The organism is Rhodococcus sp. TAF43 (genome assembly GCF_052113525.1).
In the GTDB taxonomy this organism is placed as follows: Bacteria; Actinomycetota; Actinomycetes; order Mycobacteriales; family Mycobacteriaceae; genus Prescottella.
The window spans coordinates 55,743-166,526 of sequence record NZ_JBFRDL010000003.1; the positions used below are offsets into that span (position 1 = coordinate 55,743).

At 69.0% G+C, this 110,784-nt stretch carries 117 protein-coding genes and 2 pseudogenes (2 of these 119 running past the window's edge); 75 read left to right on the forward strand and 44 right to left on the reverse strand.

Translation table 11 applies throughout. The annotated features are described in order from the left end of the window. The 11 genes from uca to AB4Z09_RS02820 form a co-directional block, all read right to left on the reverse strand. Window positions 1-2,878: the 5' portion of an urea carboxylase gene (gene uca / locus AB4Z09_RS02770; RefSeq protein ID WP_442239138.1), read on the reverse strand. 710 nt of this gene lie to the left of the window's left edge; 2,878 of the gene's 3,588 nt are visible here — the first part of the coding sequence; the start codon lies at window positions 2,876-2,878; its stop codon lies beyond the left edge, outside the window. 48 nt (window positions 2,879-2,926) lie between these two features. Further along, the gene (gene urtE, locus AB4Z09_RS02775; RefSeq protein ID WP_174912721.1) at window positions 2,927-3,619 is read right to left on the reverse strand and encodes an urea ABC transporter ATP-binding subunit UrtE; all 693 of its coding nucleotides are present in this window, start codon (window positions 3,617-3,619) and stop codon (window positions 2,927-2,929) included. 2 nt (window positions 3,620-3,621) lie between these two features. After that, entirely contained in the window at window positions 3,622-4,449 is an 828-nt protein-coding gene (gene urtD / locus AB4Z09_RS02780; protein ID WP_174912718.1) for an urea ABC transporter ATP-binding protein UrtD, read from the reverse strand. Next, window positions 4,446-5,543, reverse strand: a complete 1,098-nt coding sequence (gene urtC, locus AB4Z09_RS02785; RefSeq protein ID WP_174912716.1) for an urea ABC transporter permease subunit UrtC — start codon at window positions 5,541-5,543, stop codon at window positions 4,446-4,448. Before urtC ends, urtD begins: the two co-directional genes overlap by 4 nt. Then, window positions 5,540-6,424 carry an urea ABC transporter permease subunit UrtB gene (gene urtB, locus AB4Z09_RS02790; protein ID WP_442239139.1) on the reverse strand — a complete coding sequence of 295 codons (885 nt, stop codon included), beginning with the start codon at window positions 6,422-6,424 and terminating at the stop codon, window positions 5,540-5,542. The genes urtC and urtB overlap by 4 nt, the downstream gene beginning before the upstream one ends. Window positions 6,425-6,463: 39 nt before the next feature. Continuing rightward, a complete protein-coding gene (gene urtA, locus AB4Z09_RS02795; protein WP_174912710.1) occupies window positions 6,464-7,732 on the reverse strand; it encodes an urea ABC transporter substrate-binding protein in 1,269 nt (422 codons plus the stop codon). A 208-nt stretch (window positions 7,733-7,940) separates the two neighbouring features. Continuing rightward, window positions 7,941-9,350, reverse strand: coding sequence for an acetate metabolism transcriptional regulator RamB (gene ramB / locus AB4Z09_RS02800; RefSeq protein WP_114718641.1), 1,410 nt, complete (start codon window positions 9,348-9,350; stop codon window positions 7,941-7,943). 44 nt (window positions 9,351-9,394) lie between these two features. Next, entirely contained in the window at window positions 9,395-10,657 is a 1,263-nt protein-coding gene (locus AB4Z09_RS02805; protein WP_174912708.1) for an RNA polymerase sigma factor, read from the reverse strand. 8 nt (window positions 10,658-10,665) lie between these two features. Then, complete coding sequence (locus tag AB4Z09_RS02810; RefSeq protein WP_254623039.1) at window positions 10,666-11,025, reverse strand: YciI family protein; 360 nt, start codon at window positions 11,023-11,025, stop codon at window positions 10,666-10,668. Window positions 11,026-11,065: 40 nt separating this feature from the next. After that, the gene (locus tag AB4Z09_RS02815; RefSeq protein ID WP_254622632.1) at window positions 11,066-11,515 is read right to left on the reverse strand and encodes a hypothetical protein; all 450 of its coding nucleotides are present in this window, start codon (window positions 11,513-11,515) and stop codon (window positions 11,066-11,068) included. A 53-nt stretch (window positions 11,516-11,568) separates the two neighbouring features. After that, window positions 11,569-12,243 (reverse strand): DUF998 domain-containing protein, encoded by a 675-nt coding sequence (locus tag AB4Z09_RS02820; RefSeq protein WP_442239140.1) that lies wholly within the window; start codon window positions 12,241-12,243, stop codon window positions 11,569-11,571. A 109-nt stretch (window positions 12,244-12,352) separates the two neighbouring features. On the opposite strand from AB4Z09_RS02820, the gene AB4Z09_RS02825 reads away from it, so the two are divergent. The 5 genes from AB4Z09_RS02825 to metE all read left to right on the forward strand — a co-directional run bounded on the left by AB4Z09_RS02825 (window position 12,353) and on the right by metE (window position 18,902). Further along, window positions 12,353-12,637, forward strand: a complete 285-nt coding sequence (locus AB4Z09_RS02825) for a hypothetical protein (protein WP_147283448.1) — start codon at window positions 12,353-12,355, stop codon at window positions 12,635-12,637. A gap of 274 nt (window positions 12,638-12,911) precedes the next feature. Then, on the forward strand, window positions 12,912-13,751 hold the full coding sequence (locus AB4Z09_RS02830; RefSeq protein WP_174912700.1) for a hypothetical protein: 840 nt from the start codon (window positions 12,912-12,914) through the stop codon (window positions 13,749-13,751). 470 nt (window positions 13,752-14,221) lie between these two features. Further along, entirely contained in the window at window positions 14,222-15,511 is a 1,290-nt protein-coding gene (aceA, locus tag AB4Z09_RS02835; protein ID WP_114718956.1) for an isocitrate lyase, read from the forward strand. 90 nt (window positions 15,512-15,601) lie between these two features. Then, window positions 15,602-16,498 carry a 3-hydroxybutyryl-CoA dehydrogenase gene (locus AB4Z09_RS02840; protein WP_114718647.1) on the forward strand — a complete coding sequence of 299 codons (897 nt, stop codon included), beginning with the start codon at window positions 15,602-15,604 and terminating at the stop codon, window positions 16,496-16,498. 115 nt (window positions 16,499-16,613) lie between these two features. Beyond that, window positions 16,614-18,902, forward strand: a complete 2,289-nt coding sequence (gene metE / locus AB4Z09_RS02845; RefSeq protein ID WP_114718648.1) for a 5-methyltetrahydropteroyltriglutamate--homocysteine S-methyltransferase — start codon at window positions 16,614-16,616, stop codon at window positions 18,900-18,902. Between the two features lie 84 nt (window positions 18,903-18,986). On the opposite strand, the gene AB4Z09_RS02850 is transcribed toward metE, so the two are convergent. Further along, entirely contained in the window at window positions 18,987-20,501 is a 1,515-nt protein-coding gene (locus tag AB4Z09_RS02850; protein ID WP_442239141.1) for an endoglycoceramidase I, read from the reverse strand. Window positions 20,502-20,698: 197 nt separating this feature from the next. Between AB4Z09_RS02850 and AB4Z09_RS02855 the strand changes: the two genes are divergently transcribed. Together AB4Z09_RS02855 and AB4Z09_RS02860 are read left to right on the forward strand one after the other, a co-directional pair. After that, window positions 20,699-21,739 (forward strand): NAD(P)-dependent alcohol dehydrogenase, encoded by a 1,041-nt coding sequence (locus tag AB4Z09_RS02855; protein WP_442239142.1) that lies wholly within the window; start codon window positions 20,699-20,701, stop codon window positions 21,737-21,739. An 86-nt stretch (window positions 21,740-21,825) separates the two neighbouring features. Then, entirely contained in the window at window positions 21,826-22,047 is a 222-nt protein-coding gene (locus AB4Z09_RS02860) for a hypothetical protein (protein ID WP_114718651.1), read from the forward strand. A 7-nt stretch (window positions 22,048-22,054) separates the two neighbouring features. Here the strand turns inward: AB4Z09_RS02860 and AB4Z09_RS02865 are convergent, their stop codons facing one another. From AB4Z09_RS02865 to AB4Z09_RS02880, 4 genes are all read right to left on the reverse strand, one after another. Then, entirely contained in the window at window positions 22,055-22,918 is an 864-nt protein-coding gene (locus tag AB4Z09_RS02865; RefSeq protein WP_174914949.1) for a polyphosphate kinase 2 family protein, read from the reverse strand. Between the two features lie 40 nt (window positions 22,919-22,958). Further along, window positions 22,959-24,332 carry an ABC1 kinase family protein gene (locus AB4Z09_RS02870; protein ID WP_442239143.1) on the reverse strand — a complete coding sequence of 458 codons (1,374 nt, stop codon included), beginning with the start codon at window positions 24,330-24,332 and terminating at the stop codon, window positions 22,959-22,961. 77 nt (window positions 24,333-24,409) lie between these two features. After that, window positions 24,410-24,763 carry a DUF4873 domain-containing protein gene (locus AB4Z09_RS02875; protein ID WP_442239144.1) on the reverse strand — a complete coding sequence of 118 codons (354 nt, stop codon included), beginning with the start codon at window positions 24,761-24,763 and terminating at the stop codon, window positions 24,410-24,412. Window positions 24,764-24,804: 41 nt separating this feature from the next. Continuing rightward, window positions 24,805-25,551 (reverse strand): TetR/AcrR family transcriptional regulator, encoded by a 747-nt coding sequence (locus tag AB4Z09_RS02880; protein WP_114718659.1) that lies wholly within the window; start codon window positions 25,549-25,551, stop codon window positions 24,805-24,807. 234 nt (window positions 25,552-25,785) lie between these two features. Here AB4Z09_RS02880 and AB4Z09_RS02885 point away from each other — a divergent pair, with 234 nt between their 5' ends. From AB4Z09_RS02885 to AB4Z09_RS02895, 3 genes are all read left to right on the forward strand, one after another. Next, a complete protein-coding gene (locus AB4Z09_RS02885) occupies window positions 25,786-26,997 on the forward strand; it encodes a DUF445 domain-containing protein (RefSeq protein WP_442239211.1) in 1,212 nt (403 codons plus the stop codon). Window positions 26,998-27,102: 105 nt separating this feature from the next. Further along, on the forward strand, window positions 27,103-27,585 hold the full coding sequence (locus AB4Z09_RS02890) for a helix-turn-helix domain-containing protein (protein ID WP_254622631.1): 483 nt from the start codon (window positions 27,103-27,105) through the stop codon (window positions 27,583-27,585). Further along, window positions 27,578-28,456 carry a heparin-binding hemagglutinin gene (locus AB4Z09_RS02895; RefSeq protein ID WP_114718660.1) on the forward strand — a complete coding sequence of 293 codons (879 nt, stop codon included), beginning with the start codon at window positions 27,578-27,580 and terminating at the stop codon, window positions 28,454-28,456. The genes AB4Z09_RS02890 and AB4Z09_RS02895 overlap by 8 nt, the downstream gene beginning before the upstream one ends. Before the next feature lie 81 nt (window positions 28,457-28,537). On the opposite strand, the gene AB4Z09_RS02900 is transcribed toward AB4Z09_RS02895, so the two are convergent. Further along, on the reverse strand, window positions 28,538-29,935 hold the full coding sequence (locus AB4Z09_RS02900; RefSeq protein ID WP_442239145.1) for a flavin-containing monooxygenase: 1,398 nt from the start codon (window positions 29,933-29,935) through the stop codon (window positions 28,538-28,540). Between the two features lie 155 nt (window positions 29,936-30,090). Here AB4Z09_RS02900 and AB4Z09_RS02905 point away from each other — a divergent pair, with 155 nt between their 5' ends. The 4 genes from AB4Z09_RS02905 (at window position 30,091) to AB4Z09_RS02920 (ending at window position 33,398) form a co-directional block, all read left to right on the forward strand. After that, a complete protein-coding gene (locus AB4Z09_RS02905; protein ID WP_114718662.1) occupies window positions 30,091-30,384 on the forward strand; it encodes a DUF2516 family protein in 294 nt (97 codons plus the stop codon). 180 nt (window positions 30,385-30,564) lie between these two features. Continuing rightward, window positions 30,565-31,500: an AurF N-oxygenase family protein gene (locus AB4Z09_RS02910; protein WP_442239146.1), complete on the forward strand. Its 936-nt coding sequence runs from the start codon at window positions 30,565-30,567 to the stop codon at window positions 31,498-31,500. An 89-nt stretch (window positions 31,501-31,589) separates the two neighbouring features. Continuing rightward, window positions 31,590-32,351, forward strand: a complete 762-nt coding sequence (locus AB4Z09_RS02915; RefSeq protein ID WP_114718960.1) for a MerR family transcriptional regulator — start codon at window positions 31,590-31,592, stop codon at window positions 32,349-32,351. A gap of 12 nt (window positions 32,352-32,363) precedes the next feature. Next, window positions 32,364-33,398, forward strand: a complete 1,035-nt coding sequence (locus tag AB4Z09_RS02920; protein WP_174912672.1) for an alpha/beta fold hydrolase — start codon at window positions 32,364-32,366, stop codon at window positions 33,396-33,398. A 22-nt stretch (window positions 33,399-33,420) separates the two neighbouring features. Here the strand turns inward: AB4Z09_RS02920 and purU are convergent, their stop codons facing one another. Together purU and AB4Z09_RS02930 are read right to left on the reverse strand one after the other, a co-directional pair. Then, window positions 33,421-34,308 carry a formyltetrahydrofolate deformylase gene (purU, locus tag AB4Z09_RS02925; protein ID WP_174912669.1) on the reverse strand — a complete coding sequence of 296 codons (888 nt, stop codon included), beginning with the start codon at window positions 34,306-34,308 and terminating at the stop codon, window positions 33,421-33,423. Between the two features lie 17 nt (window positions 34,309-34,325). Continuing rightward, window positions 34,326-35,168 (reverse strand): class I SAM-dependent methyltransferase, encoded by an 843-nt coding sequence (locus AB4Z09_RS02930; protein ID WP_442239147.1) that lies wholly within the window; start codon window positions 35,166-35,168, stop codon window positions 34,326-34,328. Window positions 35,169-35,205: 37 nt separating this feature from the next. Here AB4Z09_RS02930 and deoC point away from each other — a divergent pair, with 37 nt between their 5' ends. Then, the gene (gene deoC / locus AB4Z09_RS02935; RefSeq protein WP_174912667.1) at window positions 35,206-35,883 is read left to right on the forward strand and encodes a deoxyribose-phosphate aldolase; all 678 of its coding nucleotides are present in this window, start codon (window positions 35,206-35,208) and stop codon (window positions 35,881-35,883) included. Between the two features lie 7 nt (window positions 35,884-35,890). Here the strand turns inward: deoC and AB4Z09_RS02940 are convergent, their stop codons facing one another. After that, window positions 35,891-36,634 (reverse strand): LmeA family phospholipid-binding protein, encoded by a 744-nt coding sequence (locus tag AB4Z09_RS02940; RefSeq protein WP_174914946.1) that lies wholly within the window; start codon window positions 36,632-36,634, stop codon window positions 35,891-35,893. Between the two features lie 140 nt (window positions 36,635-36,774). Between AB4Z09_RS02940 and AB4Z09_RS02945 the strand changes: the two genes are divergently transcribed. Beyond that, the gene (locus AB4Z09_RS02945; protein ID WP_174912665.1) at window positions 36,775-37,386 is read left to right on the forward strand and encodes a type IV toxin-antitoxin system AbiEi family antitoxin domain-containing protein; all 612 of its coding nucleotides are present in this window, start codon (window positions 36,775-36,777) and stop codon (window positions 37,384-37,386) included. An 89-nt stretch (window positions 37,387-37,475) separates the two neighbouring features. Here the strand turns inward: AB4Z09_RS02945 and AB4Z09_RS02950 are convergent, their stop codons facing one another. From AB4Z09_RS02950 to AB4Z09_RS02960, 3 genes are read right to left on the reverse strand one after another with little or no spacing between them, the layout of a single operon-like run. Then, a complete protein-coding gene (locus AB4Z09_RS02950; protein ID WP_114718669.1) occupies window positions 37,476-38,255 on the reverse strand; it encodes a class I SAM-dependent methyltransferase in 780 nt (259 codons plus the stop codon). 5 nt (window positions 38,256-38,260) lie between these two features. Further along, a complete protein-coding gene (locus AB4Z09_RS02955) occupies window positions 38,261-38,767 on the reverse strand; it encodes a DUF2505 domain-containing protein (protein ID WP_114718670.1) in 507 nt (168 codons plus the stop codon). 45 nt (window positions 38,768-38,812) lie between these two features. Then, complete coding sequence (locus AB4Z09_RS02960; protein ID WP_114718671.1) at window positions 38,813-39,316, reverse strand: DUF2505 domain-containing protein; 504 nt, start codon at window positions 39,314-39,316, stop codon at window positions 38,813-38,815. 23 nt (window positions 39,317-39,339) lie between these two features. On the opposite strand from AB4Z09_RS02960, the gene AB4Z09_RS02965 reads away from it, so the two are divergent. From AB4Z09_RS02965 to AB4Z09_RS03000, 8 genes are all read left to right on the forward strand, one after another. Then, a complete protein-coding gene (locus AB4Z09_RS02965) occupies window positions 39,340-40,443 on the forward strand; it encodes a UDP-N-acetylmuramate dehydrogenase (RefSeq protein ID WP_442239148.1) in 1,104 nt (367 codons plus the stop codon). A gap of 52 nt (window positions 40,444-40,495) precedes the next feature. Beyond that, entirely contained in the window at window positions 40,496-41,680 is a 1,185-nt protein-coding gene (locus AB4Z09_RS02970; protein WP_114718673.1) for a L,D-transpeptidase, read from the forward strand. Between the two features lie 102 nt (window positions 41,681-41,782). Then, on the forward strand, window positions 41,783-42,595 hold the full coding sequence (locus AB4Z09_RS02975; protein WP_442239149.1) for an alpha/beta fold hydrolase: 813 nt from the start codon (window positions 41,783-41,785) through the stop codon (window positions 42,593-42,595). A 166-nt stretch (window positions 42,596-42,761) separates the two neighbouring features. Beyond that, window positions 42,762-43,553 carry an ESX secretion-associated protein EspG gene (locus tag AB4Z09_RS02980; protein ID WP_442239150.1) on the forward strand — a complete coding sequence of 264 codons (792 nt, stop codon included), beginning with the start codon at window positions 42,762-42,764 and terminating at the stop codon, window positions 43,551-43,553. Window positions 43,554-43,631: 78 nt separating this feature from the next. After that, window positions 43,632-44,171 carry a YbaB/EbfC family nucleoid-associated protein gene (locus AB4Z09_RS02985; RefSeq protein ID WP_114718676.1) on the forward strand — a complete coding sequence of 180 codons (540 nt, stop codon included), beginning with the start codon at window positions 43,632-43,634 and terminating at the stop codon, window positions 44,169-44,171. Continuing rightward, a complete protein-coding gene (locus AB4Z09_RS02990) occupies window positions 44,164-44,478 on the forward strand; it encodes a WXG100 family type VII secretion target (protein WP_254622629.1) in 315 nt (104 codons plus the stop codon). Before AB4Z09_RS02985 ends, AB4Z09_RS02990 begins: the two co-directional genes overlap by 8 nt. Beyond that, window positions 44,478-45,305 carry a WXG100-like domain-containing protein gene (locus tag AB4Z09_RS02995; RefSeq protein ID WP_114718677.1) on the forward strand — a complete coding sequence of 276 codons (828 nt, stop codon included), beginning with the start codon at window positions 44,478-44,480 and terminating at the stop codon, window positions 45,303-45,305. The genes AB4Z09_RS02990 and AB4Z09_RS02995 overlap by 1 nt, the downstream gene beginning before the upstream one ends. A gap of 10 nt (window positions 45,306-45,315) precedes the next feature. Then, the gene (locus AB4Z09_RS03000; protein ID WP_442239151.1) at window positions 45,316-45,522 is read left to right on the forward strand and encodes a hypothetical protein; all 207 of its coding nucleotides are present in this window, start codon (window positions 45,316-45,318) and stop codon (window positions 45,520-45,522) included. A gap of 10 nt (window positions 45,523-45,532) precedes the next feature. Here AB4Z09_RS03000 and AB4Z09_RS03005 read toward each other — a convergent pair whose 3' ends face one another. Together AB4Z09_RS03005 and AB4Z09_RS03010 are read right to left on the reverse strand one after the other, a co-directional pair. Continuing rightward, the gene (locus AB4Z09_RS03005) at window positions 45,533-46,552 is read right to left on the reverse strand and encodes a DUF2804 domain-containing protein (RefSeq protein ID WP_174912652.1); all 1,020 of its coding nucleotides are present in this window, start codon (window positions 46,550-46,552) and stop codon (window positions 45,533-45,535) included. An 18-nt stretch (window positions 46,553-46,570) separates the two neighbouring features. After that, the gene (locus AB4Z09_RS03010; RefSeq protein WP_114718680.1) at window positions 46,571-47,320 is read right to left on the reverse strand and encodes an SDR family NAD(P)-dependent oxidoreductase; all 750 of its coding nucleotides are present in this window, start codon (window positions 47,318-47,320) and stop codon (window positions 46,571-46,573) included. Between the two features lie 322 nt (window positions 47,321-47,642). Between AB4Z09_RS03010 and AB4Z09_RS03015 the strand changes: the two genes are divergently transcribed. Then, the gene (locus AB4Z09_RS03015) at window positions 47,643-48,947 is read left to right on the forward strand and encodes an ROK family protein (protein WP_174912649.1); all 1,305 of its coding nucleotides are present in this window, start codon (window positions 47,643-47,645) and stop codon (window positions 48,945-48,947) included. Between the two features lie 60 nt (window positions 48,948-49,007). Here AB4Z09_RS03015 and AB4Z09_RS03020 read toward each other — a convergent pair whose 3' ends face one another. The 3 genes from AB4Z09_RS03020 to AB4Z09_RS03030 all read right to left on the reverse strand — a co-directional run bounded on the left by AB4Z09_RS03020 (window position 49,008) and on the right by AB4Z09_RS03030 (window position 52,203). Beyond that, entirely contained in the window at window positions 49,008-50,321 is a 1,314-nt protein-coding gene (locus AB4Z09_RS03020; RefSeq protein ID WP_174912647.1) for a lipase family protein, read from the reverse strand. Window positions 50,322-50,354: 33 nt separating this feature from the next. Further along, complete coding sequence (locus tag AB4Z09_RS03025; protein WP_114718683.1) at window positions 50,355-51,362, reverse strand: tocopherol cyclase family protein; 1,008 nt, start codon at window positions 51,360-51,362, stop codon at window positions 50,355-50,357. Between the two features lie 67 nt (window positions 51,363-51,429). After that, the gene (locus tag AB4Z09_RS03030; RefSeq protein WP_114718684.1) at window positions 51,430-52,203 is read right to left on the reverse strand and encodes a PIG-L family deacetylase; all 774 of its coding nucleotides are present in this window, start codon (window positions 52,201-52,203) and stop codon (window positions 51,430-51,432) included. A 94-nt stretch (window positions 52,204-52,297) separates the two neighbouring features. On the opposite strand from AB4Z09_RS03030, the gene AB4Z09_RS03035 reads away from it, so the two are divergent. The 9 genes and pseudogenes from AB4Z09_RS03035 to AB4Z09_RS03075 all read left to right on the forward strand — a co-directional run bounded on the left by AB4Z09_RS03035 (window position 52,298) and on the right by AB4Z09_RS03075 (window position 61,539). Beyond that, a complete protein-coding gene (locus tag AB4Z09_RS03035; RefSeq protein ID WP_442239152.1) occupies window positions 52,298-53,476 on the forward strand; it encodes an MFS transporter in 1,179 nt (392 codons plus the stop codon). Between the two features lie 22 nt (window positions 53,477-53,498). Continuing rightward, window positions 53,499-54,407, forward strand: coding sequence for an alpha/beta fold hydrolase (locus AB4Z09_RS03040; protein WP_114718686.1), 909 nt, complete (start codon window positions 53,499-53,501; stop codon window positions 54,405-54,407). 25 nt (window positions 54,408-54,432) lie between these two features. Further along, the gene (gene mshA / locus AB4Z09_RS03045; protein ID WP_114718687.1) at window positions 54,433-55,770 is read left to right on the forward strand and encodes a D-inositol-3-phosphate glycosyltransferase; all 1,338 of its coding nucleotides are present in this window, start codon (window positions 54,433-54,435) and stop codon (window positions 55,768-55,770) included. Beyond that, on the forward strand, window positions 55,767-56,309 hold the full coding sequence (locus AB4Z09_RS03050) for a YbjN domain-containing protein (RefSeq protein ID WP_114718688.1): 543 nt from the start codon (window positions 55,767-55,769) through the stop codon (window positions 56,307-56,309). Before mshA ends, AB4Z09_RS03050 begins: the two co-directional genes overlap by 4 nt. Before the next feature lie 424 nt (window positions 56,310-56,733). Then, window positions 56,734-57,063: a transglycosylase family protein gene (locus tag AB4Z09_RS03055; protein WP_442239153.1), complete on the forward strand. Its 330-nt coding sequence runs from the start codon at window positions 56,734-56,736 to the stop codon at window positions 57,061-57,063. A 159-nt stretch (window positions 57,064-57,222) separates the two neighbouring features. After that, window positions 57,223-58,388 (forward strand): annotated as a pseudogene (locus AB4Z09_RS03060) (AMP-binding protein); the annotation flags it as partial. A gap of 295 nt (window positions 58,389-58,683) precedes the next feature. After that, the gene (locus tag AB4Z09_RS03065) at window positions 58,684-59,439 is read left to right on the forward strand and encodes a phosphoglyceromutase (RefSeq protein WP_174914940.1); all 756 of its coding nucleotides are present in this window, start codon (window positions 58,684-58,686) and stop codon (window positions 59,437-59,439) included. A gap of 173 nt (window positions 59,440-59,612) precedes the next feature. After that, window positions 59,613-60,818, forward strand: a complete 1,206-nt coding sequence (locus tag AB4Z09_RS03070) for a sensor histidine kinase (protein WP_442239154.1) — start codon at window positions 59,613-59,615, stop codon at window positions 60,816-60,818. A 31-nt stretch (window positions 60,819-60,849) separates the two neighbouring features. Continuing rightward, window positions 60,850-61,539: a response regulator transcription factor gene (locus AB4Z09_RS03075; protein WP_174912641.1), complete on the forward strand. Its 690-nt coding sequence runs from the start codon at window positions 60,850-60,852 to the stop codon at window positions 61,537-61,539. Window positions 61,540-61,624: 85 nt separating this feature from the next. Here the strand turns inward: AB4Z09_RS03075 and AB4Z09_RS03080 are convergent, their stop codons facing one another. Next, complete coding sequence (locus AB4Z09_RS03080) at window positions 61,625-62,407, reverse strand: hypothetical protein (RefSeq protein WP_442239212.1); 783 nt, start codon at window positions 62,405-62,407, stop codon at window positions 61,625-61,627. 66 nt (window positions 62,408-62,473) lie between these two features. Here AB4Z09_RS03080 and AB4Z09_RS03085 point away from each other — a divergent pair, with 66 nt between their 5' ends. Genes AB4Z09_RS03085 through AB4Z09_RS03095 form a run of 3 tightly spaced genes read left to right on the forward strand, consistent with a single transcriptional unit; the run spans window position 62,474 to window position 65,460 of the window. Further along, window positions 62,474-63,427, forward strand: a complete 954-nt coding sequence (locus AB4Z09_RS03085) for a Ppx/GppA phosphatase family protein (RefSeq protein ID WP_114718693.1) — start codon at window positions 62,474-62,476, stop codon at window positions 63,425-63,427. Next, window positions 63,424-64,575 (forward strand): hypothetical protein, encoded by a 1,152-nt coding sequence (locus tag AB4Z09_RS03090; RefSeq protein WP_442239155.1) that lies wholly within the window; start codon window positions 63,424-63,426, stop codon window positions 64,573-64,575. The genes AB4Z09_RS03085 and AB4Z09_RS03090 overlap by 4 nt, the downstream gene beginning before the upstream one ends. A gap of 39 nt (window positions 64,576-64,614) precedes the next feature. Further along, window positions 64,615-65,460, forward strand: coding sequence for a sugar phosphate isomerase/epimerase family protein (locus AB4Z09_RS03095; RefSeq protein ID WP_114718695.1), 846 nt, complete (start codon window positions 64,615-64,617; stop codon window positions 65,458-65,460). Window positions 65,461-65,473: 13 nt separating this feature from the next. Here the strand turns inward: AB4Z09_RS03095 and AB4Z09_RS03100 are convergent, their stop codons facing one another. Beyond that, a complete protein-coding gene (locus AB4Z09_RS03100) occupies window positions 65,474-65,890 on the reverse strand; it encodes a hypothetical protein (RefSeq protein ID WP_442239156.1) in 417 nt (138 codons plus the stop codon). Window positions 65,891-66,012: 122 nt separating this feature from the next. Here AB4Z09_RS03100 and AB4Z09_RS03105 point away from each other — a divergent pair, with 122 nt between their 5' ends. From AB4Z09_RS03105 to AB4Z09_RS03135, 7 genes are all read left to right on the forward strand, one after another. After that, window positions 66,013-66,672 carry a MerR family transcriptional regulator gene (locus AB4Z09_RS03105; protein ID WP_442239157.1) on the forward strand — a complete coding sequence of 220 codons (660 nt, stop codon included), beginning with the start codon at window positions 66,013-66,015 and terminating at the stop codon, window positions 66,670-66,672. Between the two features lie 14 nt (window positions 66,673-66,686). Then, window positions 66,687-67,553 (forward strand): thioesterase family protein, encoded by an 867-nt coding sequence (locus AB4Z09_RS03110; protein WP_442239213.1) that lies wholly within the window; start codon window positions 66,687-66,689, stop codon window positions 67,551-67,553. Between the two features lie 81 nt (window positions 67,554-67,634). Then, a complete protein-coding gene (gene proC, locus AB4Z09_RS03115) occupies window positions 67,635-68,450 on the forward strand; it encodes a pyrroline-5-carboxylate reductase (protein ID WP_442239158.1) in 816 nt (271 codons plus the stop codon). Between the two features lie 137 nt (window positions 68,451-68,587). Further along, a complete protein-coding gene (locus AB4Z09_RS03120; protein ID WP_442239159.1) occupies window positions 68,588-68,857 on the forward strand; it encodes a helix-turn-helix domain-containing protein in 270 nt (89 codons plus the stop codon). A 210-nt stretch (window positions 68,858-69,067) separates the two neighbouring features. Continuing rightward, the gene (locus AB4Z09_RS03125) at window positions 69,068-69,169 is read left to right on the forward strand and encodes a 30S ribosomal protein bS22 (RefSeq protein WP_003402602.1); all 102 of its coding nucleotides are present in this window, start codon (window positions 69,068-69,070) and stop codon (window positions 69,167-69,169) included. A gap of 193 nt (window positions 69,170-69,362) precedes the next feature. Continuing rightward, complete coding sequence (locus AB4Z09_RS03130; protein ID WP_397484246.1) at window positions 69,363-70,424, forward strand: NAD-dependent epimerase/dehydratase family protein; 1,062 nt, start codon at window positions 69,363-69,365, stop codon at window positions 70,422-70,424. Between the two features lie 29 nt (window positions 70,425-70,453). After that, window positions 70,454-71,503: a lysophospholipid acyltransferase family protein gene (locus tag AB4Z09_RS03135; protein ID WP_442239160.1), complete on the forward strand. Its 1,050-nt coding sequence runs from the start codon at window positions 70,454-70,456 to the stop codon at window positions 71,501-71,503. Here AB4Z09_RS03135 and AB4Z09_RS03140 read toward each other — a convergent pair. Next, on the reverse strand, window positions 71,461-72,606 hold the full coding sequence (locus tag AB4Z09_RS03140) for an HAD family hydrolase (RefSeq protein ID WP_174912624.1): 1,146 nt from the start codon (window positions 72,604-72,606) through the stop codon (window positions 71,461-71,463). The two genes, AB4Z09_RS03135 and AB4Z09_RS03140, sit on opposite strands and share 43 nt — an antisense overlap. Before the next feature lie 180 nt (window positions 72,607-72,786). Here AB4Z09_RS03140 and AB4Z09_RS03145 point away from each other — a divergent pair, with 180 nt between their 5' ends. The 13 genes from AB4Z09_RS03145 (at window position 72,787) to AB4Z09_RS03205 (ending at window position 83,631) form a co-directional block, all read left to right on the forward strand. Further along, window positions 72,787-73,050 carry a glutaredoxin family protein gene (locus tag AB4Z09_RS03145; RefSeq protein ID WP_114718702.1) on the forward strand — a complete coding sequence of 88 codons (264 nt, stop codon included), beginning with the start codon at window positions 72,787-72,789 and terminating at the stop codon, window positions 73,048-73,050. 208 nt (window positions 73,051-73,258) lie between these two features. Then, window positions 73,259-74,056: a redox-sensing transcriptional repressor Rex gene (locus AB4Z09_RS03150; RefSeq protein WP_174912621.1), complete on the forward strand. Its 798-nt coding sequence runs from the start codon at window positions 73,259-73,261 to the stop codon at window positions 74,054-74,056. Then, the gene (locus AB4Z09_RS03155) at window positions 74,053-75,426 is read left to right on the forward strand and encodes a glutamyl-tRNA reductase (RefSeq protein WP_114718704.1); all 1,374 of its coding nucleotides are present in this window, start codon (window positions 74,053-74,055) and stop codon (window positions 75,424-75,426) included. Before AB4Z09_RS03150 ends, AB4Z09_RS03155 begins: the two co-directional genes overlap by 4 nt. Then, window positions 75,423-76,439, forward strand: a complete 1,017-nt coding sequence (hemC, locus tag AB4Z09_RS03160) for a hydroxymethylbilane synthase (RefSeq protein ID WP_254622626.1) — start codon at window positions 75,423-75,425, stop codon at window positions 76,437-76,439. Before AB4Z09_RS03155 ends, hemC begins: the two co-directional genes overlap by 4 nt. 84 nt (window positions 76,440-76,523) lie before the next feature. Next, window positions 76,524-78,089: a uroporphyrinogen-III synthase gene (locus AB4Z09_RS03165; RefSeq protein ID WP_114718705.1), complete on the forward strand. Its 1,566-nt coding sequence runs from the start codon at window positions 76,524-76,526 to the stop codon at window positions 78,087-78,089. A gap of 29 nt (window positions 78,090-78,118) precedes the next feature. Further along, window positions 78,119-79,120, forward strand: a complete 1,002-nt coding sequence (gene hemB / locus AB4Z09_RS03170) for a porphobilinogen synthase (RefSeq protein WP_174912618.1) — start codon at window positions 78,119-78,121, stop codon at window positions 79,118-79,120. Continuing rightward, window positions 79,117-79,701, forward strand: a complete 585-nt coding sequence (locus AB4Z09_RS03175; RefSeq protein ID WP_254622625.1) for a hypothetical protein — start codon at window positions 79,117-79,119, stop codon at window positions 79,699-79,701. Before hemB ends, AB4Z09_RS03175 begins: the two co-directional genes overlap by 4 nt. A 49-nt stretch (window positions 79,702-79,750) precedes the next feature. Continuing rightward, window positions 79,751-80,167, forward strand: coding sequence for a hypothetical protein (locus tag AB4Z09_RS03180; RefSeq protein ID WP_114718967.1), 417 nt, complete (start codon window positions 79,751-79,753; stop codon window positions 80,165-80,167). A 4-nt stretch (window positions 80,168-80,171) separates the two neighbouring features. Further along, window positions 80,172-80,690, forward strand: a complete 519-nt coding sequence (locus AB4Z09_RS03185; protein WP_441346834.1) for a hypothetical protein — start codon at window positions 80,172-80,174, stop codon at window positions 80,688-80,690. Then, a complete protein-coding gene (locus AB4Z09_RS03190; RefSeq protein WP_174912615.1) occupies window positions 80,687-80,944 on the forward strand; it encodes a hypothetical protein in 258 nt (85 codons plus the stop codon). Before AB4Z09_RS03185 ends, AB4Z09_RS03190 begins: the two co-directional genes overlap by 4 nt. 5 nt (window positions 80,945-80,949) lie before the next feature. Next, on the forward strand, window positions 80,950-81,231 hold the full coding sequence (locus AB4Z09_RS03195; RefSeq protein WP_031940195.1) for a metal-sensitive transcriptional regulator: 282 nt from the start codon (window positions 80,950-80,952) through the stop codon (window positions 81,229-81,231). A 37-nt stretch (window positions 81,232-81,268) separates the two neighbouring features. Beyond that, entirely contained in the window at window positions 81,269-81,472 is a 204-nt protein-coding gene (locus AB4Z09_RS03200) for a heavy-metal-associated domain-containing protein (RefSeq protein WP_114718708.1), read from the forward strand. Continuing rightward, on the forward strand, window positions 81,469-83,631 hold the full coding sequence (locus AB4Z09_RS03205) for a heavy metal translocating P-type ATPase (RefSeq protein ID WP_302675462.1): 2,163 nt from the start codon (window positions 81,469-81,471) through the stop codon (window positions 83,629-83,631). Before AB4Z09_RS03200 ends, AB4Z09_RS03205 begins: the two co-directional genes overlap by 4 nt. 22 nt (window positions 83,632-83,653) lie before the next feature. On the opposite strand, the gene AB4Z09_RS03210 is transcribed toward AB4Z09_RS03205, so the two are convergent. Next, window positions 83,654-84,643, reverse strand: a complete 990-nt coding sequence (locus AB4Z09_RS03210) for a LolA family protein (RefSeq protein ID WP_174912613.1) — start codon at window positions 84,641-84,643, stop codon at window positions 83,654-83,656. A gap of 107 nt (window positions 84,644-84,750) precedes the next feature. Here AB4Z09_RS03210 and AB4Z09_RS03215 point away from each other — a divergent pair, with 107 nt between their 5' ends. Further along, window positions 84,751-85,149, forward strand: a complete 399-nt coding sequence (locus AB4Z09_RS03215; RefSeq protein ID WP_114718710.1) for a nitroreductase family deazaflavin-dependent oxidoreductase — start codon at window positions 84,751-84,753, stop codon at window positions 85,147-85,149. 9 nt (window positions 85,150-85,158) lie between these two features. Next, the gene (locus AB4Z09_RS03220; protein WP_441346783.1) at window positions 85,159-86,307 is read left to right on the forward strand and encodes a PQQ-dependent sugar dehydrogenase; all 1,149 of its coding nucleotides are present in this window, start codon (window positions 85,159-85,161) and stop codon (window positions 86,305-86,307) included. 34 nt (window positions 86,308-86,341) lie between these two features. On the opposite strand, the gene AB4Z09_RS03225 is transcribed toward AB4Z09_RS03220, so the two are convergent. Beyond that, the gene (locus AB4Z09_RS03225; protein ID WP_442239161.1) at window positions 86,342-86,854 is read right to left on the reverse strand and encodes an SRPBCC family protein; all 513 of its coding nucleotides are present in this window, start codon (window positions 86,852-86,854) and stop codon (window positions 86,342-86,344) included. 189 nt (window positions 86,855-87,043) lie between these two features. Between AB4Z09_RS03225 and AB4Z09_RS03230 the strand changes: the two genes are divergently transcribed. After that, entirely contained in the window at window positions 87,044-87,850 is an 807-nt protein-coding gene (locus AB4Z09_RS03230; protein WP_114718713.1) for a putative protein N(5)-glutamine methyltransferase, read from the forward strand. Here the strand turns inward: AB4Z09_RS03230 and AB4Z09_RS03235 are convergent. Then, window positions 87,844-89,772: an acyl-CoA dehydrogenase family protein gene (locus AB4Z09_RS03235; RefSeq protein ID WP_174912603.1), complete on the reverse strand. Its 1,929-nt coding sequence runs from the start codon at window positions 89,770-89,772 to the stop codon at window positions 87,844-87,846. The genes AB4Z09_RS03230 and AB4Z09_RS03235 overlap by 7 nt on opposite strands. 159 nt (window positions 89,773-89,931) lie before the next feature. On the opposite strand from AB4Z09_RS03235, the gene hemL reads away from it, so the two are divergent. From hemL to ccsB, 6 genes are read left to right on the forward strand one after another with little or no spacing between them, the layout of a single operon-like run. After that, entirely contained in the window at window positions 89,932-91,254 is a 1,323-nt protein-coding gene (gene hemL, locus AB4Z09_RS03240; RefSeq protein ID WP_174912600.1) for a glutamate-1-semialdehyde 2,1-aminomutase, read from the forward strand. A gap of 56 nt (window positions 91,255-91,310) precedes the next feature. Beyond that, entirely contained in the window at window positions 91,311-91,991 is a 681-nt protein-coding gene (locus AB4Z09_RS03245; protein WP_442239162.1) for a histidine phosphatase family protein, read from the forward strand. After that, on the forward strand, window positions 91,988-92,602 hold the full coding sequence (locus tag AB4Z09_RS03250; RefSeq protein ID WP_174912597.1) for a TlpA disulfide reductase family protein: 615 nt from the start codon (window positions 91,988-91,990) through the stop codon (window positions 92,600-92,602). The genes AB4Z09_RS03245 and AB4Z09_RS03250 overlap by 4 nt, the downstream gene beginning before the upstream one ends. Then, complete coding sequence (locus AB4Z09_RS03255) at window positions 92,599-93,426, forward strand: cytochrome c biogenesis CcdA family protein (RefSeq protein ID WP_114718717.1); 828 nt, start codon at window positions 92,599-92,601, stop codon at window positions 93,424-93,426. The genes AB4Z09_RS03250 and AB4Z09_RS03255 overlap by 4 nt, the downstream gene beginning before the upstream one ends. Next, window positions 93,423-95,168, forward strand: coding sequence for a cytochrome c biogenesis protein ResB (gene resB, locus AB4Z09_RS03260; RefSeq protein WP_174912594.1), 1,746 nt, complete (start codon window positions 93,423-93,425; stop codon window positions 95,166-95,168). Before AB4Z09_RS03255 ends, resB begins: the two co-directional genes overlap by 4 nt. Continuing rightward, complete coding sequence (gene ccsB, locus AB4Z09_RS03265; RefSeq protein WP_114718719.1) at window positions 95,165-96,133, forward strand: c-type cytochrome biogenesis protein CcsB; 969 nt, start codon at window positions 95,165-95,167, stop codon at window positions 96,131-96,133. Before resB ends, ccsB begins: the two co-directional genes overlap by 4 nt. A gap of 238 nt (window positions 96,134-96,371) precedes the next feature. On the opposite strand, the gene AB4Z09_RS03270 is transcribed toward ccsB, so the two are convergent. Both AB4Z09_RS03270 and AB4Z09_RS03275 read right to left on the reverse strand, forming a co-directional pair. Continuing rightward, the gene (locus AB4Z09_RS03270) at window positions 96,372-96,608 is read right to left on the reverse strand and encodes a hypothetical protein (RefSeq protein ID WP_174912591.1); all 237 of its coding nucleotides are present in this window, start codon (window positions 96,606-96,608) and stop codon (window positions 96,372-96,374) included. Between the two features lie 69 nt (window positions 96,609-96,677). Then, window positions 96,678-96,890: a BldC family transcriptional regulator gene (locus AB4Z09_RS03275; protein ID WP_114718721.1), complete on the reverse strand. Its 213-nt coding sequence runs from the start codon at window positions 96,888-96,890 to the stop codon at window positions 96,678-96,680. Window positions 96,891-97,438: 548 nt separating this feature from the next. Here AB4Z09_RS03275 and AB4Z09_RS03280 point away from each other — a divergent pair. Further along, window positions 97,439-97,795, forward strand: a complete 357-nt coding sequence (locus AB4Z09_RS03280) for a DUF4229 domain-containing protein (protein WP_114718722.1) — start codon at window positions 97,439-97,441, stop codon at window positions 97,793-97,795. Then, complete coding sequence (locus AB4Z09_RS03285; protein ID WP_174912588.1) at window positions 97,792-98,883, forward strand: PLP-dependent cysteine synthase family protein; 1,092 nt, start codon at window positions 97,792-97,794, stop codon at window positions 98,881-98,883. Before AB4Z09_RS03280 ends, AB4Z09_RS03285 begins: the two co-directional genes overlap by 4 nt. On the opposite strand, the gene AB4Z09_RS03290 is transcribed toward AB4Z09_RS03285, so the two are convergent. Together AB4Z09_RS03290 and AB4Z09_RS03295 are read right to left on the reverse strand one after the other, a co-directional pair. After that, window positions 98,852-99,400, reverse strand: coding sequence for a GNAT family N-acetyltransferase (locus AB4Z09_RS03290; protein ID WP_174912586.1), 549 nt, complete (start codon window positions 99,398-99,400; stop codon window positions 98,852-98,854). The two genes, AB4Z09_RS03285 and AB4Z09_RS03290, sit on opposite strands and share 32 nt — an antisense overlap. Before the next feature lie 3 nt (window positions 99,401-99,403). After that, a complete protein-coding gene (locus AB4Z09_RS03295) occupies window positions 99,404-99,703 on the reverse strand; it encodes a hypothetical protein (RefSeq protein WP_114718725.1) in 300 nt (99 codons plus the stop codon). 226 nt (window positions 99,704-99,929) lie between these two features. Here AB4Z09_RS03295 and AB4Z09_RS03300 point away from each other — a divergent pair, with 226 nt between their 5' ends. From AB4Z09_RS03300 to AB4Z09_RS03310, 3 genes and pseudogenes are all read left to right on the forward strand, one after another. Then, window positions 99,930-100,769, forward strand: coding sequence for an SDR family NAD(P)-dependent oxidoreductase (locus tag AB4Z09_RS03300; RefSeq protein ID WP_114718726.1), 840 nt, complete (start codon window positions 99,930-99,932; stop codon window positions 100,767-100,769). Between the two features lie 176 nt (window positions 100,770-100,945). Continuing rightward, a pseudogene (locus tag AB4Z09_RS03305) lies at window positions 100,946-101,113 on the forward strand (LLM class flavin-dependent oxidoreductase); the annotation flags it as partial. 132 nt (window positions 101,114-101,245) lie between these two features. Beyond that, complete coding sequence (locus AB4Z09_RS03310; RefSeq protein WP_174912584.1) at window positions 101,246-101,995, forward strand: lysophospholipid acyltransferase family protein; 750 nt, start codon at window positions 101,246-101,248, stop codon at window positions 101,993-101,995. On the opposite strand, the gene AB4Z09_RS03315 is transcribed toward AB4Z09_RS03310, so the two are convergent. Beyond that, window positions 101,974-102,303, reverse strand: a complete 330-nt coding sequence (locus tag AB4Z09_RS03315) for a succinate dehydrogenase (RefSeq protein ID WP_174912583.1) — start codon at window positions 102,301-102,303, stop codon at window positions 101,974-101,976. The two genes, AB4Z09_RS03310 and AB4Z09_RS03315, sit on opposite strands and share 22 nt — an antisense overlap. 70 nt (window positions 102,304-102,373) lie before the next feature. Here AB4Z09_RS03315 and AB4Z09_RS03320 point away from each other — a divergent pair, with 70 nt between their 5' ends. Genes AB4Z09_RS03320 through AB4Z09_RS03330 form a run of 3 tightly spaced genes read left to right on the forward strand, consistent with a single transcriptional unit; the run spans window position 102,374 to window position 103,521 of the window. Next, window positions 102,374-102,727, forward strand: coding sequence for an inorganic pyrophosphatase (locus tag AB4Z09_RS03320; protein ID WP_114718728.1), 354 nt, complete (start codon window positions 102,374-102,376; stop codon window positions 102,725-102,727). Between the two features lie 52 nt (window positions 102,728-102,779). Further along, window positions 102,780-103,160, forward strand: coding sequence for a phage holin family protein (locus AB4Z09_RS03325; RefSeq protein WP_174912581.1), 381 nt, complete (start codon window positions 102,780-102,782; stop codon window positions 103,158-103,160). A 1-nt stretch (window position 103,161) separates the two neighbouring features. Next, complete coding sequence (locus tag AB4Z09_RS03330; protein WP_174912579.1) at window positions 103,162-103,521, forward strand: VOC family protein; 360 nt, start codon at window positions 103,162-103,164, stop codon at window positions 103,519-103,521. Between the two features lie 11 nt (window positions 103,522-103,532). Here the strand turns inward: AB4Z09_RS03330 and AB4Z09_RS03335 are convergent, their stop codons facing one another. Then, window positions 103,533-104,402, reverse strand: coding sequence for a 1,4-dihydroxy-2-naphthoate polyprenyltransferase (locus AB4Z09_RS03335; RefSeq protein ID WP_174912577.1), 870 nt, complete (start codon window positions 104,400-104,402; stop codon window positions 103,533-103,535). 69 nt (window positions 104,403-104,471) lie between these two features. Here AB4Z09_RS03335 and AB4Z09_RS03340 point away from each other — a divergent pair, with 69 nt between their 5' ends. Further along, complete coding sequence (locus tag AB4Z09_RS03340; RefSeq protein ID WP_442239163.1) at window positions 104,472-107,822, forward strand: BTAD domain-containing putative transcriptional regulator; 3,351 nt, start codon at window positions 104,472-104,474, stop codon at window positions 107,820-107,822. A gap of 4 nt (window positions 107,823-107,826) precedes the next feature. Here the strand turns inward: AB4Z09_RS03340 and AB4Z09_RS03345 are convergent, their stop codons facing one another. The 4 genes from AB4Z09_RS03345 to AB4Z09_RS03360 all read right to left on the reverse strand — a co-directional run. Next, window positions 107,827-108,657, reverse strand: a complete 831-nt coding sequence (locus AB4Z09_RS03345) for an ABC transporter permease (protein ID WP_174912572.1) — start codon at window positions 108,655-108,657, stop codon at window positions 107,827-107,829. Continuing rightward, a complete protein-coding gene (locus AB4Z09_RS03350) occupies window positions 108,654-109,628 on the reverse strand; it encodes an ATP-binding cassette domain-containing protein (RefSeq protein ID WP_114718732.1) in 975 nt (324 codons plus the stop codon). The genes AB4Z09_RS03345 and AB4Z09_RS03350 overlap by 4 nt, the downstream gene beginning before the upstream one ends. A gap of 113 nt (window positions 109,629-109,741) precedes the next feature. Continuing rightward, entirely contained in the window at window positions 109,742-110,266 is a 525-nt protein-coding gene (locus tag AB4Z09_RS03355; protein ID WP_174912569.1) for a hypothetical protein, read from the reverse strand. Between the two features lie 146 nt (window positions 110,267-110,412). Continuing rightward, window positions 110,413-110,784: the 3' portion of a hypothetical protein gene (locus AB4Z09_RS03360; RefSeq protein ID WP_429515917.1), read on the reverse strand. Its footprint extends 183 nt past the window's final position; 372 of the gene's 555 nt are visible here — the last part of the coding sequence; its start codon lies beyond the right edge, outside the window — the gene reads right to left on this strand; it ends in the stop codon at window positions 110,413-110,415.

The window sequence follows — 110,784 nt, forward strand, 5'->3', positions numbered from 1 at the left end:
CGAGCGGGACCGCCAGCGGAGCACCGAGATACACGTCGCCGAGGCCGAGCACCAGGTACTCGGCGTCGAACACGGCGTCGCGCACGGCGTCGACGCTGTCGAGTCCGTTGATCCGCCGGATGAACTCGGTGTTCGACGGCAACCACGGAGCGCTCTCACGCACTCCGCTGCGGTAGCGGTCGAGGGCCTCGGCGATGGACGGGTCGTCGAACGACAACGGCAGTCGCACCGTCCTGCTCGGGACCACCAGGTCGTGCGTCGCGGGCAGTTGCTCCTCGAGTTCCCGGAGCAGCCCGAGGACCCGGTACTGCGGCAGCACATCGGGATCGAAGTGCAGGTGCAGCGACCGCACGCCCGGGGTGACGTCGATCAGGCCCGACACCTTCAGCTGCGCCAGCGCCTCCGACAGCGCGTGCACCCGCATCCGCAGGCCCAGGTCGAGCGCCATCGGTCCGTACTCGACGAGGATGTTGTCGTCGCCGCCCCGCAGATACGCCACGGCGGGGCGGTCCTCGCCCTCCGGCGTGCGACCGAGGACGCCGCCGTCGCCGCGTGAGATGCGCACGGCGGGAACATCATTCGACCGATCCGCATCCGATCGCCGCAGCGCATCGGCGGCCTCGTCGGGTACCGGCACGAAGCGCACCGCGTCGCCCGGCCGGATCTGGCCCATCTTCCAGCGGTGCGCGCTCACCACGGTGAGCGGGCACGCGAACCCGCCGAGACTGGGTCCGTCCGGGCCCAGCAGGATCGGGGTGTCGCCCGAGACGTTGAGGGCGCCGACGCTGTACGGGTTGTCATGCAGGTTCGACGGGTGCAGCCCGGCCTCGCCGCCGTCGGGGCGCGACCACGTGGGCTTGGGGCCGTCGAGACGGATACCGGTGCGGTTCGCGTGACTCGCGACGGTCCAGGTGGTCCCGTAGAACTGGGTCATGTCCGCGTCGGTGAAGTACGACGGCGACGGCTGCGGCCCCTCGGTGACCGCGAGGTGCCACATGTGGGTGAACTCGGGGCGGGAGTCGGACGGTACCGGTGCCGGGTCGGCGAGGACATCGGTGGCATCGAGGATGCCCAGCACGTCCCCGGTCGCGACGGCCTTGCCGGTGATGCCGCCGAAGCCGCCGAGCGTGAACGTCGAGGCGCTGCCGTGGAACAGCGGGGCGTCCAGGCCACCGCGCACCGCGAGGTAGGTGCGCAGGCCGGTGTCCGCGGGCGAGCCGATGTCGAGGGTCGCGCCCGCCGTGATCGTCACGGGCTCCCACATCGGCACGGCAAGCCCGTCGACGGTCACCGGGACGTCGGCGCCGGTGACACACACCGTCGCCGGAGCGGAGAACACCAGACGCGGACCCCGCAGCGTGCACTCGAGGCCCGGCGCGCCGACCGGATTGCCGACCGCGGTGTTGGCGAGCCGAAGCGACAGGTCGTCCATCGGACCCGACGGCGGAATACCGACCTCCCACAGGCCGATCCGGCCCGGCAGGTCCTGCACCGTGGTCATCGTCCCGGCGCGCAGCACGTCGATGCGCGGCCCGGTCGACGGCAGGTCCGCGAGGGATGCGGTGGTGTACTCGGTGACCGGCCCCGCACAGACGTGGCGCAGTTGCGGCAGATTGGTCTGCACGCCGTACAGATGGGTCTCGGTCAACGCGGCGCCCAGGTTCGCGAAGGCGTCCTCGCGGGTGGCTCCCCGGGTGACGATCTTCGCGATCATCGGGTCGTAGTGCGCGCTCACCTCGGTGCCGGTGTCGACCCACGTCTCGATCCGCGCGGCGGCGGGGAACCGGACGGCGGTGAGCGTGCCGGCGCTCGGGCGGTAGTCGTGACCGGGATCCTCCGCGTACACGCGGGCCTCGACGGCGTGCCCGGTGACTGCGGGGCCCGAGTCGGGCAGGCCGTCGAGCATCCGGGTGTCGCCGGCCGCCAGCCGCAGCATCCACTCCACCAGGTCGATGCCGGTGACCTCCTCGGTGACCGGGTGTTCCACCTGTAGACGGGTGTTCATCTCCAGGAACGATGCCTCGCCGCGGTCCACGTCGTACACGAACTCGACGGTGCCCGCGGACCGGTAGTGCACCGACGACGCGAGCTCGCGCGACGAGCGCAGCAGGTGGTCCACCACGGGATCGGGCAGGCCCGACGCCGGCGCCTCCTCGACCACCTTCTGGTGGCGTCGCTGCAGCGAGCAGTCGCGGGTGCCGAGGCTCAGCGTGCGGCCGCCGCCGTCGCCGAACACCTGGACCTCGACGTGCCGGGCACGGGCGACGAAGCGCTCCAGGAACACTCCCGACGACGAGAAGTTCGCCGCGGCCAGGCGCTGCACCGTCTCGTACGCCCCGCGGAGTGCGGCCGGGGTGAAACACGCCTGCATTCCGATGCCGCCGCCCCCGCCGACGGCCTTGAGCATCACCGGGTATCCGATGCGGTCGGCCTCGGCCAGTGCGTCGTCCATCGTCGCGAGCAGTCCACTGCCCGGCACCAGGGGGACGCCCACGGCCCGCGCCGCCTCCCGAGCGGTGTGCTTGTTGCCGAACACCCGCAACTGCTCCGGGGTGGGGCCGACGAAYGCGATTCCGGCCTGTTCGGCGGCGGCCGCGAATTCGGCGTTCTCCGAGAGGAACCCGTAGCCGGGGTGGATGGCGCCGGCGCCGCTCGCGAGCGCGGCGTCGATCACCAGATCGGTGCGCAGGTAGGACTCCGCGGCGGGTGCTGGGCCGAGTCGGACGGCGGCGTCGGCCATCTCGACGTGCATCGCGGACGCATCGGCGTCGGAGTACACGGCCACGGTCTTGAGGCCGAGCGTGCGTGCGGATCGCATGATGCGGCACGCGATCTCGCCGCGGTTGGCGACGAGAAGGGTGTCGAAGCCGTGGGACACGGGAGGGCTCCTTCGATCGGTTCGGGAGAGTGGCTCCGGGTGGGCTCGTCAGATAGCCATGGCGGTGCGCACGACGGATTCGGCGCCGGCACCGCCGACGCCGGTGGAGGTGATGCGGCCGGACTCGAGGATGTAGTAGCGCTCGGCGGACTGCAGCGCGAACCCGATGTGCTGCTCCACCAGCAGGACTCCGAGGTTGCCCCGCCGGGTGAGTTCGACGATCGCGGCCTCGATCTCGGCGACCACCGACGGCTGGATGCCCTCGGTCGGCTCGTCGAGCACCAGCACCCGCGGCTCGGTGATGAGGGACCGGGCGATCGCGAGCTGCTGTCGCTGGCCGCCGGACAGCAGCCCGGCCCGGCGGCCCAGGAGCGATTCGAGCGCCGGGAACAGCGCGAGCTGCTCGTCGATCAGGGCCTTGCCCCGTTTGCGGCCGTCCGCCACCACCTGCAGGTTCTCCGCGCACGTGAGCTGTCCGAACGACTGCTGGCCCTGCGGGACGTAGGCGAGCCCGCGCGCCACCCGGGCGCTCGGACGCAGCCTCGTGATGTCCTCGCCGTCCAGCAGGACCTTGCCCGACGCGATCTTCGCGAGCCCGACGGCGGCCCGCAGCAGCGTCGTCTTGCCGGCGCCGTTGTGCCCCATCACGGCGGCCACGCCGTCGGCGGGCACCGACACCGAGGCGCCGTGGACGATCTCGGTGCGGCCGTACCCGGTGTGGATATCGATGAGCTCCAGCATGATCAGGCCTCCTCGAGGACTCTCGCGGCAGCGGACGCGGTTTGGGCTGCGGCAGCGGTGGTACCCAGGTACACCTGCTGCACCATGGGATCGGCCTGGATCTCCTCGACGCTGCCGTCGGCGATCACCTTGCCTCGGGCCAGCACCGTTACCGATGTCGCGAACGCCCGCATGAAGTCCATGTCGTGCTCGACGACCACGACGGTCCGTTCACCGCCGATGCGGCGCAGCAGATTTCCGGTCTCCTCACGCTCGTCGTGGCTCATTCCGGCGACCGGTTCGTCGAGCAGCAGCACGTCGGCGTCCTGCACCAGCAGCATGCCGATCTCGAGCCACTGCTTCTGGCCGTGCGCGAGGATCCCGGCCTTGCGGTAACGCAGCTGGGTCAGGCCGATCGTCTCGAGAGCCTCCTCGATCTGCGGCAGGACGGACTTGCGGCGGCGCAGCAGCGTCAGCGCCGAACGTCCGGCCCCGGCGGCGATGTCGAGGTTCTGCAGCACCGTGAGTTCCTCGAACACCGATGCCGTCTGGAAGGTTCGGCCCACTCCCAGCCGTGCGATCTTGTGCACCTTCTGCCCGAGCAACTCGACGCCGGACTTGGTGACCGAACCGGAGGCCGGGACCAGCCCGGTGACGGCGTCGACCAGGGTGGTCTTGCCAGCACCGTTGGGGCCGATGAGGAAGCGCAGATCACCCTGCAGGAGGGTGAGATCCACGCCGTCGACGGCGGTGAACCCGTCGAACGTGACCCGCAGGTCGCGGATCTCGAGGTACTGGCTGGACATTCCGGCGTTGCCGCCGAGTGCCGGCTGGTGGCGGGTGAGGTTCATCGCGCGGCCTCCATCTCGCGGGCGGGTTCGGATTCGGGGTCCGGTAGCGGTGTGGTGACGAGGGTGCGGCGCCGCAGCAACGTCGCGACACCGGCGATCCCGGCGGGGAAGAAGCCGATCACGACGATGAACAGCAGGCCCTGCGCATACGTCCATGCCGACGGGAAGTTCTCGGACAGCGTCGTCTGGGCCCACGCGACGCCGATCGCGCCGAGCACCGGGCCGAGCAGCGTGGTGCGACCGCCGATCGCGACGCCGATGAGGAACGCGATCGAAGGCACGATGCCGACATCGGCGGGGGAGATGATGCCGACGATCGGCACGAACAGCGCGCCCGCGATACCTGCGAAGAACGCGGCGACCGTGTACGCGACGACCTTGATGTTGGCGGGGTCGTAGCCCAGGAACCGGACCCGCTCCTCCTGGTCGCGGACGGCGACCAGCAGTTCGCCGTAGCGCGAGTTCATCAGCTGCCTGGTGAGGGCGACCACCACCAGGAGCGCGGCGGCCGCGATGAAGAACAGCATCCGCTTGTTCGCCGGATCGGCCAGATTGAAGCCGAAGAACGTGCGGAAACGGTTGAGTCCGTTGGAACCGCCGATCGACTGCTGTCCGATCAGCAGGATCGCGAACGCCGCCGCGAGGGCCTGCGACAGGATCGCGAAGTACGCGCCCTTGACCCGGCGCTTGAACACCCCGATCCCCAGCAGGAACGCGACCAGGGCGGGGACGACGAGGATCGCGGCGATGGTGGTGAGCGGCGACGTGAACGGCAGCCAGTAGCCGGGCAGTTCGCGGATGCCCGCGATCTGCATGAAGTCCGGTACCGCATCGCCGCGCAGTTCGGCGTCGGCGATCTTGAGATGCATCGCCATGATGTACGCGCCGAGGCCGAAGAACACGCCCTGGCCCAGGGTGAGCATTCCGCCACGGCCCCAGGCCAATCCGATTCCGACCGCGACGATCGCGAAGCACAGGAACTTGGCCAGCAGGTTGAGCCTGAAGTCGGAGAGCAGGGCCGGTGCGACGGCGAACAGTGCCACCGCCGCGACGGCGAACCCTACCAAGGCCCGATAACGACTGAGCACGGTCATACGAGGCTCCTAGTCTTGGCCACGAACAGCCCCTGCGGGCGGACCTGCAGGAAGATGACGATGAGCACGAACACGATCACCTTCGCGATCGACGCGGTGGTGGAGTATTCGATGAACGAGTTGAGGATGCCCAGCGCGAACGCCGCGACCACCGCGCCCGCGATCCGGCCGAGCCCGCCGATCACGACCACGAGGAACGCGTCGATCAGGTACGACTGGCCGATGGTCGGGCTCGTGGAGCCGATGAGCGTCAACGCCACACCGGCGACGCCGGCCAGGCCGGAGCCGATGAAGAAGGTCTTGACATCGGTTCGGCGTGAGGAGATTCCGCTGGTCTCCGCGAGGTCGCGGTTCTGGACCACCGCGCGGATCCGCCGCCCCATCGACGTCTTCGCCAACGCGAACGACAGGACCGCGACCGCGACGATCGCGAGGACCAGGATGAAGATGCGGGTCTTGGGTACCACCGCCCCGAGGATCTCGACGCCACCGGACAGCCACGACGGCGCCACCACATTGACGGCGGGGGCGCCGAAGATGTCCCGCGCCAGTTGCTGCAACACCAGCCCGACGCCGAACGTCACCAGCAGCGTGTCCAGTGGACGGTGGTACATCCGCCGGATCAGCGTGGCCTCGAGCAGGACACCCATCAGGCCGCCCACCACGAAGCCGACCACCAGCGAGATCAGCAGTGAGGCTCCGGCGCTCGAAATGACCTGCTGCACCACGTAAGCGGTGTAGGAGCCGGCCATGATGAACTCGCCGTGGGCCATATTGATCACGCCCATCTGGCCGAACGTCAGCGACAGCCCCAATGCCGCCAGTAGCAGGATCGACCCGATACTCAGGCCGGTGAACAGCTGCCCGATAACGACATCCATCGGTGCCCGCCCTCCCTCGTCGTCGTTGTACGTTGCGAGCTAGCTACCGGCGCCGGACAGGCTCTTCGCCCAGTCGTAGTTCGCGAGGTACGGGTCGGGCTGGATCGGGCCGTCGGACTCCCAGACGGTGTAGATCAGACCGTCGTCGCGGATCTCGCCGATGCGGGCGGTCTTGGTGATGTGGTGGTTGTCGCCGTCGATGGTGACGAGACCCTCGGGCGCCTGGAAGGTGACGCCGTCAGCGGCGGCCTGGACGTCGGCCACACCGAACGAATTCGCCTTCTCCACGGTGTTCTTCCACAGGTACACCGACGTGTAGGCCGCCTCCATCGGATCGGACGTCGGCTTGTTCGCGCCGTACTTGGCCTTGTAGGCGTCGACGAACTTCTTGTTCTCCGGCGAGTCCACCGTCTGGTAGTAGTTCCACGCCGTCAGCTGGCCCTCGACGTTCGCGGCGCCGATGCCGCCCACTTCCTCCTCGGCGATGGACACCGAGACCACCGGCATGTCAGCGGCTTTCAGGCCCACATTGGAGTACTCGCGGAAGAACGCGACGTTGGAGTCGCCGTTGAGGGTGTTGAACACGGCGTCGGCGTTCGCGGTGCGGACCTTGTTGACGATGGTGGAGAAGTCGGTGGAGCCGAGCGGGGTGTAGTCCTCGCCCTTGATCTCGATGCCGTTGGCCGCGGCGTAGGCCTTGATGATGCGATTCGCGGTCTGCGGGAACACGTAGTCGCTGCCCACGAGGTAGAGGGACTTGACGCCCTTCTCCTTCAGGTAGTCCAGCGCCGGCACGATCTGCTGGTTGGTGGTGGCGCCGGTGTAGAAGATGTTGGGGGAGTCCTCGAGGCCCTCGTACTGGACGGGGTAGTAGAGCAGCGCGTTGTTGTCCTCGAACACCGGCAGCATCGCCTTGCGGCTCGACGACGTCCAACCGCCGAAAACCGCTGCGACACAGTCGCTGCTGATGAGCTTCTCGGCCTTCTCGGCGAACACGGTCGGCTCCGACGCGCCGTCCTCGGCGACGATCTGGATCTTCTTGCCCAGTACGCCGCCGGCGTTGTTGATCTCCTCCACGGCGAGGGCGATCGAGTCTCGGACGGTGACCTCGCTGATCGCCATGGTGCCCGACAGTGAATTCAGCGACCCGACCTTGACCGTGTTGCCGGAGGTGTCCACGCAGGAGGCCGCGGAGGTGCTGCCGCCGGCGGAGGTGTCCGACGCCTTGCTGCCACAGCCGGTCAGAACCAGACCGAACGCCGCCAGCGCAGCGGGGGCGGCGAGGGTGCGCTTGGAGAACGTAGGCATGAACGAGCCTTTCCGTCGATGATGTGACGCCGAGCTGTCCCGAAGAGGTGCGAATACAACGCTGTATCCGTGATCGCACACGGTATGCGGAAGTTATTGCGCCGGAATGTCTGTCGGTGACGAGTTCGTGTCGGTTGTTACACCCGCATGAACAGCTGCTCACGCGGCCTGACGGAAGCGGCCGTGCTGCCGGAAGTGCGCTGGTAGATCAGCGAATCGTGTACGGCGACACCGAGCTACGGTGCTCGTTGATGTCGAGATCCTTGCCGAGCGGAGGGAACGCCCGCTGCGGACAGTTCATCCGCTCGCACACGCGGCAGCCCGCGCCGATCGGTGTCGCGGTTTCGCCACCGAGGTCGAGGCCGTCCGCGTAGACGACGCGCGGCGCGTGCCGCAGTTCGCAGCCGAGGCCGATCGCGAACGTCTTGCCCGGCTGGCCGTAGCGCGACGCGCGACGCTCCACCGTGCGTGCCACCCACAGGTAGTTGCGGCCGTCGGGCATCTGCGCGATCTGCGTCATGATCTTGCCGGGATACGCGAAGGTCTCGTACACGTTCCACAGCGGGCACGTGCCGCCACTGGAGGAGAAGTGGAAACCGGTGGCGGACTGGCGCTTCGACATGTTGCCGGCGCGATCCACCCGGACGAACGACCAGGGCACCCCACGCTGCTTGGGCCGCTGCAGCGTCGACAGGCGGTGGCAGATCGTCTCGTAGCTGATCGCGTAGAACGCCGACAGTCGCTCGATGTCGTAGCGGAAGTCCTCCGCGATCTCGTGGAACTGGCCGTACGGCAGTACCGTCGCGGCCGCGAAGTAGTTCGCCAGGCCCAGCATCGCGAGCGAGCGGGCCTCGTCGGAGGTGAAGTTGCCCTCGTCCACCAGCTTGCGCAGCAGGTCGCCGCACTCGAGATACGCGAGTTCGGTCGCGAACTTGAACACCTGCTGCCCGCCCGACAGGGCGGGGGAGATCTCGAGCAGCCGGGTCTCGGGGTCGTACCGGTGCAGCACGTTCTCGCCGAGATCGATGCGGCGCACGATCTGGACGTCGTGGATGTTCTCGAGCCGGCGGGCGATGCCCTCGGCGATGTCGCCGCGGTGGAACCGCATCCGGGCGGTCAGCTCCTCGGCCGCGGTGTCGAGGTCGTGGATGTAGTTCTGCCGTTGGTAGAAGTAGTCGCGCACCTCCTCGTGCGGCATCGTGATCGAGCCGCTGCCGCTACCGTCGCTGTACCGGTCCTCGGTCGCCGCGGCCAGCTGCGCGGTGGTGTTGCGGTATCGGCGGTGCATGTTGACCATCGCCTTCGCCAGGCCCGGGTGCGACGAGACCATCTCCGCGATCTCCTGCGCGTCCGCGTCGATGCCCATGTCGTCATCGAGCGCCACCTCCCGCAGCTCGGCGATCAGACGGGTGTCGTCCTGCGACGAGAAGAACGTGGTGTCGACCCCGAACACCTCACTGATCCGCAGCAGCACCGGCACCGTCAGCGGGCGGACGTCGTGCTCGATCTGGTTGAGGTAGCTGGCCGAGATGTCCAGGGTCTTCGCGAGCGCGGCTTGGCTGAGCCCGCGCTCGGTCCGGAGCTGTCGCAGACGGGCGCCGACGAAGGTCTTGGACATGACGCCAGGGTACGAGCGTGCTGCTAATCGTGCAAAGGTTCGTCTTAACACATGTCCGGATCGGGCGTTTCCGCCAGTCGAGCCGCACGTGCCCGCAGGTATTCCTGCTCGGGGATGCTGGTGGTCTTGCGGGCGGCGGACCGATAGTGGACCGCGGCCCCGACGGTGTCACCCAGACGTTCCAGCAGGTGGGCGCGGACCGCGTCGGGTCGGTGCGAACGCGCGAGGCGGGCGTCGTCGGCGAGAGTGTCGAGCACGCGCAGGCCCGCTTCGGGTCCACGGACCATCGCGGTGGCAACCGCCCGATTGAGGGTTGTCGCCGGGTTGTCCGTCATCGACTCGAGCAGCACGTACAGGCCGAGGATCTGCTTCCAGTCGGTGTCCTCCGCCGTGGGTGCCTCGTCGTGCAACGCGGCGATGGCGGCCTGCAGTTGGTAGGGACCGACAGCGGTCTGCGACATCGCGGTCGTGACGATCGAGACGCCCTCGTCCACGAGTTCGCGGTCCCACCGGGATCGGTCCTGTTCGGCCATCGGGATCAGGCGACCGTTGCCACCGGTGCGTGCTGCCCGGCGTGCGTCGGTGAGCAGCATCAGCGCGAGCAACCCGGACACCTCACCGTCGTCGGGTAACACACGATGCACGACGCGCGTGAGCCGGATCGCCTCGCTCGACAGCTCGACTCGCTGCAGATTCGGGCCCGAGGTACTGGTGTAGCCCTCGTTGAAGATCAGATAGAGCACGTGCAGGACGGTGCCGAGACGCGTGGTTCGCTCGTGGTCCTCGGGCATCGCGAACGGCGTACCGGAGCGCTTGATCTGTGTCTTGGCCCGACTGATCCGTTGGCCGACGGTGGATTCCGGAGTGAGGAGCGCCGCAGCGATCTCGGCAGTGGTCAGACCGCCCACCGCCCGCAGCGTGAGCGCGATCTGCGACATGGTGCTCAGCGCGGGGTGACAACACATGAACAGCACCGTCAGCGAGTCGTCCTCGCCGGCCGATGGGCCGACGTCGGCCGGTGGCGCGAGCACGTCCTGTGCCGTCGTCTGCAGTGCCGCGGTCTCCTCCCGTCGCCGACGTGCCTGGTCGCTGCGGAGCTGGTCGATCATCCGCCGCGAGGCGACCCGGATCAACCAGGGGCGGGGATCGGTGGGTATGCCCTCGCTCGGCCACTGCAGCGCTGCGGCGAGCAACGACTCCTGCACCGCGTCCTCCGCGACGTCGAAGCGGCCGTAGCGGCGTACCAGCGCGCCGAGCACCTGCGGCGCGAGGTCACGCAGCAGGTGCTCGATGCGCGGATCGGCCATCCGGGTTCTCAGATCTCGGCCGGGTCGCCCTCCATGACCGGTCGCAGTTCGACCGTGTCACCGATGGCGTCCACGATGTGGGCCGTGATGGCGAGTGCGCGGTCGTGCGACTCACACTCGATGATCGAGAAGCTCGCCAGCACCTCCTTGGACTCGGCGTACGGTCCGTCGGAGGCGACCGGAGTCCCGTTCACCCTGCGCACCGTCTTGGTCAGCGAAGGGTCCGAAAGGCCCTGCGTCATAACCAGTTCGCCAGTCTCGGTGAGTTCCCTCTCGAGGTTCTCGTAGAACGCGCACATCTCCTGGAACTCGGTGCTCGTGACGTCCACGGATTCCCAGTCGGCCTGGTTGGTGTAGGCCAGAAGCATGTACTTCACAATCGGCTCCCCTCCGTCGAAGCGCATCGATTCAACGTGCGATCCGGGTCATGGTCGACGGATACCCGCCCCCTCCGGGGTAGATCCACCCGCCGTCGAGGACCGAATCGTCGGCGGAGAACGTCCCACGGAAGTACGCGGGCGAACCCTTCGCCCCGCCCCAGATCGTCAGCGTGTCACCGACAAGATCGTAGACATAGTCGAGCGTGTTGCCCTGGTTGTCGTAGAAGCGGGACACCACGTCCGTACTCCGCTCCTCGCCGAAGGGGCGCAGGTTGCCGATGAATTCGGTGCCGGTGACTGCTTCGCCGAACTGCTCGAGATCGACGTTCTGCACGAGGAAGTAGCCGCCCTCCATCCATGAATACGTGACGGTTCCTTCGGCGCCGCCGGTGACGCGCCACGTGCCCACGAGCCTGTCGAGGGCGTTCAGTTCGGCAGACGGCTGGGGCACCTGCCGGGTCATATCCTGCTCGGTCATCGTCGTGTCCTTTCGGGTTCGGTCGATACGGAAATCGGGTCGCGGGTGACCGGTCATGCGCGACCGCGGTGGTGGCCGGCGGATCGCGCCAGGTGGAGGGCAATCGCAGAGACCCACGTCCAACCCACGACCGCGGCGGCAGCGAGGGCGACGGTGAATCCGGTGCGGCCGATGAGGACGTCCGGTGCGAGCAGTGCGAGGGCGACGCCGGCGCTGTACACGGCCCAGCCGCGGTGGCCCTGGCGAAAGAACCTGCGCGCGAACACGACACACGCGGCGATGAGCACGAGGAACGCGAGGACCGGTGCGACGCTGTGCAGGATCCCGTGCATGGTGGGCGCGGCCTCGACAGACGAATTCGTCGGGAATCCGTCGGACGGATCCGGGACGAACACTCCCGCCCACACCAGGGTCAGGGCGAAGAATCCGATCAGTCGTGGTCCCCACGTCCGGCCGACACCCCCGACCATGACTCGTCGCATTCCGAGGGCACCGGCGAAGAACAAGACACCCGCCACGACGAAGTTGGCGATCTGGATCCACCCGAACGTGCCCAGGCTCAGCAGGCTCAGTGGGTGTCGGGCCGAATCGAAGCCGTCGCGGGTGAGCAGTTGGGCGGCTGTCACGGTGAGGTACAGCGGCCCCGCCACCACGCCGCACATGAGCAGGCGCCGGCTCTGTCCGGCTGTCGGATGTGCGGCAGGTGCCGCGTGATCGATCGCGATCATCGTTCTTTCCTCTCCTCGTATCTCGTCATTCGCTGCTACCTCGGAGCACGACGCCGCCTTTCGACATCACTCGACAACTTTTCTTCGCGGAGACTCGTAGGGTGGGCGCATGGGAGCTCCGGGGGTTGTAGGTGTGGTGGCGGCGGCAGGCGTCGTAGTCGTCGTCTGGCTCGTCTTCGCCGGGTTGACGTCGACGGGCGCGCACCGACGCGGACAACGACCGATTCCGGCGGCGGGGTCCGGGTTGTTCTTCCCGGTGACGTGGGTGGTCTGGTACATCCGTGACGAGCGACCTTTCGGCGCCGTGACCGGGCCGTCCGCTCGGCGTGGGGACACCCCGCTCGCGGCGCAACCGAACAAACCGGACCGGGACTCCCGAACAGACCGATTATGACGTTTCAGGAACAAGTCTTGACATCTCGGTGATCCTGGAAAATGCTGGGCGACAGCCAAATGCACGTTTTCGTAAAGCATTGGTTGCGAGGCAGTTTGGGTCGCGCGGGGAGGGCCTGCACGTCCCGAGCGGAACGATGTGGACGCCTGCCGCACGACGGGCGTCGCCGGCTCACGTTCGCCCCCGTTGAACAGGGCGTGTGCTGCTCCCTGTCCGGAGGCCGAGGTTCCACAGATGCGGGACCGCCACTCGACCAGGTTCGTCTGAGGTCACGATGATCTTTACCTCGAAGCGCCGCTCGCCGAGCGGGCTCGCCCAGCCGACGCTCCTTGCCCCGCCGTTCTGCGAGGACGACATCACGCCGACAGACTCTGCGGCGGGAGCGGGCGACGAGGCGGGGGAGCTCAGCGCGGCGTCGGTGACGGCCCGCTGGCTCGTTCTGACCACTGACATCAACCGGCGTTTCGCACGGGCGCTGCTGCCCGAACCGTTGATCGTCCCGGAGCGGCCTCGGATCGCGGTGTGGATCGTCGATCCGCTGTCCACCGACTCGAACGACGTCGAGGACCCGTTCGGTCGCCTGTTCGCCGGGCTGTCGTGCAGCTGTCTCCACCCCGGGAGCCGGGAGGAGAGCGCCTACACGTCCGACATCCTCGCCGGCACGCCGATCGAGGATCAGGCGGGCCAGGACATCTTCCGGCTGCCGAGCATTCCGCAGGCCCAACTCGAGCTCGTCAACGGTGTCGGCGGGATGGGTTTCGCGATCGCTCCGGCTGACGGCGGCGGCCGAGGAATCGTCGGCACCGTCGATCTCGCCGACTGCGGATCGCAGAGGACGCAGTTGACGCCCGATTGGCTCGCCCACCAGAGCTGGAACGAACAGTTGATTCTGCGGAACGCCGCGGCCTCCGGCGCCGACACGGCGGATACCGGCGAACTCGTCCACACCCGGTGGAAGGTGACCCGCCTGTCGCCGATCGTGTCGGGGTCGGCCGTCATCGAATGTGCCGAGTTCGGACCCCACGCCTACGAGATGACGCCGTCGGCGAGGCCGCTCGACGCCCGCTACGGCTTCGCAAGAGTTGCGATCGTCGGCAGCGAACCGGGTCGCTAGGGCCTCGAGGGCTCCCCACCGGCCCCACCGACCCCACGGACCCCCTCGGAAAAGTATCTGTAACCCTCGTTTTCGATCGTTCCGACGTACGGAACATCTTCGCAACCCTGTGATTGCCCTCACAGGACCCTTCGCAACCCGGCCGGGGACGTCCGTCTGTGTCGGTGCCCACGTGTCCGATTTCACGTTCCGCTTGCCGCCGGGAATCGCCGGCGAACCCCGAGGTAGATGCCTACTTGCGGGTAACTTTCGGTACCTACTCGGCGGTAACCCAAGCAACTGCTTGGCTCTGCAAAAATTAGCAAGCTTTGCAGATTGAAATGAAAAGCTAGCGAAGATTGGCATTAGCAACAGGTAGACGGCGGTTTTCGTCTGTGTCATTGTCGGTTTGTACATCCGAACGGCCTGGCAACGATGTGAAGCAGTACATCCGTACCGGGCAAAGCAGCAGAGAAGAAGTGGAGCTTTCGATGTCGACGACCGGTACTCCGAAGACCGCCGAGCAGATCCAGCAGGACTGGGACACCAACCCGCGCTGGAAGGGCGTCACCCGCAACTACACCGCGGAGCAGGTCGTCAAGCTCCAGGGCACCGTGGTCGAAGAGGCCACCCTCGCCCGCCGCGGCTCCGAGATCCTCTGGGATCTCGTGAACAACGAGGACTACATCAACTCGCTGGGCGCCCTCACCGGCAACCAGGCGGTCCAGCAGGTCCGTGCGGGCCTCAAGGCCATCTACCTCTCCGGGTGGCAGGTCGCCGGCGACGCGAACCTCTCCGGCCACACCTACCCGGACCAGAGCCTGTACCCGGCCAACTCCGTGCCGCAGGTCGTCCGCCGCATCAACAACGCGCTGCTGCGCGCCGACGAGATCGCCAAGGTCGAGGGTGACACCTCGGTCGACAACTGGCTCGCTCCGATCGTCGCGGACGGCGAGGCCGGCTTCGGTGGCGCGCTCAACGTCTACGAGCTGCAGAAGGCCATGATCGCGGCCGGTGTCGCCGGTTCGCACTGGGAGGACCAGCTCGCGTCGGAGAAGAAGTGCGGCCACCTCGGTGGCAAGGTGCTCATCCCCACCCAGCAGCACATCCGCACCCTGACCTCGGCTCGTCTCGCGGCCGACGTCGCCGACGTCCCGACGGTCGTCATCGCCCGCACCGACGCCGAGGCCGCCACGCTGCTGACCTCCGACGTCGACGAGCGTGACCGCGAGTTCCTCGACGGCACCCGCACGGCCGAGGGCTTCTACGGCGTCAAGAACGGCATCGAGCCCTGCATCGCTCGCGCCAAGGCCTACGCCCCGTACTCCGACCTCATCTGGATGGAGACCGGTGTGCCGGACCTCGAGGTCGCGAAGAAGTTCGCCGAGGCCGTCCGCAGCGAGTTCCCGGACCAGCTGCTCGCCTACAACTGCTCGCCGTCTTTCAACTGGAAGGCGCACCTGGACGACTCGACCATCGCGAAGTTCCAGAAGGAGCTCGGCGCGATGGGCTTCAAGTTCCAGTTCATCACGCTGGCCGGCTTCCACTCGCTCAACTACGGCATGTTCGACCTGGCTCACGGCTACGCCCGCGAGGGCATGACCGCCTTCGTCGACCTGCAGGAGCGCGAGTTCAAGGCTGCCGAGGAGCGCGGCTTCACCGCCATCAAGCACCAGCGTGAGGTCGGCGCCGGCTACTTCGACAGCATCGCCACCACGGTCGACCCGAACACCTCCACGGCTGCCCTGAAGGGCTCCACCGAAGAGGGCCAGTTCCACTAGGCCCTCGCCCCGAGGGAGGGATCGGCGGGGTGTCCTCCACGCTGATCCCTCCCGAGGGACCCGACCTCCACTATCCGAAAAGGAGCTGACGTGACCAGCGAAAAGATTCAGCGCGTCGGCGTGATCGGCGCCGGCATCATGGGTTCCGGAATCGCCGAGGTGTGCGCCCGTGCACACGTCGACGTGCTGGTGTTCGAGCAGACCCGCGAACTCGCGGCGGCAGGACGCTCGCGCATCCTGCGCTCGCTCGATCGCGGAGTGAGCAGTGGCAAGATCACCGAGCGGGAGCGGGAGCAGGCCGCCTGGCGGCTGCGCTTCACCTCCGATCTCGGCGACTTCGCCGACCGGCAGCTCGTAGTGGAGGCCGTCGTCGAGGACGAGAAGATCAAGAGTGAGATCTTCACCGAACTCGACTCGATCGTGACGGACCCGGACGCGGTGCTCGCGTCGAACACGTCGTCCATCCCGATCATGAAGCTGGGTATCGCCACCAAGGCGCCGGAGCGTGTGATCGGCATGCACTTCTTCAACCCGGTGCCCGTCCTTCCGCTCGTCGAGCTGGTCACCACGCTCAAGACCAGCCCCGCGGTGTCGGAGCGAGCGGAGGCGTTCGCGAGTGAGCTGCTCGGCAAGCAGGTCGTGCGTTCGGCGGACCGTTCCGGTTTCGTCGTCAACGCCCTGCTGGTGCCGTACCTGCTCTCCGCGATCCGCATGGTGGAGTCCGGATTCGCCACCAAGGAAGACGTCGACAAGGCGATGGTGCTCGGATGTGCGCACCCGATGGGTCCGCTCGCGCTGACCGATCTGGTGGGACTTGACACCGTCAAGTCGATCGCCGACTCGATGTACGAGGAGTTCAAGGAGCCGCTGTACTCGGCCCCGCCACTGCTGCTGCGGATGGTCGAGGCAGGGCTCGTCGGCAAGAAGTCGGGTGCCGGCTTCTATGAATACGCCGACAACGGCCGTGTCACCAAAAAGGCAAGCTAGACAGCACTTTACGGCAACACCAGCCCGCTCCTCGGCGCCCGTGCGCCTTCTCCGCACTCTCGGCAGCGGAAAAGGCGTACGGGCGCAAGGTGCTTGAAGGGAAAGGTCGATCCGCATGTCCGCCGCAAACACCGCCGGGTACGGATCCAGCGTCCTCGGATACCCCCGCATCGGGCCCCGTCGCGAGCTCAAGCGGGCCCTCGAGGCCTACTGGCACGGGACCGGCACCAAGGCCGAACTCGTCTCCGTCGCACAGGAACTGCAGGAGCAGACGTGGAGCGAGCTGGCCGCCACGGGGCTGACGCAGGTTCCCGGCAACACGTTCTCGTACTACGACCACGTGCTCGACAACGCGCTGCTGTTCGGTGCGGTCCCGGAGCGTTTCGCCCCGCTGCAGGGTGAGCTCGACCCACTCGACTTCTACTTCACGATGGCTCGCGGCCGGCCCGACTTCCCGCCGCTCGAGCTGGTGCGCTTCTTCGGCACCAACTACCACTACCGTCAGCCCGAGCTGGACGAGCGCACCACCTTCGAACTGCATTCGGAGACGCTGTTCGACGAGTTCGAGCGGGCCAAGGCGCTCGGTATCGAGCTGCGACCGGTGGTTCTCGGGCCGATCTCGCTGCTGCTGCTGTCGAAGATCGCACCCGGATCCACCCAGGAGGGGTTCACGACCCTCGATCTGCTCGATCAGCTCCTGCCGCAGTACGAGAAGCTGTTCGCGCAGCTCGCCAAGGCCGGTGCCACGTGCATCCAGCTCGACGAGCCGTGCTTCACCGAGGACCGGTCCCCCGAGGAGTTGGCAGCGCTCGGCCGCACGTACGAGACGCTCGCACACGCCCCGCTGCGTCCGCGCATCCTCGTCACCGGACCGTACGGACACCTCGGCGACGCGCTGCCGATCCTGGCTGCCACCCCCGTCGAGGCGCTCGGCCTGGACCTGATCAACGGCCGCATCACCGCCGAGGAACTCGCGAAGATCCCCGGCATCAGGCGCAAGCGGATCTACGCCGGCATCGTCGACGGCCGCAACGTGTGGCGCGTCGACCGGTTCAACACCCTGACCTACCTCAACCAGATCAAGGACGTCGTCCCGGATCTGGTCGTGTCGACGTCGTGCTCGCTGCTGCACGTCCCGTACGACGTGCTCATGGAGTACGACATGCCCGGTGACGTCGCCGACCGCCTCGCCTTCGCGAAGCAGAAGGTCGGCGAGGTGGTCTCGCTCGCGAAGGCGCTCACCGAGGGTCCGTCGGACCGTTGGCGCAAGAAGCCGACGTCGGTGCACTTCAAGCAGAAGCACGACGTCCGGGCGCGGGTCAATGCGATCACGTCCGCGCACCGCGTCCGCGCACCATACGAGGAGCGTCGCGTCGCGCAGCAGGCCCGGCTGAACCTGCCGTCGGTGCCGGCGACCACACTGGGCTCGTTCCCGCAGACCGATGCGATCCGTCAGGCCCGCTACGACCTGGGCCAGGGGCGTCTCGGCTGGGACGAGTACTACAAGCGCATCCAGGACGAGATCGCCCGCACCATCGCGTTGCAGGAGGACATCGGCCTGGACGTGTTCGTGCACGGCGAGCACGAGCGCAACGACATGATCCAGTACTTCGCGGAGTTGCTCGACGGCTACGCGTTCACCCACAACGGCTGGGTGCAGGCGTACGGTTCGCGGTGCACGCGCCCGCCGGTGCTGTACGGCGACGTCCGGCGGCCCGAGCCGATGACGGTGGAGTGGATCTCGTACGCGCAGTCGCTCACCGACAAGCCGGTCAAGGGCATGCTCACCGGTCCGGTCACGATGCTGGCGCGCTCGTTCGTGCGCCAGGACCAGCCGCTGCACGAGACCGCGGACCAGTTGGCGCTCGCGATCCGGGACGAGATCGCCGACCTCGAGGCCGCGGGCATCGCGATCATCCAGGTCGACGAGCCGGCCATCCGGGAACTGTTGCCGCTGCGGGAAACCGGGCGCAAGGAGTACCTGGACTGGGCGGTCGACGCGTTCCGTCTCGCGACGGGCGGTGCCAAGCCGGAAACGCAGATCCACACGCACCTGACGTACTCGGGCCAGCGGTCGGTGGTCGACGCGATCGAGCGACTCGACGCCGACGTCACCGCGATCGTCGCGACGCGTTCGATCGGCTGGGTACTCGACGCGATCAAGGAGAAGGCGCTCACGCACGGCGTCGGACCCGGTGTGTACGAGAGCCGTTCGGCGCGGATCCCCGACATCGACGAACTCGACGCCCTGCTCACCGAGGCCGCCGAATCGGTGGACCTCGACCGGCTGTGGGCGAACCCCGACGGCGGGCTCAAGACCCGCCACTACTGGCAGCTCGAGCCGTCGCTGCGCAACCTGGTTGCGGCGGCCCGGCGCTTGCGGCGGCGTGCCGCGCAGGGGTAGGCGCGCCGATCGAGCAGTGCACCGGGACCGGACCGTCTGCGGGTCCGGTCCCGGTGCGCTGTCTTCTCGGCGGTGACGCTGCGGCTAGGACCCGGCGCTGCCGGATGACCCGGAACTGCCGAGTGACCCGGTGCTGCCCGACGATCCCGTGCTGATCGGTCCGTCCGGCACCTCGGCCCCCGGCGACCCGGGCCGGTGGACTTTCACGGTCACCGGTCCACTGCCGTCGGCGGCGACGGTGACGATGCGGGCACCGGCCGCGGACGTCACGTGTCCGCCGTCCACCTGCACCTCGTAGCCGTCGGGGTAGTGCAGGTCGGAGACGTAGATCTCGGTGGGCCGCGTCGCCGCCCGCGGCGTGTACCGGTAGGCGAAGTCGCCGTTGTCGGCGTCGAAGATCATCCGACCGGGATCGCCCGCCGTGGCCTGCGGGTAGGTCCGGACGAGCTGCCGGCCGACGTCGCCGAGGAACGGGTCGGTGACGTTGTTCGACCCGAAATGCCAGTACTGCCAGCCGATGAAGCGCTCGTCGGCGCGCGCGAGGGTGTTCCTCAGGACCGTCGGATCGCCGTCACCGAATTCGGTCACCACGGTGGGGATGTTCGCGCGCTCGGTCATCTCGTCGATGTGGGACCACGTGAGGTCCTGCTGCGAAACGCACAGTTCCCGCAGCGCTTGTGGCAGGCCGAGATAGATCGCGAGCTGGCTGGGGATGCAGTAGTCGTGCGGCGCGAAGACCGTGTCGGGGCCGGCGACAGCTGGTGTCACAGGCGGGTTGAACAGATTCGACGGCATCATCTGGTTCCACGTGACGTTCGGCTCCCAGTACACGGGGATCGTCGGATTCTCGGCGCGGACGGCATCCGTCAGCTTCTGCATCGCGCCGTGGTACTTGCGGTCGAAGTCGGGGCACCCGTTGGGGAAGCAGGTCAGGAACGGCGAGCCGGGCCAGGGTTCGTTCATGAGCTCGATGCCCATCACGCCCGGTTTGCCCTCCACCCGCGCGGCCAGTGCGCCGAGCGCGGTGCCGAGATAGTCGAGCGCGCCGTGCGTGTTGTTCCAGACCTCGTCCCAGCCGGCATTCATGCTCGGCATCACGTAGTACAGCGGGAAGCCGGGATTCGGTTCCCATGCCTCCGGCCGCGACTCGATCGCCCACGCGGGGAATCCGTTGCCGCCCCACGGCTTCGAGAGCCCGTCCTGATGATTGTCGAGCAGAACGTGGATGCCGCGCGCGGTGAGTGCGTCGACCACTCCGGTGATCCGGTCGAGGTAGGCGTCGTCGATCTGCCCCCGGGCGGGCATGAGCGCGTCGAATGAGGTCCCGAGCCTTACCGTGTTGAAGCCGTGCTCGACGAGCATGTCCACGTCTCGGGACGTGAGGGTCTCACCCGGCGGCAGGTACGGGGCATCCTTGTCGACGTTGTTGACACCGTGCAGCAGCACCGTCCGGCCGTAGCCGTCGACGAGTTGCGTCCCCTCGGCGTGCAATGCGGTCGCGGGCGTGGACGGTGGTTGCGCGGCGGCCGTGCCGCCCGTGGTGAGGAAGAGCGCGGACGCCGCGATGACCGCTGCGAACGCTGAGCCAGGTTTACACATTCGATCCCTCGGTTCACGTTGGGTGAGAAACTCTCGGGCAAGATGTGGACAACTGTTCAGTTGTGGCGATGCTAGAGCGGCGGAAGTCGCGTGCGGGGCGTTTCGGTGGAATTGGTCCCGGGGTATCGGCGCAGGTCAGTGGATTTCCGGCGGCGCCCGATGTGTGTCACTCCCCGATGACGGGTAGGCATGTACGCATGCTTACCGTCTCCGCCTACGCCGCGAACTCTGCCGACGCGCCCCTCGAGAAGACCACCATCGAACGTCGTGACGTCGGTCCGCGCGACGTCCTCATCGAGATCAAGTACGCGGGTATCTGTCACTCGGACATCCACACCGCGCGCAACGAGTGGGGTGCGACCAGCTATCCCGTCGTGCCGGGCCACGAGATCGCCGGCATCGTCACCGAGGTCGGATCCGAGGTGACCCGGCACGCCGTCGGTGACCGCGTCGGCGTCGGCTGCTTCGTCGACTCGTGCCGCGCCTGCGCCAGCTGTAAGGCCGGTGAGGAGCAGTACTGCGAGAACGGCGTCGTCGACACCTACAACACCGTCGGTCGTGACGGAAAGCGCACGGCCGGTGGATATTCCACGCACGTCGTCGTGAACGAAGAGTTCGTTCTGTCGATCCCCGACGGCCTCGCGCTCGATGTCGCGGCACCGCTGCTGTGCGCCGGCATCACGCTGTACTCGCCGCTCGCCCACTGGGGTGCCGGCCCGGGTAAGAAGGTCGCGATCGTCGGCCTGGGCGGTCTCGGCCACATCGGCGTCAAGATCGCGCACGCGATGGGCGCCGAGGTGACCGTGCTCAGTCAGTCGCTGAGCAAGAAGGACGACGGCGTGCGCTTCGGCGCCGACCACTACTACGCGACCGCGGAGAAGGAGACCTTCAAGACGCTGCGCGGCCGGTTCGACCTGATCCTCAACACCGTGTCGGTGAACCTCGACATGGACCGGTACCTGTCGATGCTCGCGGTCGACGGCACCCTCGTCGAGCTGGGGCTGCCCGAGAATCCGATCAGCGTCCGCGGATTCTCGCTGCTCAAGAACCGGCGCAGCCTCGCGGGCTCGCTCGTCGGCGGCATCCCGCAGACTCAGGAGATGCTCGACTTCTGCGCCGCGCACGGCATCGGTGCGGAGATCGAGGTGATCCCGGCCGAGAAGATCAACGAGGCCTACGACCGCGTCGTCGCCAGCGATGTGCGATACCGGTTCGTGATCGACGCGGCCACTTTCTGATATTTGCCGTACCTGTTGCCCCTCCTCGATGCGGCGTAGTTTCGTGTCACAGACCTCGAAGCCCGACATCGAGGAGGGAGCATCAGATGACTCTGAACGACTTCGCAGGGTGGGCCGGATACGCACTGGCCCTGGTCGGCATCGCCACGCTCGGACTGTTCCTCGTTGCCGCAGGCGGCGGATTCGCGGGATGGGCCCTGATCGCCGGGCTGGTCAGCTTCCTGTGCCTGGCCGGATCGGCATTGATCTTCGGCGGGGTCACCCACCACGACCACAAGGTGCACCACAGCACGCCGCACATGCTGTAGACGGTCGTCAGGAGCGCGCCAGGCGCTCCTTCTCGACGTCGATGTCGAACTCTGCCTCGGGCCAGTCCAGGTCGAGCCGGGACAGTGCGTCGATCAACAGTTCCGTCACCGCAATTCTGCTGTACCACTTGCGATCACACGGCACGACGTACCACGGTGCGTACTCGGTGGACGTCTTGTCCAGCAGCGCCTGATACGCCTGCTGGTACTGCGGCCACAGCGCACGCTCGGTGACGTCGCCCGGGTTGTACTTCCAGTACTTGTCGCGACGCTCCAGGCGCTCGGCGAGTCGCGCCTTCTGCTCGTCGAGCGAGACGAACATCGCGACCTTCACCAACGTCGTGCCGCTGTAGACCAGTTCGCGCTCGAACTGGTTGATCTCGTCGTAGCGTCCGCGCCACACCTCCGGTGGCACGAGGTCGTGGACACGAACCACCAGGACGTCCTCGTAGTGGGACCGGTCGAACACCCCCAACTGGCCGCCGCGGGGGAGGGCCTTGTTGATCCGCCACAGGTAGTGGTGGCGCTTCTCCTCCGGCGTCGGCACCCCGAACGCGGCATGGTCGACGCCCTGCGGATCGACATGGCCGATGACGTGCCGGACCATGCCGCCCTTGCCCGCGGTGTCCATGCCCTGCAGGATCAGCAGCACCGAACGCTTGTCTCCCAAGCGGCCGTTGGCGTACAGCTTCTCCTGCAGCGCCGACAGCGCCGCGCCGCGTTCCTCGAGCATCCGCTCGCCGTCGGCCTTGTTGCCGGTGAAGCCCGGGGTGGTCTTGGCGTCGATCTTCGCGACCTTCGTGTGCGGTCCGGCGCGAAGCGCCTCGGCCGCCGGTGTGGTCCACAGTGCGCTCTGCGAGTCCGCTCCCATGAACCGAACTGTGCCACAACCGGTGCCGCCGGGGACGGATTCAGCGGGCGCGCCGCCACCGCTCCTCGGCCGCACCGAGTTCGGTGGCCGTCGGATCGTCGTACACCCACTCCCGGCCGATGCGGTGCCAGTTGGCGCTCGCGTCGAGTTGGCCCAGAACCCCGAACGTGAGGAAATCGGCGCGCCTCGAGAACAGATGCTCGGGAGGCAGGCTCTGGCTCTTCATGCCCGAGAACTCCGACGCGCGCGGGTCGATCGCCAGCAGGAAGCCCGTGCTCGCCATTTCCGGGGTGATCGCGATGTCGGCGTCCACCAGGTTCCATTCCGCAGCGGCGTAGACGTAGTCGAGGCACTCGTCCGGCGTCACCTCCGCCGCAGGAGAGATGACACCGCGCTGCACCATCAGCGCGTGCAGGTCGTCCTTGCGGCCCTCGGTCGCCGCGCGCAGGCAGCTCTTCTCGAACTCGACGTGCTCGGCGTCCATGCTGTTGAACAGTCCGAAGTCCACGAACCCCACACGGCCGTCGTCCCCGAGCAGCACGTTTCCGGGATGCGGGTCTCCGCAGAACTCGTGATAGCGGTACAGCGAACCGATGTAGAAGCGAAAGATGATCTCGCCGATCCGGTTTCGCTCCCGCTGGGGGAGTTCGCGGATGCCGGCGAAACCGGTGCCGCCGAAGAACTCGCTCACCAGCACGCGGTGGGTGCTCAGCTCCGGAACGCTGTCCGGGACCGCGATGAAGGGGTGGTTCGCGTACAACTGCGCGATCTTGCGCTGGGTGAGTGCCTCGCGCTCGTAGTCCAGCTCGCCCTCGAAATTGAGGCGCAACTCGTTCAGCAGCGCGGGCGTCGACAACGTCGGAACCGTCGACTTCCAGATCTTGAGGAACATCGTGAGGTTCTTCATGTCGGCGCGGATCGCGGCGTCGATGCCCGGGTACTGCACCTTGACCGCGACGTCGCGGCCGTCGTGCAGCCGGGCCCGGTAGACCTGACCGATCGACGCGGCGGCCACCGCCTCGGGGTCGAACTCCGCGAAGACGTCGCCGAGGGGGCGTCCGTAGTCGGCCTCGATCACATCGCGCATCGTCTCGAACGACGTCGTCGGCGCCTGATCCCGCAGTGCCGCGAGCTTGCGCTGGAACTCCTCCCGGTGCTCCTCGGGAACGAGGTCGAGATCGAGGATCGACAGCATCTGTCCCAGCTTCATCGCCACGCCCTTCATGCTCCCGAGGACCGTGACGAGCTGGTCGGCGGCGGCGATCGCGGACTTCTCCGCCAGGCGCGCGCGGACCTCCTCGGACCGGCCGACCATCGACACCCGGGTGCCGGCGCTACGGATGGCGCGACCGGCGGCGACCTGGCCTAACTTCGATCCCCGCACGAGGCGGGACGTGGGAACCTTGTCGGCCAACGAAGACCTCCGGATGCGAGAAGCGACGGCGGAAGGGGTGCCTCGGCGGGTGCTGTGCCTGCGTGCAACAGGTCACACTAGAGCAGCCCCTCGGTGTCCTCCATGGCGGGGAAAGGGGGCCGGGTCAGCCCGTCGACCATGTGGCTGCCCCACAGGTCCAGGTCGCTGACCGCGGCCACGCCGGTGCCCTCCGCGGTGGCGATCGTCAATTCCGTCCCGGCGGGCACGGCGACGTCGCCACCGAGCGCGGCCGTCAGTTCGCGGACGCGCCCGCGCCACACGAACCGACCGCTGATGGGCTCGAAGTTGCCCGAGAGTTCGACGTCGACGATGACGGGACGATGCCCGCCGACGGTGACCTGGGCGGGGCCCCGGTAGCCGGCCGGTTCGTCGTCGTGGTGCTCGTCGCGCGGGTCGGTGAAGTCGGTCACACCGCCAGAATACTTGTTACCGGCGGTAACACAAGATCTGATCAGTCGGTCTGGTCCGGCTTCTCGCGTAGCGGATGCGGCACCGACTTGAACCGCGCCGGCGACCCGTTGGACGCCGCGATGCCCGCGATGCCGCCCCACGTCATCATCACCAGGTAGTCGATGAGGTCGTCCGTCGACATCGACTTGTTCGAGATCCACCAGTGCGTCGCCAGCTGGACCGCACCCACCACGCCGTACGCCCACGGCACGGATCCGCCGGAGTCCATGTCCATGCTCCGCAGCCGCTCGCCGAGCACCGTCGCGAGCAGCTCCGCGATCATCCGCTCGGAGTCGGCGACCACGTCGCGATTGGGCCCCGAGCTATTGGCCATCACGTACAGATAGACGTCCGGGTCCGCCGCGACCGTCTCGACGTAGGCCGAGATCGCGACACGAGTGAGGTCGTACTCGTCGAGATCCTCGCCGATCGCCTCGTACATGCGCGGCGCGAGAATCGTCTCGACGTATCGCATCATGGTCGCGCTGGTGAGGTCGTTCTTGTCGGTGAAATAGCGGTACAGCACCGTCTTGGAGACACCGATCTCCGACGCGATGTCGTCCATGCCGATGTCGCGGCCCCGGGAGCGGATGGCCGCGATCGTGCCGTCCACGAGTTCCTCGCGGCGCGCGATCTTGTGTTCGCGCCAACGACGCTTGCGCCCGTCGGGCTTCTCGCTCTTGCCGGTCGTCTCGGATTCGGTTGTCTGTAGATCTGCGGTTTGCTTCGGCACTGGGTTTCGCCACATCCGTTCGGGGTTGATCCAGAAGGTCAGCTTAATGTGCCGATAGGTAGGAGTGACGTCTATCTCCGCGGTGTGATCACGGATTTCGGCACAATGACGAGTGTGCAGCCCGTGCAGCCCGTGCAGTCGCCCCCGGCCCCGCTTCCGTCCGAGAAGCGGCCGCGGGCGGTGCCGTCATCCGCGTCCACGTTCGCCGGCGTCTTCGACGACGACGCCAAACGTCGCGACCTCCGGAAGATGAAGGCGATCGCGACCGGATTCCTGGTGTTCGCGACCGTCGTCTACCTCTTCTGTCGATGGCAGGAGTCCCGCGGTGCGGGCGCGTGGGTCGGGTACGTCAGAGCGGCGTCCGAGGCCGGTATGGTCGGCGCGCTCGCCGACTGGTTCGCGGTGACCGCGCTGTTCCGGCATCCGCTGGGGCTGAAGATCCCGCACACCGCGATCATCAAACGGAAGAAGGATCAGCTGGGGGAGAGCCTCAGCAACTTCGTCGGCGACAACTTCCTGGCCCCCGAGGTGGTGTCGGCGAAGGTCGAGAACGCGCAGATCCCGCTGCGGGTCGGCACGTGGATGGCCGAACCCGCGCACGCACAGCGCGTCGCGGCCGAAACCGCGACCCTGCTGCGCGGTGTCGTCGAGGTCCTCAAGGACGACGACGTCACCGCGATCATCGACAACACCATCGTCCGACGGATCGCCGAGCCCGACTGGGGGCCGCCGATCGGCAAGGTCCTCGCCGAGCTGCTGCGCGAGAACCGGCAGATGCCGCTGCTGGACCTGCTGGCCGAGCGCGCGCACCAGTGGGCGTTGAACAGCCAGGAGACGATCGACCGCATCATCAGCCGGGATTCGCCGTCGTGGTCGCCCAAGTTCGTCGACGCGATGCTCGGCGAGAAGATCTACCGCGAGCTCGTCGAGTTCACGTGGAAGGTCCGGTCCAACCCCGAACACGAGGTGCGGCTGGCGGCCAACCGCTTCCTGATCGACTTCGCGGACGACCTCCAGAACGACCCGGCCACGATCGCGAAGGCCGAGTCGATCAAGGCCGAGATCATGGGCCGCGAGGAGATCACCGGACTCGCCGCCGCGACATGGCGGGTCGCCAAGCGGCTCATCATGGAATCCGTCGACGACCCCGACAGCACGCTGCGCCGCAAGGTCGCCGAGAACKTCGCGAGCCTGGGTGAGCGCCTCCGGGACGACGCCACGCTGCGCGCCAAGGTCGACGGCTGGTTGCTCTCCGGCACCCGGTACGTCGCCGAGAACTACACCGACGAGATCACCGCGATCATCACCGAGACCGTGCAGCGGTGGGATGCCGAGGAGGCGAGCCGCAAGATCGAGCTGCAGGTCGGTCGGGATCTGCAGTTCATCCGCATCAACGGCACCGTGGTCGGTGCCCTCGCGGGCCTGGCGATCTACACGATCTCGCAGCTCATGTTCGGCTGATCGGGGCCGCTCTCCGGCACACCTCGAGGCAAGTGCTAGCAAAGTGCTTGCAATTGTTAGCACCCTGTTCTACCGTGGGGTTTGCGCACAGAACAGGGAGTACTGATGGCCGACGAGCCCGACGACATGAGTGGTGCCGCGCGAGTCGTGAGCAACGCTGCTCAGGACATCGGCAGCTTCATCCGTTCACAGCGGGAAGCGGCGCAGGTGTCCTTACGTCAGCTCGCACAACTCGCCGGCGTCAGCAATCCCTATCTGAGTCAGATCGAACGCGGACTGCGAAAGCCGTCCGCCGACGTCCTCGCTCAGATCGCGAAGGGTTTGCGGGTGTCATCCGAGGTCCTGTACATGCAGGCCGGATTCCTCGAACAACGCCCACACAGCCCGGTCCGGGACGCGCTACTAGCCGACGGTGCCATCACCGAGCGGCAGAAGCAGGTGCTCCTCGAGATCTACGAGTCGTTCTGTCGCGAGAACGACCCGAAACAGTCCGAATCCGCCGATCAGGCTCCGGGGGGTGTGGCCGACTCGGACGACGAAGAGCACGAGATCGCAGATCCACTCGACAGGAGATCCGAGAATGACTGATCCGAAGATCATCGAAAACGTGAAGACCCCGTTCTACGCCGCCGTCGGTACCGGTGACCTCGTGGTCCAGGCCGTCGCCGACGTCGTGTCCCAGGTGCGCTCGCGCGCCGAGAACACCAACACCGACATGTCCGAGCGCATCGAGGAGGCCCGCGAGCGCTGGGCCAACCTGCCGGGCGAGGTGTCCGAGGGTGTCGAGCAGCTGCGCGAGCGGCTCGCCGCGCTGCCGTCCGAGCTGCCCGAGGAGCTTGCCGAGCTGCGCGAGCGCTTCACCGCCGACGAGCTGCGCAAGGTCGCCGAGGCGTACCTGAAGGTGGCGTCCGACCTGTACGTCTCTCTGGCCGAGCGCGGCGAGGAGACTGTCGACCGCATCCGCAAGCAGCCGGCCGTCGAGGAGCAGCTGGGGCGCGCCGAGGCCGTCTTCGGCGACGCCGTCGAACTGACCGAGGAAGCACTCGGCACCGTGGCTCGTCAGACCCGCGAACTCGGAGAGCAGGCCGCCAAGCTCGCCGGTCGCGCGGCCGGCCGCATCAGCGACGCCGCCGACGAGGCTGCCGTGGTGCTGTCGGAGACCAGCGACAGCGTCGCGGAACGCCTGTCCGAGACCGGCGACTCGGTCGCCAGCCGCGTCGTGGGCGCCGGTGAGCGTGCGGAGGCCACGTCGGAGGCTGCCGCCGGGCGGGTCGAGGCCGCAGCACCGAAGGCCACCCCGGCTCCCGCGAAGAAGGCCACGCCCGCACCCGCGGCGAAGAAGGCTGCGCCGGCCAAGGCTGCGGCTCCCAAGCCTGCCCCTGCCAAGACCACCCCGGCTGCCGCCGCGAAGAAGGCCCCGGCCGCCAAGAAGGCTCCGACGAAGAAGACCACGGACTGATATTTCTCCGGGGGTCGTCGCGCCCTCCGGACTCTCGCAACGAACCCGGGGCGCCTCTGTCGAGGCGCCCCGGGTTCGTCGTCAACGCAGGCCGAGGAGCGGGCGGGTGAGACGTTCGACCAGCGTCGGGTTCTTCTTCCGGGACCGGGCTTCCTTCAGCGCGCGCCGATAGCGCCAGAAATCGACCTGCATCGTGTGGCGCTCGGACCGGACGTATCGGTGCGCGAGCGCGGCCTGATCGGTAGCGATCCAGTCCCGCATCTCGGCGTCGGACGGGAGCTGCGAGGCTCCCGTGATCAGATCGCCCACCCAGTCCGACTGGAGCTCTACCAGCGAAATGTTCGATCCCACCGTCTGGATGAAGCCGATGAAGAACAGGCCGGGCCGATCCGGCGTCAGCACCCGTTGATACAGCGGCATCGAGTTTCCGGCGGGGTCGTACACGTCCGGGGCGAGGAACGGCAACGACACCCGGTAACCGGTCGCGTACACGACGACGTCGACGTGCTCGCGACTGCCGTCGACGAAACGAACGCTGTCGCCGTCGAGACGGTCGACGTCGGGCTTGATCGTGATGTCGCCGTGCCCGACCCGGTCGTACAGCTCCGAGGACACCGTGGGGTGCGCGCTCAGTAGCCGGTGGTCCGGCTTCGGGAGCCCGCGGTCCTGCGGCCGGCCGGTGCTGAGCCGGATGAGCATCTCGTAGAGCTTGCGTTCCACGGGAAAGGGGATGTACGCGAAGAGCGGGGACGTGAACTGGTCGATGGGCCGACCGAAGGCGTACTTCGGGATCACATGAACCCCGTGCCGCGTCGACAGGTACACGTTGCGGGCCACCCGCGACGCCTCGCACGAGATGTCCATCCCTGAGTTGCCGACGCCGACGACGAGGACGTCCCTGCCCTCGAACATCGACGGTTCCACGTACTCGTGCGCGTGCAGGGACCGGCCCGAGAACGAGCCGGCGAACTGCGGTTGCTTGGGCACACCGTGGTGTCCGGTCGCCACCGACACGGAGCGGTAGGTGCGGGTCCGACCGCCGTCGGTCGTGACCGCCCACCCCTGACGGCCAGGGAGTCCGTCACCGGGCAGCGGTTCGATCCGCGTCACCGGCGATCGGAACGTGATGCGCTCCACGAGTCCGTTGTCCTCGGCGAACTTCTGGAAGTACTGCGCCATCAGGGTGTGGTGCGGGAAGTCGGGCCAGTGCTCGGGCATCGGGTACGACGGGTACTGGGTCAGCGGCCGCGAACTGTTGAGGTGCAGGGTCTCGTACGCCGCTGAGCCGTCGTTGTCGTTGTCGATGCGCCACAGGCCGCCGACCATCGACCCCTTCTCGAACCAGTCGAATGTGATGCCTCGGTCGGCCATCGCCTTGCCTGCGGCCAGGCCCGCGGGACCCGCCCCGACGACGCAGGCGTCCGCGTCGAAGGTCTGTGCGGAGTTGTCGGTGGCCGCGCTGCGTGGAGTGGGTGCCATGACGCCTGCCGATCCTGTTGGTCGCGCCGGTACCCATCAGTGTGTCATGTGCCACAGCATCCGGCGGGCGCCTTCGTCATCGGCCGGCCGCCTCCCGCGATTTCGTACCTCACGGTGCGGGGGACGGCGCGGCGACGGCTCCGTAGAATGGAATCGTGACTATCGCTGGCGGTCTCATCGGTCTGATCCTGTTCGCGCTGAAGCTGGTTGCCTTGGCCGGGGCTGCCTTCGCGATTTTTCATGCGGCGCGGCAGCGCAAGGACGCGTTCACTGCGGTGGACAAGTTGAGCAAGCCGATCTGGCTCGGCATCCTGGTGGCCGCCCTGCTCGTGGTGTTCCTGTTCGGCCCGGTCAACATGCTCGGACTCATCGGAGTGGTCGCCATCTGCGTGTACCTTGTCGACGTCCGCCCGCGGGTCGACGACATCCAGCGTGGACCTCGCTGGTAGCCGTCCGCTCCCGCTCCAACCATCTGTTGACGATAAGTTACAGATAAACCTTGACAATGCTCATTGTGACAGTGTTATCGTCGATTCGTGCCCGGATGCGGGCGTGTCCCGCCTCTTTTCCCAGCGTATGACCTGCGTGAACGCGACGAGTGCGAACGCCGGCCCGAGCAGGAGTTGACGATGTCGATCACTCATCACCGGGAGTCCGCCGAAGCCCGGCAGTCTCGTCACATGCGGGTGGGGGATCGGCAGGACACCGCGGCGCGACTGCTCGCGTCGGCCGCGCGCAAGTCGTACGACCCGCTCGTCGAGGTCGACTGGCAAGCGCCCGTCCCCGAGGATCTCTACGGCATGACCCCCGAGTGGTGCAGCCTGTACGGCACCGAATTGTGGGAGCGGATGACCGAGGAGCAGCGGATCACCCTCACCCGGCACGAGGCGGCGAGCGTCGCCGGCACCGGGATCTGGTTCGAGATGATCCTCATGCAGATGCTGCTGCGTGACATCTACTCGCACGATCCGTCCACCCCGCACGTGCAGTTCGCGCTCAACGAGATCGCCGACGAGTGCCGCCACTCCACGATGTTCGCGCGCTCGGCGCAGCGTTTCGGTATCCCGTCGTACCGGCCGAAGCGGTGGATCCTCAACTCCGCCCGGCTGTTCAAGTCGACGGCCTCGGGATCACTCGCCTACGGCGGCACGCTGTTCGCCGAGGAGATCCTCGACATGATGCAGCGCGACTTCATGAAGGACGAGCGGGTGCAGCCGATCACGCGGACCGTGAGCAAGATTCATGTGCTCGAGGAGGCCCGGCACATCAAGTTCGCGCGCGAGGAGACCGTCCGACGAGTCAGGACGTTGTCGCGTCCCAAGCGCGCCTATCAGCGTCTGGTGCTGGGTGTCACCGCGTACTTCATCGTCACGTGCCTCGTGAACGAGCAGGTCTACGCGGCGGCCGGACTCGATGTCGACGAAGCCAAGCTGGCGGCGAGGAGCAACGCGCACTACCACGAGATGATCCGCGAGGGTTCCCGCAAGACCGTCGAGTTCCTCGACGAGTGCGGGCTGATCGGCGGACCGTCGAAGGCGCTGCTGCGCCGGGCGCACGTCATCTAGTGCCCACGCTCACCGCGATAGAATTTCCCACACCGTCGACCGCGCCGGAACCGCTGACGCCGTCGCGGTCCCAGTGGGGAAGGCGGAACATGAAGGAATACCGCATCGACGACCTCGCTCGCGAGGCCGGTGTCAGCGTGCGGAATGTGCGGGTCTACCAGGATCGTGGTCTGCTGCCGCCGCCGCGCAAGGAGGGGCGCGCCGGTTGGTACAACGAGTCGCACCTGGCGCGGCTCAATCTCATCAGCCGGATGCTCGACCGTGGATACACGTTCGCCACCATCAGTGAACTGCTCACCGCCGCCCAGTACGGACTGCAGGTCCGCGACGTTCTCGAGACCGACGACCCGGGCGGACGGTGGAAGAAGTACCGTCGAGCCGCGAAACTGACGATGTCGGAACTGCGCCGGATGTTCGGCGAGCAGACCACCGAGGCCAACATCGCGCTCGGCACCCAGTTGGGTGTCCTCGCGAAGGCCGGCAAGGACTACTCCGTCGCCAACCCGCGGCTCATGGAGGCCGCCCAGGTCCTCGTCGACGCCGGGGTCCCACTCGCCGACATTCTCGAGCAGACCGAGGCGGTCCGCCGCGATCTCGGTGATGTCGCGGCCCGGTTCGTCGAACTGGTCTCCGACCGGTACCTCGCCCCCGAGGGCGGCACGCTCGACCTCGACCCGGCAACGGTCTCGGAGGTTGCGGCCCTGGTGAACCAGGTGCGCCCGCTCGCGCACGACGCGGTGCACGCGCTGTTCGCCGAGGCGATGGAGGAACAGATCTCGAAAGCGCTCGCGAAAGCCGCGAGTCAGCTCGAACAGGTTGCGCCCGAGTCGGACTCGACGCGCGCCGGCTAGAGGAACAGGGGAGTGGAAGTGGCTGCACGGAAGTCGCACAAGGCGCTGTGGACGTCGATCGGTGCCGTGGGAGCGGTAGCACTCGCGGGTGGTGCCGTGGTTGCGGCGCGGGCGCGGAACGCGTCGGCGACAGCAGATCCCGGAGACGAGGCAGCGCTGTTCGCCACTCCGGGGATCGAACCGGAGATCGTCCCGGTCACCAGCGCCGACGGCACCGAGCTTCACGTGCGGGCCTACGGATCGCCCGACGCCGATCCGATCGTGCTCAGCCACGGCTGGACGTGTTCGTCCGACTTCTGGAATCCGCAGATCAACGCGCTCGCCGAGAAGTACCGCGTCATCGCCTACGACCAGCGCGGTCACGGCCGCAGTGACATCGGTCGGATTCCGCTGAGCCCCGACGTCCTCGCCGACGACCTGGCCGCCGTCCTCGCCGCCACGGTGCGCGACGGACGCAAGGCCGAGATCGTCGGGCACAGCATGGGCGGCATGAGCATCGTCGCATGGGCCGGCAAGTACCCCGAGCAGGTGGATCGGTACGCCAGTTCCGTGCTGCTGGCCAGCACCGGCACCGACAGCCTGGTCGCCGAGACCACGGTCATCCCACTGCCGCAACGCTTTCCGCGGATGCCGGTGCCCGTGGGCCGGGCGGTCCTCGGATCGGCCATGCCGATGCCGGCGTCCCCGATGACCACGCGCGCGATCAAGTACGTCGCGATGGCGCCCGGCGCGACACCCGCCGAGGTGGCGTTCTGCGAACGCATCGTCACCGGGTGTCATCCCCGCACCCGCGGTGGATGGGGCGCGGCGCTGAGCACCCTCGACATCAAGGACGGCCTGAAGAACCTGACGGTGCCGACCACGGTCATGGTCGGCACCGCGGACCGGCTCACACCGCCGTCACACGCCCGCCGCCTGGCGCAGGCCCTCGACGACGCCGAGCACCTCGACCGGCTGATAGTGCTCGAGGGCATCGGTCACATGACGTCGGTCGAGGCCGTCGCCGACTTCAACGCCGAGGTCGAGCGCCTGCGCAACTCGAACTGACTGCGGCGTCAACCGGCGTCCGTCAGCTGAAGACGACGGTCTTGCGGCCGTGCACCTGGACGCGGTCCTCCAGGTGCCACCGCAGGCCGCGGGCGAGGACCAGCTTCTCGATGTCGCGGCCCTGACGCACCATGTCCGCCACCTCGTCGGTGTGATCGACGCGGATGACGTCCTGCTCGATGATCGGGCCGGCGTCGAGCTCTGCCGTCACGTAGTGGCACGTGGCGCCGATCAGCTTGACGCCGCGCGTGAACGCCTGGTGGTACGGGCGGGCGCCGACGAACGACGGCAGGAAGCTGTGATGGATGTTGATCGCGCGGCCGGCCCAGTGCTCGCACAGTTCCGCGGGTAGCACCTGCATGAATCGGGCCAACACCACCGCGTGCGGGTCGTGCTCGTCGACCAGCTTGCGCACCTGCTCGAACGCGGGACCGCGCTCGGCCGGATCCTTCGGGAACGACACGTAGTGGAAGTCGACGCCGTGGCGCTTGGTGACCCGCTCGAGGTCCGGGTGGTTGCCGATCACAGCAGCGATCTCGCACTGCAGCTCACCGGCGGCGACGCGGCCGAGGATGTCGTGCAGGCAGTGGCCCTCCTTGCTGACCAGCAGCACGACGCGCTTGCGCTCGCCGGTGTCGGTGAGCGTCCACTCGGTCTCGGGACCCAGCTCGGCGGCCACCACCGCGAACTTCTCGCGCATCTCCTCGAGGCTCAGGCTGATCGACGACGCACGCACCGCCTGCCGGGTGAAGAACCAACCGGTATCGGCGTCCGCGTGGTACGCGGCCTCGACGATCCAGCCGCCGATCTCGGCGAGGAACGCGGAGATGCGGGCCACGATGCCGGTGCGGTCGGGGCAACCCAGAGACAAGACGTAACGACGGTCGTCGGTCGAGGCAGCTGAACTCATGGGCCCAGTCTCTCAGGTCAGGGAAACCCGACGACCTTCGCCGTACCGACCAGCGTCGTGGCGTCCACGGTGTGCAGTTCGCGGTCGGTGATCAGGTTCATGAACTCGCGTCRCACCCGGTCGACCACGTCGGGCGCCAGGCCGGTGAGCGTTGCGCGTAACCCGCTGCCCAGCACGAAGTTCCAACAGAACTCCTCGGTCGCCGGGATCAGGTTCGACAGTGCGCGCACCTCGACCGCCTCGGTGCCGGCGTCGGTGAGCCACGCGCCCAGCTTGTCGGTGCTGTCGATCCGCTGCGCCGGCTCCATCTTGGTGGTGCGGTCGGGGAGCGGCTCGGGCAGGTGCCGTCCGAGCGCGTCGAGGAACGTCGTCGCGTACTCGCGCAGCGCGGTGTCCTGCCAGGCCGTGACGCCGACGGTGCCCCCGGGACGCACCAGACCGCACAGCCGTGCGAACGCCTGATCCATCTCGGTCAGGAAGAACACCGCGTACGAGCTGAGCAGGGCGTCGTAGCCGACGTCGGGGACGGTGCTCGGCGGCTCCCACGTGGTGGCGTCGGCGCACACGAACTCGATGTTGAGCAGCGCCCGGTCCGACGCCTTCACCCGGCCGCGCTCGAGCATCTCGTCGGAGAGGTCGACCGCGTGGACCAGCCCGGTGGGGCCGACGGCGAGGGCCGCGGGCAGCGCGGAGGCACCGGTGCCGCTACCGACGTCGAGGACCGTGTCACCCGGACTCAGTCGGGCCTGGAACACCAGCGCCTGCCCCGCCGGACCCCACACATCGGGGGCCACCAGGTCGAAGTCGGCGGCGGCCGCGTCGAACGTCGCGGCTATCTCCTCGGCGTGCGTGCCTGCCATACGACCGATGCTAACGAGCTGTGCCAAGCTTCGGGGCATGTCCGACATCGCGCTCAGCCGGTCCCGAGTCGCCGCCATGGTCGACCACACGCTGCTCAAACCGGAGGCGTCCGACGCCGATGTCCGGGCGCTGGTCGCGGAAGCCCGCGAACTGGGCGCGTACGCGGTGTGTGTGTCGCCGTCGATGCTGCCGCTGCGGACCGAGGGGGGTGGACCGGCGGTCGCGACCGTCGTCGGATTCCCTTCCGGTAAGCATCATTCGCTGGTCAAGGGCGCCGAGGCGCGCCTCGCGGTCGAACAGGGTGCCGCGGAGGTCGACATGGTGATCGACATCGGGGCCGCCGTCGCCGGCGAGTACAACGCGGTCCTCGCGGACATCCTCACCGTTCGTGAGGCCATCGGCCCGGGACCCGTGCTGAAGGTGATCATCGAGTCGGCCGCCCTGTCGGACGAGGCGATCGTCGAAAGCTGCCGGGCCGCCCAGTTGGCGGGCGCCGACTTCGTCAAGACGTCCACCGGATTCCACCCCGCGGGCGGTGCGAGCGTCGAGGCGGTGCGCCTGATGGCCGAGACGGTCGGAGGTCGGCTCGGCGTCAAGGCCAGCGGCGGCATCCGCACCGCCGAGGCGGCGCTGGCCATGATCGAGGCCGGCGCCACCCGGCTGGGACTGTCCGGTACCCGCGCCGTGCTCGACGGGCTGCCGGACCAGTCCTGACCGGACGTCAGAGCAGGCTGCAGCCGCTCTGCGCGTTGGGGTCCTGCGGCGGCATCACGTACTGACCGCCCTCGAGGTTCAGGTCGACGGAGTTGTCCGTGACGGTCAGCGACGTGGGGGCCATGCCCAGCGGGTACTGCTGCAGGCTGTCCGTCAGGGTCTGCACGATCCCGTCGACGAGCGCCGTGGGCAGGCCGAGTCCGAGGATCTCCGCGCCTACCGTCTCGACGACGACCCCGCCGTTCTGCACCGACGGGCGCACCGTCAGGTCTGCTAGTCCCGCCGGACCGACGGCGAACTTCAGCGTCCCCGCTGTGGGATCGGAGGTCACCGAGCTGACCAGGTTGCCCAGCGATTGCGACTGCACGGTTGCCAGGATCCCAGCCGTCGACCACGTGACATCGGCGCTGGAACTGCCGATGGTGCCGCTGCTGTCGGGGGAGTCCGTGATCTTGATGTCGTTGGCGCGGGCGTGCACCTCCATCCCCTGAGCGGGGCCGAACGACGAGCCGGAGCTGTCGATCTTCACGTACGGAACGTCCTTGCCCACCATCTGCCACAGCACCGGCTTCCAGCTGAGGCTGACGTTCACGTCGGAGCCCAGCTGGCTTTGGAACTGCGACTCCATGCAACTGGTCGCGCGCTGCCTCAGGAACAGCTCACCGCCGACGAGTGCGACGACCAGCGCTGCGACCACGATCAGCGAGATCATGACCGCCTTGCGCCGCTTGGGCTTCGGGGGCGTGGGCATCTGGGGTGCGTTCACTGGTGCCGACATGAGAAGGATTCTCCCCGAAGACTCTGAACGGTTTCTGTGAATGGGGGATCGGTATGGACACCGGCTCCGCCAAAACTGTGATCCGCTGCATATCCGCGCAGTACTGTTGCTGCATGGCGGGCTGGACAGATCCGCGGCGAGAACCCACCCCTGAGGCGGGTGAGGATCTGCGTCGTCTTGCGCTCCGGCAAGCGGGGTATTTCACGACCGGGCAGGCGCTGCGTCTTGGTTGCACTGCCGAGGATATCGGCGGCCGCCTGGCCGAGGGGTCCTGGTTGCGGATCGAACGGGATCTGTTCCGGCTCGCCTCATTCCCGCGCACCGACCTCGAGGAGTACGCCAAGTGGTGTGCGTGGTTCGAGGGCGCCGCGGTGGTCTCGCATCAGAGCGCCGCAGAACTGCACGGCCTCGGCCACCTGCACCCCAGCTTCGTGCACCTGTCGACGACGGGCTCGGCACCCGCACCCACCCGCCGGCTTGCGCTGCACCGCCGGGAACTGCGACCCGAGGACACTGAACAGACCGGGACGTTCGGCATCACCACCCCGCTGTGCACCGCACTCGACCTCGCGACCGGCGGGATTGCGCAGGACCTGTTCGACGAGGTCGTCAGCGACGGCGTCGCGATCGGCCGCATCGACCCCGAACGCCTGCGCGCCGAATGCGACGGCCGGCCCGAACAGGTCGCCGAGCGGATCGAGCACGCGCTGGGGTCGTGCCGGTAGCGTCGCGGCATCGTGATCGGCGAGTTCCGTTGCGAGTCTGCATAGCTCGCGATCGGTGATGCCGGCGATCGGCGGGTGAACCGTACGCGCTACCGCCCGGGTCGGACGTAGCTCCACGGCACGGTGAGGACGCAGTCCCGCAGGCGGCGGCGCTGGGGTGCGACGGGGACGCCGAGGTCGGCGAGCAGATGCAGTGTCTCCCGCCACCGCACCCGTGGGCCGAACGGCGCCAGCCCGGCGGCGGTCGCCCAGGCGCGGTCGGCGGTGACGAGCAGGTCGTGGATGCGTTCGCCCGGGACGTTGCGGTGGATCAACGCCTTGGGCAGGCGCTCGGCGATGTCGCTGGGCCGGTCCACGCCGAACGGATCCCAGGCGAGCGTCAGCGAGCGCGGGCCGTCGCGGTCGAGCAGCACCCACGCGCAGCGGCGCCCGAGTTCGTCGCACGTGCCGTCCACGATCAGACCGCCGGGCGCGAGACCGGCGCGCAACCGGCCCCACGCCTCGTCGACGGCGTCCTCGGGGTACTGGCGCAGCACGTTGAACGCGCGGATCAGGGTGGGTCGCAGGCCGGCGAGTTCGAAGCCGCCGCGCGCGAAGCTCACGCCGTCGCGGCCCTCGACCACCCGGTCCGGGTCGATCTCGAGCCCCACGACGCGGACGTCGGGGCGCACCGTCCGCAGGCGGGACGCCATCTCGTACGTGGTGACCGGCATCGCGCCGTAGCCGAGGTCGACGATCAGCGGGTCGGGGGCGTCACGCAGCATCCTCGTGACGGCGGGGCTGTGCACGAGCCAGCGGTCGCTTCGGCGCAGCCGATTGATACCTGTGGTGCCGCGGGTGATGACGCCGACGGGTTTACCTTCACGCACGCCGGTTACTGCCGGGCGAGCCAGGTGGCCGTGACTTCGGCTTCCGTGCGGAACAGGTCGACCAGGTTCACCAGCATCAGCTGCTCGAGCTTGCCGCCGACGAACGGGATGAACACCTTCGCCTCCGACGACGTGCGCAGCGTGGACCCGGTGTCGGTGCCGAACAGTTCGATCGTGCCGGTGAGGCTGCCCGGTCCGCCCGGAATGGAGGCCTCGTAGGTGCCGGTCACGGGGTCACCGAACGGGGTGTACCGCTCCTTGCGGGTGATGATCAGGTCCTTCTTCAGCACGGTCTGCGCGATCTCCGGCAGGTCCTTGCGGGGCAGCACGTGGTGCAGCACCAGGTCGATGCCGCCGTCGTGGACCTCGTGTGAGACGAGGTTCCCTGCGTTGTCGGCGTACTTGCGCATCTCTTCCATCCGCGCTTCCCAGTAGTCCGGGTTGCCCAGCGCGGCGTACACCAGCTCGGCAGGGTGGTCGAACCTGGCGGAGTAGTCGATACGACGGGCCATGACCGGCAGATTACCGGCTGGTGCCCGGTCCGTTGGAGAAAGCGGCTACCCGGCCGAGGATGTCCACTGGCCGGTGAAGTCCTCCTCGGCGTCGAGGAGTTCGAGGACCTGACCGGCGATGACCGACTCGATCTTGCCGCCGATCAGCGGCATCTTGACCTCGACCTCACCCTCCATGACCAGCAGCGATCCACTGCCGTCCGCGGTGAGCGTCATGGTGCCGCGCAGCTGCCCGGGAGCGCCCTCGACCTCGGCGGAGAAGGTGCCCACGGCCCGGTCGCCCTGTAGTGCACCCCACGATTCGGTACGCGTGATGATCAGGTCACCGGGACGGATCTTGGTGACGACGGACGGCAGATGTTGGGCGGGGACGGCCTGCGTCATCGCCACGTCGATGGTGCCGTCACCGACGGTGACCTTGTCGAGCTTCGCGCCGGGCCCGCCCACCTGCTGCAGACGGGCATGCCAGTAGCCCTCGTCGGTGAGTGCGGCGTGCACCGTCGCGACGGGTTGGGGGTATTGCGCGGAATGCTCGATGTGTCGGGCCATGGACGGCACGCTACCGTTTCCACGTGTTGGATCCACTCATCCGGGGGCGCCTCGTCGACGCCGGCGCCCAGCTGTCCGAGCAGGTGCCGCTGTCGACCCTGACCACCCTGCGGCTCGGCGGCCCCGCCGCGGTACTGGCCGAATGCCCGTCCACCCGGACCCTCGTCGACGTCGTCCGCGCCCTCGACGACGCGCAGGTGCCGACGCTGATCCTCGGCGGCGGATCCAACCTGGTGATCGCCGACGACGGGTTCGCCGGCGTCGTGGTCCGCGTCGCCGACGCCGGGGTGGAGCTCGGTGACGAGACCGTGCTCGCGCAGGCCGGCGCCGCGTGGGACGACGTCGTCGCCAAGACCGTCGCCGCGGGCCTCGGCGGGCTCGAGTGCCTGTCCGGGATCCCCGGCTCGACCGGGGCGACCCCGGTGCAGAACGTCGGCGCGTACGGCGTCGAGGTGGGCTCGCTGCTGCGACGCGTGCAGCTGCTGGATCGCACCACCGGCGACGTGCACTGGGCGGAGCTGTCCGAGCTGGGCCTCGGGTACCGCACCAGCGTCCTCAAGCACCGCGACGACGCGCTGGTCCTGGCCGTCGAGATGACCGTCCGGCCCGACGGCTCGAGCGCACCGCTCGCGTACCGCGAACTGGCGTCGTCTCTCGGCGCCGAGGAGGGCGAGCGACGGCCCACCGCCGAGGTGCGCGACGTGGTCCTCGGCCTGCGCCGCGGCAAGGGCATGGTGCTCGACGCCGACGACCACGACACGTGGAGCGCCGGGTCGTTCTTCACCAATCCGGTGGTCCCGGACGTGAGCCTGCCCACGATTCTCGACGCGATCCGGGCGAAGGTCGGTGCGGACGTGCGGATCCCGCAGTTCCCCGGGGCGGCCGGCACCAAGCTGACCAAGCTGTCCGCGGGTTGGCTCATCGAGCGTGCCGGGTTCGGCAAGGGCTACCCGGGTGCCGAGTCGCGGGTTCGCCTGTCCACCAAGCACACCCTGGCCCTGACGAACCGCGGGCAGGCCGTCACGGGTGACCTCGTGGACCTGGCCCGAACTGTCCGGGACGGTGTCGAGTCCGCGTTCGGGGTGCGCCTCGAACCGGAGCCCGTCACGGTGGGCGTCGTCATCTGATCGATGTCTGAGTGACGAAAGCCACTACCGTGCGGCGAGTACCGTTGAATCCGTGCATGATCAGGGGATTCGGTCAATTCGGACGCGTTTGCTGGCGGTGGTCGCCGTCCTGCTGGGTGTGACGCTGCTCGCGGGCTGCACCATCGCTACGGGTGGCGCCACGGACAGCAAGGCCGAGGCTGCCCCCGTTGCGGAGGTGGTCCAGACGCCGGCCGCCGGCGCGAAGGGCGTCAACCCCGTCGAACCGGTCTCGATCCGTGTCGACGGCGGCACGCTGCAGGGCGTCGCGCTCACCAATGCCACCGGCAAGGTGGTGCAGGGTGCGCTGAGCCCCGACGGTCAGTCGTTCACCGTGACCGAACCCCTCGGCTACGGCAGCACCTACACGTGGACTGGCACCGCAGTCGGTTCGGACGGTAAATCCGTGCCGGTCGCCGGCTCGTTCACGACCGTGGACCCGGTCACGACGACGTCGGTGCGCACCAACATCGCCGACGGTCAGGTCGTCGGCATCGGGGCCCCGATCATCCTCCAGTTCGACGGACCCATTGCGGACAAGGCCGCCGTCGAGAAGGCACTGAAGGTAACCACGAATCCGCCGACCCCCGGCGCGTGGGCGTGGCTGCCCGACGACCGTGGCGCGCGGGCGCACTGGCGGCCGGCGAACTACTGGGTACCCGGCACGACCGTCAACGTCGATGCCAATCTGTACGGCGTCGACTTCGGTGGGGGCGCCTACGGCGCGGGCGACGTGAGCCTGAACTTCTCCATCGGCCGCAGCCAGATCGTCAAGGCGAACGCCCCGAGCCATCGCATGCAGGTGGTCCGCGACGGTGTCACGATCATGGACATTCCCGTCAGTTACGGCGAGGGCAACGAGGACCGCAACGTCACCCGCAGCGGCGTCCACGTCGTCACCGAGAAGCACGAGGACTTCCTGATGTCCAACCCGCCGTACTACGAGAACGTCCGTGAGCGCTGGGCGGTGCGGATCTCCAACAACGGCGAGTTCATCCACGCGAATCCGGCCACGGTCGGGGTCCAGGGCGCATCGAACGTGACGAACGGGTGCATCAACCTGTCGCTGTCGGACGCCGAGGAGTACTTCGGCACAGCGATGTACGGCGATCCGGTGGAGGTCACCGGCACCCGCATCGACCTCTCGGCCGCGGACGGCGACGTCTACGACTGGGCGATCGACTGGCCGACGTGGCTGTCGATGTCGGCGCTCGCGTGAGTCTCGGGTGAGGCACGGCTGAGTCTCGGCTGGGCCGAACCGTCCTGACCTGTGTTGGCGGCGTGGGAAAGTCGACGGACTTCCGACGCGAGGAGATCCGCCGTGAGAATGCGCAGGATTCGGACGTTGACGGCGATGTGCGTGCTGGCACTCGCAGCGGTTCTGGCGGTGGGAGTGTCGCCGGCGACCGCCAAGCCCGTGCCGACCGTCGTGCTGGTGCACGGCGCGTTCGCGGACACCACGAGCTGGGATCCCGTCGCCGCCGAACTGCGAGGGCGCGGGTACAACGTCGTGGTGCCGTCGAATCCGCTGCGCGGACCGGCCTACGATTCGGCCGCGATCGAGAAGGCCCTCGCGGACATCCCGGGTCCGGTGCTGTTGGTCGGGCACTCGTACGGCGGTGCCGTCATCACCAACACCCATTCGCCCAACGTGGCCGGAATGGTCTACGTGGCCGGATTCATTCCGGCGCAGGGAGAACCGGCGATGGCGGCGCTCAACCCGCTCACGTTCCCCGGTAGCCAACTGGTGCCGCCGGTGCTGCAGGTGAAGGCGGTCGACGACACGACCAATCCCATCGGCAAGAACATCGACGGCTACATCGACCCGAGCCGCTTCCACGAGGCCTTCTGCCAGGATGTCTCCGACGCCACCGCAGCCGACATGATTGCCCACCAGCGGTCCATCGCACTGTCTGCGAACCTCGAGCCGACACAGGACCCGTCGTGGCAGACCCTGCCGACCTGGGCGGTGATCCCCGGCCAGGACCGCGTGATCCCACCCGCGTCCGAGCGATTCATGGCAGACCGCGCGGGTGCACAGATCACCGACATCCCCGGCGCCTCACACGCGGTGCTGGTGTCGCAGCCGGGACAGGTGTCGGACGCGATCGAGTGGGCCGCAGCGACGCTGTGAGCCGGAGCGCCCATTCCTCGGCCGATCCTGCGGATTCCCGCCCGGAACGAGAAGGGGTGGGCGCTCGTGCCGATCGCGTGGAACCGTCTCGGGTGCCGGCGCGTCTATTGTCGGTGGGCGACGTCTTCCGTGGGCGACGCTTGTGCACTCGGGGAGGGGTGACGGGGTGGGATTCGGCGAATCTGCCGGTGGTCGGACAGGGAGTGACTCGAGCTGGCGGTTCACCGGCCTCGAGTTCGAGGTCCTGTGGAGACAGTTGGGGCGGGACCGGCTGCCGTACCCGCTGCGGTTCCGGCCGACCGCGGACGACCGGGACGACCTGGATCGGCAGCGCCGCGCGGCCGCACAGTACTGGGCACCGCGAGTCACCGAGACCCTTCACCACCACCTGACGGTGCTCGCCGAGCCCGACATCCGGCTCGAAGTGGCCGGTTTCGCCGGTGCCGGACTCGCGGTCCGGATACGCATGCAGGCCGGAATTCGCGGCACCGGAGCAACACTGGCGATCCAGCTGCCGGGTGCCGACGCCGACACCGGCGGCGACGTGTTGATCCACGGGGTTCCGCCGATGCAGATCCCCCATGCCGTCGCGGCCGCCCTTCCCGCGGTCCCGGCCGGATCCCGCAGCGCACTGCGCTTCCGTCGCAGCGACCTCGATTCCGCCGGTGGTCCTCTACTCGTATCGGCCGGCGCCACCCGCCTTCGTGACGAGGCGCTGGGGCTGCTGCGGCGCCCCCGCACCGGCATCGGTGAGATCACCGCGTTTGCGGGCGTCGCATACGACGGTCGGCCCACGGCCGACGGAATCGGGCTGCACTGGCTCGACTTCGATGGCGACGGGCGCTACACGATGCGCGAAACCGGTGCCGTCGTCGTCGCACCGGCAGCCACCGTGGATCTGGCGGGGGAGATACAGCGCCTGGTGGAGGCGATCCGCACCCGCGTGCCCGTGCGCTGACGACTTCTCGGCCCGATGGAACCGATTCCCTCACGCCCGCGTCTATAGACAGCGAAGGGGAAGATCGGGAGGGACGCAATGACCGACAACGGTATTCGGGCCGACGCTCGAGACGCCGCGCGCGAGCAGTCGAGGGGTCGCAACGCCGCGCTGCAGGAGCAGATCGATGCTCTGCTCGCTGGGCTGCACGAGCAGACGGAGGCACTCGCGGTAGCGCAGGGGGCTGTCGCGAACACCACTGCCCAGGCGGAATCGCCGGACGGGCTGGTCCGGGTGACAGTCGACTCGTCCGGCGCGGTGGTGGCGGTGGACTTCGATCCGTCGACATTCACGCGAACGACGCCCGCACGGCTCGCCGATGTCGTTGCCGGCACGGCCCGGGCCGCGGTGGCCGAGGTACGCGCACGCATCGCGGAACTGATGGCGCCGGTCGCTGCACTGACCGCGAACCTCCCGGACCTGCCCGACCTGGTGGACGGGGCGCCGAGTATCCGGAACCTGGTCCCGACGGTGGCGACCGAGTTCGGCCCCGGCACCGAGCATCCGAGTACTCCGGCCCAGGACGACGACCTCCACGACTGGCGGGCACCGATCATGAGAGAGGCGCACCGTGGCTGACGAGATGCGGGTGGACCCGCAGCAGTTGCGCGGTGCCGCGCCGCACTTCGACGTCCTCGCCGACCGGCTCACGGATGCGCTGAGCGAGCTCGCCTCGACTCTCGACACGGAGGGCGCGAGCTGGGGAACGGATGCTCCCGGAACGGCATTCGCGTCCATGTACGTTCCGGGCGCCGACGGTGCCCGATCCGCGCTGCGGCACGTCGCGGAGGTGTTCGCGGGCGTCGCGGGCGGATTGCGGGACACCGCAGAGGTGTTCGAGCAGACCGATAGCGGACTCGCCGGCACGCTGGGGGGCGGTCACTGATGGGCATCGAGATCCCCGGTTCGCTGCGAACCGTCGCCTCGGTCGCGGTCGGGCAGGACTGGCCGGAGGCCGACGAGACGTCGCTGCGTCGACTGTCCGACGCGTGGGAGCTCGCCGCCGTCCGCCTCGATCGGGCCGGCGCCGACGGTGCTCGGTCCATCCAGCCGGCGTTGGACGCCCTGACCGGAGACGTGAACGACGCCGTCGCCGGTAGATGGCGCGAGGTCGGGGCCTCGGTCGAGGAACTCGCCGCCGCGTGCCGTCAACTCGCCGACTCGTGCGAGAGCACCGCCGCCGACGTCGAACACGCGAAGCTCTCGATCATCGCCGCATTGGGCCTGCTCGCGGTGGAGATTGCGTCGCTCCTCGCGGCCGCGGCCGGAACGTTCGGTGCGAGCGCGGCGGCCATCCCCGCAGCCGAGATAGCCACCCAGGTAACCGTGCGGATGATCCTGCAGGAACTCATCGGCAAACTCGGCCGCGAGATCGCGGTGGCCGTGCTCCGCGACGGGGGCCTGTCCGCCGGTATCCAGTTGATGCAGATGGCCGAGGGCAACCGGGACCGATTCGACATGGCCGCGCTCGGGAAGGACGTGTACGGAACCGTCGTGTCGACGGCGGTGTCCAGTCCGCTCGGAAGTTCGCAGGTCAACGATCTGCTCGTGGACGGGATCGCGAATGTCGCCGAGCGCAAGCTGGTCTCAGCGGGGCAGGACATGGCGGCCGGCATGATCGGTGCGCATGCCGGGGAGGATGCCAAGGCCGCACTCGGGCAGCAGCCTCCGGCCGAACCGCCCAGCGCCGCAAGCTCGTTGAATATGAACTAGGAGGTCTCGGGTGCAGACGACGCCGAYGGTGGGCGTGGCTCCGGAACTGGTGATCGCGGTGTGCGTCGTCGCCGTGGTCTTCGTGGTGCTCCTCGTCCGAGAGATCCGCAGCTACACCGCGATGCAACGAAAGCATCAACGTCGGCTGTACGGCAAGGACGACGACGGCGGCCCGCAGGAGGAAGCGCCGGCCACACCGTCCTATCGGGAGTGGTGAGCGCGACCGTTCACCAGCGGTTGCGGACCTCCTCGGCGAATCCGAGGAGGTCGGTGACCTCGACCCGGCTGCCGTCGTCGAGCACGACATGCCCGGTGAACCGGCCGAACACCTGGTGCTGAATGGAGCGCAGCACCTTCAGGTCCGTCGACGCCGCCCGGTCGATGATCGGCTCGAACGTCATCTCGAAGCGCCCGTCGTTGCTGCTGAACTTCCAGGGGGCGCCGTCGAAGGTGCCCTCGGGCAGGTGGAACGTCACCCGGTCCAGCTTGTGCGCGACACCGTTCACGAACACCATGTTCTCGCTCGCCGCGGACGTGTCGCCGAACCCGTATCCGATGTTGAAGCCGAACGTGCGGTCGTCGACGACACCCGATGCGGACCCCCAGTACCAGACGTTGTCGTAGGTCCACACCCCACGACCCCAGTCGAACACACCGAAGGTGGTCTCCGGATCGAAGTCGAAAGTCTCTGTACCGACAGTGATCTCGCCACTCGAGGGCATGCAATTGATCTTCTGGTTGTAGTAGAACGCCTTGTAGTCCTTCGGGAACGGCGTCGCGATCACCATGCGGTCCATCGGCGGCTGCGTCAGATGCAGCTCGCCCCGCAGGCCGCGACCACCGTCGAAACCGGGATGGTCGATGCTGAGCACCCGTCCGCCGTCGACGTGACGGAACGCGATCCGCATCTTCCGGCGGTCCACCACGACATCGCCGTCGTCGGCGCTCGCCGGCAGGCCCATCCGGCCCATCGGGAACGGCAGCATGACGTTCTCCGTGCACTCGCATCGGCCGCGGAAGTCGAGCCACGACACGCCCAACAGGCCCATGTAGCTGTTGTCGGCGACCGTCAGCGCCAGCCCGTAATCGGGGGTGAGGACGCAGTAGTAGTCCCACTCCTTGATCCGCCACGACGGCGCCGCGACGGCATCGCGGTCGTAGCGACGGGCCTCGGCGCTCGCCCACCCCGCCTCGGCGAGGCGCCCGCGCGCGTCGAGAAGCGGACCCGGCCGCAATCGGTGCTGCATGCCGCGAGGCTACCGGGACTAGCCGGTGGTGCGGTGGAAACGACCGGGTTCGGCCTGATCGCGCGGCTTGACGATGATCTGGTCCAGGTTCACGTGCGGCGGACGGGACGCGACGAATCCGATGATCTCGGCGATGTCCTCCGCCACCAGCGGGGTGATGCCCTCGTACACCTTCGCCGCGCGCTCGGCGTCGCCGTCGAATCGCACCAGCGAGAACTCGGTCTCCACCGCGCCCGGCGCGATCTCCGTCAGCCGCACCGGCTTGCCCAGCAACTCGCCGCGCAGGGTGCGGTGCAGGACCGCCTGCGCGTGCTTGGCCGAGGTGTAGCCCGAACCGTTGTCGTAGGCGGAGAACGCGGCCACCGACGTGATCGTGACGATCAGGCCGTCGCCCGAGTCGATCAGCTTGGGCAGCAGCGCTTTCGTGACGCGCAGCGTCCCGAGGACGTTGGTCTCCCACATCCAGCGCCAGTCGTCGAGGTCCGCCTCGAGGACCGGCGCGAGGCCCTTCGCGCCGCCGGCGTTGTTGACGAGCAGGTCGACACGGGGGAGCACCGCGCAGAATGCGTCCACCGAGTCCTCGTCGGTGACGTCCAACTCGAGTGCGGTGCCGCCGATCTCGGCGGCGATGGCCTCGAGCCGGTCCAGCCGGCGGGCGCCGAGGACGACGTGAAATCCCTGCTCGGCGAGGGTGCGGGCGGTGGCTTCCCCGATGCCGGAGCTCGCTCCGGTGACGACGGCGACGCGGGTGTCCGGTGACAGGCTCATGGCTCGATCGTAGTGCCGACACGAACCCGGGGTGGGGGACGGGCTGGGGGTATGCGCGCGCAGATGCTAGCTTGATCGTCATGTCGTCCGGTATCTCCTCCGCACCGCGGGTCACCTACGTGACCGCCGCGCTGGGGTCCCGGCTGCCGCTGGCTCGGGAACTCTGTTGTCCCTGCCGCGCTTCCCTCAGCTGACTCCGCGCTGCCGGCACCCCCGTTCGTGCTGATCGTCCGCCCCACCGGTCGGACCTGATCTCCGTCGCAGCGCGTCACCCGACCGCGTCGACAGCCGTCCCCTCCCGGGGCGGGGCAAGGACAGACTCATGCTCACTGCAGCGCCTCACGCCACCCGAACGAGACCCGTGACCGCTCGCACCACCACGTCGAGAACCCCACGTTCCGGGGCGGCCCGCCCCGCCACTCGACCTCGAATCGTGGCTCCCACCCTCGGGATCGCCGACAGCCCGGCCGCCGCGGTGTTCCGTGTCGCCGCCGGCGGCGGACCCCTGTCACGCGACGAGGCAACGCGTGCAACGGGTTCGAGCATCGCGACCGTCAACCGGCACGTGTCGGCGATGCTGGCGGTGGGACTCCTGCGCGAGCGGCCCGACCTCGCCCCGGCGGGCACCGTCGGCCGCCCCCGCATCCCGTTCGAGGTGGACCACGAGTCCTACCTCACCGTCGGCATCCACATCGGCGCCGTCGTCACCAGCGTGATCGCGTCGGACCTGCGGGGCAGGATTCTCGGCGCAGTCGAGATCCCGACGCCACGTGGGGCGTCGGGGTCGGCGCTGGCCAGCATCACCGGCAGCGCACGCAGTTTCGCGGCCCGCTGGCACCGGCGGCGCCCCCTGTGGGTGGGGGTGGCACTCGGCGGTCGTGTGGACCCGGAGACCGGTGTGGTCGATCATCCCCGCCTCGGCTGGACCGACGCGCGCGTCGGTGACGTGGTCGGGGCCGGGTTCGGACTGCCCGTATCGGTCGCCGCCCACGTCGAGGCGATGGCCGCGTCCGAGTTGCTGCTGACGCCGCAGCGCGCCGACAACACCGAGGTGAGAGGTAGCGGGCTGTACTTCTATGCACGCGAAACTGTCGGTCTGGCACTGACTCTCGATGGGAAGGTGCACACCCCGAGCGCGGGACCCGGGTCGATCGCGCACCTGCCCACCGGCTCGGATGCGCAGTGCGACTGCGGGGCCACCGGGTGCCTCGAGGCCGCCGTCAGTGATCGCGGCGTGCTGCTCGCGGCCCGCCGCGCCGGTGTCCTGCCCGGCGGCGACCCGCTGCCGCCGATCGCCGCGCTGTACCGCGCGGCGCGGGCGGGTTCGGCTCCGGCGCAGGAGATCCTGACCGATCGGGCGCGGACTCTCGGCCGGGCGGTCGCGATGCTGCGTGACCTGTTCAATCCGGACCGGGTGATCCTCGGCGGGCAGGCGTTCACCGACTATCCCGAGGCCGTACCGCAGGTGGCGCAGGCTCTGTCGAGCGCCTCCCGGGTGGGCGGGTCCGACGTGCGGATCACCGGATTCGGCAATCGGGTCCAGGAGCACGCGGCCGGCGTCGTCTCGCTCAGTTCGCTGTACTCGAGTCCTCTGACGGCCATGCGGAAGGCGACCGTGCAGATCTGATCCGGACGGCCCCGACCGGTCAGTAGTACTGCGCCTGCGTGGTTCGCGCCAATCGGCTTCTCATCGCCGCGCCTCCTCGAACCTGCCGACGAACCAGTCGACGTTCTGCATGCCCAGCAGTTCGGTGCTCACCCGCCACGGGTCTGTCAGCACGTCCGACATTCCGCAGACGCTCGGGTCGACCGTGACCTCGGTGCCGCCGGCGCGGTACGCCGCGACGAGCTGCTCGACGTCCGAATAGGGCACCAGGAAGTCGTCGCGGCACGACGTCATCAGCACCGGCGCCTTCGGGGCCTGAAGACCCAACCGGTTCTCGGCGTACGCCCGGGCGAACACCGGATTGTCGGCGGGCCGGCCGTGCGTGTACAGCGCGGACAGCGGCACGAACGGCATGAGCAGGTACGTCTGCTGGCACGTGCGGTTGAAGACGTCGGCGATCTGCCGGCCGAGCGGTGTCAGCTCCTGGTCGAGATCGATCTCGGGGTAGCGGGCCGCGTAGCCCAGCGAGTTCGCGAACACGAAGCCCGCGCCGATGCCGCCGTCGGCCTTGCGTTCGAACGTCGCGCTGTCGACCACCATCGCCTGCAGCACGGTGCCGACGACATTGAGTTCGGGTGCGTACGTCGCCTGCTTCTCGGCCGCGAACCCGGCCGCGACACCACCACCGGCGATGCCGTAGATGCCGACCGGGGTGTCGGGGGAGAGGCCGGCCGTGGGTAGCGCGAGTGCTGCCCGCAGTCCGTCGAGCGTGGCGGCGCCGGAGAACTGTCCGATCGAGAAGCCGTTGGGGGTGGGGTCGCCGTCGTTGGCGGTGTCGCTCATCATCACGGCCCAGCCGTTGCCGAACATCTGCGCGACGGGCCCGAGCGCGGAGAACAACGAGGGGTCGTCCTGGTCACCGCCGGTCCACTGGGTGCTGGGCATGCAGCCGGGGCCGAGGCTGTCGTTGGCCTCGGAGTAGCCGATGAGCTTGCGGTCCTGCGGAGCGGTGCCGTCCTCGGGGATCATCAGCATGCCCGTGCTCACGGCCGCCGACCCATCGAAATCTGTTGTGACGTACATCAGCTGGTAGCCGCGCACGTGTCCCGGCTGCACCCCGTACACCTGGACCGTCGCGGGACGCGCCTTCAGCAACGTGCCCGCGGGTGCGTCGCCGACCGGTGGCGCCTGGTACCAGGGATCGGATACGGGATGGCGGGCCTGCCACTTCTCGAACGGGGCGATCCGGCCGTCGGTGAACGTGCTGACCACGAACGGGCTGAAGACCTCGTCGAGGCCGACCGGGTTCGGTGCGGCCGCCACCGCCGGCGCACCGGCGAGCAGGGCCGCCGCGGCCACTGCAGTCGCGAGCAGCGATGTTCGAAGCTTCTTCAAGATCCCCCCCAGGAGGTAATTCGGTTCGGTTTGCTACTGCTGCGTCGACCCCCGACGCCGCGATTCCGCCTGTGCCCGAGCGATCCCACCGTGCTCGAGGCCTGCCAGGCGTGACTCACCCGACCAGGCACATCGATTGTTGTGACGGACCGTTACGGATAGATTGCCGGCGAGGTGCTCCAACGCGCCCGGGATGTTCCGGCGTTGCGCCGGTAGCGGCACCGGCAGGACGTGCGCGGCGCCCAGCGGTGCGTGCCCCTCGATCTCGACGGACCAGCGACGGTTTCCGCCGCTCAGCCGCCAGGTTTCGTCACCCATCTGCGCCCGGATCGGGGAAGTGAGCGGATTGCCGAGCCACACGAGGGTCCCGTCCGGCAGCAACACGACGACGGCCGTGATCGCGGTGCCCAGCGGTCCCGCATCGACCTGGCCGCCGGCGAACGCGACGCACGCCCGCGGATCGTCGAACGCCTGGGCCTGCCCCCACCACCAGGCCGCCGGGAAACCGCCACGGCCCCAGTTCTTCTCGCAATAGACCTGGGCGCCGTCGAGGTCCCACCGCTCGTCGCCGACCACCGCCCAGCCCTCGGCGCGGCCGCCGAGCAGCCACGGATGCCAGTACTGGTTGAGCGCGGGCACGGTGTGGAACACGCTCGATCCACCCAGACGACGGCGCGGCCACGGGACGGGAGCGGTGATGCGCACGTCGAGTTGCGCGTCGGGTCCGAGGTCGACGCGGAGCCGGTCCGCGGTGCCACGGAACACGTCACCCGCGACGGCACCGAGTCGGTCGGGGTCGGCACGGCCTTCGGGATGGGCCGCGGTGCGCAGGAACCCGCCGGGGTGCGCACCGAATCCGAGCGTGGCCCAGTGCCCGTCGTCGGCGCGGTTGATCCCGGCGAGCGCAATCAGCACCCGTCCCGTCTCGCGTTGCGTGAACCGCCAGAAGTAGCCCTCCATCGCGACGTCGTGCGCGGCCAGAGGGTTTCCGAACGGCAGGTCGGCGCCGGTGCTGCGGTACCGCGCGAGGAGACCGGGCATCCCGCGATGCTAGGTCCGTGTGACCCGTCGGCGCAGGAAGTTGTCGGTATTCGACTGCAGCATCCGACTACAGCGGAAGAGCGGTCTCCGTCAGTCCGGCCGGCGCACCCCGCCTCCGGAACCACTCCTGCCCGAACGCGGCCTGCAGTTGCTCTGCCGGCATCTGCAGGAACGGGCCGAAGTCGCCGATCTGCGTCTGGTGGGCATGCATCGCGGCGCGCTTGGCGTCCAGCGCCGCGGTGACGTCGACAACCGTGGTGATCTCGTCGTCGGACAGGCCGAAGGTGTCGAAGTCGGGCGGGGTCGCTTCCTCGCTCCACTCCGGGTTCGCCGCCATCATGCGCCGGATGTGATCGCGGCTGACCGCGGCCTCATAGACGTGCGGGACGTGCGCGAGCTCGGCCGCGCGCACCCCGACATGGTGGACCTGAACGTGATCGGGGTGCCCGTACCCGCCGTTGGGGTCGTAGATCGTCAACACGTCCGCGGACTCCTCAGCGAGGATCTCCGCGAGCCGCGCCGCTGCGGTGTCGACGTCGACGTTGCAGAAGGCGTCCGGATTCGCGTTCTCCGGCGTGCCCGCCATCCCCGAATCGGCGTAGTGCAGCATCACCACCCGGTGCGCGCCCAGCACACTGGTCGAGGCCTCGAGCTCCCGGCGGCGGCGCTGCGCGAGCGTCTCCCCGTCCGCGAGTAGCCCGTCGGGCACCTCGCCGAGCGCGCCGTCGGTGGCGGTGACCACGACGACTCGGTGGCCGGCGTCCGCCGCCTGCCGCATCACCCCGCCCGTCACGAACACCTCGTCGTCGGGGTGGGCATGGAAACAGACCAGAACGCTCATGCGGAGAATGCTTACACGCTGGTCGCGCTGCGGGGCAAGGGTGCGAAACTCTCCTCGGACAACTGCTTACCGGCCGTCAGGAGACACACCGGCAATGATCGGCACCTACCGGGAGATCTTCTCCGCCCGCGGTTCCGCCGCGTTCTCCGCCGCCGGGTTCGTCGCCCGCCTGCCGATCGCGATGGTGGGCATCGGCATCGTGACGATGCTGTCGCAGCTGCGCGGCGACTACGGGCTCGCCGGCGCGCTGTCCGCGGTGTTCGCGCTCGCGTACGCCGCGATCACCCCGCTCGTGTCCCGTGCCGTCGACCGCTACGGGCAGCGTCGCGTGCTGCCGGCCGCCTCGGCGATCAGCGCGTGCGCCCTGGGCGTGATGCTGCTGTGCGTGCGATTCGAGGCACCCGATTTCGTGCTGTTCCTGCTCGCGATCCCCGCCGGGTGCATGCCGACGATCGGTGCGATGGTCCGCGCCCGCTGGACCGCGCTGTACCGCGGACAGCCGCAGCTGCGCACGGCGTTCGCGTTCGAATCCGTCCTCGACGAGGTGTGTTTCGTCGCCGGCCCGGTGATCTCGGTCGGTCTGTCGGTGGCGCTGTTCCCCGAGGCCGGACCACTGCTGGCGCTGATCCTGCTGGTGATCGGCACCTTCGCCCTGGTCGCGCAGCGCGGCACCGAACCGGCGGTGCGTGACCGCAGCGAGCATGTCGACGGCTCGGTGGTCCGCAACCCGGCGATGTGGGCGCTCGTGGCGGTGATGCTCGGGATGGGCACCATCTTCGGCACCGTCGACGTCGTGAGCATCGCGTTCGCGACCGAGCGCGGCACCCCCGCCGCCGCGACCGTCGCCCTGGCGCTGTTCGCGGGCGCATCCGCAGTCGCCGGCGTGGTGTTCGGGGCGCTGCGTCCGGGTGCGGCGCTGCGCCGCCAACTGGTGTTCGCGACCGCCGCCGTCGCGGTCCTGCTGTGGCCGCTGTTGCTGGTCGATTCGATCCTCACCCTCACCGGGGCGCTCGCGCTCGCCGGCATCAGCGTCGCTCCCACCATGATCGTGGCGACGACACTCGTCGAATCGGTGGTCCCGCACCACAAGCTCACCGAGGGCATCACCTGGACCGTGACCGGACTGGGTGTCGGCGTGGCCGTCGGATCCGCGCTCGCCGGGCAGATGATCGACCATTTCGRCACCCGCGCGGGCTTCGCGGTGGCCGTCGCGTCGGGCGCCGTCGCGTTCGTCGTCGCGCTCGGTGCGTACCTCCTGCGCCGCGCGAAGTGAGCGGTCCCCTTAGGGTGACCGCATGGCCATTCGTGAAACCGTCGGCGTCGACGGCACCACCCTCGTCTATCGAACGCTCGGTAATCCGGATGCGCGCCCGCTGGTGCTGCTGCACGGCTGGGCGCAGTCGTCGCGCTGCTGGGGCGACGATGTCCTCGCCGCGCTGTCGGCGCAGTACCGGGTGATCGCCGTCGACCTGCGTGGCCACGGCTACTCCGATGCCCCGGCCGCCGGCTACGACGACTCCGCGAACTGGGCCGGCGACGTCGACGCGGTGCTGACGGCGGAGGGCGTCACCGCGGGCGCGGTCCTGCTGGGCTGGTCGTACGGCGGCCTGGTGATCTGCGACTACCTGGCCGCGCACGGCACCGCGGCCGTCGACGGCGTGGTGTTCGTCGGCGCGATCACAAGCATCGGCCGCGGCCAGGCGGGCGGCGCGGTCGGTTCTGCGATGAAGGCCGCGATCCCCGCGGCCATGGCCGAGGATCCGGGCACCGCGATCAAGGCGCTGGGCGGCTTCGGCACCGCGCTCACCGGCCCGATCGGCGATGACGACGGCGCCAAGGGGGCGTGGTCGCAGTCACTGTTCGGCGCGAGCCTGTCCACCCCGCCTCGGGTGCGGTCGGCGCTGTTCCGGCGGTCCGTGAGCCACGACGACGTGCTGCGCGGCCTCGACGTCCCCGCGCTGGTGTTGCACGGCACCGCGGACACCGTCGTCGACGTCTCCGCAGGTGAGCACGCCGTCGCGCTGATTCCGGACGCGACCGGGTCGTACTGGGAGGGCTGCGGGCACGGTCCGTTCGTGGAGGATCCGGCTCGGTTCGTCGGCGAGGTCCGGGCGTTCTGCGACGGGATCAGCGACGGGATCGGTGCCGGACAACCGGGAGAGGTCCCGTTCTCCGAGAGCGCATCCGGGGCAATTACCTCATGACAGAGCGACAGGGCAGTATGGACGCGTGACACCCAAGCACAGCAGCGCGGGACCCAAGCGGGTCGCCGTTCTCTCGGTACACACGTCGCCGCTGGCACAGCCTGGCACCGGCGACGCGGGCGGAATGAACGTGTACGTGCTGCAGACTGCGATCCAGCTCGCGCGTCGTGGCGTGGAGGTCGACATCTTCACACGGGCGACGTCGTCGGCCGCTCCGGTGGTGCAGGACGCCGCGCCCGGTGTCCGCGTCCGCAACGTCGCTGCCGGCCCGTACGAGGGGCTCGACAAGCACGAGCTGCCCACGCAGCTGTGCGCGTTCGCGGCGGGGGTGCTGCGCGAGGAGGTGCGGCACGAGCCCGGCTACTACGACCTGGTGCACTCGCACTACTGGCTGTCCGGGCAGGTCGGATGGCTGGCTCGCGACCGGTGGGGCGTGCCGCTGGTGCACACCGCGCACACTCTCGCGGCGGTGAAGAACGCCTCGCTCGCCGACGGCGACACCCCCGAGCCGGCGGCCCGGCAGATCGGTGAGCAGCAGGTGGTGGCGGAGGCCGACCGGCTGATCGCGAACACCGCCGACGAGGCCGCGCAGCTCGCCTCGATCTACCGGGCGTCCCCGGACAAGGTCGACGTGGTCGCCCCGGGCGCCGATTTGTCGCGCTACCGGCCCGGCGACCGCCTGGCGGCCCGCGCCGCACTCGGACTCGACCCCGCCGAGACGATCGTGACGTTCGTCGGACGCATCCAGCCGCTCAAGGCCCCCGACGTCCTGCTGCGCGCCGCCGCCGAGGTCATCGCCCGCGAGCCGGACCTGCCGCTGCGGGTACTGGTGGTGGGCGGGCCGTCCGGCACGGGCCTCGAACGCCCCGATTCGCTGATCGAACTGGCCGAGGCGCTGGGCGTCCGGGCACGCGTGACCTTCATGCCGCCGCAGCCGCCGGACCGGCTGGCCGACGTGTACCGGGCATCGAATCTGGTTGCGGTGCCTAGCTATTCGGAGTCGTTCGGTCTGGTCGCGATCGAGGCCCAGGCCTGCGGGACGCCGGTGATCGCCGCCGACGTCGGCGGTCTGGGTGTCGCGGTCCGCAACCGTGAGACCGGTCTGCTGGTCAACGGTCACCGGACCGACGACTGGGCGTCGGCGCTGCAGTCCTTGGTGACCGTGCCCGACCTGTTGGACGAGCTGGCGGCGCGCGCGCCCCGGCACGCCGAGAACTTCTCGTGGGAGCACACCGCCGATGGGCTGCTCGCGAGCTACCGCGCCGCGCGTGCGATGTACGACCGGATCGAGGGCGGCGAGTTCTCGCCGCGCAGGTCGCGCGGGCTGTGGAAACTGCGTCGGACGAGTGGGGTGCGGGCATGAGTGAACTGGAACGGACGGCGGAGATCATCGATGCCGCGCTGAAGGAGCGCGAACTCGACTACAGCCGCCAGGGCGAGAACCAGTTCATCGTGGAGTTGCCCGGCGAACACAAGCTCAAGACGACGACCCTGCTCACGGTCGGCAACCACGGCGTGCGCGTCGAGGCCTTCGTGTGCCGCAAGCCGGACGAGAACTTCGAGGGCGTCTACAAGTACCTGCTGCGCCGTAACCGCAGGCTGTACGGGGTGCACTACACGATCGACAAGATCGGCGACATCTATCTGGTGGGCCGCATCTCCTCCCATGCGGTCAACGGCGACGAGTTGGACCGCGTCCTCGGCCAGGTCCTCGAGGCCGCCGACGGCGACTTCAACGTCCTGCTCGAACTCGGGTTCGCGACCTCGATCAGGCGGGAGTGGGCCTGGCGCGTGTCGCGGGGCGAGTCGCTCGCGAACCTGCAGCCGTTCAAGCACCTCGTGGAGGAGCAGGACTCTGCCGCGAACGGTCCCGGCTGGGGCGTCGACCCCGGGTCTCGCTGACGTAGCGCGAGGCCTCCCAGCCGTTATCCGGTCGAGATTTCGTGACCCCGTTCACCGATTTCGTGTGATCTGGATCACATTACGGATATGCAACGATGCGGGTAGTCATTCCCGATTCATGGCGGTTGAACTGCCACTTTTACCAGCTCATGGACCTTTTTGCGTACGGGCGTCTCACAAAATCGACCCGTGACCTTTCCGTGATCGGTGCCTACGGTTGTAACCAGCACGAGACGAACGAACTCGAGTAAGCAACACCGAGCAAGACACGTGAGACACCGACCCGCCGCCGCTGACTCTGCCCCGCGGGATCGGAACGAAAAGACCTTCGAGGGGCAGAGGCGAGGCCATCCAGAGCCCGGATCGATCAATCGGATCGTCCGACGGCCGCCTCGCCAGCAACATGGAGAGGATCCACCCCCCAATGGCAAAGTTCAACGTCAAGCRCACCCTCGGCACCGTCGCCGCCACCGCCGCCCTCGTCGCCGCCCCGTTCGCGATGAGCGCCGGTACCGCCAACGCCGCGTCCGGCAACTGGGACGCCGTCGCGCAGTGCGAGAGCAGCGGCAACTGGGCCGCGAACACCGGCAACGGCTTCTACGGCGGCCTGCAGTTCACGCAGAGCACCTGGAACTCCTTCGGTGGTTCGGGCATGGCTCATCAGAACTCCCGCGAGGAGCAGATCCGCGTCGCCGAGAAGGTTCTGGCCGGTCAGGGCCGCGGTGCATGGCCGGTGTGCGGTCAGTACCTCTGAGCCTGACGGCTCGCCGGGGTTGATCGCCCCCGAGAATCGCTGAAGGGACCCTTCGAGCGCCACGAGCGCACGAAGGGTCCCTTCGTCCGTTTTGTCGGTAGGGTCGGGGTCACTTGTGACTGGCGTCATAGTTTCTCCTCCGGGATCGACGACGAGCACCTGATCGTCCTCGACGGCGCCGACGGCCATCCGTCGCTGCGGGACCTGCTCACCGCCGGCGCCCCACCGCCGCAGGTGTCGTTCGACCCGGCCACACACCTGGCGGTGCTGCCGTACTCGTCGGGCACCACCGGCCGGCCCAAGGGCGTCATGCTCACGCACCGGAACCTCGTGGCCAACGTGTGCCAGATCCATCCACGGATGGGCATCTCCGCAGAGGACAAGATCCTCGCGGTGCTGCCGTTCTTCCACATCTACGGCATGACCGTGCTGCTCAACGCGGCCCTGTACGAGCGCGCGAGCCTGGTCACGATGCCGAGGTTCGACCTGGTGGAGTTCCTGCGGATCGTCGCCGAACAGAAGTGCACCTACATCTTTGTCGCGCCGCCCGTGGCGGTCGCGCTCGCCAAGCATCCGCTGGTGGACCAGTACGACCTGTCGAGCGTCCACACCATCTTCTCGGGTGCCGCGCCGCTCGACGAGGAACTCGGCAAGGCCGTCGCGAACTGGCTGTCGTGCCGGGTCCGGCAGGGCTACGGCATGTCGGAGATGAGCCCGGTGTCCCACGCCATCCCGTTCGACCGCGACGACATCGTCCTGAGCTCGGTGGGCCCGACCATCGCGAACATGGAGTGCAAGCTCGTCGACCCGGCCACCGGGGAGGAAGTCGACTACCCGGCCGACGGTGTGAGCCAGCCCGGTGAGCTGTGGTGCAAGGGCCCGAACATCATGGTCGGCTACCTCGGCAACGAGCAGGCCACCCGCGACACCCTCGACGCCGACGGCTACCTGCACACCGGCGACATCGCCACCGTCGACGCCGGCGGGGTGGTCACGATCGTCGACCGGCTCAAGAAACCATCAAGTACAAGGGCTACCAGGTGCCGCCGGCGGAACTCGAGGCTCTGCTGCTCACCCACCCGCTCATCGCGGACGCCGCGGTCATCGGGGTGCTTCGACGACGAGGGCGAGGAGGTTCCCAAGGCGTTCGTCGTGTGGCAGCCCGACACGGACCTCGACGAGGACGGCGTCATCGCGTTCGTCGCCGAGCGGGTGTCCCCGCACAAGAAGGTCCGCAAGGTCGGTTCATCGACGTGGTCCCGAAGTCCGCTGCGGGCAAGATCCTCCGCAAGGACCTGCGCGCCGGCGAGGCCGCGCGGGGCTGACGGTCCACCGCGGGCATTGCTCCTCCGCAGGTCAGTCGCGGGGGAGCAGTGTCCGGTGCAAGTGGCCGACGAGCGACGCGACGGTCGGGTTCTCGCCCCGGCGTCCCGGACGGCCGTCGGGGCGGACCACCACCGCTGCCAGTGTCCGGCCCGTCCCGTCCCGTACACCTCGGCGAAGCGGCCGTCGCCGCCGATCCGCACGTCGAACTCACCGTCGGCGCCGCGGACCATCGGTGGTGGCGGAATCGGGGCCGAGTCGACGGCTCGCGCGACGGCGAAAAGGCGTCATGCCAGGATTGACGGCATGAGTACCGGAACACTTGTGCTGCTCCGCCACGGCGAGAGCGAATGGAACGCGCTGAACCTGTTCACCGGCTGGGTGGACGTGCACCTCACCGACAAGGGCATGGCCGAGGGCAAGCGTGCCGGTGAACTGCTCGCCGAGCACAACCTGCTCCCGGACGTCCTCTACACGTCGCTGCTGCGCCGCGCGATCAGCACCGCGAACCTCGCGCTCGACGCGTGCGACCGCCACTGGATCCCCGTCGTGCGCGACTGGCGTCTCAACGAGCGCCACTACGGCGCTCTGCAGGGCAAGAACAAGGCCCAGACCAAGGCCGAGTTCGGCGAGGACCAGTTCATGCTGTGGCGTCGTAGCTACGACACCCCGCCGCCCGCGATCGAGGCCGGCAGCGAGTACAGCCAGGACCAGGACGCGCGCTACGCCGACCTGCCCGAGGTTCCGCTGACCGAGTGCCTGCTCGACGTCGTCAAGCGCCTCATCCCGTACTGGGACGAGACCATCGCGGCCGACCTGAAGGCGGGCAAGACCGTCCTGGTCACCGCGCACGGCAACTCGCTGCGCGCCCTCGTCAAGCACCTCGACGGCATCTCCGACGAGGACATCGCGGGCCTGAACATCCCCACCGGCATCCCGCTGCGCTACGACCTGGACGAGAACCTCGAGCCGCTGAACCCGGGTGGCACCTACCTCGACCCGGCCGCCGCCGCTGCCGGCGCCGCGGCCGTCGCGAACCAGGGCGCCAAGTAGCCCCTGCGTAGTCGTTTGACCGAGGCCCCCGCCACTTCCGGAACGGAAGCGGCGGGGGCCTTTCGCAAACTCCGGGTGAACGGGTCGGAAACTCCAGCTCACGGGCCTGTGACGTGCGAGAAAACCGTCACACCCGGCTTCGGCGGCCGGTGTGCCGAACGTACGATTCACGTGTGACTGTTGTTCAGGCCGTAATGCTGGCCGTCGCGACCGCCATCGCCGGTTGCATCGTAGGCGGCGTGGTGGTTCCCCGGCTCGGCTCCCGTCACGCCCGGCGACAGCAAGCCCAGGCCGGGCTGACCATGTCGCAGGTCCTCGACCTCATCGTTCTCACCTCCGAGAGCGGCATCGCCGTCGTCGACAAGTTCAACGACGTCGTGCTGTTCAACCCGCGTGCCGAGGAACTCGGGCTGGTCCGCAACCGGATGATCGACGACCGCGCGTGGGTCGCGGCCACCGAGGTGTTCGAGACCGGCGAGGCCGTCGACATGGACCTCACGACCCGCACCACCCAGCGCGGTCGCGCCAAGATAGCCGTGCGCGGCGTCGCGCGGTTGCTGAGCGAGGAGGACCGCCGCTTCGTCGTGGTGTTCGCCGACGACGACTCGGAACAGGTCCGCATGGAGGCCACCCGCCGCGACTTCGTCGCGAACGTCAGCCACGAACTCAAGACGCCGGTCGGCGCCATGGGGCTGCTCGCGGAGGCACTACTCGAGTCGGCCGACGACCCCGACTCGGTGCGCTACTTCGGGCAACGCGTCCTGAGCGAATCCGCGCGGCTCGGCAACATGGTCACCGAACTGATCGCGCTTTCGCGGCTGCAGGGCGCCGAGAAGCTGCCCGACCTCGACGTGGTCGACGTCGACGACGTCATCGCCGAGGCGCTGCGCCGGTCCACCGTCGCCGCCGAGGCCGCCGAGATCACGGTTCATACCGACGCCCCCAGCGGGCTCGAGGTGATGGGGGACCGCACCCTCCTCGTGACGGCGCTGTCCAACCTCGTCGAGAACGCCATCGCGTACTCGCCGAAGGGCACCGCGGTGTCGGTCAGCCGCTCGGTACGCGGCGACAACGTGGCTGTCTCCGTCACCGACCGCGGCATCGGCATCGCCAAGGAGGATCAGGAGCGTGTCTTCGAACGCTTCTTCCGCGTCGACAAGGCCCGCTCCCGGGCCACCGGCGGCACCGGGTTGGGGCTGGCGATCGTCAAGCACGTCGCCGCCAACCACAACGGTGCGATCGACCTGTGGAGCCGGCCCGGCACCGGATCGACCTTCACACTGCAGATTCCCGCACACTTCGAGTCCGTGCCCGCCGACGCCCTCGAGCCCGGCGACACCCGCAAACCCGCAATGATCGAGAAGAAAGCCGCGTCGTGAATCGACGCGGCACAAGTCTGGAGGCCAACCGTTGACGAGTGTGCTGATCGTGGAGGACGAGGAGTCGCTGGCCGACCCGCTGGCGTTCCTGCTGCGCAAGGAAGGCTTCGAAACCACCGTCGTCGGTGACGGGCCGTCCGCGCTGGCCGAGTTCGAGCGCTCCGGCGCCGACATCGTCCTGCTCGACGTCATGCTGCCCGGCATGAGCGGAACCGACGTGTGCAAGCAGTTGCGCGCCAAGTCGTCGGTCCCGGTCATCATGGTCACCGCCCGTGACAGCGAGATCGACAAGGTGGTCGGGCTCGAACTCGGCGCCGACGACTACGTCACCAAGCCGTACTCGGCCCGAGAGCTGATCGCCCGAATCCGGGCCGTGCTGCGCCGTGGTACCGACGCGGAGGCCGACGCCGGCCCCGACGACGGTGTGCTCGAGGCCGGTCCGGTGCGGATGGACGTCGAACGGCACCTGGTCCACGTGGCCGGTGAACCGGTGGCGTTGCCGCTCAAGGAGTTCGACCTGCTCGAATACCTGCTGCGCAATTCGGGCCGGGTCCTCACCCGCGGACAGCTGATCGACCGGGTGTGGGGCGCCGACTACGTGGGCGACACCAAGACCCTCGACGTCCACGTCAAGCGTCTGCGCGCCAAGATCGAGGCCGACCCCGGCAAGCCGCAGCACCTGGTGACGGTCCGCGGACTCGGCTACAAGCTCGAGGAGTGATCCTGCGGCCCGCATGACGGCCGAATGTCACATCCGTTCAGTGGGACTGAACCGATGTGACATTCGGCCGGAAGGCCGGTACGTGTCAGGCCTTCTTCTGCTGCGCCGCGGTGGTCGCGGGATGGATCGCGATCAGGCCCAGGCCCTCGCGACGCCGGCACAGCGACGCCAGTTCGTCGTAAGCGGCCTTGCCGAGCAGTTCGGTGAGCTCCGGTGCGTACGACTGCCACACCGGCCTGGCGCCGACGTGGGCGTCGGGGGACCCCGAGCAGTACCACGCCAGGTCCTCGCCGCCCTCGCCCCAACCGCGTCGGTCGTACTCGGTGACGGTGGTCTCGAGGATCTGCTCGCCGTCCGGCCGGTCGACCCACTCCTGGGTCCGGCGGATCGGCAGCTGCCAGCACACGTCGGGCTTCACCTCGAGCGGCTCGATGCCCTTGCGCAGCGCCATCTTGTGCAGCGCGCACCCGATGCCGCCCTCGAAGCCCGGACGGTTGAGGAAAATGCAGGCGCCCTTGTAGCGGCGGGTCCGCAGCGCCGGCTCGTCCTCGAGGTCGTCCTCCTCGACGTAACCCTTCTTGSCGAGGCCCTTCTCCATGAACTGCCAGTCCTCCGGTGTGAGCATCCTCACGGAGGCGTCGAGCTTGTCCTTGTCCTCCTGGTCGGACAGGAAGGCGCCGTGCGAGCAGCACCCGTCGTCCGGGCGGCCCGCCACCGTGCCCTGGCACGCCGGGCTGCCGAAGACGCAGGTCCAGCGGGAAAGGAGCCACGTCAGGTCGGCTTTGATGGTGTGTTCGGAGTTTTCTGGGTCGACGAACTGCACCCATTCGCGGGGGAAGTCCAGATCCACTTCTGGTGCGGGCACCAACTTGTCGGAGCCCGTGGTGCTGCCTGCTGTCACAGTGCCCGACGGTAGACCCAGTACCGTAACCGTGTGCGCCTTGGGGTACTCGATGTCGGAAGCAACACCGTCCACCTGCTCGTGGTGGACGCTCATCGTGGTGGGCACCCCACGCCGATGAGCTCCACGAAAGCGACTCTGCGGCTTGCCGAGAACACCGACGACCGTGGAGACATCACGGCCGTCGGTGCCGACCGGTTGGTCACGACAGTCAACGATTTCGCGGGTATCGCCAGGTCGTCGGGCTGCGGTGAGCTGATGGCCTTCGCGACGTCCGCGGTGCGCGACGCCAACAACTCGGAGGCGGTCCTGTCCCGGGTGCGTGCCGAGACCGGCGTGAGCCTCGAGGTTCTCTCGGGTGTCGACGAGGCCAGGCTGACGTTCCTGGCGGTGCGGCGCTGGTACGGGTGGAGCGCCGGGCGCATCCTCAACATCGACATCGGCGGCGGCTCGCTCGAGCTGACATGCGGCGGTGACGAAGATCCCGATACCGCGTTCTCGCTCCAGTTGGGTGCCGGACGGCTGACCCGCGACTGGCTGCAGGAGGACCCGCCCGGCAAGCGCCGCGTCGCGGTGCTGCGCGACTGGCTCGACGCCGAACTGGTCGCCCCGGCCAAGCAGCTGCGCGCGGGCGGCGAGCCCGACCGCTGCGTCGGCACGTCCAAGACGTTCCGGTCACTGGCCCGACTCACCGGTGCCGCGCCGTCCGCCGCAGGTCCGCGCGTCACACGGACGCTCACATCGAGCGGCCTGCGCCAGCTGATCGCCTTCATATCGCGGATGACCGCGTCGGACCGTGCAGAATTGGAGGGCGTGAGTTCCGACCGCTCCCAGCAGATCGTGGCCGGAGCTCTCGTTGCGGAGGCCAGCATGCGCGCGCTCGGGGTCGACACGCTCGAAATTTGCCCGTGGGCACTGCGTGAGGGTCTGATTCTTCGCAAGCTCGATACGGACATGGGTGGAGAACTGGTGGTGAGCGCTCGATGACGGAGCCCGAAGGTGACAGCCAAGCAATCTCGGTTGCGGAGCTGTTGGCCCGTAACGGCCAGCGAGTCGGTGCCGGTGGTGGCGGCCGACGACGTCGCGGCGTCAAGGGCGGCATCTCCGTCGCCGAACTGACCGGCGAGTTCCCGGCGGTCCGCAATGGGCGCACGGCCGGCGAGTCCGACGACGATCCCGAGACCCCGGCTGCCGCGCAGATCCCGGCGCCGGAGGTGCCGGCGAAGGCGACCGCGGCCCCGGAGCCGGTGAAGGCGACCGCGGCCCCGGAGCCGGTGAAGGCGGCCGAGACTCCGGTCCCGGCGAGGCCCGAGGCTCCTGCAGCGCCCAAGGCGGCTCGGATTGCCCCGGCCCCCCCAACGCCTCGAGCCCCCAAGGCTCCCGATGCACCCAAGGCTCCCGCGAGACCCGCTGCAACCGCCAAGGCGCCGGCCCCCACGCCGGAGTCGGATGCGACGGCCGTGTTCACCCTCGCCGACGCCGACGCGCAGGACAAGCGCGATGCCCGGGCCGATGCGAAGGCGTCCTCGAACAGTGCGGCGAAGGGAGCGGCGGCCAAGGCCGACGACGCGCCCACCGTCGTCGCGCCGGCCGTGAAGGACGACGGGCCGACCGGGAGGGGAACGAACGCCGGCTGGCGATCCGTGGCGTCGACGACGGTGGGCGCGTCGGGCCCGGCCCCCGCGCGCGGCGGGGCGCCAGAGCCCAGGCTGCTGTCGGGGCAGACCCTGGCCGGCGACCTGATGCGTCAGGGGAACGAGCGTGCCGCCGCCGAGACGGACGGCGACGTGGACTCGGACGCCGATCTCGAGAACGACGAGAATCTCGGGGACTTCGGGGATCTCGAGGACCTCGACGACGAGCCCGAGGCCAGCGGAGCCAAGCAGTGGGCGGTGTTGCTCGGACAGGGTGCGGTCGCCTTGGTCGCCGGCGCGCTGATGTTCAAGGGCTTCGAGAAGCTGTGGGACATGCTGCCGATGGTGGCGCTGGTGCTCGCGGTCCTGGTGATCGTCGGCCTGGTCGCGATGGTGCGGATCCTGCGCCGGACGGACGACATCACGAGCCTGGTGATCGCGGTCGTCGCGGGTGTGTTCGTCACCCTGGGCCCACTCGCCTTCCTGCTCGGCACGAGCTGACCGGACGCCGGCGAAGGGTACGTCGTGGGGAGACCAGCAATGCCGGATCGGAAGATCCTCGTCGGGTTGTCCACGGCCTCGGTGTACCCCGAGAACACCGAGGCCGCGTTCCGGTATGCGGCCGAGGTCGGCTACGACGGCGTCGAGTTGATGGTGTGGGCCGAATCGGTCAGCCAGGACGTCTCGGCGGTCCAGCGGCTGGTCCGCAAGTACGCGGTGCCCGTTCAGGCGGTGCACGTGCCGTGCCTGCTGATCTCGCAGCGCGTGTGGGGCGCCGACCCCGTCGCGAAGCTGGACCGCTCGGTCGCGACCGCGGAGGCGCTGGGTGCGTCGAACGTGGTGGTGCACCCGCCGTTCCGGTGGCAGCGCCGCTACGCCGACGGTTTCGCAGACCAGGTGGCGGGTCTCGAAGAGAAGACCGGCGCTGTGGTGGCGGTGGAGAACATGTTCCCGATGCGCGCCGACAGCTTCTTCGGCGGCCGGGAGAAGTCGGCCCAGCGGCTGCGTCGACGCGGGGGGCCGGGTGCGGCGCTGTCCGCGTTCAGCCCGTCGTACGACCCCACCGACTCCGATCACCGGCACTACACGCTGGACCTGTCCCACACCGCGACCGCGGGCATGGATGCGCTGGATCTCGCGAACCGGATGGGCAGCGGTCTGGCCCACCTGCACCTGGCCGACGGGCGCGGCGCGTCGATCGACGAGCACCTCATTCCCGGGCACGGCAGCCAGCCCTGCGTCGAAGTGTGCCGACATCTCGTCGACAGCGGGTTCGCCGGGCAGGCCGTCATCGAGATCAACACCCAGAACGCCCGCACCCGGTCCGAGCGTGCGTCGATGCTGGGGCAGGCGCTGAGCTTCGCGCGCGAACACCTGCGCCGCTGATCCCGCCCCCGGTCTACAGCGCAGAGACCCCCGCACTGATCACGGTGATCCCCGAGATCACCAGCCCGACCGCGAGACACGCGGCGCCGACCCAGATCGACGCGAGCATCGGGCCCGGTTTCGCGGGGTCGCGTCCGAGGACGGACAGGAAGAACCCGGCGGGAATGAAGATCGCCGACACCAGCACGGCGATCGCGCCGGTCGCGGCCCAGCCGGGACTCACATCGACCACCGTGGTCAGGGTGGCGAGCACGAGACCGAGGGTGACGAGGACGCCGGCGTGGGCGTGCCCTGCCCGGAAGAAACTCTTCTGTAGGTCGTTGGCGCCCTGATGTCCGGTGAGGATGCGGAGCAGGAACGCGCCGCCGGACGCGATGCCGACCACCGTGAGCACGGTGACGCCGACGACGATCGTGAGAACGGGATCCATGGTGAGTTCCTCGTGTGCGGTAGGCTCGAACCCGAAATTGGATAGTTGAGCTATCCAGTACGAGTTCATCGTCGACCCGATGACGGTGGGTGTCAATAGTCGGCACGGGCAGGAGCGGTGGGATGCGGGTCTCCGAACTGGTCTCCGCCAGCGGCGTGCCCCTCGCGACCGTCAAGTACTACCTGCGCGAGGGCCTGCTCATGCCCGGGGAGGCGAGCAGCGCGACGCAGGCCGAGTACGGCGAGCAGCACGTGCGGCGGCTCGCGCTCATCAAGGCACTCGCCGGCGTCGGGTTGCCGCTGGGCAAGATCCGCACCGTCGTCCGCCTCGTCGACCAGCCCGCCGACACGGTCTTCGACACCGTCGGACGCGCGCTCGCCGCGCTGCCGCCGTATCCGGTCGAATCGGCCGAGCAGTCAAACGACTACCTCCGCGCGCGGGCCGTGCTCGAACGCCTCGGCCAGGTCTACGAACCCTCGTATCCCGCTGTCGCGCAACTGGACCGGGCCCTCGCGGCCGCCGAGGACGTCGGCATCCCGATGACCGACGAACGCCTCGACGCGTACGGCCGGCACATCCGCGGGATCGCCGAGGTCGACCTCGAACTGATGCCTACCGACTCCGTCGAATCCGCGGTGGAGTACGCGGTCCTCGGCACCGCGATCTACGAACCCGTCCTCGCCGCACTGCGCCGGCTCGCACATCAGGACATCGGTGCCGCGAGCTTCGCGGGCCGCACCTTCGACGACTTCACCGACCCCCACAGACAGGACGAGCAGTGACTTCCGACAACGCAGTGTCCGCCCACCCGTTCCGGGATCTGACCGCCGTCACCCCGCAGGGCGGTGGTCCCGATGGTGTCGCCGGCCGGTACGGCGCCCACATCGACCCGATCTGGACCATCGGACCCAAGGTGCACGGCGGCTGCATGATGGCGCTGTGCGCGGCCGCCGCACGGCGCGAGCTGATCCGCACGGCGCCAGGTGGGATGCCCGTCGACCCGGCCGTCCAGCCACTGGCCGTCAGCGCCAACTACCTCGCCGCCCCGGACCCGGGCGACGTCGATCTCGTGGCGACCGTGCGCAAGCGGGGACGGCAGGTCTCGCTGGTCGACGTCGAGCTGTCGCAGGCCGGTCGGCCCGCGGTGCACGCGGCGGTGACGCTGGGTGTGCCGGACGCGGGGGAGCCGCACTACGCCGAGGTGCAGTCGCTCGCGCAACTGCCGGCCGAGCCGACAACCGAGGCGCACGTGCTCTCGAAGGACCATCCGATGGCCCAGATCGTGCACGTCTCGCAGGGCTGCGATCTGCGCGTAGACGGGTCGTCGGCCCACTTCCTCAGCGGGAAGCAGGGCGAGCCGCAGGTTCGCATGTGGGCGCGGCCGTGGGCTGCCGACGAGGAGGGCCCGGCCACCGCGGCGCTGTTCGCGATCATGACCGGTGACATCTGCGCGCCGGTGACGATGAACCGCGGGATGTTCGGGTGGGCGCCCACCGTCCAGCTGACGACGTACCTGCGCCGACAGCCGGCCCCCGGCTGGTTGCGGGTGATGGCGAGCTCGACGGTGCTGGGCGACACGTGGTTCGAGGAGGATCACACCGTGCTCGACTCCACCGGCGCCGTCGTGGTGCAGAGCCGTCAGCTGGCCATGATTCCCCGCTGACCGCTCACCCGGGGACTGCTTCGTCACACCGCCCGGTACCGGGGGATTGCCCCGATCTCGGGCCGTGGCAGGCTGGGCGGTATGACGAGAATTGCGGTGATCGGTGGCGGCAAGATCGGTGAGGCCCTGATCTCTGGACTATTGCAGGGTGGTCACGCCACCCGGGACCTGGTTGTCGCCGAGCAGTACGAGCCGCGTGCCGAGGAACTGGCCGCGACGTACTCGATCCGCGTCACCACGATCGAGGACGCGGCCGAGGGCGCTGACGTGATCGTCGTCGCGGTCAAGCCCACGGACGTGGACTCGGTTCTGACGGCGATGAGCAAGGTGGATCTCGACGGCGAGCAGGAGCAGCTCCTGGTCTCCCTGGCCGCGGGCATCCCCACGGCGCGGTACGAGGCGAAGCTGCCCGCCGGGTTCCCGGTCGTCCGGGTCATGCCGAACACTCCGATGCTCGTCGGGCAGGGCGCCAGCGTCATCGCGCCCGGACGCCACGTCAAGGCAGGGCATCTGGACCTGGTGCGCAGCATCCTCGCATCCGTCGGCACGGTCACGACCGTTCCGGAGTCGCAGATCGATGCAGTGACCGCGGTGTCCGGTTCCGGTCCCGCGTACTTCTTCCTGGCTGTCGAGGCGATGATCGACGCCGGTGTCGCGTTGGGCCTCACCCGCGCGACGGCGCGTGAGCTCGTGGTGCAGACGATGGTCGGCTCGGCCGCCATGCTCGACCAGTCGGGCGAGAACGCCACCGAACTGCGGGCGGCCGTCACGTCGCCGGGGGGCACCACCGCCGCGGCGGTGCGGGAACTCGAGCGGTGCGGCCTCCGGACGGCCTTCTACGAAGCCCTCGCGGCCGCTCGTGACCGCTCGGCTGAACTCGGGGTGTCGCCCGAGTAGATCGCAATTAGCGATCTTGTTTGCAACACCCGTCGCACCAATCCCTCTGGTCCCGCTAAGCTCGTGTCAGCACGTGCGTGTCTGTTCCGCCGGAGGGGAAGCCGGCGGCGCGACATGTGCCGGAGGTAAGTGGACAGATGGGATCCCCTGAAAACCCAGCAAAGCCGGCTAAGCCGGCTAAGCCAGACAAGTCCGGTAAGCAAGACAGCCCCGGTAACGCAAGCCTCGCCGGGACGCAGTTCCTCACCGTCGCGGAGGTCGCGACGCTGATGAGGGTTTCGAAGATGACCGTGTATCGGCTGGTGCACAGCGGTGAACTGCCCGCAGTTCGTGTGGGGCGGTCCTTCCGCGTGCACGCCAAGGCCGTGCACGACTATCTGGAGACCTCGTATTTCGACGCCGGCTGACCTGCCGGAATCGATAGGGTGAGCCTCGGTTTTCGTCGAGCTCACCCGCCCCGGTACGATCGTGAGTCGTCGTACCAGCCAGCCGGTGTCGTCAGGCGCTGGGGTCGTGAAAGCGACCAGTGGCAACGAGGCCTCAGCGCCAGAGGAAGACACAGGCGTACGTGACCGGCGTGCGCTGAACGCTATAGAAGACTGTGAGGAACACCCACCATGGGTTCAGTGATCAAGAAGCGCCGCAAGCGCATGTCGAAGAAGAAGCACCGCAAGCTGCTCCGTCGCACGCGCGTCCAGCGTCGGAAGCTCGGCAAGTAAGAACTTGCACCCGGATGCCCGTCACCGTCAGGTGGCGGGCATCCGCGCATTTCGGGTATTCGTAATCTTCTCCGTCGATCGTGTTGCCAGGGCGTAAAGGCTCGCGCGGAACCCTTGCCACCCGCCGCGGATTCGTTAGGCTCCCCGCAGGGGCGAATGGACGGGGGTACGGGTGAGTCCTGACGAGCGGGGTGTGCAGCCACCGAAGGTGGTGCTGGTGACGGGCGCGAGCCGGTTCCCGGGCGGGTTCCTGGTGGCGCGGCTGGCACAGGAGCCGGGCATCGAGCGGGTGATCGCGGTCGATGCCGTCTCGCCCAGCAAGGACATGATGCGCCGAATGGGCCGCGCCGAGTTCGTCCGCGCGGACATTCGAAACCCGCTCATCGGCAAGGTGATCCGCGGGGCCGATGTCGACACCGTCGTGCATGCCGCGACCGTCGCCCAGGCGCCGAAATCCGGCAGCCGAGCGGCGATGAAGGACATGAACGTCATCGGCGCCATGCAGCTGTTCGCGGTGTGCCAGAAGGCCCCCACCGTGCGCAAGGTGGTGCTGCGGTCCGCCTCGGCGGTCTACGGCGGCAGTCCCAAGGATCCGGCCAAGTTCACCGAGGAGATGGGCGCGCGGCGTCCACCGCAGGGCGCGTGGGCCCGCGACTGCATCGAGATCGAGGGCTATGCCCGGGGACTGGGTCGGCGACGCCCCGACATCGCCGTGTCGATCCTGCGCCTCGGACCACTGATGGGACCGCGGTTGCACGGCTGGGTGGCGCGGTACCTGTCGTCGCCGATCGTCCCGAGCATCCTGGGCCGCGACGCCCGCATGCAGCTGCTCCACGAGGAGGACGCACTGGCAGCGCTCAGCCGGGCCACCCTCACCGGTCCGGCGGGAACGTTCAACGTCGCGGGAGACGGCGCAGTGATGATGTCGCAGGCGATCCGGCGGGCCGGCCGCGTCGAGGTCCCGATGCCGTTCTCGCTGTTCCGCAGCGCCGGGCGCGCGCTGATGGGCTCGCAGATGCGTTCGTTCACGCGGGAACAACTCGACTACTTCCACTTCGGGTGCGGGCTCGACACCACCCGGATGCGGGCCGAACTCGGATTCGAGCCGCGATGGACGACGATGGAGGCACTCGACGACTTCGTGCGCGGTACCGGGCTGACGCCGGTGATCCGGCCCGAATGGATCGACCGGGCAGAATCGACGGTGCTCGCGCTCGCAGGCGCACCAGGCGGGGCCGGACAGCAGAACAGGTGAACCGCGGATCGAATGGGCAGGGGGCTCTTGTGAACGAGGTGGCGAAGGTGATCCCGCTGCACGGCGGCTCGGGTACACGTCCGTCGCCGGCCCGCGCGGCGAATCGGCGTCCGCCCGTGGATGGCGCCGATCGCGTGTTCACGGCATCGGACGAGCCGGTCGGTGAGGCGGATACCGCTGAGGGTGGTGCAGGTGCCACCGAGCGCGACGGCGGGTCACTGCTCGACGGGCTGCGCGATCGCCTGGTGGGTCAGGTGGCGGGTGCCGCAGGCTTCGTGCGCCGGCGTCTCGCGGGGGACTACGAGGTGGACGAGTTCGGTTACGACCCGCACTTCGCCGACGGTGTCTTCCTGCCCGCGCTCCGGCCGCTGTTCGAGAAGTGGTTCCGGGTCGAGGTCCGCGGCGTCGAGAACATCCCGGCCACAGGCGGTGCACTGGTGGTGGCCAACCACGCCGGGGTGGTCCCCATCGATGCGCTCATGACGTCGGTCGCGGTGCACGATCACCATCCGCAGCATCGCGCGCTGCGGATGCTCGCCGCCGATCTGGCGTTCGAGATGCCCGTCGTCGGCAACATCGCCCGCAAGGCTGGGCACACCCTGGCCTGCCACCCCGACGCCGAGCGCCTACTGCGCGGCGGTGAGGTGGCCGCGGTGTTCCCCGAGGGCTACAAGGGCATCGGCAAGCCGTTCTCCGAGCGCTACAAGCTGCAACGGTTCGGCCGCGGCGGATTCGTCTCCGCCGCGATGCGCGCCGGCGCGCCGATCATCCCGTGCTCGATCGTGGGATCGGAGGAGATCTACCCGAAGATCGGCGACATCGCCCCGCTCGCGCGTCTGCTGGACATGCCCTACTTCCCGGTGACGCCGCTGTTCCCGCACCTGGGGCCGCTGGGGCTCGTTCCGCTGCCGTCCAAGTGGTACATCGAGTTCGGGACGCCGATCCTCACCGACACCTACGACGCCGCCGAGGCCGACGATCCGATGGTGCTGTTCGAGGTCACCGACCACGTCCGCGAGACGATCCAGCAGACGCTCTACCGCTTGCTGGCGCAGCGCCGCAACGTCTTCATGGGCTGAACCCGCCCCGCGTCCTGGCGGGCCGCGAGCTCGGCGATCAGGGCCCGGTCACGTCGACGGCTGAGGATCGCGCCCACCGCACCACCCACCGCACCCAGCAGCAGGGCGGTCGGCACGCCGATCTTCGCGGCCTTGCGTCCGGTGCGGAAGTCGCGCACCTCCCAGCCGCGGTTCCGCGCGAGCTCGCGCAGGTCGGCGTCGGGATTGACGGCGACGGCGGTGCCGACGAGCGAGAGCATCGGGACGTCGTTGTAGCTGTCGGAGTATGCGGTGCAGCGCTTGAGGTTGAGACCCTCCCGCACGGCGAGCGTGCGCACCGCGTGCGCCTTGCCGAGCCCGTGCAGGATGTCGCCGACGAGGCGGCCCGTGAACACGCCGTCCTTGCTCTCGGCGACCGTGCCCAGGGCGCCGGTGAGTCCGAGACGTTTGGCGATCACCTGCGCCAGCTCGACGGGGGTGGCCGTCACGAGCCACACCTGCTGACCGGCGTCGAGGTGCATCTGTGCGAGCGCGCGGGTGCCGTCCCAGATCTTGTCGGCGATCACCTCGTCGTAGATCTCCTCGCCGAGGCGGGCGAGCTCGGCGGTGGAGCGGCCCGCGACGAACGACAGCGCCTTCTCCCGGCCCTCCGCGACGTCGTCGCTGTTCTCCTTGCCGGTGACCCGGAACTTGACCTGCTTCCACGCGAAGTCGACCAGGTCGGAGGTCCTGAGGTACTTCCGGGCCGCGAGGCCGCGGGCGAAGTGGATGATCGACGCGCCCTGCACCATCGTGTTGTCGACGTCGAAGAACGCGGCAGCGGTGAGGTCGCGGGGCACGGCGATCTCCGCCGGCGGTTCCGGCGCCTCGGGAATCTCGAGTGCCTCGGGGATTTCGAGCGTGGCCGCTTCGAGTGTGGCCGCCTCGAGTGCTTCGGCCTCCTGGAGGGCTTCGGCCTCCTGGAGGGCGAGGGCGGCGTCGGCGCTGGCCTCGCCGGCCAGATTGGCGCGTAGTTCGGCCTCGCTCGGACCCAGCAGATTCCGGATCCGGCGGCGGCCGGGGCGCAGAATCCCGGACAGGCCCACACCGAATCTCGCGCCGATCGGCAGTGATCGCCCAGGCACTCGCACCTCCCGCGTCGCAGACACCTCTGGCTCACCCTAGCCCGCGTGCATGCGTCGATCCCGTCGGATCGAGGCCGGGTCCGCGGCGTGTGATGTTCGTCTCGAAACGGAACGGTCTGCGGAACGGCATCGCGCAGGCTGTCCGGCCGGTCTCCCGGGCGGTGGGGAACACTGGTGCGTATGGATCAGTCGCGAAACCGGATCACACTTCTCACTCGCGTCGGCTGCGGCGCGTGCGCGCCCGCCCGCGAGTTGCTGGACGAGATCTGCCGCGAGTACGAACTCGAACTGACCTGCGTCGACGTCGACGAGGCCGCCGCCGACAATCCCGATCTGCGGGCGGAATACGGGGACCGGCTGCCCGTCGTCCTGCTCGACGGCAAGGAGCACAGCTACTGGGAGGTTGACGAGGAACGGCTCCGCGCCGACCTCTCCGCGAGCTGAGTTCACCCCGGCGGGCGCCGGGCATGCGGGGGAGTGGGAAGGGTCACCCCGGATCGAGGATTCCGGTCGCTTTGCAGGTGAGAGCACGTCCGGGGCCCGTCGAGCAACTTTGTGCATGGCTTCACAAGCGGTTACCGTGGTGTGAACAAACCCCCCGGACCTGTGCGAAGGCCGGGGTACACGGCCGGCCGGACGAGGAGCCATCGACGTGACCGAACAGCACCAGGCGCAGGGGGCAGTTGCCCGCGGCGTCGCCGGGGCTGCTCCGTCCGCTCCGCGGCGTGAAACGCCTCCGGCTCCGCAGTACCGGGACATTCCCCAGGCTACGGTGACGCGTCTCGCGACATACCTGCGGGTCCTCGGAGTGCTCGCCGACGAGGGTGCGCTCATCGTCTCGAGCGAGGAACTCGCCACGGCCTCCGGTGTCGGATCGGCCAAGCTGCGCAAGGATCTGTCGTTCCTGGGTCCCAACGGAGTTCGCGGCGTCGGCTACGACGTCACCCGGCTGCGGGCCCGCATCGAATCCGCGCTGGGCCTCGATCGTGGCCACCGCGTGGTGCTGGTGGGCATCGGCAATCTCGGTCGTGCGCTCGCCGGATACGGCGGCTTCGACCGCCGCGGCTTCTCGATGGTGGGCCTGTTCGACAAGGACGCCGACGTCGTCGGTGCCCGCGTCGGCGGTCTGACGGTTCGTGACGTCGCCGAGCTGGCCGACGCGTGCCGTGATCTCGAGGCCACCATCGGTGTCATCGCCACCCCGGACAGCGCGGCCCAGGACGTGTGCGACCTGCTCGTCGGCGCCGGCCTCCGCTGCATCCTCAGCTTCTCTCCGCTCGCGCTGGAGATCCCCGACCACGTCGAGATGCGTCGGGTCGATCTCGCCATGGAGATGCAGGTTCTGTCGTTCAATATGGCCCGCAACGAGGAGCAGTTTCCTCAGCAGGTTGCCGCCGCATCCGCGGCGGTCGGCGCTTCGACCAGAAACGGATCGGTGATCAGGCCGTGAGTGTGCTTCTCGTCGGGATTTCGCACCGTAGCGCTCCCGTCTCCGTCCTCGAGCGGATAGCGGTCACCGACACGGACCGCCCGAAGCTGACGGACAAGATGCTGGCCTCGGCCCACGTGTCGGAGGCGATGATCGTCTCGACGTGCAACCGCATCGAGATCTACGCGGTCGTGGACGCGTTCCACGGCGCGCTCACCGAGATCGCCGACCTGCTCAGCGAGCATTCCGGTCTCGATCTCGCCGAGCTGCACAAGCACGCGTACGTCCGCTACAGCGAGGCCGCCGCCGAGCACCTGTTCGCGGTCGCCAGCGGCCTCGACTCGATGGTCATCGGCGAGCAGCAGATCCTCGGACAGATCCGCGCCGCGTACGCCGCGTCCGACGCGCAGCAGGCCGCCGGGCGGGCGCTGCACGAACTGGCGCAGCAGGCGCTCCGGGTCGGCAAGCGGGTCCACTCCGAGACCGGGATCGATGCCGCCGGTGCCTCCGTGGTGTCCGTCGCCCTCGACCGTGCCGCCGGGATCCTCGGTGACGGTGGTCTGGTGGGCCGCACCGCCGTCGTCCTCGGCGCCGGCGCGATGGGCAGCCTGTCGGTCGCACACCTCACCCGTGCCGGGATCGGCCGCATCCTCGTCGTCAACCGCACCCGTGAGCGGGCCGAGCACCTCGCGGCCACCGCCGTCGGTAACGGCATCGACGCGATCGCGATGGGTTTCGACGAGCTGCCCGACGCGATGGCACAGTCCGACGTCCTGGTCACCTGTACCGGCGCGGTCGGCTCCGTCGTCACGCTCGCCGACACCCACCTCGCGCTCGCTCGGCAGGGTCGTGAGGCGGGCCGCCCGCTCGTCATCTGCGACCTGGGTCTGCCCCGCGACGTCGAGGCCGCCGTCGCCGGCCTGCCCGAGGTGGTCGTGCTCGACATGGCCGCGTTGCAGCGTGACCCGGCCGCCGGCGCCGCCGCGTCCGACGCTGACGCCGCCCGCGGAATCGTGGCCTCCGAACTTGCCCAGTACCTGGCCTCCCAGCGGTTGGCCGAGGTCACCCCGACCGTCACCGCGCTGCGTCAGCGCGCCGCGGAGGTGGTCGAGGCGGAACTGATGCGCCTGGATTCGCGCCTGCCGGGTCTGGAGGATCCGCAGCGTGACGAGGTCGCGCGCACCGTCCGCCGTGTCGTCGACAAACTCCTCCATGCACCGACCGTGCGGGTCAAGCAGTTGGCCTCGACGCCGGGCGGTGATTCGTACGCCGCCGCGCTGCGCGAACTGTTCGAGCTGCGCCCGGGTGCGGCGGAGGCCGTCGCCGCGCCGATCGATCTCGGTGAATTCACCAGCGGCCCCGATGTTTCAGGAAAGGATGCGCAGGCATGAGCACCGACGCTGTCCAGTCGCCGGCCGTCGACCCGAGCATCGGCTCGCAGACCGACGCCACCACCCGCACCCTGCGGATCGGCACCCGCGGCAGCCTGCTGGCCACGACGCAGGCCGGGACCGTCCGGGATGCGCTGATCGCCGCGGGTCACCCGGCCGAGCTGGTGATCATCAAGACCAAGGGTGACGTCACCGCCGGACCGGTGCAGCGCATCGGCGTCGGCGTGTTCGTCGCCGAACTTCGCGAGGCGCTCGCGGCCGGCGAGGTGGACGTCGCCGTGCACTCGTACAAGGACCTGCCTACCGCGCAGCCCGACGAGCTGGTGATCGCCGCCGTGCCGCCGCGTGAGGATCCACGCGATGCGCTCGTCGCCCGCGACGGCCTGGTGCTCGGCGAGCTGCCGCCCGGTTCGAAGATCGGGACGTCCGCGCCGCGGCGCCGCGCCCAGCTGCGCGCCCTCGGCCTGGGACTCGAGATCGAGCCGCTGCGCGGGAACATCGACACCCGCCTCGGCAAGGTCGCCTCCGGCGAGCTGGACGCGATCGTCATCGCCCGCGCCGGCCTGTCCCGCATCGGCCGCACCGACGCGATCACCGAGTCGCTCGAGCCGGTGCAGATGCTGCCCGCGCCGTCGCAGGGTGCGCTCGCGGTCGAGTGCCGTGCCGACAACCCGGAGCTGATCGCGGTCCTCTCCGAGCTGGACGACGCGGCCACCCGCGCCGCCGTCGTCGCGGAACGGTCGCTGCTCGCCGAGCTGGAGGCGGGCTGCACCGCGCCGGTCGGCGCGATCGCCGAGGTCGTCGAGTCGATCGACGACGACGGCCACGTGTTCGAGGAACTGTCGGTGCGCGGCTGTGCCGCCGCGATCGACGGCTCCGACGTGATTCGGGCGTCCACGGTGGGATCGCCCGAGCGTGCCGACGAGTTGGGACGCGCGGTTGCGCGTGAACTCCTCGAGCTCGGTGCACGCGATTTGATGACGATTGCCGAGGACGGTGATGCGGATGCTTGACGTGGTTGTCCGTCCGGGGCCCGATTGCAGGCCCGATTTCGTACTTTTTTCCTATCGACATGAGACCGCACTGGAGAACTACCGATGAGCCGAGTCCGTAAGAACAGTCCCGGGCGAATCCTCTTTGTGGGATCGGGACCCGGTGATCCGGCGCTGCTCACCGTCCGGGCGCGCGACGTTCTCGCGTCGGCGGCGCTGGCGTTCACCGATCCCGACGTCGACAAGGGCGTGACCGCGCTGGTCGGTACCGCGCTCGGTCGCGACCCCGAGACCGACGAGCCGATCGCCGAGGTCCGGCCCGCACTCGGCGAGCCCGCCGAGGTGGCCAAGACGCTGGTCGCCGAGGCCAAGAACGGCCACGACGTGGTCCGTCTCGTCTCGGGTGATCCGCTGACCACCGATTCCGTGATCGCCGAGGTCTCGGCTGTCGCGCGCACCCAGGTGGTGTTCGAGGTGCTGCCCGGCCTGCCGTCGGGCTCCGCGGTGCCGAGCTACGCCGGCATGGCGCTGGGCTCCGCCCACACCGAGGCCGACGTGCGCGGTGAGGTCGACTGGGCGGCGCTGGCCGCGGCCCCCGGCCCGCTGGTGCTGCACGCGAGTGCCGCGCACCTCGCCGAGACCGCGAGCGCGCTCGTCGAGCACGGTCTGGCCCCGCAGACCCCGGCCGCGATCACCGTGCGCGGCACCACCCGCCAGCAGCGCACCGTCGAGGCCACGCTCGCGACCCTCAACGACGCCGGGTCCGAGCTGGTGGGCCCGCTGATCGTCACAGTCGGCAAGGTCGTCTCGCAGCGCAACAAGATGTCGTGGTGGGAGTCGCGCGCCCTGTACGGCTGGACCGTCCTGGTGCCGCGCACCAAGGAGCAGGCCGCCGACATGAGCGATCGCCTCGTCACGCACGGTGCGATCCCGATCGAGGTTCCGACCATCGCGGTCGAGCCGCCCCGCAGCCCCGCCCAGATGGAGCGTTCCGTCAAGGGTCTGGTCGACGGCCGCTACCAGTGGGTGGTGTTCACCTCCACCAACGCGGTGCGCGCGGTGTGGGAGAAGTTCGAGGCGTTCGGTCTGGACGCCCGCGCGTTCTCCGGCGTGAAGATCGCGTGCGTCGGTGAGGCCACCGCCGAGAAGGTGCGCTCGTTCGGCATCACCCCCGAGCTGGTGCCGTCGGGTGAGCAGTCCAGCGAGGGCCTGCTGGCCGACTTCCCGCCGTACGACGAGGTGTTCGACCCGGTCAACCGCGTGCTGCTGCCGCGTGCCGACATCGCCACCGAGACCCTCGCCGAGGGCCTGCGTGAGCGTGGCTGGGAGATCGACGACGTCACCGCGTACCGCACCGTGCGGGCCGCGCCGCCGCCGGCCGAGACTCGCGAGATGATCAAGACGGGTGGCTTCGACGCGGTGTGCTTCACGTCGTCGTCGACCGTGCGCAACCTCGTCGGCATCGCCGGCAAGCCGCACGCCCGCACGATCGTCGCGTGCATCGGACCCAAGACGGCCGAGACCGCGATCGAGTTCGGTCTGCGCGTCGACGTCCAGCCGGAGACGGCACAGATGGGTCCGCTGGTCGAGGCGCTCGCCGAGCACGCGGCCCGGCTGCGTGCCGAGGGTGCGCTGCCTCCGCCGCGCAAGAAGTCCCGCGCCCGCCGCTGACCCCTTCCGGTACAGGAGAAGCTGCACCCGTGTTTCCCACCCGCCGAGACGGTGACTTTCCCGCCCGCCGCCCGCGCCGACTGCGTGGTACCCCCGCGCTACGGCGTCTGGTCGCCGAGACATCGCTCGAGCCACGGCATCTCGTGCTTCCGATGTTCGTCGCCGACGGCATCGACGAGCCGCGACCGATCTCGTCGATGCCGGGCGTCGTCCAGCACACGCTGGACTCGCTGCGCGGTGCCGCCACCGACGCGGTGGCGGCCGGCGTGGGCGGGGTGATGCTCTTCGGCGTCCCGCGGGCGGAGGACAAGGACGCCGACGGATCGGGTGCCACCGACCCGGACGGCATCCTCAACCGGGGCCTGGCAGCTCTGAAGGCCGAACTCGGTGACTCGACCGTGCTCATGGCCGACACGTGCCTGGACGAGTTCACCGACCACGGCCACTGCGGTGTGCTGACGGCGGACGGCCACGTCGACAACGACGCGACGCTCGCGCGGTACGTCGACATGGCGGTCGCGCAGGCCGAGGCCGGCGCGCACCTGCTCGGCCCGAGCGGGATGATGGACGGCCAGGTCGCCGCGATCCGCGAGGGTCTCGACGCCGCCGGACACGTCGACGTCGGTCAGCTCGCGTACTCGGCGAAGTACGCGTCCGCGTTCTACGGACCGTTCCGGGAGGCCGTCGGCTCGTCGCTCGAGGGCGACCGCCGCACGTACCAGCAGGATCCGGCGAACCGCCGCGAGTCGCGGCTCGAGGTGGACCTCGACCTCGCCGAGGGCGCCGACCTGGTGATGGTCAAGCCGGCGATGTCGTACCTCGATGTGCTGCGCGAGGTCGCGGACCGCTCCACCGTGCCGGTTGCGGCCTACCAGATCTCGGGCGAGTACGCGATGATCACCGCCGCCGCCCAGAACGGCTGGATCGACCGCGACGCCGCGGTCCTCGAGTCCCTGCTGAGCATTCGCCGCGCGGGCGCCGACATCGTCCTCACCTACTGGGCTGCCGAGGCCGCGGGATGGCTCGGATGACCGGGCAGCCGGGGCCGCCGGACCCGTGGCCGGGCACCCCGCAGTACCCGGCGCCGATGCCTCCCGTGCAGCAGCAGGACGGAAAGAAGCCGGTTCCGGCGGACGTGATCACGGCGTTCCAGTTGTGGTTCGTGGTGGCGGCGCTCGGGATCGTGTATCTCGTGTCGGCGCTGGCCTTCGCGTACGGGGACCGGGACTCGTTCGTCGACCAGGTCGTCGACGAACTGGCCAAGCAGTCGGACACCGTGATGTCGCGTGCGGACGTCGAACAGCTCTTCGTCTTCGCGATCATCGGCACCGGTGTGTTCCTGAGCATCGTGCTCACCGGTCTGCTGGCACTGTTCGCCTTCAAGATGCGCAAGGGCAAGAACTGGGCGCGCATGCTGCTCACGATGATCGGCGTGTTCACGGTGTTCTCCGCCATTCCCACGATCTTCGGCATCACGGCCGGCACCGGAACCGCGGCGCTGATCATGGGCGGCGCCGGGATCCTCCAGGCGGTCGCGGCGATCGGTGCGATCGTGCTGATGCACCGCAAGGAATCCAACGAGTACTTCCTGAACCTGCCGCCTGCGCGCTGACGCGGGCCCTCCGCTCGTGTCGGGTCGATCCATGCCGCAGGATGAGGGTGTGAGTGAGTCGACCCCGCGCGTGGTCTCCGTTGCCTACTGGATCTGGGTGCTGTGCGCCGCGGCGATGGTGCTGTTCGGGCTGCTCGCCCTGACGACGTCCGCCGACGCGATCCGCGGGCAACTCGGGGCCGATGCCGATACGTTCGTGTGGCTGCTGCGCGGTGTCGGTGCGGCGTCGCTGATCTTCGGCCTCGTGATCGGGTTCCTGGCCGCGCCGGTGCGTGCCGGAAACCGGGGCCTGCGGACCGCCGTCGTGGCGCTCTCGTCGGTGTTCGCGCTGGCGACGATCGCCCTGTCGGCGGTCGGGGTGATCGCGCCGCTGCTGCTGGTCATTCCGCTGTTGCTGCTGCTGGCAAGCGTTCTGGTGTATCGGGAGGGTGCACGTGAGTGGTTCCGTGACGAACGGGCCGGCTGAGCCGGTGGCGGACGGGCCGGCTGAGCCGGAGGCGAACGGGCCGGACAGTCCCGAGGGTGCGCTGTTCTACGAGCCCGGCGCTCGCTGGCGCGCCGTCTCGTACGGTCCCGTCTTCTGCGTGATCGCGCTGGTGATCGAGTTGTTCACCGGTCCGGTGGTGCACTGGTTCGCGTTGACGCTGTTCGCGTTGATCCTCGCCGGCATCGTCTACGTGCAGGTCGCGGCCGCCCGTCGGCACGTGAGCGTGCTGTTGACCGAGACGGCGCTCCGGCAAGGGGCGGAGGAAGTGCCGCTCGACGAGATCGAGGAGGTCCTGCCCGAGGCCGATCCGTACGCCGACGAACCACAGCGCTGGGAGAGCGCGCGCAGTCTCGGTGAGCTGTCCGGGGTGCCGCGGCGCCGGCGGCCCATCGGGCTGCTCCTGCGTGACGGCTCCTTCGCGCAGGCGTGGGCGCGCGACGACGACGGTCTGCGGGAGGCTCTGACGGAGGCCGTCGCGCAGGTGCAGGGGAGGTCGGTGTGACGCGTCCGGTGGTACTGGTGAGCGAGGCGGCGGGGGTCGTCGCGGCGCTCCTGCTCACGGTGTGGTGCGCGGTTCGTGGGGTGAGCACTCACGTGTTCGAACCGGTCGCGCCCGGGGCGCCGTCGTTCACGTCCGTCGACTATCACGGCGCGTGGATCACGGCGGCGTTCGCGTCGACGCTCGTCGCGGGCCTGCTGGCGCTCGACATCCGACGCCGACGCCGCTCCGCCGGGTACCCGCAGGGGGTATCATGACGAGTATGAACGGATACAGCCCGCAGCAGGAGGACCTGCTCAAGCGTCTGCGGCGCATCGAGGGCCAGGTGCAGGGCATCTCGCGCATGATCGCGGACGACCGCTACTGCATCGACGTGCTCACCCAGGTGTCCGCGGCCACGTCCGCGCTGCAGTCGGTCTCGCTCAAGTTGCTCGAGGCGCATCTCGCGGGCTGCGTCGTCGAGGCGGCCAAGAAGGGCGGACCGGAGGCTGATGCCAAGGTCAAGGAAGCGTCCGACGCGATCGCACGCCTGGTGAAGTCCTAGCGGGAGTGCGATCGACGAGAACAGGAGGTCTGTGAATATGGAGCACACCTACATCGTCAAGGGCATGACCTGCCAGCACTGCGCAGCCGCGGTCGCCGAGGAGATCAGCGAGCTGTCCGGGGTCACGGAGGTCGACGTCGACGTCGCGTCCGGCAGGGTCGTGGTCCGCAGTGATTCCCCCATGGACACCATTGCCGTCGCCGCCGCGGTATCCGAGGCAGGCTACGAGCTGGTCCAGTGACCACCATCGGGCTGCGCACCATCGACCTCGACATCGGCGGAATGACCTGCGCGTCGTGCGCAGCCCGGATCGAACGCAAGCTCGGCAAGCTCGACGGCGTCAGCGCGACCGTCAACTACGCCACCGAACAGGCCCGCATCCGGTTCCCGGAGTCGGTGCCGACGCAGGATCTGATCGACGTCGTCGAGAAGACCGGATACACCGCCGCGGTGGCCCGTCCGGTGCCGTCCGCCGACGAGACGCGGGATCTGCTCGGTGCGCGGCTGATCGTCGCGATCATCGCGTCGGTGCCGGTCGTGCTGGTGTCGATGATCCCGACGCTGCAGTTCGACTACTGGCAGTGGGTGGCGCTGGTGCTCACCACGATCGTCGTCTTCTGGTGCGGCTACCCGTTCCACCGCGCCGCGGTCGTCACGGCCCGGCACGGCATGTCGACGATGGACACCCTCGTCTCGCTGGGCACACTCGCCGCCTACGGGTGGTCGCTGTGGGCACTGGTGTTCGGCACCGCCGGACACATCGGGATGACCCACGAGTTCACGCTGCGCCCCGGCGCGCACGACACCTCGGGGCAGATCTATCTCGAGGTCGCGGCCGGGGTCACCACGTTCCTGCTCGCCGGCCGGTACGCCGAGTCCCGCGCCAAACGCCGCTCCGGGGCCGCGCTGCGGGCGCTGCTCGAGGTGGGCGCCAAGGACGTCTCGGTGCTCCGCGACGGTGTCGAACAGCGAATCCCCGTCGCCGCGTTGCACGTCGGTGACGAGTTCGTGGTGCGCCCGGGGGAGAAGATCGCCACCGACGGACGCGTCGTCGACGGCGCCTCCGCGGTGGACACGTCGATGCTCACGGGCGAGTCGGTTCCGGTGGAGGTGGGTGCAGGTGACGCCGTGGTCGGGGGCACCCTCAACACGGACCGGCTGCTGACGGTCCGAGCCGAACGAGTGGGCGCCGACACGCAATTGGCGCACATCGCCGAGCTCGTGACCGAGGCACAGAGCGGCAAGGCGCACGCGCAGCGGCTCGCGGACCGCGTCTCGGCGGTGTTCGTGCCCGTCGTGCTGGTGATCGCCGCCGTCACGCTCGCGGTGTGGCTGCTGCTGGGGCAGCCGGTCACCGAGGCCTTCACCGCGGCCGTGGCCGTGCTGATCGTCGCGTGCCCGTGCGCTCTCGGGCTGGCCACACCGACGGCGCTGCTCGTCGGGACGGGCCGGGGTGCGCAACTGGGCATCCTCATCAAGGGCCCCGAGGTGCTCGAACAGACCCGGCGCATCGAGACCGTCGTGCTGGACAAGACCGGCACCGTCACCACCGGGCAGATGGAACTCGACGACGTCGTCGCCGTGGACGGCGAGGACCGTGACCGGGTCCTGGCGCTGGCCGCCGCGGTGGAGTCCGGGTCGGAACATCCCGTGGCGCGGGCGATCGTGCGCGCAGTACCGCGGCCGCTACCGGTGACCGGATTCGTCAACCGCCCGGGCATCGGCGTCGAGGGTGTCGTGGACGGGCACGCGGTGCGCGTGGGCCGGGTGCAGGGGCCGATGCCCGTCCAGCTGCGGGGACTGCTGCCGGAGGGCCGGACCTCGGTGATCGTCTCGTGGGACGACAAGGTGCGCGGCGCGGTGGCCGTGGCGGACGCCGTGAAGTCGACCAGCGCCGAGGCGATCGGGGAGATTCGGGCGCTCGGAATGACCCCGGTGCTGCTCACCGGCGACGCCCAGGCCGTCGCTACCGCCGTCGCCCGCGAGGTCGGTATCGACCGGGTGATCGCGGAGGTGCTCCCGGACCAGAAGGCCGACACCATCGCGCGCCTGCGGGAGGAGGGCGCCGTCGCGATGGTGGGCGACGGCGTCAACGACGCGGCCGCGCTCGCGACCGCCGACGTCGGCATCGCGATGGGCACCGGCACCGATGCCGCCATCGAGGCGAGCGACCTGACCCTGGTCCGCGGCGACCTGCGATCGGTGCCCGACGCGATCCGACTGTCCCGCCGCACCCTGGCGACCATCAAGGGAAACCTGTTCTGGGCGTTCGCGTACAACGTCGCGGCCATACCGCTGGCGGCGACGGGACTGCTCAACCCGATGATCGCGGGCGCCGCCATGGCGTTGTCGTCGCTGTTCGTGGTGGGGAACAGCCTGCGGCTGCGGCGCTTTCGCTGATCCTTGCGGTTGCCGCGGTAGTTCAGTAGGTGGTGTCGTTGATCGCGGTTTCGCCGGGATGCAGCGTGGCCTGCAACGCTGTGAGGGCGTCGGGGTCGAGTTCAGCCCGGTGCAGGACTACGGCCCAGTCGAACTTGTCGGTCGACCAGCGATGAATGGTGCCCTGCCAGCGGAGGTTCCACGGCTGATCCGAACGGGGTCGTCGCGCCAGTATTCCGGTCGCGAGCCCGCCGTCGAGGGATGCCTCGAATGCCCCGGTCTCCGGGTCCACTGCGTGCGTCTCCACGACACTCAGGTCGACGAGCACGCGGGCGGTCAACGGTCGGTCGGTCACGTTGTTGCGGAACCACTCCGTCCGGCTCGAACGCTCGGCCTCGCGCTCCGCCGCGTACTCGCGCTGTCGATCCTCGAAAGTGCACACGGGGCCGGACCACGTGAAGAGGTCCGGATCGACGGGTTCGCCGACGGAGAGTTCGACGTACGACACGTTCGAGCCGACGGCGTCGTTGCCCTGCGCGAGCACCGCGCCGGTCTCGGCGTCGACGACCATTCTCAGCAACCCCTCCTTGTACCGTCCCGGAGCCAGATCAACTGTCCAGCAGCGTCTTCCGAGAAACTCGGTGGTGCCGATGGGCCCAGCGGGTCGGGTGTAGTCGCTGCCCACCCAATCCTGCGCAGGCCGGCTGAACAGCAGGTCGCTGCCCGTGCCGAGGTAGCGGACGCGTCCGGCACTGCCCTCCAGTGGCGGCTCGCCGGGTTGCTCGAACTGCCAGACAGTGGTGCCGTCGGTGATGAACAGGGGCTGTCCGTCGAGGGTCTCGACTCGGACCTTGGAGCGGTCGCGCCAGATTCGCACATCGCCGCCGCCGACCCCGACGATCATCGGCATGCGGTCGCCGGCTGTGAAGATCCTGACCCGCTCGGGTGCGTCGGGCATCTTCCGGATCACGCCCCGGATCGGCGCGCTGGGTCCGTCGGCCATCGTCACCAGAACCTGCACCCACGCCGTCATCGATCCCCCTCGAAATGTCCCGTTCGTTCGAAGCTACCCGCGAGGTCGGCCCGCACCGTGGCATCTTTGTCGGTGACATGAGCGCCCGGGGCGCTCATACTTCGGTTATGGCATACCTGAAACCGCCGCTGCTGGTCCGCGAGGTGTTCAACCGTATCGCCCTCGCGACCGGCGTCAGCGGCACCGAGAAGATCACCGTCACCGGCCGGCGCAGTCACGAACCCCGCTCGGTTCCCGTCGTCCCCGTCGACGTCGACGGGGTGCGGTACCTGGTCTCCACCCGCGGCGAATCGGAGTGGGTGCGCAATCTCCGCGCCACCCCGGAGGTGGACGTGAGCCGACGCGGTCATACCGCGCACTTCACCGCCACCGAGGTCCCCGTCGGCGACCGGGAACCCATCATCGCGGCCTACCGCGTGAAGGCGGGCAAGACGGTGCAGGGCTACTGGGAGAAACTGCCCGATCCCGTCGACCATCCGGTGTTCGCGCTCACGACCGCGGGCTAGCGGGCACGCGTGCGTAAACCGCTCTCGGGATCGGGAGCCGTCCTGGTGGCGGCGGTCATCGGACTGGGCGCCGTGCCGACGGCATGCGCGCGACCCGAAGAACCTGCCGCGCCGTTTCCTGATCTCGCCGTCACCACCGTGATGGAGGACCTCGCCAATCCGTGGGATGTGGTCGTTGCGCCCGACGGCGCGGTGCTCACCGGTGAGCGCGCCGGCCGATTCGTCGTGAAACGGTCCGACGACAGCGTCGGAGAGGTGACCGCGGATCTTTCCGATCTGTACGCCCGAGGCGAGACCGGGCTGATGGGCATCGCGCTCGACCGGGACTTCGCGGCCAATCGCACGCTCTACACGTGCCAGGGACACCGCGGCGGCGAGAACAACGACATCCGCGTCGTGTCGTGGACGGTCGATCCGGGGTGGACCATGATGACCCGCACCGGCGACGTCGTGACCGGGATGCCGGTGGGCGACAACGGACGCCACGGTGGTTGCCGCATCCTCGCGCATCCCGACGGCACGCTGTACATCGGGACCGGTGACTCCGCGCGGCCGACAGTGTCGCAGGATCGGAATTCGTTGGGCGGCAAAGTGTTGCACGTTGATCGTGACGGCTCGCCCGCCGTCGGCAATCCGGATCCGAACAGCCCGGTGTTCACCCTCGGGCACCGCAATGTGCAGGGATTGGCGCTGCGGCCGGGCAGCGGCAGGATCTACGACATCGAGCAGGGCACGAGTCGGGACGACGAGGTGAACCTGCTCGCCGCCGGGAACAACTACGGTTACCGCCCCGACCGGCGATCGGACATCTACGACGAGAGCGTTCCGATGACCGATCCCGTCCGCGTACCGGGTGCCGTGGCGGCTGTGTGGAGTTCGGGCGCCCCCACCATCGCGACACCGGGAGGGACCTTCGTGTCGGGTGCCGGGTGGGGTGACTGGGACGGCGCGCTGGCTGTCACGAGCCAGCAAGGCGAGAAGTTGGTGTTGCTGAAACTGTCCGCTGACGGCACCGGCGTCATCGATACGTCGACGGCGTTGGCCGGTCGGTACGGACGGCTGCGATCGGCGACGTCGATGCCCGACGGCAGCCTGCTGATCACCACCGACAACGGCTCCGGCGACGCGGTCCTCCGCGTGACGCCGTCCGTGGAATGAGGTCTGTCGCGCGAGCCGTGTCGGCGTTCGTTGGTCAGCCGGAGGCGATACGTCCGAGATGCGTCTCGGTCTCGGCCACGACGCGGCGCAGTCCGGCGGTGACCGCCGGCGCGCCGAGTCGCAGCGGCACACGCAGCGCGGGGCCCGGCTCGATCGCGAACGTCCAGGTGAGTCGCGACCCCGACGCGCGCGGTTCGACGAGGGTGTCCTCGGCGAAACGGCGAATGCCCGGCACGGTGAACCCGCTGACGTAGAAGGTGTTCCGGTACCGGAGGCCCGGGACTTCCTCCCAGCGGAAGTACTCCTCGGTGGCCTTCACCGCGGACGGACGCATCGACAGTTCGCGCCGGGTACCCGCCCCGAAAGGGCGTGGGGTGAGAAAGCGAGACCCCGCGATGAACGTGCACCAGGAGAGGGTGTTGTCGCGGGTCAGTTCGGCCCACGCCGTTTCCGCGGAGACCGGCAGCGGGACCGAGAAGCGCCGTACGAACGGTGCCGTCTCCAGAAAGGCCTCGTCGCACGCAGACAACTCGAACCATTTCGGCATCGGATAATCCTAGGGACTACCGCGCCGATCCGCGGTAGTGTCGCGGTGTTCGTGATCGATTGGGAATGCAGACCGAGGAGGTGAGACCCATTACCGCTCTTGCAGGCAGGGTGCTCCCGCTTCGGGGTCGCGCGGACTAGTCCGCCCAGCCGGCCGCGAGAGCCCCTTCGGTATCCCGAAAGGCTCGTCGTGCGATCTCCCGAGAATTCCGGCTCACCCTTCGCATTTCCGTCGATCGTCACCACTCTGCGCGCCGCCGGCTGCGTCTTCGCGGAGGACGAGGCGCACCTGCTGATCGCCGCGGCCTCCACCCCCGACAGGCTGTCGGCGATGGTCGAGCGCCGGGTCGCGGGGCTACCCCTCGAACATGTCCTCGGCTGGGCCGAGTTCTGCGGTGTGCGAATAGAAGTCGGCGCCGGTGTGTTCGTGCCGCGACGGCGCAGCGAGCTGCTCGTCCGGCAGGCCGCCACCCTCCTGCGGCCGGACGATGTCGTGGTCGATCTGTGCTGCGGGTCCGGTGCGTTGGGTGTCGCCCTCGCCGGTGAAGCCCCGGGCATCGAACTGCATGCCGCCGACGTCGACCCTGCCGCGGTCCGGTGCGCGCGGCGCAACGTCGAACCGATCGGCGGGCACGTGTACGAGGGCGACCTGTTCGACGCCCTGCCCGACACCCTGCTCGGACTCGTCGACGTCGTGGTCGCGAACGTCCCGTACGTGCCGAGCGGAGCCATCGCGCTGATGCCGCCCGAGGCCCGCGACCACGAACCGCGCGCGGCCCTCGACGGCGGCCCCGACGGCCTCGACTTCCAGCGGGCGGTGGCCGCCGAGGCGCCGCGATGGCTGCGCCCCGGCAGTCGTCTGCTGGTCGAGACCAGTGTCCGCCAGGCGCCCACGACGGTCGACATCTTCACGCGCGCAGGACTACTCGCGCGGATCGTCCACTCCGACGAACTCGACGCCACCGCGGTGGTGGGCGCGTGGCCGGGGACTTACTGACGTCCGCCGTCCAGCATCGCAGCACCCGCGAGCGCGTCCGGCACACCGAGACCCTCGACGAGGGTCGCGGCGTGGGGGCGCAGCGTGCGGCAGCGCTCGTTGATGCCGCGCCGCACGGCCTTGGCGCGCTCGACGGACAGGTGGCGGTGTTCCATGAACCACGCCTTGTCCTCATCGATCACGGTGAGCGCGTACAGGTCGCAGAGGTCGCTGAGCAGGTCCCGGGCCGTCTCGTCCTCGCACGCGTCGATGCCCGCGATGAACGCCTCGAGTACCACCCGGTCGATGTGCGCGCGGGCGGCGTGCAGGACGTGGTCCTGCACGAAATTGAAGGCGTCGAACGGATCGTCCTCGCGCTTGCGTGCTCCCTGCAGGCGGCGGGCGGCGGTGGAGAGAAGGTACTCCTCGCGGTCCTCGAACATCGTCAGCTGGGTGCCGCGGTTGAACAGGCTGCCGTCCTCCTCGTTGTCCTGCCGGGTGTCGAGGATGGTCTGGATGATCTGCTGCGCCGCGGTGCGGGTGCGGACCGCGTCACCGAAGGCGTTGGCGGCGAACGCCATCCACTCGACAGGACTCATGCCGCGGACCTCGTCGGCGTACTTGGTGAGCAGCTCCTTCGCGACCAACTGAGTCAGCACGGTGTTGTCGCCCTCGAACGTGGTGAACACGTCGGTGTCGGCCTTGAGCGCCGTGAGCCGGTTCTCGGCGAGATAGCCGGCGCCGCCGCACGCCTCACGGCACTCCTGGATCGCGCGCGTCGCGTGCCACGTGTTGGCGGCCTTGAGTCCGGCGGCGCGGGACTCGAGTTCGCGTTGTCCGCTGGGATCGATCTCGTCGGAGGTCTGGATGTCGTGCATCGTGGTGACGAGTTCGTTCTGCGCGAAGCCCAGCGCGTACGCGCGGGCGATGTGGGGCAGCAGGCGCTGCTGGTGGACCAGGTAGTCCATGATCAGCACCTCGGGATCCGGGGTGCCCTCGTCCCCGCTGGGCGCGCTGAACTGTCTGCGCTGCAGCGCGTATCGGGTGGCGATCGTCAGCGCGACGCGGGCGGCGGCGGCCGCGGACCCGCCGACGGTGACGCGTCCGCGCACCAGCGTTCCGAGCATGGTGAAGAAGCGGCGGTTCTTGTTCTCGATCGGCGACGAGTACACGCCGTCGGCGTCCACCGAGCCGTACCGGTTCAACAGGTTCGTCCGCGGCACACGCACGTGGTCGAACACGATGCGGCCGTTGTCGACTCCGGGCAGTCCACCCTTGTAACCGCAGTCTGACGTCGTGACGCCGGGCAGATCGTTGCCGTCGGCGTCGCGGATCGGCACCAGCAGGCAGTGCACGCCGTGCGACCGGTCGCCGACCACCAACTGCGCGAACACCGCGGCCATCCGGGCGTGCTGTGCGGCGCCGCCGATGTAGTCCTTGCGCGCCGACGGGGTGGGGGAGTGGACGACGAACTCGTCGGACGCCGGGTCGTATGTCGCGGTGGTCTCGAGTTCCTGCACGTCGCTGCCGTGGCCGGTCTCCGTCATCGCGAAGCAGCCGAGGAGTTCGAGGTCGATCATCGGCCGCAGGTATTCGGCGTGGTGGCGGTCGGTGCCGAGGTTCTCGATCGCACCGCCGAACAGGCCCCACTGCACGCCCGCCTTCACCATCAGCGACAGGTCCGACATCGCGAGCATCTCGATCGCGGTCACCGCCGCGCCGGGATCGGAGCCGGCACCGACCTCGACGCCGAACCCGCGATCGACGAAGCCGCCCGACGCCAGCACCCGCAACTGCTCGAGCGTCTTCGCGCGGGCCAGGTCCAGGTCGGGGGTGTAGTGCGGCCGGAACTCGTCGGAGGAGAGGTCGACGCGGGCCTTCTCGCGCACCTCCGCCCACCGTCCGTCGAGGGTTGCCCGTAGAAACTCCGCCGTGGTCGCCATGATCCGACGGTAATGCGGTGCGCGGAGTCCTGCCGGGGAACTCCGGTGTGCCGGACCTGCTCCGGACCTGCAAGGATGGACACGCCGAGGTGATGTGATTCCGGCCACCTCCTACACCCTGTCGTTGGCAAATTCGACAGAACTGGGACACTGGAATCCGTGACTGCTGCCTCCACAGGACCCGACCTTCGCGATACCCGTTCCGCTCAGCTCTTCGAGCGGGCGAGCCTGGTCATCCCCGGCGGGGTCAACTCCCCGGTCCGCGCGTTCGGCTCCGTCGGCGGCGCCCCCCGCTTCATCGCCGAGGCGAAGGGTTGCACGCTCACCGACGTGGACGGCAACAACTACGTCGACCTGGTGTGTTCGTGGGGCCCGATGATCCTCGGCCACGCGCACCCCGCCGTCGTCGAGGCCGTGCGGAAGGCCGCCACCACCGGGCTGTCGTTCGGTGCGCCCACCGAGGGCGAGATCGCCCTCGCGGAGGAGATCGTCTCCCGCGTCGCGCCCGTCGAGCGGGTGCGCCTGGTCAACTCCGGCACCGAGGCCACGATGAGCGCGGTGCGTCTGGCCCGCGGCTTCACCGGCCGTTCCAAGATCATCAAGTTCTCCGGCTGCTACCACGGTCACGTCGACGCGCTGCTCGCCGACGCCGGCTCGGGTCTGGCCACGTTCGGCCTGCCCACCTCGCCCGGTGTTACCGGCGCGCAGGCCGAGGACACCATCGTGGTGCCGTACAACGACCTCGAGGCCGTCCGGTCCGCGTTCGCCGCGAACCCCGGAGAGATCGCGTGCGTCATCACCGAGGCCGCCGCCGGCAACATGGGCGCCGTCGCGCCGCTGCCCGGCTTCAACGAGGGCCTGCGCGCGCTCACCACCGAGCACGGCGCGCTGCTGATCATGGACGAGGTCATGACGGGCTTTCGCGTCAGCCGCTCCGGTTGGTTCGGCCTCGAGGGGGTCGCCGGCGACCTCTACACGTTCGGCAAGGTCATGAGCGGTGGCCTGCCCGCCGCCGCGTTCGGCGGCCGCGCCGACGTCATGAGCAAGCTCGCGCCGACCGGCCCCGTCTACCAGGCCGGCACGCTCTCCGGTAACCCCGTTGCCGTCGCGGCGGGCCTGGCGAACCTGCAGGCCGCCGACGACGCCGTGTACGCCGCGCTCGAGCGCAACGCGCAGACGCTGGGCACGCTGCTGGGCGACGCGCTCACCGCGGAGGGTGTCGCGCACCGCGTCCAGTACGCGGGCACGCTCGTGAGCGTCTTCTTCAGCGAGAACCCCGTCACCAACTACGCCGAGGCCAAGGCCAGCGCCACGTGGCGGTTCCCCGACTTCTTCCACGCCCTGCTCTCGCGCGGCATCTACGCGCCGCCGAGCGCGTTCGAGGCGTGGTTCGTGTCGTCTGCGCTCGACGACGACGCCTTCTCGAAGATCGCCGACGCCGCACCGCACGCGGCCAGGGCCGCCGCCGCAGCCCGACACTGACCGCAGAACAGAACCGCAGAAGCACCGCCTGACCACCGAACGCAGGGACCACCACCGTGACCGACGCCCCGACCGGCGCTGACAACTCCATCGCCGCCGACCACTCCGACACCCGGACCATCGTCCACGTGCTGCGACACGGTGAGGTGCACAACCCCAGCGGCATCCTCTACGGGCGCCTGCCGAACTTCCGGCTGTCGGAGAACGGTGAGTCGCAGGCCCGCGCCGTCGCGTCGGCGCTCGCCGACCACGACATCACGCACGTCGTCGCGTCGCCGCTGCAGCGCGCGCAGGAGACGGCCGGTCCGATCGCGGAGAAGCACGGCCTGCAGATCGCGACCGATGCCAATCTCATCGAGGCGGCCAACGACTTCGAGGGCCTCAAGGTGGCCGTCGGTGACGGCGCGCTGCGCCGCCCCCGGCACTGGTGGAAGCTGCGCGACCMGTTCACACCGTCGTGGGGCGAGCCGTACCTGCAGATCGCGCACCGCATGCTCGCGGCCGTCAACACCGCCCGCGTCGCCGCGGTCGGTCACGAGGCCGTGTGCGTCAGCCACCAGTTGCCGGTGTGGACGCTGCGCCGCTTCCTGCAGGGCGAGCGGCTGTGGCACGACCCCCGGCACCGTCAGTGCGGTCTGGCGTCGTTGACGTCGCTGGTCTACGAGGGCGACACCCTCGTCGACATCGTCTACTCCGAGCCGGCCGGCGCGTCGGATCCGAGGGTGACAGGCGCATGAGGTTTCCGTCCCTGCGGTTGGCGGCCGCGGCATGTTCGCTGGTCGTCGTCGCCGCACTGTCCGGCTGCGCCACCGGTGACGACGCCGTCGCGCAGGGCGGCACGTTCGTGTTCGTCTCGCCGGGCGGCCAGACCGAGCTGTTCTACGACACCCCGTCCGAACGCGGCAAGGCCGGCAACGTCTCGGGTCCGGACCTGATGGTCGACGGCAAGACCACCTCGTTGTCCGACTACGAGGGGCAGGTCGTGGTGCTCAACGTGTGGGGCCAGTGGTGCGGTCCGTGCCGCGGTGAGGCCGACGACCTCGAGAAGGTCTACGAGAACACCAAGGACCAGGGCGTCCAGTTCCTCGGCATCAACGTGCGCGACTACACCAAGGACAAGGCGCAGGACTTCGTGGTCAACAACAACGTGGGCTACCCGTCCATCTACGACCCCGAGATGCGCACGCTGTTCACCCTCGGCAAGAACTACCCGACCAGCGTCGTCCCGACGACCATCGTGCTGGACCGTCAGCACCGGGTCGCCGCCGTCTTCCTCAAGGAACTGCTGGTCGAGGACCTGCAGCCGGTGGTCGAACGGGTCGCCCAGGAACCGCAGGACCAGGGATGACGGCCGACACGGTCGTCCTCGCGAGCGTCGGCGAGAGCTTCCAATCGGCGGCTGCGACCGGCCCCCTGCTGCTCGCACTCGGCGCGTGCCTGCTCGCGGGTCTGGTGTCGTTCGCGTCGCCGTGTGTGGTCCCGCTCGTCCCCGGCTACCTGTCGTACCTGGCCGGTGTGGTCGGGGCCGACGCGCCCGCCGTCTCGGCCTCCGAGGCGAGCACCCGCACGAAGACGCTGCGGGACGGGCGTCTGCGGGTCGCGGGCGCTGCCGGGCTGTTCGTCGCCGGATTCACGGTCGTGTTCGTGCTGGCCACGGTGTCGGTGTTCGGCGCGATCGAGGCGCTCGCACTCAACCGCCAGGTGCTCCAGCGCGTCGGCGGCGTCGTGACCATCGCGATGGGCCTGGTGTTCATCGGCCTGGTCCCGGCGCTGCAGCGGGACACTCGGATGGCCCCGCGTCGCATCTCGAGCCTCGCGGGGGCTCCGCTGCTCGGTGCGGTCTTCGCGCTCGGCTGGACGCCCTGCCTCGGCCCGACGCTGGCCGGGGTCATCTCGGTCGCCTCCGGCACCGAGGGGGCGACCGCGGTCCGTGGTGTGGCGCTGATCGTCGCGTACTGCCTGGGGCTCGGACTACCGTTCGTGATCGTCGCGCTCGGCTCGGCCCGCGCACTGCGCGGCGTCGGCTGGCTGCGCGAGCACACCCGGACTATTCAGATCATCGGTGGAATCATGTTGGTGGCTGTCGGCCTCGCACTGGTCACCGGCGCGTGGGACCAGTTCGTCGGCTGGGTCCGTGACGCATTTATCTCGGAGGTGACCCTGCCGATATGACGGTTCGAGACACAGTGAACGCCGGCGGTACGCCCGCCGACGCTCCTACACCCCGCCCGCCCCGGCAGTCCGTGCCCGGCCGCATCGTCGCGCTGGGCCGCAACACGTGGCGCGGCCTGACGTCGATGCGGACCGCGCTGGTCCTGTTGTTCCTGCTCGCGCTCGCCGCGATCCCGGGAGCCTTGCTGCCGCAGCGCAGCCTCAACGAGGGCAAGGTCGACGAGTACATCGCGTCCCGGCCCACGCTCGGGCCCATCATGGACAAGCTCGAACTGTTCGACGTGTTCGGCAGTTTCTGGTTCACCGCGATCTACGCGTTGCTGTTCATCTCGCTGGTCGGCTGCATCGTGCCGCGTTGTGTCGAGTACGCGAAGGCGCTGCGTGCGCAGCCCGTCGCGGCGCCGCGCAACCTCGCGCGGCTGCCGCACCACCACATCGAGGCGGTCGACGAGGATCCCGAGGCCGTCGCCGAGCGGGTCCGCAAGCAGCTGCGTGGCTGGCGTGTCATCCAACGGGTCGGGGGTCCGCGTGCCAACCACCCCGACGAGATCACGTTGTCCGCGGAGAAGGGCTTCCTCCGAGAGGCCGGCAACCTCGTCTTCCACCTGTCGCTCGTCGCGCTGCTGATCTCGATCGCCGTCGGCAAGCTGTACTACTACGAGGGAAATCGGATCCTGGTGGCGACAGGGGACGAGAGTTTCTGCACGATCTCGCCCGCGGCCTTCGACTCGTTCCGGGTAGGAGCACAGGTCGACGGCACGGGATTGACGCCCCTGTGTCTCAAGGTCAAGGACTTCACCGCCGACTATCTCGAGAACGGTCAGGCCGAGATGTTCACGTCGAACATCTCGTACCAGGCGGGCGACGATCTGACGTCGAACACGTGGCAGGACGGTCAGCTCAAGGTCAACCACCCGCTGCGTATCGCCGGCGACCGTGTGTACCTGCAGGGCCACGGCTACGCGCCCACGTTCACCGTGACGTTCCCCAACGGGGAGACCCGCACCGAGACGCTGCAGTGGCGCCCGGACGACGCGACGACGTTCCTGTCGAGTGGTGCGATGCGCTTCGACCCGCCCGGCGGCATGTACCCGAACGAGGACGATCGGCGGAAGAACCAGATCGCGATCGAGGGCCTGTTCGCGCCGACCGCACTGTTCCACGGCAACCTGCTGTCGTCGAGTTACCCGGCGATGAACGACCCGGCCGTCGCGATCGACATCTACAAGGGCGACACGGGCCTCGACACCGGCCTCCCGCAGAGCCTGTTCTCGCTCAACAAGGAGTTGATCAACCAGGGCCGGCTCGTCAAGCAGGAACGGGTCAACCTGTTCCCCGGCGAGAGCAAGACCCTCGCCGACGGGACGCAGGTGCGCTTCGACGGCGCGGTCGACTTCGTGAACCTGCAGGTCTCGCACGACCCGGCGCAGCAGTGGGTGCTGGTGTCGGCGCTGGTCATGATGGGCGGCCTGCTGACCTCGCTGGTGATCAGGCGGCGCCGTATCTGGGTCCGGATCTACCCGGCGACCGGCCCGGGAGCGGTCCCCGCCAAGGATGCCGACATCGTGTCGGCTACATTGAGCGAGGGTGAACGACGTACCGTAGTAGAGCTCGGCGGACTTGCCCGGACCGATCAGGCCGGATGGGGCGACGAGTTCGATCGGCTCACCACCCGACTGCTGGGTGACGCCACGTCATCGCGGACAACACGAGCGCGCGACGCGCAGGAGATGAATTCATGACGATCAACGAGACACTCGCTCGCTACAGCGACTGGTCGTTCGAGTCGGCGTTTGCGATCTACGTCCTGGCGACGGTGCTGCTGATCGCGCGCTACGCCTCGATGCGGGCCCGCGTGGTCCAGGAACGCGAACTCGTGGCGGCCGGCGGCGGCACCGTCGCGGCGGGCGAGCAGGTGCCCGGACGCGTCGTCGAACAGTCCGGCAAGACCTGGTCGGAGAAGCTCGGGGGCATGGGTTACGCCCTGCTGGTCGTCGGCGTCGTGCTGCACCTCGCGTCGATCGTGCTGCGCGGGTTCGCCACCGAGCGGTTCCCGCTCGGCAACATGTACGAATTCGTCTCGATGGCGTGTGCCGCCGCGGTCATCGCGGGCATCGTGGCTTTGCGCAAGACCGCGGACCTGTGGGTGTTCCTGCTGGTGCCCGTGCTGATCCTGATGTTCCTCGCGGCGACCGTGCTCTACGCCGACGCGGCCCCGGTCGTTCCCGCGCTGCGCTCGTTCTGGCTGCCGATCCACGTGACGATCATCAGCGTCGGCAGCGGCATCTTCATGGTCTCCGGCATCGCCAGCATCCTGTTCCTGTACCGCATGAAGTTCCCCGGCGGTGAGGAAGGGAACGGCGTATTCGGCAAGATCGCGCAGCGCCTGCCCGACGCCGAGACCCTCGACCGTCTCGCGTACAAGACCACGATCGTCGCCTTCCCGCTGTTCGGCGCCGGCATCATTCTGGGTGCGATCTGGGCCGAGGCGGCATGGGGCCGGTTCTGGGGCTGGGACCCCAAGGAGACGGTCTCGTTCATCGCCTGGGTCATCTACGCGGCGTACCTGCACGCGCGTGCGACGTCGGGCTGGCGGGACACCAAGGCAGCCTGGATCAACGTCGCCGGTTTCGTGGCGATGCTGTTCAACCTCTTCATCATCAACATGGTGGTGTCGGGCCTGCACTCGTACGCCGGCCTGACCTGACCTGGCCCGACCCGGAAGCTCGACCCAGCAACGCGAAACGGTCGCCGTGCACTGCACGGCGACCGTTTTCGGTTCTGCGTCCCACCGGGACGGACGTTCTGCGTTCCCGGGGAACCCAGGTTCCCGGGGACCGGGTCGCTGACTCTGAGGGCTCCGGAGGGGCCTTGGCGGGGCTCCGGAGGGGCCTTGGCGGGGCTCCGGAGCGACTCGAGCAGGTTTCAGCCGGGGCCCGGCCCGGTCAGTTGTCCGGGTCGGTGGGCGAGTCTGTGCCCGGACGGTGGTCCGACTGTCGGCGGTGGTTCTCACGCTCCACCCGCCACAGGAACTCGGGGTCGTCGTCAGGTCCCACTGCTCTGCCCGACCTGCCAACCGGTCTGCCGCCATCTCGAGCGGCGGTGGTGGCGGTCGGACCGAACGCCTTCCAGAACAGGACTGCGAGCGTTATCAGGCCGATGAACGCCAATAGGTAGATCACGGTGCACCTCCTGCTACGAGGGTAGCCGCGTCCGGGTCGTCCGGGTATCTACCTGCCGGACGGTGCGTTCTACGAGTGATGGGCCTCGGTCGTCAGCGACGTCAGGAGCGCCAGCACCTCGGCCTCTCGGAACCTCCGGTGTCCGCCGGGGGTGCGCAGAGATCCGAGCCGGCCGGCGTGCGCCCAACGCGTGACGGTCTTGGGGTCGACGTGGAACAGTGCGGCGACCTGGCCCGGGGTCAGCAGGGCTTCCTTGGCGCCGTTGTAGGTGGGTGCGCTCATCGATCCTCCAACTGTCGGGGCCTACCCGTCGGGGTCGGCCGGGGGATTCGGGACCGGTTCGTTTGTCTACCGGCTCCGACATCGTGGCACCACACCCCCCAGGTACTCGAACGATCTAAAGTTGGTAAAGGGGAGGTAATGGACAAATCGGACTACTCGGGCTGGGGTGTTGTGGGGTGTGCACAGGAATCGGCAATCCCGGTACGAAGGGGGCGGACGGCCCCTAGGGTGGGGCCTGTCTGCTCAGACGCACCGAGGCCGACAGAAGCCGATTACGGGGGCGGAACGCCGAGGTGCCCGGGTGGTTGACCGCCAATCAGTCCCACACCCCCGTCGGCCGTGGCCTGGTCCGGGTCAGGAGGGGGCATGCATGCTCGCCGACGCCATCGGCCCCAACGTCGGAACGAACATCTTCGACGGCGTCTACTGGGCGTTCCAGTAGTGTGCCACCGACAACCTCGGTCCCGGTGTCGTCCCGCTGGTGTTCTGACAGGTTCCGAGGGCGTTCCCGGGGAATCGCGCCACCAGGCGATAGGTAGGCTGGCACCGTGAGTGATGCAGCGCAGAATCGTCCCGAGAAGGCCAGTGAACAGGGCGCCGACGCCGCCCCCACCGTGACGACGGGTCACCTTGTCCGCGACGTCGTCCTCTACTCGGTGGCCCGGCTCGGCCTGGTCGTGATCCTCCTGGCGGTCATCCTCCTCGGCGGGAAGCTGATCGGCGTCGAGGTTCCGTGGATCGTGGCCGCGCTGTTCGCCGTCCTGATCGCGCTGCCGTTGTCGCTGGTGTTGTTCTCGAAGCTGCGCAAGCGGGTCAACGAGGACATCGCCTCGGTCGACGCGCGCCGCCGGGCCGACAAGGCCGACCTGCATGCGAAGCTGCGGGGCGAGGACCGCAAGCAGTGACGACCGTCCTCGACCGTCGCGGTTCCCGCGCCTGGGTCGACAATGCGGTCCGCCTCATCGAGGCCGACGCCCAGCGCAGTGCCGACACCCACCTGCTGCGTTATCCGCTGCCGCCGTCGTGGAACGTGCAGCTGTATCTCAAGGACGAGTCCACGCACATCACCGGCAGCCTCAAGCATCGGCTGGCGCGCTCACTGTTCCTGTACTCGATCTGCAACGGCTGGGTCACCGAGAACACCACGGTGATCGAGGCGTCGTCCGGCTCGACGGCCGTCAGCGAGGCGTACTTCGCGAACCTGCTGGGCCTCGACTTCGTCGCCGTGATGCCCGCGAGCACCAGCCCCGCCAAGATCGCACTGATCGAGGCGCAGGGCGGCCGCTGCCATTTCGTCACCGATCCGTCGCGCATCTACGACGAGTCGCACCGTCTGGCCGCCGAGACCGGCGGGCACTACATGGACCAGTTCACGCACGCCGAGCGTGCGACCGACTGGCGGGGCAACAACAACATCGCCGAGTCGATCTTCACGCAGCTGCAGCAGGAGGATCATCCGATCCCCGAGTGGATCGTGGTGGGCGCCGGCACCGGCGGCACGGGCGCGACCATCGGCCGGTTCCTGCGGTACCGCAAGCTCGACACCGGCCTGTGTGTCGTCGACCCGGAACACTCGGTGTTCTTCGACGCGTGGCGGGCGGGCGATCCGACTGTCACGGGGGAGCGGGGCTCCCGGATCGAGGGCATCGGGCGGCCGCGGGTGGAACCGTCGTTCATCGGTCAGGTCGTCGACCGCATGGTCAAGGTGCCCGACGCCGGCTCCATCGCGGCGATGCGGCACGCGAGCGACACGCTGGGCCGCAAGGTGGGCGGTTCCACCGGAACCAACCTGTGTGGTGCGTTCGGCCTCGTGGGCGAGATGCTCGCGGCCGGCCGCAGCGGCAGCGTCGTGACGCTGCTGTGCGACGGCGGCGAACGCTACTCCGGCACGTACTTCGACGACGCCTGGGTCGCATCCGAGGGGATCGACCTCACCGGTCCCGCGGCGGTGCTCGACGAGTTCACGAAGACCGGGCGCTGGACGGCGTCGTAGGTCCCGGGTCGATCGGCACGTGCCGGGTCATGGCGATCCGGGGCCAACGGTCCAGGCCGCGTTCGGACTCCGCGTCGAGGACGGCACGCAGGCCCGGTCCCAGGTCGTCGTCCGCGATCGCCGTGAATCCGAGGCGCCGGTAGTACGGGCCGTTCCACGGCACGTCGACGAACGTGGTGAGCGTCAGCTCGGGAAGCCCGCGGTCGCGCGCCCACTCGTCGAGGTGATCGATCAGGGCCGCGCCGATGGCGCGCCGGGCGTGGCTCGGGTGCACCGAGATCTGCTCGATGTGCGCGTTGCCGTCGACGACGTCGACGAGGCAGAACGCCACCGGCCGCTGCGCGTGCTCCGCCCACACCCAGAGGCGGCCCTCGGCGAAGTGCGTCTCGAACAGTGCGAGCGGGGGCGGATCGTCGTCGGCGATCGCGTCCATCCCCACGTCGCGGAACGCCGAGCCCGCCGCGACGTCGATCTCCGGGAGATGCGGCAGGTCGGCGGGCTCGGCGAGGCGGATCATCGCTCAGCCCTTGGAGACGACCTGCGACGCGATCGCGGTGCCGGCGGCGACGACACCGACGGACGGCCACGCGCCGATCTTCTTGGCGAGCGGGTGCGAGCCACCGAATGCGCCGACGTAGGTGCCCAGCAGCGCCGCGGCGCGGCCCGCACCGGAGCTCTTGGCCCAGTTGTAGGTGCACACGCCACCGACCGCGGCCAGCACGGCGCCGCCCAGCTGACGGTTCCCGGTCTGCCGCGCGACGGCGTATCCGCCGACCAGTCCGGCTGCGGCGAGAGCGGAGGTGGCGGTCTTGTTCAGCATCGTGGAGTTCTCCCGTTCCGAGTGTGTGTCAGTCGATTCGAGGCTACCGACAGGCTCGCGCGTGCGGACATGAGAACCCTCACGCGTGCCGTTTCTCGTTAACCGGGAAAACGTCTGCGCCTCCATCGACGAGCGACGGATCATGGCTGAATGTCACATGCGTTCAGTCCGACCGAACGCATGTGACATCGGGCCAGGGGTCCGATCCGCAGACCTAGGAGGAACCGTGTCGTCACAGCCTGCACCCACCCGCCCGGCGTTCAGCCCCGGAGCACTGCTCCCGGGTAAGCGCGCGATCGTCACGGGCGGCTCCCACGGGATCGGCGGCGCGATCGCGCGGTCCTTCGCGGCCCACGGCGCGCACGTCCTGGTGGTCGACATCGACGCCGATGCCGCTCGCGCGCTGGAGTTCGACACCGCGGCGGGCGGTGCGATCGACGTCCTCGAGTACGACGTCCTGGACGCCACGGTCCCCGGCGAGATCGTCGAGTTCGCGCCCGACGTCCTGGTGAACAATGCCGGCCACTTCCTGCGTCCGCCGCGTCCCTTCGCGGAGACCGAGCCGGCGTTCTGGTCGGAGATCGGCGGGATCAACCTCGACCACGTCCTGCGGCTCACCCATGCGGTGCTGCCGGGCATGGCCGAGCGCGGCCGGGGCGGCTCGATCATCAGCCTCACGACCGTCGAGGCGCATCGGGCCATCCCCGGGCATTCCGTGTACGCGGCGTACAAGGCAGCCGTCACGCAGTTCAGCCGCAGCCTGGCCGTCGAGGTCGGACGGTCCGGTGTCCGGGTCAACGTGATCGCACCCGACCTGATCGAGTCCGTGCAGGTCCCGTACACCGAGTGGCTGTCGGAGGAGGAGTGGGCGAAGTGGCCGACATGGGCGCCGCTGGGCGGCCCCGGTCAGCCGGACGACGTCGCCGGCGCCGCGTTGTTCCTGGCGTCCGATCTGGGCCGCTACACGACGGGCACCACCGTGCACGTCGACGGCGGCACGTTCGCGGCCGGCGGCTGGTTCCCGAAGCCCGAGGGCGGCTGGACCAACCGTCCGCGCAACCCGTGACCTGCCTTTCATTCTCCGGAAGGTTCATCGTGTCTGTCGACAAGCCCACCCTCGGTCTCGACGTCCCCAACGCAAGACCGAGCGGGTGCGTCTGGGCACCGGGATCGTGATCGCGGCCCTGCGCGGCCCTGCGCGGCGACGCGGTCCTGGCGAGGACCGCCGCGACGCTCGACCTGATCTCGGGTGGGCGTCTCGATCTCGGGGTCGGGACCGGTTGGCAGGAAAGGGAGTACGAGGCGGCCGGACTGGACTTCGCCGACCGGGGACCGTTGCTCGACGACACGCTCGCCGCGTGCCGCACGTTGTGGGCGGGCGGCCCGGCGTCGGTGTCCACGCCGAGCCTGTCGTTCGACGACGCCTACTGCTCGCCGCCTCCGGCGCCGGGGCTCAGCATCCCGATCATGGGCGCAAACCTACGGTCCCGTAGGTTGTGTACCGTGGGATCGGGTGGGGGCATCCGATCGAGAGGCTCGCACATGACCCGGCCCGACGTGACGCTCGAGAACTACGAGGACGTCTACCGCTTCTATCTGGATCATCAGCAGAATCGGCTCGTCGCGAATGCCGCCTACGCTGCGCTCAGCGCACGCTTCCGGCCGCGGACCCGCTACGCGGACGGTGCCCGTCGGCAGTTGCAGGAGTTGCTCGGCAGCGGCACGCGACTGATCGTCGCAGCCAATCACGTGACGGACCGGGACCAGTACACGCTCGCCGCGACCGCGTGGCAGTCGCCGCTGCGCCGCGCGATCGGGCGGACCCGCGTGCTCGCGAAGGACGAACTGTTCGTGGATCCGAAGCTGCGCCGGAAGATCGACATGATGGGGTCGATTCCGGTGTTCCGTGGCAAGGACCACGGGATGCGGGCGGTCGCGGATGCGGGCCGCCGGATGATGGAGATCTCGGCACAGCGACTGCACCGCGGCGACGTGCTCGCGATCTTCCCCGAGGGGACCTGCAACGACGTCGACCCCAGCCGCGTCCAGAAGATCAACAGCGGCATCGGGCACATCGCGGTGAAGGCGCGCAAGCTCGGCTCCGCTCCGGCGCTGCTGAGYCTCGGCATCCGCTACCGTCCCGGCGGCGTGGCCGATGTCTACATCTCGTCCCCGGTTCTCGACCTCCCGACGACACCCATGGACATCACCCGGGTGGTGGCCGCCGACATGCAGGCCGCGGTGGACGGGGCGTTCGACACCGTCGACGGTCAGCGGACTCCGTCGCGGTAGCTCTCGAAACAGCCTTCCGCGAAACGCGTCCGGTCGAGTTCGCCGACCTGGATGACGCCGCCGTCGTACCAGACCTGCATGCCCGCGGACAGTTCCGCGCCCTGCCTGCACCACTGGTGCAACTGCTCGTCCGTCGGGTCGACCGGATTGAACTGCATGTACATCACGGCCTGGTTGGCGCCGTATTGACGACCGGCCGCCACGGAGGCGTCGACACCGAGCGGGAACCGGCCGGCGGCGATGCCGACCACGGCGAGCAAGATCCCCGCGCCGAGGGCCGTCCACCAATTGACTCGGCACACGGGCATGCGCAGATGCTAGTGCGGCAATGCGCGGAATGCCGTCGTTCTCCGGGTTTTTGCGTGGCAGGCTGGCGTCATGGACACGAACATGGCCTCGTTCCTCGCGGCCCTCGACGAGCTGATCCGCCGGGCCACGCTGCGGATCGACCGTCCCCGAGGCAGTGCGCACCCGCGGTTCCCCGAGGTGGTCTATCCCGTCGACTACGGGTTCCTCGAGGACACCGGCGGTGGTGACGCCGAGGGCGTCGACGTGTTTCGCGGCTCGGCCGCCGGCGCCGGACTGGTGGGTGTCGCTCTCACCGCGGATCTGACGAAGCGGGACGTCGAGGTGAAACTGCTGTTGGACTGTTCGGACGACGAGATCGAACTCGTCGAGCACTTCCTGCAAGAGCGTCTGCGCCTCAACGCCGCCGTCATCCGTCGCGCATGAGCGCGCATTCGCCCGTTACGTCCGGCGGTCCGGTTCGTGCCAGCATGTGGACATGACATTTCTGATACGCCTGGTGATCAACGCGGTCGCCATCTGGCTGGCCTCGCAATGGGTCGACGGCATCACGATCGCCGACTCGGGCGAGGGCACCGGAAACGACGTGCTGATCATCCTCGGGATCGCGCTGCTGTTCACGGTCGTGAACGCGTTCGTCAAGCCGATCGTGCAGTTGCTGTCGCTGCCGCTGCTGATCCTCACCCTCGGCCTGTTCACTCTCGTGATCAACGCGCTGATGCTGATGCTCACGTCGTGGATCAGTTCGCAGACCGAGTGGGGCCTGAGCGTCGACGGCTTCTGGACGGCGGTGTGGGGTGCGCTGATCATCTCGCTCGTGAACTTCTTGCTCAGCGCACTGGTTCCGGACAAGAAGTGACATGACGATCCGCCGGGTCGTTCCCGACATCCACGCGAAATCGCTCGACGACAGCCGCGACTTCTATGCCGCGCTGGGCTTCGCCGAGGTGATGAATCAAGGGTGGGTGATGACGATGGCGTCACCGTCGAATCCCACCGCCCAGGTGACGCTGATGGGCGACGACGCGACGGCGCCGGTCCACCCCGACATGAGCGTCGAGGTGGACGATGTGGACGCGGTGTACGAGGCGATGGTCGCGCGCGGCGCGACCATCGTCCATCCGCTGCAGGACGAGGAGTGGGGTGTCCGACGGTTCTTCGTCCGTGATCCGGACGGGAAGGTCGTCAACGTTCTCGGGCACCGTACCGCGACCGACTAGCTGCGTACGGCTCAGCCGAGACCGAGTGCGAGTCCGGTGGCCGTGGCCCACACCAGCATCGACATGCCGGTGACCGCGAGGGCCGGGATCAGTGCGGGTCCCCGGCCACCGGTCCGCACGGGCGCGTTGGCCTTGATCGCGAGCGGAAGCGCGATCAGACCGACGAGCGCCCACGGCGTGCGCGCGACGAGCGCGAGGGTCACCACGAACGGCGCCACCAGCAGCGCCAGGTGCAGGGTGCGGGTGCGGGCGTCCCCCAATTTCACTGCGAGGGTGATCTTCCCGGATTCGGTGTCGGTCGGGATGTCGCGCAGGTTGTTCGCCACCAACACCGCGCTCGAGTACGAGCCGACCGCGATCGCGGCCAGCAGACCCGCCCAGTCGACACGCTCGGCCTGTACGAACTCGGTGCCGAGCACCGCGACCAGACCGAAGAACACGAACACCGCGATCTCGCCGAAACCGCTGTAGCCGTAGGGCTTCTTGCCGCCCGTGTAGAACCAGGCGCCCAGGATGCAGACTGCGCCGATCAGGATCAGCCACCACGCCGAGACCAGGGCGAGGGCGATGCCCGCGACCGCGGCCACCGCGAAACAGCCCATCGCGGCGCCCTTGACCGCACCGGGCGAGGCCAGCCCGGACCCGACGAGGCGCAGCGGGCCCACCCGCTCGTCGTCGGTGCCGCGGATGCCGTCCGAGTAGTCGTTCGCGAAGTTGACGCCGACGATCAACGCCAGCGAGACCACCAGCGCCAGCAGCGCCTTCCACCACACCGCGCCGTCGAGGGACGCCGCCGCGCCGGTACCGGCGAACACCGGAGCGATCGCATTGGGCAGGGTGCGCGGTCGGGCGCCCTCGATCCACTGGGACACAGAAGCCATGCGCCGATCCTTTCACCCTCGTCGAATCGGGTGGCCGCACGGTCGGGTACTCCCATAGGCTTGTCGCCGGTGCAAACCGTGACGAGCGATCCCCAGTCCCCGGCACCCACGGAGCCGCCGGTCGAGGTGGCGCTGTTGGGTGGCGTTGCCACACGCCGAGACGGTGTCCTGATTCCGTTGCCCGGGCCGCGCGCCCGCGCTCTGTTGGTGGCGCTCGCGCGGCGGCCCGGACACAGCCGCAGCGCCGCGGCGCTGGTCGAGGACGTCTGGGGTGACGCCCCGCCGAAGTCCCCGGCCAACGCCCTGCACACACAGATCTCCCGGCTGCGCTCGGCGCTGCCGGACGGGGCGATCGAGGCCGGTCCGGCCGGCTACCGGCTTGCCCTTGCACCGGAACAGGTCGATCTGACGCGCGCGCGTCTGCTCGCGCGGGAAGCGGGACAGCGTCACGCCGACGGGGACCAGCGGGGCGCGCTGGACGCGGTGCGCCGGGCCCGGGCGCTGTGGCGCGGCGAGCCGGGGGCGGACCTGCCCGGCGGCGACCTCGCCGACGACCTGGCGACCGAGGCCGCGTCGCATCGCGGCGCGCTCGACGCGGTGGAACTCGCTGCGCTGCTGGCGTCCGGCGAGTTCGCCGTCGCGCTGCCGATCGCGCGTGCCGCGGCGGGTGCGTCGCCGCTCGACGAGGGCGCGCACGCGCTGCTCATGGAGTGCCTGCACGGCTCGGGTCGATCCAACGAGGCGCTCGAGGTGTTCGCAGGGTTGCGCGGCCGGTTGGCCGATCGCCTGGGCGTGGACCCGTCCGCCCGGCTCGTCGACCTCAATGCCGCCATCCTGCGCGGCGATCGGACCGATCGCGCGGCGCGGAAGGAGTCGGGCGGTGCGGTGGAGACAGCGGAGGCAGCGGAGGCAGCGGGGTTTTCGGAGGCGGCAACCCGGATGCTGCCCAACGTGATCGGGCTCCGCGCCGCGCCCAACCCGCTGCTCGGACGGAAGACCGATCTGGCGGCGCTCGAACTGCTGCTGGCGTCGTCGCGGGTGGTGACCGTCCTGGGGCCCGGTGGCACCGGCAAGACGCGGGTCGCGCACGCGGTGGGGGCCGAGGTCTCGGGCCGGATGCCGGTTGCGCTCGTCGAACTCGCGCCGCTGCGCAGCGGCGAGGACCTGATCGCCGCGATCAGCGGCACCCTCAGTCTGAGCGAGGCCGACCTCACGCCGGGCGCGCTCACCCGCACCCGGATCCACGACGCGCGCCAGCGGTTGCGCGACGCGCTGTCGGCCCGACCGTCGCTGCTGATTCTCGACAACTGCGAGCACCTGATCGACGACGCCGCCGACGCGGTGTCCGACCTGATCGCCGCGAGCCCGCACCTGACGGTCCTCGCGACCAGCCGGTCGCCGATGTCGATCACCGCGGAGGCGGTGTATCCGCTGGCACCGTTGGCGATCGACGACGACGGATCGCCCGCCACCGAACTGTTCCGGGCACGGGCGCTCGCGGTGCGCCCCTCGGTGCGTCTGGACGACGGTGAGGTCGAGCGCCTGTGCCGGACGCTGGACGGGCTGCCGCTCGCGATCGAGCTCGCCGCGGCACGGGTCCGCACACTCAGCGTCGAGGAGATCAACGCCCGACTGGTGGACCGGTTCGCGCTGCTGCGTTCGGGGGACCGGACGTCGCCGGAACGGCACCGCACGCTCCGTGCCGTGATCGACTGGAGTTGGAACCTGCTCGAGGAGCCGGAGCAGGCGGCGTTGCGTCGAATATGCCGATTCCCGGCAGGATTCACGGCCGACGCCGCGGTCGCCGTGGCGCAGTGGGGCGAGGTCGTCGACGTCGCCGATGCACTCGAGGGCCTGGTGAACCAGTCGATGCTGTCGGTGGTCGAACCGCCCGACGGCGCCGATGCCGTGGGGCTTCGGTACCACATGCTCGAGACCGTGCGGGAGTTCGGCGAGGAGCAGTCGGACGGTGACGAGGACGCCGAGGTGCGTCGTCGGACGGTCGAGTGGGCGGAGTGCTTCTCGCGGGAGGTGTTCCACGACTTCATGTCCGGCCGTCAGATCGCGGCGGCGCACCGTGTCGAGGCCGAGCACGACAACCTGCTCGCGGTGCTGCGATATGCGCTGTCGGAGAAGCTCGTTCGCGCCGTCTTCACGATCTTCCCCGTGCTCGGCGGCATGTGGGCCTTTCGCGGCGCGCACTCCGAGGTCTTCGCGTGGGCACCGCGAGTGCTCGAACTCGACGATTCCGGCCTCCCCGCCGAGGACGTACCCGCGGATCACCTCGCGGCGGCGTACGTGCTGGCCGCCGCCCACATGGCGATGGGAGGCAATCTGCGCGTGGTCGCGATTGCCCGCACTCGTCTGCGACGACTGCTCGCCGCCCGCACGGACATCAGCGGGTCGTCGCGGGTGAACGCCACACTGATGTTGGTGCCCGGATCGGGGCGCGGCCTGGCGCGGACGCTCGCGACGGCGGTGCGGTCGACCGACCCGGGGGCGCGCAGCTCCGCGTTGATCGCGCGCGCCAACCTCCGGGAGAACATCGGGGACCTGTTCGGTTCGGAGTCCGACGCACGGCAGGCGCTCGCCCTGGCGGAGGAACTGAACGACAGCTGGGGCCTGGCGATGGTGTGTCAGCACCTCGGCGGCCTGTACTCCCAGTCCGCGCGCTACGGCGAAGCGGTCGAGTTCTACCGGCGGTCCGCCGAAGTCCTGTGGACGATGCACCTGTACGACGAGAGCCTGCAGGTGCGCGGTTTCATGGTGGCTGCTCTCGTCGGTGCCGACCGGATCGCCGACGCGCGCACCGAACTCGCGGCGCTCGTCCCGCTGCACGCGAGCGCGCAGGGCAGCGGCGCGAACAGCGATCACGACACGAACAACCAGGCAGCGTTGTCGGCGAGTACCGCGGAGGCCGATCTGGCCACCGGTGTCGTCGATCGGGGACTGGCCGAATACCGCCGGGCGGCCGAACAGGCCGGCGACCTCGCGGGCGAGCTTCCGGCCGATCCGTTCGAGATCATGGTCGTGTCCGCTGTCGTGGACGCGCACGTACTCGCCGGACGCTCGGAACTTGTCGCAGATCTGGCACTTCGCCTCGAAGCCGTTGCGATGCAGCGCCTCGGTTCCCGCGGATACCCGGATCTACCGCAGACCGGGGCGGTCGCGTGCGCTGTCGGTAGCTTCGCCGTCGCCACCGGCCGCGCCGTCGAACGTGGGGTGCGGTTGCTTGCGCTCGCAGCGAAAGTCAAAGCACGCCAGGACTATCCGTCGATGAGACTGGAAAGACATCTGGAGCTGGCGAAGGATCTGCTCGGTCACGATGCCGTTGCGGCGGCGCTGGCGTCCGTGGAGGGGACGCCGCGCGCCGCCGCGCGTCGCGAGATACTCGGCCTTCTCTCCGAGACGGAGGCGTGAGGCCTCAGGTCCTGCGCATGTAGGTCCGCACCGTGAGCGGGGCCATGATCGCGACGATGACGGCGGCACCAACCAGTGCATACACCGCGTGGATACCGAAGTGGCCGTCGTTGGCGAGTTCGCGGACCGCGGTCACCAGGTGCGAGACGGGGTTGACGTTCACGAACGCCTGCATCCAGCCCGGCATCGTGTCGGACGGTACGAACGCGTTCGACATGAACGTGAGCGGGAACAGGATCATCATCGAGACGCCCTGCACGGCGGAGGCCTTGCTCATCAGCACGCCCATGAGTGCGAAGATCCAGCTGATCGCGAACGCGCACACCATGATCAGCAGCGCCGCGCACACCACGCCGACGAATCCGCCACCCGGGCGGTAACCCATGGCGATGCCGACGACGATCGTGATGGTGGTCGCGATCGCGTACCGCACGACGTCGGCGAGCAGGGCCCCGGACAGCGGGGCGATCCGGGCTATCGGCAGCGATTTGAACCGGTCGAACACCCCCTTGTCCATGTCCTCGCGCAACTGGGTGCCGGTGACGATCGATGCCGTGATCACCGTCTGGACGAGGATGCCGGGGATGATGATGGGCAGGTACGACTTCACGTCGCCGGAGATCGCGCCGCCGAAGATGTACGTGAACATGAACGTGAAGATCACCGGCTGGATCACGACGTCGAACAGTTGCTCGGGGTTGTGCTTGATCTTCAGGATGCCGCGGTACGCCATCGTGAAGGTGTGGGCGATCGCGTCCCGGAGGTCGATGCGGTCGGCGGCTTCGATCGTCCGCGTGTCTCCCTGTCGCGCAGGCGAGGTGAGTGTGGTGGTCATGCGGCGTCTCCTTCGGACTCGGCAGTGTCGTGCCCGGTGATGGTGAGGAAGACCTCGTCAAGGCTCGGCTTCGACACGGTGATCTCGTCCACCGCGATGGACCGGTCGCGCAGGTGCACGAGAAGATCCGCGGTGATCGACGGATCGGTCAGCGGCGCGGTGATACGTCCGGACTCCGGCGTGACCGCTGCCTCGATGCCGAGCATCGCGGAGATCACGGACCGGGCTTCCTCGGTCTGCGTGCGATCGGCGAGGGTCAACTGCAGTGCCGACACTCCGACCGACGCCTTCAGTTCGTCGGCGGTGCCGTCGGCGATCACACGACCGTGGTCGATCACCGCGATCCGGTCCGCCAGTTGGTCGGCCTCGTCGAGGTACTGCGTGGTGAGCAGTACCGTCGAGCCCTCGGCGACGAGCCTGCGGATGGTGTCCCACATCTGCGCGCGGGTGCGCGGGTCGAGGCCCGTGGTGGGCTCGTCGAGGAACAGCAGCGGGGGACGGGCGATGAGGCTGGCCGCGAGGTCGAGTCTCCGGCGCATGCCGCCGGAGAAGTTCTTCAGCGGCTTCGACGCCGCCTCGGTGAGTCCGAACTCTTCGAGGAGTTCGACGGCCTTGCGCTTGGCGTCGGCGCGGCCGAGGCCGAGCAGCCGCGAGAAGATCACGAGGTTCTCGGTGGCGGTGAGGTCTTCGTCCACCGACGCGTACTGGCCGGTGACGCCGACGAGGGAACGGACGGCCGTCGATTCGCGGACGACGTCACGGCCGAAGATGCGGGCCTCGCCGCCGTCGGGCCGCAGCAGGGTCGCGAGCATCCGGACTGTCGTCGTCTTGCCGGCGCCGTTGGGGCCGAGCACGCCGTACACCGAACCGGTCGGGACGGTGAGGCTGACGCCGTCCACGGCCCGCTGCTGCCCGAAGGTCTTGACGAGCCCGACGGCCTCGATGGCCGGGGGTGAGGTATCGAGGTTCATGGCACAACCATGACGGTGCCCTCTTGCACCGCCCTTGCACCGCGCTTGCGTCCGGACACGCGCCGGGCTCGCGGTGCAATGCACCGCGGGCCCGGGTCTTCGTGCGGGTCGAGCTACTTCAGTAGGCCACCGATCAGGTCGCCGATGTTCGGGATGAAGTCACCGAGGCTGCCGGTGATCGTCCCGAGGCTGCCGAAGGTGTCACCGACACCGACGAGGACCGGATCGCCCAGCTCGGGAACGGGATTGGCCAGCGACACACACGCGCCCACGACGGCGTACATGCCACCGGTGAGGGCCGGTGTCGTGTACGCCTTGGTGACACCCGCGCCGACGCTGTCGAGACCACTGGTCCAAGCAACGAATCCGGGCTCGAGCAGCTTGAGCGGGTCGTCGACCGCCTCGGGCACCTTGACGGAGTCGATCGCGACGGCACCGCACGTGCTCGTCGGGAAGTCGACGTTGGGGTTGGTGATGGAGACGGCGATCGCATCTCCGGCGGCCTCCGCCGTCACGGTGGGTCCAGTGAAGGTGGCGGGCGCGGCGGACGCGAGCGCGGGAGCAGCGATCAGGGCCGCGGCGGCGACGGCACTCCCTGCCGCCAGACGGGTGACGAGTGAGGTGGAACGTAAGCGCATGGTGTGGACCTTTCGACAGTGGCCGGCTCGGCGCGAGGAACCGCGAGGCGGACACGGCGAGCGGATCAGGAAAGGATGCGCGGCGGCCCGGGCATCCCCGACTGGTGTCCGGACCGCCGCGCACGTTCTGTGGTGCGGGTGGTCTGTCAGGCGGGCTGAGACGATCCGGCCGAGATGGCCTTGATCAGTCCGTCGATGTTGCCCTCCAGGACGAAGTCGAGGACGTTCTCGAGTGCGCCGTTGCGCAGGCTGCCGAAGATCGCGTCCTCGGGCAGGCTGACGACCTGGGGCTTGCCCAGCACCGGCGTGCCGCCGTTGGCCGAAGTGCATTCGCCGACAACGGCAAACACGCCGTCGTTGAACTCCGGCGTGGTGAAGGACTTGGTGTCGGACGCGCCGACGCGGGCCTTGTCGGAGACCTTCCAGAACGTGAATCCGGGCTCGAAGAGCTTGGAGGGATCCTTCTCCAGTTCACTCGCGCGCGACGCGGCGAAGGCGTGGGCGCCACACGTGACGGA

What these genes read in the sequence shown, in the direction of transcription:
- AB4Z09_RS02940 (WP_174914946.1), bottom strand. Translation starts at nt 36,634, where the DNA reads ATGCCCACGCCCCCGAAGCCCAAGCGGCGCAAGGCGGTCATGATCTCG.
- AB4Z09_RS03335 (WP_174912577.1), bottom strand. Translation starts at nt 104,402, where the DNA reads ATGGCTTCTGTGTCCCAGTGGATCGAGGGCGCCCGACCGCGCACCCTG.
- AB4Z09_RS03195 (WP_031940195.1), top strand. Translation starts at nt 80,950, where the DNA reads ATGAACGGATACAGCCCGCAGCAGGAGGACCTGCTCAAGCGTCTGCGG.
- ccsB (WP_114718719.1), top strand. Translation starts at nt 95,165, where the DNA reads ATGACGATCAACGAGACACTCGCTCGCTACAGCGACTGGTCGTTCGAG.
- AB4Z09_RS03200 (WP_114718708.1), top strand. Translation starts at nt 81,269, where the DNA reads ATGGAGCACACCTACATCGTCAAGGGCATGACCTGCCAGCACTGCGCA.
- AB4Z09_RS03250 (WP_174912597.1), top strand. Translation starts at nt 91,988, where the DNA reads ATGAGGTTTCCGTCCCTGCGGTTGGCGGCCGCGGCATGTTCGCTGGTC.
- AB4Z09_RS02825 (WP_147283448.1), top strand. Translation starts at nt 12,353, where the DNA reads ATGGGAGCTCCGGGGGTTGTAGGTGTGGTGGCGGCGGCAGGCGTCGTA.
- AB4Z09_RS02890 (WP_254622631.1), top strand. Translation starts at nt 27,103, where the DNA reads ATGGCCGACGAGCCCGACGACATGAGTGGTGCCGCGCGAGTCGTGAGC.
- AB4Z09_RS03290 (WP_174912586.1), bottom strand. Translation starts at nt 99,400, where the DNA reads ATGATCCGCCTCGCCGAGCCCGCCGACCTGCCGCATCTCCCGGAGATC.
- urtD (WP_174912718.1), bottom strand. Translation starts at nt 4,449, where the DNA reads ATGAACCTCACCCGCCACCAGCCGGCACTCGGCGGCAACGCCGGAATG.
- AB4Z09_RS02895 (WP_114718660.1), top strand. Translation starts at nt 27,578, where the DNA reads ATGACTGATCCGAAGATCATCGAAAACGTGAAGACCCCGTTCTACGCC.
- AB4Z09_RS02865 (WP_174914949.1), bottom strand. Translation starts at nt 22,918, where the DNA reads ATGGGAGCGGACTCGCAGAGCGCACTGTGGACCACACCGGCGGCCGAG.
- deoC (WP_174912667.1), top strand. Translation starts at nt 35,206, where the DNA reads ATGTCCGACATCGCGCTCAGCCGGTCCCGAGTCGCCGCCATGGTCGAC.
- AB4Z09_RS03095 (WP_114718695.1), top strand. Translation starts at nt 64,615, where the DNA reads ATGCCGGATCGGAAGATCCTCGTCGGGTTGTCCACGGCCTCGGTGTAC.
- AB4Z09_RS03090 (WP_442239155.1), top strand. Translation starts at nt 63,424, where the DNA reads ATGACGGAGCCCGAAGGTGACAGCCAAGCAATCTCGGTTGCGGAGCTG.
- AB4Z09_RS03215 (WP_114718710.1), top strand. Translation starts at nt 84,751, where the DNA reads ATGGCATACCTGAAACCGCCGCTGCTGGTCCGCGAGGTGTTCAACCGT.
- AB4Z09_RS03145 (WP_114718702.1), top strand. Translation starts at nt 72,787, where the DNA reads ATGGATCAGTCGCGAAACCGGATCACACTTCTCACTCGCGTCGGCTGC.
- ramB (WP_114718641.1), bottom strand. Translation starts at nt 9,350, where the DNA reads ATGTCCAAGACCTTCGTCGGCGCCCGTCTGCGACAGCTCCGGACCGAG.
- AB4Z09_RS02855 (WP_442239142.1), top strand. Translation starts at nt 20,699, where the DNA reads ATGCTTACCGTCTCCGCCTACGCCGCGAACTCTGCCGACGCGCCCCTC.
- urtE (WP_174912721.1), bottom strand. Translation starts at nt 3,619, where the DNA reads ATGCTGGAGCTCATCGATATCCACACCGGGTACGGCCGCACCGAGATC.
- AB4Z09_RS02880 (WP_114718659.1), bottom strand. Translation starts at nt 25,551, where the DNA reads ATGTGGCGAAACCCAGTGCCGAAGCAAACCGCAGATCTACAGACAACC.
- AB4Z09_RS03320 (WP_114718728.1), top strand. Translation starts at nt 102,374, where the DNA reads ATGGACACGAACATGGCCTCGTTCCTCGCGGCCCTCGACGAGCTGATC.
- AB4Z09_RS03030 (WP_114718684.1), bottom strand. Translation starts at nt 52,203, where the DNA reads ATGAGCGTTCTGGTCTGTTTCCATGCCCACCCCGACGACGAGGTGTTC.
- AB4Z09_RS03275 (WP_114718721.1), bottom strand. Translation starts at nt 96,890, where the DNA reads ATGAGCGCACCCACCTACAACGGCGCCAAGGAAGCCCTGCTGACCCCG.
- AB4Z09_RS02850 (WP_442239141.1), bottom strand. Translation starts at nt 20,501, where the DNA reads ATGTGTAAACCTGGCTCAGCGTTCGCAGCGGTCATCGCGGCGTCCGCG.
- aceA (WP_114718956.1), top strand. Translation starts at nt 14,222, where the DNA reads ATGTCGACGACCGGTACTCCGAAGACCGCCGAGCAGATCCAGCAGGAC.
- AB4Z09_RS03325 (WP_174912581.1), top strand. Translation starts at nt 102,780, where the DNA reads ATGACATTTCTGATACGCCTGGTGATCAACGCGGTCGCCATCTGGCTG.
- AB4Z09_RS03330 (WP_174912579.1), top strand. Translation starts at nt 103,162, where the DNA reads ATGACGATCCGCCGGGTCGTTCCCGACATCCACGCGAAATCGCTCGAC.
- AB4Z09_RS02815 (WP_254622632.1), bottom strand. Translation starts at nt 11,515, where the DNA reads ATGACCGAGCAGGATATGACCCGGCAGGTGCCCCAGCCGTCTGCCGAA.
- AB4Z09_RS02910 (WP_442239146.1), top strand. Translation starts at nt 30,565, where the DNA reads ATGTCGATCACTCATCACCGGGAGTCCGCCGAAGCCCGGCAGTCTCGT.
- AB4Z09_RS02995 (WP_114718677.1), top strand. Translation starts at nt 44,478, where the DNA reads ATGGGCATCGAGATCCCCGGTTCGCTGCGAACCGTCGCCTCGGTCGCG.
- AB4Z09_RS03355 (WP_174912569.1), bottom strand. Translation starts at nt 110,266, where the DNA reads ATGCGCTTACGTTCCACCTCACTCGTCACCCGTCTGGCGGCAGGGAGT.
- AB4Z09_RS03040 (WP_114718686.1), top strand. Translation starts at nt 53,499, where the DNA reads ATGGCCATTCGTGAAACCGTCGGCGTCGACGGCACCACCCTCGTCTAT.
- AB4Z09_RS03315 (WP_174912583.1), bottom strand. Translation starts at nt 102,303, where the DNA reads ATGCCCGTGTGCCGAGTCAATTGGTGGACGGCCCTCGGCGCGGGGATC.
- AB4Z09_RS02915 (WP_114718960.1), top strand. Translation starts at nt 31,590, where the DNA reads ATGAAGGAATACCGCATCGACGACCTCGCTCGCGAGGCCGGTGTCAGC.
- AB4Z09_RS03005 (WP_174912652.1), bottom strand. Translation starts at nt 46,552, where the DNA reads ATGCAGCACCGATTGCGGCCGGGTCCGCTTCTCGACGCGCGCGGGCGC.
- AB4Z09_RS02860 (WP_114718651.1), top strand. Translation starts at nt 21,826, where the DNA reads ATGACTCTGAACGACTTCGCAGGGTGGGCCGGATACGCACTGGCCCTG.
- purU (WP_174912669.1), bottom strand. Translation starts at nt 34,308, where the DNA reads ATGAGTTCAGCTGCCTCGACCGACGACCGTCGTTACGTCTTGTCTCTG.
- AB4Z09_RS02805 (WP_174912708.1), bottom strand. Translation starts at nt 10,657, where the DNA reads ATGGCCGATCCGCGCATCGAGCACCTGCTGCGTGACCTCGCGCCGCAG.
- AB4Z09_RS03015 (WP_174912649.1), top strand. Translation starts at nt 47,643, where the DNA reads ATGCTCACTGCAGCGCCTCACGCCACCCGAACGAGACCCGTGACCGCT.
- AB4Z09_RS02955 (WP_114718670.1), bottom strand. Translation starts at nt 38,767, where the DNA reads ATGGCCCGTCGTATCGACTACTCCGCCAGGTTCGACCACCCTGCCGAG.
- AB4Z09_RS03120 (WP_442239159.1), top strand. Translation starts at nt 68,588, where the DNA reads ATGGGATCCCCTGAAAACCCAGCAAAGCCGGCTAAGCCGGCTAAGCCA.
- urtB (WP_442239139.1), bottom strand. Translation starts at nt 6,424, where the DNA reads ATGGATGTCGTTATCGGGCAGCTGTTCACCGGCCTGAGTATCGGGTCG.
- AB4Z09_RS03350 (WP_114718732.1), bottom strand. Translation starts at nt 109,628, where the DNA reads ATGAACCTCGATACCTCACCCCCGGCCATCGAGGCCGTCGGGCTCGTC.
- AB4Z09_RS03255 (WP_114718717.1), top strand. Translation starts at nt 92,599, where the DNA reads ATGACGGCCGACACGGTCGTCCTCGCGAGCGTCGGCGAGAGCTTCCAA.
- AB4Z09_RS03345 (WP_174912572.1), bottom strand. Translation starts at nt 108,657, where the DNA reads ATGACCACCACACTCACCTCGCCTGCGCGACAGGGAGACACGCGGACG.
- AB4Z09_RS03050 (WP_114718688.1), top strand. Translation starts at nt 55,767, where the DNA reads ATGAGTGAACTGGAACGGACGGCGGAGATCATCGATGCCGCGCTGAAG.
- AB4Z09_RS02960 (WP_114718671.1), bottom strand. Translation starts at nt 39,316, where the DNA reads ATGGCCCGACACATCGAGCATTCCGCGCAATACCCCCAACCCGTCGCG.
- AB4Z09_RS02830 (WP_174912700.1), top strand. Translation starts at nt 12,912, where the DNA reads ATGATCTTTACCTCGAAGCGCCGCTCGCCGAGCGGGCTCGCCCAGCCG.
- AB4Z09_RS03210 (WP_174912613.1), bottom strand. Translation starts at nt 84,643, where the DNA reads ATGACGGCGTGGGTGCAGGTTCTGGTGACGATGGCCGACGGACCCAGC.
- AB4Z09_RS02810 (WP_254623039.1), bottom strand. Translation starts at nt 11,025, where the DNA reads ATGCTTCTGGCCTACACCAACCAGGCCGACTGGGAATCCGTGGACGTC.
- AB4Z09_RS02900 (WP_442239145.1), bottom strand. Translation starts at nt 29,935, where the DNA reads ATGGCACCCACTCCACGCAGCGCGGCCACCGACAACTCCGCACAGACC.
- AB4Z09_RS02945 (WP_174912665.1), top strand. Translation starts at nt 36,775, where the DNA reads ATGGCGGGCTGGACAGATCCGCGGCGAGAACCCACCCCTGAGGCGGGT.
- AB4Z09_RS03125 (WP_003402602.1), top strand. Translation starts at nt 69,068, where the DNA reads ATGGGTTCAGTGATCAAGAAGCGCCGCAAGCGCATGTCGAAGAAGAAG.
- AB4Z09_RS03225 (WP_442239161.1), bottom strand. Translation starts at nt 86,854, where the DNA reads ATGCCGAAATGGTTCGAGTTGTCTGCGTGCGACGAGGCCTTTCTGGAG.
- AB4Z09_RS03100 (WP_442239156.1), bottom strand. Translation starts at nt 65,890, where the DNA reads ATGGATCCCGTTCTCACGATCGTCGTCGGCGTCACCGTGCTCACGGTG.
- AB4Z09_RS02985 (WP_114718676.1), top strand. Translation starts at nt 43,632, where the DNA reads ATGACCGACAACGGTATTCGGGCCGACGCTCGAGACGCCGCGCGCGAG.
- AB4Z09_RS03165 (WP_114718705.1), top strand. Translation starts at nt 76,524, where the DNA reads ATGAGCCGAGTCCGTAAGAACAGTCCCGGGCGAATCCTCTTTGTGGGA.
- urtC (WP_174912716.1), bottom strand. Translation starts at nt 5,543, where the DNA reads ATGACCGTGCTCAGTCGTTATCGGGCCTTGGTAGGGTTCGCCGTCGCG.
- resB (WP_174912594.1), top strand. Translation starts at nt 93,423, where the DNA reads ATGACGGTTCGAGACACAGTGAACGCCGGCGGTACGCCCGCCGACGCT.
- AB4Z09_RS03010 (WP_114718680.1), bottom strand. Translation starts at nt 47,320, where the DNA reads ATGAGCCTGTCACCGGACACCCGCGTCGCCGTCGTCACCGGAGCGAGC.
- AB4Z09_RS02820 (WP_442239140.1), bottom strand. Translation starts at nt 12,243, where the DNA reads ATGATCGCGATCGATCACGCGGCACCTGCCGCACATCCGACAGCCGGA.
- hemC (WP_254622626.1), top strand. Translation starts at nt 75,423, where the DNA reads ATGAGCACCGACGCTGTCCAGTCGCCGGCCGTCGACCCGAGCATCGGC.
- AB4Z09_RS03295 (WP_114718725.1), bottom strand. Translation starts at nt 99,703, where the DNA reads ATGCTGAACAAGACCGCCACCTCCGCTCTCGCCGCAGCCGGACTGGTC.
- urtA (WP_174912710.1), bottom strand. Translation starts at nt 7,732, where the DNA reads ATGCCTACGTTCTCCAAGCGCACCCTCGCCGCCCCCGCTGCGCTGGCG.
- AB4Z09_RS03235 (WP_174912603.1), bottom strand. Translation starts at nt 89,772, where the DNA reads ATGGCGACCACGGCGGAGTTTCTACGGGCAACCCTCGACGGACGGTGG.
- metE (WP_114718648.1), top strand. Translation starts at nt 16,614, where the DNA reads ATGTCCGCCGCAAACACCGCCGGGTACGGATCCAGCGTCCTCGGATAC.
- AB4Z09_RS03025 (WP_114718683.1), bottom strand. Translation starts at nt 51,362, where the DNA reads ATGCCCGGTCTCCTCGCGCGGTACCGCAGCACCGGCGCCGACCTGCCG.
- AB4Z09_RS03105 (WP_442239157.1), top strand. Translation starts at nt 66,013, where the DNA reads ATGCGGGTCTCCGAACTGGTCTCCGCCAGCGGCGTGCCCCTCGCGACC.
- proC (WP_442239158.1), top strand. Translation starts at nt 67,635, where the DNA reads ATGACGAGAATTGCGGTGATCGGTGGCGGCAAGATCGGTGAGGCCCTG.
- AB4Z09_RS03175 (WP_254622625.1), top strand. Translation starts at nt 79,117, where the DNA reads ATGACCGGGCAGCCGGGGCCGCCGGACCCGTGGCCGGGCACCCCGCAG.